The sequence below is a fragment of the Enterococcus alcedinis genome, from assembly GCF_014635985.1.
Lineage (GTDB): Bacteria > Bacillota > Bacilli > Lactobacillales > Enterococcaceae > Enterococcus_I > Enterococcus_I alcedinis.
In genome coordinates this window covers 1-110,363 of record NZ_BMDT01000009.1, presented here as the reverse complement: position 1 = coordinate 110,363, position 110,363 = coordinate 1, and the positions used below count along the sequence as shown (strand labels likewise).

104 protein-coding genes, 1 other RNA gene and 1 other annotated feature are annotated in these 110,363 nt (G+C 37.4%); of the genes, 25 read left to right on the top strand and 80 right to left on the bottom strand.

Annotation, left to right across the window (positions count from 1 at the left end; all coding sequences use genetic code 11):
• Positions 1-109 precede the first annotated feature (109 nt).
• From IEV09_RS09890 to rpsO, 7 genes are all read right to left on the bottom strand, one after another.
• Entirely contained in the window at positions 110-532 is a 423-nt protein-coding gene (locus IEV09_RS09890; protein WP_188368139.1) for a BRcat domain-containing protein, read from the bottom strand.
• Positions 533-629: 97 nt separating this feature from the next.
• On the bottom strand, positions 630-896 hold the full coding sequence (locus IEV09_RS09885; RefSeq protein WP_188368138.1) for a hypothetical protein: 267 nt from the start codon (positions 894-896) through the stop codon (positions 630-632).
• 127 nt (positions 897-1,023) lie between these two features.
• On the bottom strand, positions 1,024-1,656 hold the full coding sequence (locus IEV09_RS09880) for a sortase domain-containing protein (protein WP_188368137.1): 633 nt from the start codon (positions 1,654-1,656) through the stop codon (positions 1,024-1,026).
• 126 nt (positions 1,657-1,782) lie between these two features.
• A complete protein-coding gene (locus IEV09_RS09875) occupies positions 1,783-2,823 on the bottom strand; it encodes a DUF4179 domain-containing protein (protein WP_188368136.1) in 1,041 nt (346 codons plus the stop codon).
• Complete coding sequence (locus IEV09_RS09870) at positions 2,810-3,340, bottom strand: RNA polymerase sigma factor (RefSeq protein WP_229731700.1); 531 nt, start codon at positions 3,338-3,340, stop codon at positions 2,810-2,812. The genes IEV09_RS09875 and IEV09_RS09870 overlap by 14 nt, the downstream gene beginning before the upstream one ends.
• Positions 3,341-3,494: 154 nt before the next feature.
• Positions 3,495-5,609, bottom strand: a complete 2,115-nt coding sequence (gene pnp / locus IEV09_RS09865; protein ID WP_188368134.1) for a polyribonucleotide nucleotidyltransferase — start codon at positions 5,607-5,609, stop codon at positions 3,495-3,497.
• 198 nt (positions 5,610-5,807) lie between these two features.
• Entirely contained in the window at positions 5,808-6,077 is a 270-nt protein-coding gene (rpsO, locus tag IEV09_RS09860) for a 30S ribosomal protein S15 (protein WP_188368133.1), read from the bottom strand.
• Positions 6,078-6,343: 266 nt separating this feature from the next.
• Here rpsO and IEV09_RS09855 point away from each other — a divergent pair, with 266 nt between their 5' ends.
• Positions 6,344-6,643, top strand: coding sequence for a rhodanese-like domain-containing protein (locus IEV09_RS09855; RefSeq protein ID WP_188368132.1), 300 nt, complete (start codon positions 6,344-6,346; stop codon positions 6,641-6,643).
• A 316-nt stretch (positions 6,644-6,959) separates the two neighbouring features.
• Positions 6,960-7,580, top strand: a complete 621-nt coding sequence (locus tag IEV09_RS09850) for an FMN-dependent NADH-azoreductase (RefSeq protein ID WP_188368131.1) — start codon at positions 6,960-6,962, stop codon at positions 7,578-7,580.
• Between the two features lie 47 nt (positions 7,581-7,627).
• Here the strand turns inward: IEV09_RS09850 and IEV09_RS09845 are convergent, their stop codons facing one another.
• Both IEV09_RS09845 and IEV09_RS09840 read right to left on the bottom strand, forming a co-directional pair.
• Positions 7,628-8,815 (bottom strand): AI-2E family transporter, encoded by a 1,188-nt coding sequence (locus tag IEV09_RS09845; RefSeq protein ID WP_188368130.1) that lies wholly within the window; start codon positions 8,813-8,815, stop codon positions 7,628-7,630.
• 11 nt (positions 8,816-8,826) lie between these two features.
• Positions 8,827-9,183 carry a PTS glucitol/sorbitol transporter subunit IIA gene (locus IEV09_RS09840; RefSeq protein ID WP_188368129.1) on the bottom strand — a complete coding sequence of 119 codons (357 nt, stop codon included), beginning with the start codon at positions 9,181-9,183 and terminating at the stop codon, positions 8,827-8,829.
• Positions 9,184-9,302: 119 nt separating this feature from the next.
• Between IEV09_RS09840 and IEV09_RS09835 the strand changes: the two genes are divergently transcribed.
• The 3 genes from IEV09_RS09835 to IEV09_RS09825 are packed head-to-tail and all read left to right on the top strand — an operon-like array spanning position 9,303 to position 10,880.
• A complete protein-coding gene (locus IEV09_RS09835) occupies positions 9,303-10,319 on the top strand; it encodes a lactonase family protein (RefSeq protein WP_188368128.1) in 1,017 nt (338 codons plus the stop codon).
• A gap of 33 nt (positions 10,320-10,352) precedes the next feature.
• Positions 10,353-10,703 carry a hypothetical protein gene (locus IEV09_RS09830; RefSeq protein ID WP_188368127.1) on the top strand — a complete coding sequence of 117 codons (351 nt, stop codon included), beginning with the start codon at positions 10,353-10,355 and terminating at the stop codon, positions 10,701-10,703.
• A 15-nt stretch (positions 10,704-10,718) separates the two neighbouring features.
• Entirely contained in the window at positions 10,719-10,880 is a 162-nt protein-coding gene (locus IEV09_RS09825) for a hypothetical protein (RefSeq protein ID WP_188368126.1), read from the top strand.
• 40 nt (positions 10,881-10,920) lie between these two features.
• On the opposite strand, the gene IEV09_RS09820 is transcribed toward IEV09_RS09825, so the two are convergent.
• From IEV09_RS09820 to IEV09_RS09780, 9 genes are all read right to left on the bottom strand, one after another.
• The gene (locus tag IEV09_RS09820) at positions 10,921-12,252 is read right to left on the bottom strand and encodes a uracil-xanthine permease family protein (protein ID WP_188368125.1); all 1,332 of its coding nucleotides are present in this window, start codon (positions 12,250-12,252) and stop codon (positions 10,921-10,923) included.
• Positions 12,253-12,254: 2 nt separating this feature from the next.
• On the bottom strand, positions 12,255-13,625 hold the full coding sequence (guaD, locus tag IEV09_RS09815) for a guanine deaminase (RefSeq protein WP_188368124.1): 1,371 nt from the start codon (positions 13,623-13,625) through the stop codon (positions 12,255-12,257).
• Positions 13,626-13,915: 290 nt separating this feature from the next.
• Positions 13,916-15,412: a ribosomal protection-like ABC-F family protein gene (gene abc-f, locus IEV09_RS09810; RefSeq protein WP_188368123.1), complete on the bottom strand. Its 1,497-nt coding sequence runs from the start codon at positions 15,410-15,412 to the stop codon at positions 13,916-13,918.
• 545 nt (positions 15,413-15,957) lie between these two features.
• Positions 15,958-17,223 carry a hypothetical protein gene (locus tag IEV09_RS09805; protein ID WP_188368122.1) on the bottom strand — a complete coding sequence of 422 codons (1,266 nt, stop codon included), beginning with the start codon at positions 17,221-17,223 and terminating at the stop codon, positions 15,958-15,960.
• A gap of 43 nt (positions 17,224-17,266) precedes the next feature.
• Positions 17,267-17,827 carry a hypothetical protein gene (locus IEV09_RS09800; protein ID WP_188368121.1) on the bottom strand — a complete coding sequence of 187 codons (561 nt, stop codon included), beginning with the start codon at positions 17,825-17,827 and terminating at the stop codon, positions 17,267-17,269.
• A complete protein-coding gene (locus IEV09_RS09795; protein ID WP_188368120.1) occupies positions 17,828-18,034 on the bottom strand; it encodes a hypothetical protein in 207 nt (68 codons plus the stop codon).
• 352 nt (positions 18,035-18,386) lie between these two features.
• Positions 18,387-19,280: a hypothetical protein gene (locus IEV09_RS09790; protein WP_188368119.1), complete on the bottom strand. Its 894-nt coding sequence runs from the start codon at positions 19,278-19,280 to the stop codon at positions 18,387-18,389.
• Between the two features lie 241 nt (positions 19,281-19,521).
• Positions 19,522-19,689, bottom strand: coding sequence for a hypothetical protein (locus IEV09_RS09785; protein ID WP_188368118.1), 168 nt, complete (start codon positions 19,687-19,689; stop codon positions 19,522-19,524).
• A 477-nt stretch (positions 19,690-20,166) separates the two neighbouring features.
• On the bottom strand, positions 20,167-21,270 hold the full coding sequence (locus IEV09_RS09780; RefSeq protein ID WP_229731699.1) for a phage/plasmid primase, P4 family: 1,104 nt from the start codon (positions 21,268-21,270) through the stop codon (positions 20,167-20,169).
• Positions 21,271-21,327: 57 nt separating this feature from the next.
• Here IEV09_RS09780 and IEV09_RS09775 point away from each other — a divergent pair, with 57 nt between their 5' ends.
• Positions 21,328-21,669, top strand: a complete 342-nt coding sequence (locus IEV09_RS09775; RefSeq protein ID WP_188368117.1) for a site-specific integrase — start codon at positions 21,328-21,330, stop codon at positions 21,667-21,669.
• Positions 21,670-21,977: 308 nt separating this feature from the next.
• On the opposite strand, the gene IEV09_RS09770 is transcribed toward IEV09_RS09775, so the two are convergent.
• The 4 genes from IEV09_RS09770 to metG all read right to left on the bottom strand — a co-directional run bounded on the left by IEV09_RS09770 (position 21,978) and on the right by metG (position 28,411).
• Entirely contained in the window at positions 21,978-22,409 is a 432-nt protein-coding gene (locus IEV09_RS09770; RefSeq protein ID WP_188368116.1) for a hypothetical protein, read from the bottom strand.
• A gap of 119 nt (positions 22,410-22,528) precedes the next feature.
• Positions 22,529-25,258: a cation-translocating P-type ATPase gene (locus IEV09_RS09765; RefSeq protein ID WP_188368115.1), complete on the bottom strand. Its 2,730-nt coding sequence runs from the start codon at positions 25,256-25,258 to the stop codon at positions 22,529-22,531.
• Between the two features lie 250 nt (positions 25,259-25,508).
• Positions 25,509-26,213 (bottom strand): MgtC/SapB family protein, encoded by a 705-nt coding sequence (locus IEV09_RS09760; protein WP_188368114.1) that lies wholly within the window; start codon positions 26,211-26,213, stop codon positions 25,509-25,511.
• Positions 26,214-26,401: 188 nt separating this feature from the next.
• The gene (gene metG, locus IEV09_RS09755; RefSeq protein ID WP_188368113.1) at positions 26,402-28,411 is read right to left on the bottom strand and encodes a methionine--tRNA ligase; all 2,010 of its coding nucleotides are present in this window, start codon (positions 28,409-28,411) and stop codon (positions 26,402-26,404) included.
• 200 nt (positions 28,412-28,611) lie between these two features.
• Between metG and IEV09_RS09750 the strand changes: the two genes are divergently transcribed.
• Positions 28,612-29,436, top strand: a complete 825-nt coding sequence (locus IEV09_RS09750; protein ID WP_188368112.1) for an NUDIX hydrolase — start codon at positions 28,612-28,614, stop codon at positions 29,434-29,436.
• A gap of 370 nt (positions 29,437-29,806) precedes the next feature.
• On the opposite strand, the gene IEV09_RS09745 is transcribed toward IEV09_RS09750, so the two are convergent.
• The 9 genes from IEV09_RS09745 to IEV09_RS09705 all read right to left on the bottom strand — a co-directional run bounded on the left by IEV09_RS09745 (position 29,807) and on the right by IEV09_RS09705 (position 38,976).
• A complete protein-coding gene (locus IEV09_RS09745) occupies positions 29,807-30,736 on the bottom strand; it encodes an RNA-guided endonuclease TnpB family protein (protein WP_188368111.1) in 930 nt (309 codons plus the stop codon).
• Between the two features lie 146 nt (positions 30,737-30,882).
• Positions 30,883-31,950, bottom strand: coding sequence for a dual-specificity RNA methyltransferase RlmN (rlmN, locus tag IEV09_RS09740; RefSeq protein ID WP_188368110.1), 1,068 nt, complete (start codon positions 31,948-31,950; stop codon positions 30,883-30,885).
• Between the two features lie 135 nt (positions 31,951-32,085).
• The gene (locus IEV09_RS09735) at positions 32,086-34,533 is read right to left on the bottom strand and encodes a DNA translocase FtsK (RefSeq protein WP_188368109.1); all 2,448 of its coding nucleotides are present in this window, start codon (positions 34,531-34,533) and stop codon (positions 32,086-32,088) included.
• Between the two features lie 105 nt (positions 34,534-34,638).
• A complete protein-coding gene (locus IEV09_RS09730) occupies positions 34,639-35,100 on the bottom strand; it encodes an AraC family transcriptional regulator (protein WP_188368108.1) in 462 nt (153 codons plus the stop codon).
• Positions 35,101-35,216: 116 nt separating this feature from the next.
• Complete coding sequence (locus IEV09_RS09725; protein WP_188368107.1) at positions 35,217-35,672, bottom strand: HIT family protein; 456 nt, start codon at positions 35,670-35,672, stop codon at positions 35,217-35,219.
• Positions 35,673-35,729: 57 nt separating this feature from the next.
• Entirely contained in the window at positions 35,730-36,608 is an 879-nt protein-coding gene (locus tag IEV09_RS09720) for a GNAT family N-acetyltransferase (RefSeq protein WP_188368106.1), read from the bottom strand.
• A 253-nt stretch (positions 36,609-36,861) separates the two neighbouring features.
• Positions 36,862-37,674 carry an amino acid ABC transporter substrate-binding protein gene (locus IEV09_RS09715; RefSeq protein ID WP_188368105.1) on the bottom strand — a complete coding sequence of 271 codons (813 nt, stop codon included), beginning with the start codon at positions 37,672-37,674 and terminating at the stop codon, positions 36,862-36,864.
• Positions 37,675-37,686: 12 nt separating this feature from the next.
• Complete coding sequence (locus IEV09_RS09710) at positions 37,687-38,322, bottom strand: amino acid ABC transporter ATP-binding protein (protein ID WP_188368104.1); 636 nt, start codon at positions 38,320-38,322, stop codon at positions 37,687-37,689.
• A 12-nt stretch (positions 38,323-38,334) separates the two neighbouring features.
• A complete protein-coding gene (locus tag IEV09_RS09705; protein ID WP_188368103.1) occupies positions 38,335-38,976 on the bottom strand; it encodes an amino acid ABC transporter permease in 642 nt (213 codons plus the stop codon).
• Between the two features lie 184 nt (positions 38,977-39,160).
• Positions 39,161-39,395, bottom strand: a binding site (T-box leader).
• Positions 39,396-39,771: 376 nt separating this feature from the next.
• Here IEV09_RS09705 and IEV09_RS09700 point away from each other — a divergent pair.
• The 3 genes from IEV09_RS09700 to IEV09_RS09690 all read left to right on the top strand — a co-directional run bounded on the left by IEV09_RS09700 (position 39,772) and on the right by IEV09_RS09690 (position 42,437).
• On the top strand, positions 39,772-40,638 hold the full coding sequence (locus IEV09_RS09700) for a helix-turn-helix domain-containing protein (RefSeq protein ID WP_188368102.1): 867 nt from the start codon (positions 39,772-39,774) through the stop codon (positions 40,636-40,638).
• Positions 40,639-40,759: 121 nt separating this feature from the next.
• Positions 40,760-41,869, top strand: a complete 1,110-nt coding sequence (locus tag IEV09_RS09695) for an ABC transporter ATP-binding protein (RefSeq protein WP_188368101.1) — start codon at positions 40,760-40,762, stop codon at positions 41,867-41,869.
• 196 nt (positions 41,870-42,065) lie between these two features.
• Complete coding sequence (locus IEV09_RS09690) at positions 42,066-42,437, top strand: YccF domain-containing protein (protein WP_188368100.1); 372 nt, start codon at positions 42,066-42,068, stop codon at positions 42,435-42,437.
• A 37-nt stretch (positions 42,438-42,474) separates the two neighbouring features.
• Here the strand turns inward: IEV09_RS09690 and IEV09_RS09685 are convergent, their stop codons facing one another.
• From IEV09_RS09685 to IEV09_RS09600, 18 genes are all read right to left on the bottom strand, one after another.
• Positions 42,475-43,911 (bottom strand): glycoside hydrolase family 1 protein, encoded by a 1,437-nt coding sequence (locus IEV09_RS09685; protein ID WP_188368099.1) that lies wholly within the window; start codon positions 43,909-43,911, stop codon positions 42,475-42,477.
• A 172-nt stretch (positions 43,912-44,083) separates the two neighbouring features.
• The gene (locus tag IEV09_RS09680) at positions 44,084-45,745 is read right to left on the bottom strand and encodes an extracellular solute-binding protein (protein WP_373281482.1); all 1,662 of its coding nucleotides are present in this window, start codon (positions 45,743-45,745) and stop codon (positions 44,084-44,086) included.
• A gap of 194 nt (positions 45,746-45,939) precedes the next feature.
• Positions 45,940-48,018 (bottom strand): DNA topoisomerase 3, encoded by a 2,079-nt coding sequence (locus tag IEV09_RS09675; protein WP_188368097.1) that lies wholly within the window; start codon positions 48,016-48,018, stop codon positions 45,940-45,942.
• A gap of 95 nt (positions 48,019-48,113) precedes the next feature.
• Positions 48,114-48,479, bottom strand: a complete 366-nt coding sequence (locus IEV09_RS09670) for a DUF1033 family protein (protein WP_188368096.1) — start codon at positions 48,477-48,479, stop codon at positions 48,114-48,116.
• A 158-nt stretch (positions 48,480-48,637) separates the two neighbouring features.
• Complete coding sequence (mnmA, locus tag IEV09_RS09665) at positions 48,638-49,759, bottom strand: tRNA 2-thiouridine(34) synthase MnmA (protein ID WP_188368095.1); 1,122 nt, start codon at positions 49,757-49,759, stop codon at positions 48,638-48,640.
• Between the two features lie 130 nt (positions 49,760-49,889).
• The gene (locus IEV09_RS09660) at positions 49,890-51,761 is read right to left on the bottom strand and encodes an ABC transporter ATP-binding protein (RefSeq protein ID WP_188368094.1); all 1,872 of its coding nucleotides are present in this window, start codon (positions 51,759-51,761) and stop codon (positions 49,890-49,892) included.
• Positions 51,742-53,577: an ABC transporter ATP-binding protein gene (locus IEV09_RS09655; protein ID WP_188368093.1), complete on the bottom strand. Its 1,836-nt coding sequence runs from the start codon at positions 53,575-53,577 to the stop codon at positions 51,742-51,744. The genes IEV09_RS09660 and IEV09_RS09655 overlap by 20 nt, the downstream gene beginning before the upstream one ends.
• Before the next feature lie 74 nt (positions 53,578-53,651).
• The gene (locus tag IEV09_RS09650; RefSeq protein WP_188368092.1) at positions 53,652-54,329 is read right to left on the bottom strand and encodes a sensor histidine kinase; all 678 of its coding nucleotides are present in this window, start codon (positions 54,327-54,329) and stop codon (positions 53,652-53,654) included.
• 9 nt (positions 54,330-54,338) lie between these two features.
• Positions 54,339-55,034 carry a LytR/AlgR family response regulator transcription factor gene (locus IEV09_RS09645; RefSeq protein WP_188368091.1) on the bottom strand — a complete coding sequence of 232 codons (696 nt, stop codon included), beginning with the start codon at positions 55,032-55,034 and terminating at the stop codon, positions 54,339-54,341.
• Between the two features lie 70 nt (positions 55,035-55,104).
• Complete coding sequence (locus IEV09_RS09640; RefSeq protein ID WP_188368090.1) at positions 55,105-55,449, bottom strand: DUF1831 domain-containing protein; 345 nt, start codon at positions 55,447-55,449, stop codon at positions 55,105-55,107.
• A 77-nt stretch (positions 55,450-55,526) separates the two neighbouring features.
• Positions 55,527-55,808, bottom strand: coding sequence for a hypothetical protein (locus IEV09_RS09635; protein ID WP_188368089.1), 282 nt, complete (start codon positions 55,806-55,808; stop codon positions 55,527-55,529).
• Between the two features lie 12 nt (positions 55,809-55,820).
• Positions 55,821-56,960 (bottom strand): cysteine desulfurase family protein, encoded by a 1,140-nt coding sequence (locus tag IEV09_RS09630; RefSeq protein ID WP_188368088.1) that lies wholly within the window; start codon positions 56,958-56,960, stop codon positions 55,821-55,823.
• Between the two features lie 78 nt (positions 56,961-57,038).
• The gene (locus tag IEV09_RS09625) at positions 57,039-58,007 is read right to left on the bottom strand and encodes a ribose-phosphate diphosphokinase (RefSeq protein ID WP_188368087.1); all 969 of its coding nucleotides are present in this window, start codon (positions 58,005-58,007) and stop codon (positions 57,039-57,041) included.
• A gap of 70 nt (positions 58,008-58,077) precedes the next feature.
• Positions 58,078-58,617, bottom strand: a complete 540-nt coding sequence (locus IEV09_RS09620) for a C39 family peptidase (RefSeq protein ID WP_188368086.1) — start codon at positions 58,615-58,617, stop codon at positions 58,078-58,080.
• A 4-nt stretch (positions 58,618-58,621) separates the two neighbouring features.
• Positions 58,622-59,185: a cysteine hydrolase family protein gene (locus IEV09_RS09615; protein WP_188368085.1), complete on the bottom strand. Its 564-nt coding sequence runs from the start codon at positions 59,183-59,185 to the stop codon at positions 58,622-58,624.
• Between the two features lie 11 nt (positions 59,186-59,196).
• A complete protein-coding gene (locus tag IEV09_RS09610; RefSeq protein WP_188368084.1) occupies positions 59,197-59,892 on the bottom strand; it encodes a 5'-methylthioadenosine/adenosylhomocysteine nucleosidase in 696 nt (231 codons plus the stop codon).
• A 32-nt stretch (positions 59,893-59,924) separates the two neighbouring features.
• A complete protein-coding gene (gene macP, locus IEV09_RS09605; protein ID WP_188368083.1) occupies positions 59,925-60,209 on the bottom strand; it encodes a cell wall synthase accessory phosphoprotein MacP in 285 nt (94 codons plus the stop codon).
• 1 nt (position 60,210) lies between these two features.
• Positions 60,211-60,780, bottom strand: a complete 570-nt coding sequence (locus IEV09_RS09600) for an NUDIX domain-containing protein (protein WP_188368082.1) — start codon at positions 60,778-60,780, stop codon at positions 60,211-60,213.
• Positions 60,781-60,977: 197 nt separating this feature from the next.
• On the opposite strand from IEV09_RS09600, the gene IEV09_RS09595 reads away from it, so the two are divergent.
• Positions 60,978-61,655, top strand: a complete 678-nt coding sequence (locus IEV09_RS09595) for a 5-bromo-4-chloroindolyl phosphate hydrolysis family protein (protein ID WP_188368081.1) — start codon at positions 60,978-60,980, stop codon at positions 61,653-61,655.
• A gap of 76 nt (positions 61,656-61,731) precedes the next feature.
• Positions 61,732-62,916, top strand: a complete 1,185-nt coding sequence (locus IEV09_RS09590; protein ID WP_188368080.1) for a toxic anion resistance protein — start codon at positions 61,732-61,734, stop codon at positions 62,914-62,916.
• Between the two features lie 37 nt (positions 62,917-62,953).
• Here IEV09_RS09590 and IEV09_RS09585 read toward each other — a convergent pair whose 3' ends face one another.
• The 4 genes from IEV09_RS09585 to IEV09_RS09570 form a co-directional block, all read right to left on the bottom strand.
• Positions 62,954-64,333 (bottom strand): amino acid permease, encoded by a 1,380-nt coding sequence (locus tag IEV09_RS09585; RefSeq protein WP_188368079.1) that lies wholly within the window; start codon positions 64,331-64,333, stop codon positions 62,954-62,956.
• Between the two features lie 444 nt (positions 64,334-64,777).
• Positions 64,778-66,283 (bottom strand): phosphohexomutase domain-containing protein, encoded by a 1,506-nt coding sequence (locus IEV09_RS09580; protein ID WP_188368078.1) that lies wholly within the window; start codon positions 66,281-66,283, stop codon positions 64,778-64,780.
• Between the two features lie 235 nt (positions 66,284-66,518).
• Positions 66,519-68,303 carry an ABC transporter ATP-binding protein gene (locus tag IEV09_RS09575; protein ID WP_188368077.1) on the bottom strand — a complete coding sequence of 595 codons (1,785 nt, stop codon included), beginning with the start codon at positions 68,301-68,303 and terminating at the stop codon, positions 66,519-66,521.
• Entirely contained in the window at positions 68,304-70,046 is a 1,743-nt protein-coding gene (locus tag IEV09_RS09570) for an ABC transporter ATP-binding protein (RefSeq protein WP_188368076.1), read from the bottom strand. It lies immediately after the preceding gene.
• Positions 70,047-70,230: 184 nt separating this feature from the next.
• Between IEV09_RS09570 and IEV09_RS09565 the strand changes: the two genes are divergently transcribed.
• Positions 70,231-71,055 carry a helix-turn-helix transcriptional regulator gene (locus tag IEV09_RS09565; RefSeq protein ID WP_188368075.1) on the top strand — a complete coding sequence of 275 codons (825 nt, stop codon included), beginning with the start codon at positions 70,231-70,233 and terminating at the stop codon, positions 71,053-71,055.
• 59 nt (positions 71,056-71,114) lie between these two features.
• Here the strand turns inward: IEV09_RS09565 and IEV09_RS09560 are convergent, their stop codons facing one another.
• From IEV09_RS09560 to IEV09_RS09515, 10 genes are all read right to left on the bottom strand, one after another.
• The gene (locus IEV09_RS09560; RefSeq protein ID WP_188368074.1) at positions 71,115-71,735 is read right to left on the bottom strand and encodes an NAD-dependent epimerase/dehydratase family protein; all 621 of its coding nucleotides are present in this window, start codon (positions 71,733-71,735) and stop codon (positions 71,115-71,117) included.
• Between the two features lie 98 nt (positions 71,736-71,833).
• Positions 71,834-73,351 carry an ABC transporter permease gene (locus IEV09_RS09555; RefSeq protein ID WP_188368073.1) on the bottom strand — a complete coding sequence of 506 codons (1,518 nt, stop codon included), beginning with the start codon at positions 73,349-73,351 and terminating at the stop codon, positions 71,834-71,836.
• A gap of 202 nt (positions 73,352-73,553) precedes the next feature.
• The gene (locus IEV09_RS09550) at positions 73,554-75,134 is read right to left on the bottom strand and encodes a PASTA domain-containing protein (RefSeq protein WP_188368072.1); all 1,581 of its coding nucleotides are present in this window, start codon (positions 75,132-75,134) and stop codon (positions 73,554-73,556) included.
• Entirely contained in the window at positions 75,127-75,801 is a 675-nt protein-coding gene (locus tag IEV09_RS09545; protein ID WP_188368071.1) for an ABC transporter ATP-binding protein, read from the bottom strand. Before IEV09_RS09545 ends, IEV09_RS09550 begins: the two co-directional genes overlap by 8 nt.
• 12 nt (positions 75,802-75,813) lie before the next feature.
• On the bottom strand, positions 75,814-77,346 hold the full coding sequence (locus IEV09_RS09540) for an ABC transporter permease (protein WP_188368070.1): 1,533 nt from the start codon (positions 77,344-77,346) through the stop codon (positions 75,814-75,816).
• A gap of 195 nt (positions 77,347-77,541) precedes the next feature.
• On the bottom strand, positions 77,542-77,988 hold the full coding sequence (gene dtd / locus IEV09_RS09535; protein WP_188368069.1) for a D-aminoacyl-tRNA deacylase: 447 nt from the start codon (positions 77,986-77,988) through the stop codon (positions 77,542-77,544).
• A gap of 9 nt (positions 77,989-77,997) precedes the next feature.
• Positions 77,998-80,211 (bottom strand): RelA/SpoT family protein, encoded by a 2,214-nt coding sequence (locus IEV09_RS09530; protein WP_188368068.1) that lies wholly within the window; start codon positions 80,209-80,211, stop codon positions 77,998-78,000.
• 132 nt (positions 80,212-80,343) lie between these two features.
• Positions 80,344-81,093, bottom strand: coding sequence for a 16S rRNA (uracil(1498)-N(3))-methyltransferase (locus IEV09_RS09525; protein WP_188368067.1), 750 nt, complete (start codon positions 81,091-81,093; stop codon positions 80,344-80,346).
• Entirely contained in the window at positions 81,094-82,041 is a 948-nt protein-coding gene (prmA, locus tag IEV09_RS09520) for a 50S ribosomal protein L11 methyltransferase (protein WP_188368066.1), read from the bottom strand.
• Between the two features lie 15 nt (positions 82,042-82,056).
• Positions 82,057-82,536, bottom strand: a complete 480-nt coding sequence (locus IEV09_RS09515) for a DUF3013 family protein (protein ID WP_188368065.1) — start codon at positions 82,534-82,536, stop codon at positions 82,057-82,059.
• Between the two features lie 211 nt (positions 82,537-82,747).
• Here IEV09_RS09515 and IEV09_RS09510 point away from each other — a divergent pair, with 211 nt between their 5' ends.
• Both IEV09_RS09510 and ssrS read left to right on the top strand, forming a co-directional pair.
• Positions 82,748-84,031 (top strand): replication-associated recombination protein A, encoded by a 1,284-nt coding sequence (locus tag IEV09_RS09510; RefSeq protein ID WP_188368064.1) that lies wholly within the window; start codon positions 82,748-82,750, stop codon positions 84,029-84,031.
• A gap of 61 nt (positions 84,032-84,092) precedes the next feature.
• Positions 84,093-84,287, top strand: a non-coding RNA gene (gene ssrS / locus IEV09_RS09505) — 6S RNA.
• Between the two features lie 174 nt (positions 84,288-84,461).
• Here the strand turns inward: ssrS and IEV09_RS09500 are convergent.
• Positions 84,462-84,887: a phosphate-starvation-inducible PsiE family protein gene (locus IEV09_RS09500; RefSeq protein WP_188368063.1), complete on the bottom strand. Its 426-nt coding sequence runs from the start codon at positions 84,885-84,887 to the stop codon at positions 84,462-84,464.
• 132 nt (positions 84,888-85,019) lie between these two features.
• On the opposite strand from IEV09_RS09500, the gene IEV09_RS09495 reads away from it, so the two are divergent.
• Positions 85,020-85,295 carry a hypothetical protein gene (locus tag IEV09_RS09495; RefSeq protein WP_188368062.1) on the top strand — a complete coding sequence of 92 codons (276 nt, stop codon included), beginning with the start codon at positions 85,020-85,022 and terminating at the stop codon, positions 85,293-85,295.
• Positions 85,296-85,369: 74 nt separating this feature from the next.
• Positions 85,370-85,837, top strand: a complete 468-nt coding sequence (locus IEV09_RS09490) for a universal stress protein (protein WP_188368061.1) — start codon at positions 85,370-85,372, stop codon at positions 85,835-85,837.
• A gap of 135 nt (positions 85,838-85,972) precedes the next feature.
• On the opposite strand, the gene IEV09_RS09485 is transcribed toward IEV09_RS09490, so the two are convergent.
• The gene (locus IEV09_RS09485) at positions 85,973-86,809 is read right to left on the bottom strand and encodes a YitT family protein (RefSeq protein ID WP_188368141.1); all 837 of its coding nucleotides are present in this window, start codon (positions 86,807-86,809) and stop codon (positions 85,973-85,975) included.
• A gap of 124 nt (positions 86,810-86,933) precedes the next feature.
• Between IEV09_RS09485 and IEV09_RS09480 the strand changes: the two genes are divergently transcribed.
• On the top strand, positions 86,934-87,758 hold the full coding sequence (locus IEV09_RS09480; RefSeq protein WP_188368060.1) for a hypothetical protein: 825 nt from the start codon (positions 86,934-86,936) through the stop codon (positions 87,756-87,758).
• A gap of 53 nt (positions 87,759-87,811) precedes the next feature.
• Here IEV09_RS09480 and IEV09_RS09475 read toward each other — a convergent pair whose 3' ends face one another.
• From IEV09_RS09475 to nhaC, 9 genes are all read right to left on the bottom strand, one after another.
• On the bottom strand, positions 87,812-89,665 hold the full coding sequence (locus IEV09_RS09475; RefSeq protein WP_188368059.1) for a heavy metal translocating P-type ATPase: 1,854 nt from the start codon (positions 89,663-89,665) through the stop codon (positions 87,812-87,814).
• Positions 89,666-89,783: 118 nt separating this feature from the next.
• Complete coding sequence (locus IEV09_RS09470; RefSeq protein WP_188368058.1) at positions 89,784-90,392, bottom strand: flavin reductase family protein; 609 nt, start codon at positions 90,390-90,392, stop codon at positions 89,784-89,786.
• Between the two features lie 2 nt (positions 90,393-90,394).
• The gene (locus IEV09_RS09465) at positions 90,395-91,360 is read right to left on the bottom strand and encodes a ring-cleaving dioxygenase (RefSeq protein ID WP_188368057.1); all 966 of its coding nucleotides are present in this window, start codon (positions 91,358-91,360) and stop codon (positions 90,395-90,397) included.
• A 21-nt stretch (positions 91,361-91,381) separates the two neighbouring features.
• Complete coding sequence (locus IEV09_RS09460) at positions 91,382-91,801, bottom strand: MarR family winged helix-turn-helix transcriptional regulator (RefSeq protein ID WP_188368056.1); 420 nt, start codon at positions 91,799-91,801, stop codon at positions 91,382-91,384.
• A 220-nt stretch (positions 91,802-92,021) separates the two neighbouring features.
• The gene (locus tag IEV09_RS09455) at positions 92,022-92,771 is read right to left on the bottom strand and encodes an ABC transporter permease (RefSeq protein ID WP_188368055.1); all 750 of its coding nucleotides are present in this window, start codon (positions 92,769-92,771) and stop codon (positions 92,022-92,024) included.
• On the bottom strand, positions 92,768-93,676 hold the full coding sequence (locus tag IEV09_RS09450) for an ABC transporter ATP-binding protein (protein ID WP_188368054.1): 909 nt from the start codon (positions 93,674-93,676) through the stop codon (positions 92,768-92,770). The genes IEV09_RS09455 and IEV09_RS09450 overlap by 4 nt, the downstream gene beginning before the upstream one ends.
• A complete protein-coding gene (locus IEV09_RS09445) occupies positions 93,673-93,885 on the bottom strand; it encodes a PLDc N-terminal domain-containing protein (protein ID WP_188368053.1) in 213 nt (70 codons plus the stop codon). The genes IEV09_RS09450 and IEV09_RS09445 overlap by 4 nt, the downstream gene beginning before the upstream one ends.
• Positions 93,878-94,987, bottom strand: coding sequence for a helix-turn-helix domain-containing protein (locus IEV09_RS09440; RefSeq protein WP_229731698.1), 1,110 nt, complete (start codon positions 94,985-94,987; stop codon positions 93,878-93,880). Before IEV09_RS09440 ends, IEV09_RS09445 begins: the two co-directional genes overlap by 8 nt.
• A 143-nt stretch (positions 94,988-95,130) precedes the next feature.
• A complete protein-coding gene (nhaC, locus tag IEV09_RS09435; RefSeq protein ID WP_188368052.1) occupies positions 95,131-96,540 on the bottom strand; it encodes a Na+/H+ antiporter NhaC in 1,410 nt (469 codons plus the stop codon).
• Between the two features lie 605 nt (positions 96,541-97,145).
• Here nhaC and IEV09_RS09430 point away from each other — a divergent pair.
• Entirely contained in the window at positions 97,146-97,685 is a 540-nt protein-coding gene (locus tag IEV09_RS09430) for a DUF924 family protein (RefSeq protein ID WP_188368051.1), read from the top strand.
• Between the two features lie 60 nt (positions 97,686-97,745).
• Here IEV09_RS09430 and IEV09_RS09425 read toward each other — a convergent pair whose 3' ends face one another.
• The 6 genes from IEV09_RS09425 to IEV09_RS09400 all read right to left on the bottom strand — a co-directional run bounded on the left by IEV09_RS09425 (position 97,746) and on the right by IEV09_RS09400 (position 103,833).
• Positions 97,746-97,928, bottom strand: a complete 183-nt coding sequence (locus IEV09_RS09425; RefSeq protein WP_188368050.1) for a DUF6366 family protein — start codon at positions 97,926-97,928, stop codon at positions 97,746-97,748.
• A 289-nt stretch (positions 97,929-98,217) separates the two neighbouring features.
• Entirely contained in the window at positions 98,218-98,622 is a 405-nt protein-coding gene (locus IEV09_RS09420; protein WP_188368049.1) for an organic hydroperoxide resistance protein, read from the bottom strand.
• Between the two features lie 124 nt (positions 98,623-98,746).
• Complete coding sequence (locus IEV09_RS09415; protein ID WP_188368048.1) at positions 98,747-99,403, bottom strand: GNAT family N-acetyltransferase; 657 nt, start codon at positions 99,401-99,403, stop codon at positions 98,747-98,749.
• Positions 99,404-99,484: 81 nt separating this feature from the next.
• On the bottom strand, positions 99,485-100,366 hold the full coding sequence (rbsU, locus tag IEV09_RS09410; RefSeq protein WP_188368047.1) for a ribose/proton symporter RbsU: 882 nt from the start codon (positions 100,364-100,366) through the stop codon (positions 99,485-99,487).
• A gap of 121 nt (positions 100,367-100,487) precedes the next feature.
• A complete protein-coding gene (locus IEV09_RS09405; protein WP_229731701.1) occupies positions 100,488-101,747 on the bottom strand; it encodes an APC family permease in 1,260 nt (419 codons plus the stop codon).
• A gap of 187 nt (positions 101,748-101,934) precedes the next feature.
• Entirely contained in the window at positions 101,935-103,833 is a 1,899-nt protein-coding gene (locus IEV09_RS09400; RefSeq protein WP_188368045.1) for an endonuclease MutS2, read from the bottom strand.
• A gap of 375 nt (positions 103,834-104,208) precedes the next feature.
• Here IEV09_RS09400 and IEV09_RS09395 point away from each other — a divergent pair, with 375 nt between their 5' ends.
• The 6 genes from IEV09_RS09395 to IEV09_RS09370 all read left to right on the top strand — a co-directional run bounded on the left by IEV09_RS09395 (position 104,209) and on the right by IEV09_RS09370 (position 110,268).
• Entirely contained in the window at positions 104,209-104,865 is a 657-nt protein-coding gene (locus IEV09_RS09395) for an ABC transporter ATP-binding protein (RefSeq protein WP_188368044.1), read from the top strand.
• The gene (locus tag IEV09_RS09390) at positions 104,843-105,628 is read left to right on the top strand and encodes an ABC transporter permease (protein ID WP_188368043.1); all 786 of its coding nucleotides are present in this window, start codon (positions 104,843-104,845) and stop codon (positions 105,626-105,628) included. Before IEV09_RS09395 ends, IEV09_RS09390 begins: the two co-directional genes overlap by 23 nt.
• Complete coding sequence (locus IEV09_RS09385; RefSeq protein WP_188368042.1) at positions 105,625-106,311, top strand: response regulator transcription factor; 687 nt, start codon at positions 105,625-105,627, stop codon at positions 106,309-106,311. The genes IEV09_RS09390 and IEV09_RS09385 overlap by 4 nt, the downstream gene beginning before the upstream one ends.
• Complete coding sequence (locus IEV09_RS09380; RefSeq protein WP_188368041.1) at positions 106,312-107,283, top strand: sensor histidine kinase; 972 nt, start codon at positions 106,312-106,314, stop codon at positions 107,281-107,283.
• Positions 107,284-107,462: 179 nt separating this feature from the next.
• Positions 107,463-108,233 (top strand): ABC transporter ATP-binding protein, encoded by a 771-nt coding sequence (locus IEV09_RS09375; RefSeq protein WP_188368040.1) that lies wholly within the window; start codon positions 107,463-107,465, stop codon positions 108,231-108,233.
• Entirely contained in the window at positions 108,208-110,268 is a 2,061-nt protein-coding gene (locus IEV09_RS09370) for an ABC transporter permease (RefSeq protein WP_188368039.1), read from the top strand. Before IEV09_RS09375 ends, IEV09_RS09370 begins: the two co-directional genes overlap by 26 nt.
• Positions 110,269-110,363: the final 95 nt, after the last annotated feature.

The following is a 110,363-nucleotide window of genomic DNA, read 5'->3' as shown; positions in this document are numbered from 1 at the left end:
AAAAAACTCCTCTCATAGTAGACTAGAATTTTTGTTTTTTCTAGTGTCTACTATGAGGGGAGCATATCAAATCACTCTCGCGGATTTTGTGATTTTTTCATTTGTTTCTTTACGTTTTTTTAATAAAAACATTTTTACACTTCGAGCAAGTTACTTTGATTGTCCCACGTTTTTTGGGCGCACGTAATTGTTGCTTACAAGCGGGATTACTACAACGGAAATAGGTATATTCTTTTCGTTGTTTAAATTTGTTTTTTTGTTGCTTGAATTTCTTTTGCCATTTCATTTTTAAAAGCATAAACTTTTGATTTTCATTTGACCGTAAATAAACTTTTTTTGAAAATAATCGATAATACGAGAATAAAAATAAAGCATAAGCAATCAAGCGGACAGGCCATCCGAGAATTCCGATAAAATTAGCCATGAACAAACTAATCAAACTGATAATGATTAGCGTCTTATTCAATGAATCGAAAATACCGTAGCGCCCTCTCATCCATTTTTGAGCACTGATTTGAAGTTTACGAAACATGATTTTCTCCTTTGACATTCGAATTGCTTCTATCTTATCACAGTCACGTTTCTGAAGTGCTTGATTCACAGAAAAATCCTACTTTATTCAAAAATTATTACGCGATATTTTCCAAACTGCTTGTAACATAATCACCCAATCCATTACCAACTTCATAAATCGTATAGCGTTGGCCTTCATAGGTAAAACCGATTTGTTTCCCACCTAAGGCTTCTAAAATAAAAACATCACTGATTTTCGTTAAAGTAAGCTGTTGGACAATCGATTTTTTGAACCCACGATCGCTTCGGAACCAGAGTTTTCCCTCTCGAATTTGAATGTACGCGTAAAGATACTGCTCGCCAATTTTGATATATGTTTGCATTTTCTTCCACCCCTTCTTTTCTAATTAAATTGAGTATAATTGCTAAAACGGGTTTTAGAGCAAGCAAAATGTTTCAATAAATATAAAAAGAAGTGAGGATGACCAGCATTCCCCACTTCTTTATGTATTATTTTGCTAAAACAATTAAATTCCAATAATCATTAATACACGTTTGCAAACTGATGGCTTCCCCTTTTTGATTAAAGATTGTTGACCAATAATCTTTGCCATTTTTACCATAGACATTATCATTAACTGTTAAAATCGAATAGACTTTATAATTACGCGTCTTTCCGTCTGAATCAACCACTTTAATTATCGAACCTTTTTTGAGTTTAAACATTCCTGCAAATGAACCCGGATTGTGCCCAATAATATGTGTCGTTTTTTTATCATTGACTTTGCCATTTCCACGCCAATAGCCTGCTTTATTGCCTTTGGGTGCTGCGGCAGCTCCTTGACTGTTGACTAACGGAATTGTCTTACCAGAAAAGGTGATTTCATTTTTCTTCACCGCTTTAGGCTTCGCTTTTGCTTTCGGTTTTGGTTTCGCTTTCGCTTTGACAGCAACTTTAGGCTTTGGCTTCGCTGCTTTCTTTTTTAGCACAATTTTTAGCTTTGATTTGGTCTCTGGTAACGTTTTTTGAGCAACGGCGTGTTCAAAAATCATCTCATCATTTACGCCACTGACACTACTGACAAATAATAGGCTTAGACCTAAAACAATACTAACAACTAACAACCTTACTTTCTTTTTCAAAATATCTCCTCCAATACAATGAAGTAAATTGATCTACTTCTTACCTTAGGTATCGGAGGCTTTGAGTCATGCCTTTAGTCGTTTTAAATCATAATGAAGGTTTTTTAATTTTAGCGCCATACTCTATTATTTTTTCATCGTTAACGCAATCGAATCGAGTCCTGCCCCGTCAAAATGAAGATTTAACGATTGTTTTTCATCATAGGCGGTATAAGGATAGACCACATTCACATAGATCATGCCGTCTTTGACTTCCATCTTCCGACCATCTGAATGGTATTCTTTGCATTGTTCATCGGTTAAAAAGGTATGAATACCTTCTAAATAGTCTTTGGTCCACGCATGATTTTCATCATAACGATACTCAATCGCTAGTCCCGTAGCTGTCGCTTCTGCTTTTAGAATCTCAATTTCCGGATGACTTTCCCAATCAAAGAAAATCGTCTCAAAGCTTGCCTTGGCTTCGCTCGTTAATTCAAAATCCCATTGCCCTTCAATTTGTTTCAAGAGGGTATACTCTTGATTATTATCGGAAAACAAATTAATCGTTTCAATCTCAAGTTGCAGATCACCTTCTGTTGGAATCGGCTCTTTTCCTCGGACGAGTTTAACAATATATTCGGCTTTTTTTCCATCTGTATCGAGCTCTTTTATTTCTTTAAAAGTTAGATCATCGCCGGTTCCTTTTAATTCTTTTGTATCTGAAATAAATTCAAAGAGATAATCTTCATCATTTCTGACGCGGAAAAGCATGTTGAAATCATCGGCTTTCTTCCATTCTTTTTGATGCTCTAAGAAATCAAATCTCAATTTAAAGCCGATTTCTGACGCATCACGGTAAAAGGCTTCCGTCGTAATTTGAATGCCTTGGTCGGTCACACTCAAACCTTTTTCACTGACAAAATCTGATTTCTGAACTTTTTCCGACTCGAATTGACCAAAACCAAAGAATTGTTGCAACGCTTGAACAACTGGTTTGTGCCAAATGCCACCGACAATTAATAAGCCGACTGCTGCCAGTTGTATAATCGTTCCCCAGTAAACTTTCTTGTTCTGCGGTTGTTGACGAATTTGTTGATAGGCCTGATCAAAGCCCCGACGCGCGGCTGGTGAAAGCTTAACTTCCTGTTGTAATTCATCTTTCATTTTTTCTTCAAACGGTTCCATGTTGATCGACTCCTTCTTGTTTTTCATACATTTCAAATAACAATTTTTTCCCTCGCGACAGTTTCGATTTAATCGTCCCCGTCGGTTCAGCTAAAATTTCAGCAATTTCTTTAATACTAAAGCCGTTATAAAAATATAAGACAATCGGAATCCGATAACGTTGACTCAGTTGTTGAATTAAGGCATTTAATTCTTGTGTTTCGGTAAAGGTCGGCTCCTCAACCCAAGTGTTCTCCTCGATTTCTTCAAACCACTCTTCTTTTCTCAAATATTGTTTGCATTGATTCATCATAATTCGGCACAACCAAGTATAAAAATAACGATTCTTTTTTAATTGATGTAGATTTTGGTACGCATTTAAGATTGTTTCTTGTAGGGCATCCTCAATGTCCCTTTCTTCTTTCAAAAATCGACGAGCCATATTATATAGAACGACTTCATAATTTTCGATTAGCTGAATAAAGGCTTCGTGATCGCCTTTTTTAGCTTTTTTAACGAGTGTTTTTGTTTCTTTCAACCATTCCCCATCCTTTGCAACATTTTTCGATACACTTATTAGAGTCCATTCGAGAGCAAAAGGTTGCATCGAATATTATTTTTATTCAAATAAAAACTCTTATCCTTTCACCCGTTGGGCTAAGGACAAGAGTTTTGTCATTTTAGTTATTTATTTAGTCTTTTTTCGGCTCATCTAACATCGCTTTTCTTGATAGATTCACACGGCCTTGACGATCGATTTCCATAACTTTAACTAGGATTTCATCGCCTTCTTTGACAACATCTTCTACGTTATTGACACGTTCATGTGCTAATTGTGAAATATGAACTAAGCCATCTTTACCTTTGATTAAGTTTACGAATGCGCCGAATTTTTCAACACGAACAACTTTACCTAAGTAAACTTCGCCAACTTTAACTTCTTTAATTAATTCTTGGATGATTTCAATCGCTTTTTTGATCATATCTGCATCAGAAGAAGCAATCGATACGTTACCATCTTGATCGATATCAATCTTAACACCCGTTTCATCAATGATACCGTTAATCGTGTCGCCACCTTTACCGATAACCACTTTGATTTTTTCAGGGTCAATTTGAATCATTTCAATCTTCGGTGCATATGGGCTTAATTCTTCACGAGGTGCTGCAATCGTTGAAATTAACTCATCTAAGATTTCCATACGTGCTTGTTTCGCTTGCGCTAACGCTTCACGTAAGATTTGTTCAGTGATTCCTTGGATTTTAATATCCATTTGTAGGGCAGTGATTCCTTCTTTTGTTCCAGCAACTTTAAAGTCCATGTCGCCTAAGTGATCTTCTAAGCCTTGGATATCGGTTAAGATTGTATAGTTTTCGCCATCAGAAACAAGTCCCATAGCAATCCCAGCAACGGGTGCTTTGATTGGTACACCGGCATCCATTAAGGCTAAGATTCCGCCACAAATACTTGCTTGTGAAGAAGAACCATTCGATTCTAATACTTCAGATACAATACGGATTGTATAAGGAAATTCCTCTTCAGATGGAATCACTTGTGCCATTGCACGTTCGCCTAAAGCCCCATGTCCAATTTCACGACGACCCGGTGCGCCTGAGCGTCCAGTTGATCCAACAGAAAATTGTGGGAAGTTGTAGTGGTGGATGAAACGTTTTGAATCTTCCAAACCTAAGCCGTCAATAATTTGGTGCTCGCCTAAAGGAGCTAAAGTAACCGTTGATAATGCTTGTGTTTGTCCACGAGTAAATAAACCTGAACCATGCACGCGCGGTAAAATACCAACTTCAGATGCTAACGAACGGATTTCATCGACTTTACGGCCATCCGGGCGAATTTTGTCAATTGTAATGAGTTCACGTACCACATCTTTTTCTAAGTCTTCTGCTAATTGTTTGATTTGTTTGGTTAATTGGATTGCTTCTTCGCCTTCAAGCGCAGCAATTTTCTCAGCATATGCTTCTTTAACGATATCTTTAACTTTATCGATTTCGTCTTCACGTTCTAATTTTTCTTCTGTTAGAACCGCTGTTTTCATTAATTCATAGTAAGCTGCGTAAACTTCTTTACGTAAGTCTTCATCAACTTGTAGTAAAGTAATTTCCATTTTCTCTTTACCGACAGCCGCTACGATTTCTTCTTGGAAAGCAACTAATTCTTTGATTGCTTCATGCCCGAATAATAAGGCACCTAACATGTCTTCTTCTGAAACTTCTTTTGCACCAGATTCTACCATGTTAATCGCTGTTTTTGTTCCAGCAACTGTCAATTCAATCGTTGTTTTTTCTTGCTGTTCAATCGTTGGGTTCAACACATATTCCCCATCAACTGACCCTACATCAACACCGGCAATTGGACCGTCAAAAGGAATGTCTGAAATCGCTAATGCTAATGAAGAACCAAACATTGCTGCCATTGCTGGTGAACAATCTTGCTCGACACTCATTACGATATTCGTTACTTGGATTTCGTTACGGAAACCTTCCGCGAACATTGGACGGATTGGACGGTCGATTAGACGAGCAGTTAGTGTTGCGTCTAAACTTGGACGGCCTTCACGTTTAATGAATCCTCCTGGAATTTTACCTACTGCGTACATTTTTTCTTCATAGTTAATTGTTAACGGGAAGAAGTCTGTGTCTTTTGCTTGCTTTGAAGCAACTGCAGCTGTTAGTACAACGGTATCACCGTAACGAACTAAAACGGCACCATTTGCTTGTCTTGCTAATTGTCCGACTTCAACAGATAACGGGCGTCCGCCCCATGTGGTTGAAAATACTTGCTTTGTCATAGTTTCTCCTTTGGGCTGTAAGTTGTGACTGCTACTAAACAAAGGAAAATAGTCAATTTCTTCACTTCTTTCCTTTGGTTAGTAGTAAGCCAAAGCCAACTCTCACAGCGTTTTATTTTTTTATTTTGATACAATAGACGTCAAATACATAGTAAAAAAGTGAGATTCATAGGAACCTCACTTTTCGTTTTGTTTCGACTAGCGACGTAATCCTAATGCTTGGATTAAATCACGGTAACGGATTAAGTCTTTATTACGTAAGTAAGCTAATAAGTTACGACGGTGTCCGATTTTTTTCATCAATCCACGGTAAGAGTGATGATCTTTTTTGTGTGTGCGGATATGGTCATTTAAAGTATTGATATCTTCTGTTAAAACAGCGATTTGTACTTCTGGTGAACCAGTATCTCCTTCATGACGTGCGAATTGAGTCATGATTTCGTTTTTACGTTCTTTTGAAATTGCCATGTGTGTTTCCACCTCTTTCTTATAATTCACCCATGACTGAGTAAAGCGTTGGTGACTCGCTAAACCAAGTAACGGAGCGGTGCCTATTGCACAGATATACTTTACTTTATTCTATATAAAAATGCAAGGAACTTGTGTAAGTTCTCGCTAGTTTTTTCGTTGAAATGAAATTTTTCTAATAATTATTCGATTTCGTTTCTTTTAATTGCAAAAAGACACAAAAGACCCTACTATTATTTCCATAAAGAAATGAGGGAAGTAAACACATGAACACGATGAGTGCACAAGATTTTCAATTGTTGCAAACAAACGAATCCGTCACTATTTTAGATATTCGCGATAAAGGTGCTTATAATGAAGGCCACTACGAAAACGCGATGTCCATACCTGTCACTAGCCTACCAAACCGTCTCAATGAATTATCAAAAGATACGACTTATTATATTATCAGCCATGCCGGAAGACGCGGACAAACAATGTCGCAATTTTTAACTCAACAAGGTTACCAAGCGATTGCCGTACTTGGTGGAATGAAAGCTTTAAAATCGAACCAAAAAGTTTCTTAATTTAAACTAGATCTGTGGTATCTCCCACAGATCTCTTTTTTATCCCTTTTTTAAGAGACGAATGACAGAAAGCAATATTTATTATGATTAGAAATTTGACTATCGATCAGTCGTTGGTTCTATTTCCCTAATCACTCAGATAAAAGCGATTTAGCGCATCGCTTCTTTGTGTTATTTGGTCTTATCTCCAACTAATATTCACAATAAAAACAATTGTTTTTATTAAGCAAATAGGTTGATTTCACTTACGCTTTTTTATATAATTCGAATTGGTAATAAAATTGCCAATTCGAATTGGACACAAAGGAGAGTATTCATGTCAACATTATTAGCTGTCAAAGCCCACCCACTAACTGGTGAAGATTCAAAATCAATGAAAGTTTTTTACGCTTTCTTAGATAGTTATAAAAAAAGTAATCCAGCAGATGAAATTATTGTTTTAGATTTATTTAATGAAGATTTCCCAGAAATTGACTTAGATATTTTAACAGGCTGGAATGACTTAAGTTCAGGCAAAGAGTTCGCAGAATTAACTGCTAGCCAACAAAAAAAGATTGCTCGTTTTAACGAATCAACTGAACAATTTTTAGCAGCTGACAAAGTCGTTATCGGAAATGGGTTATGGAACTTAAACATTCCTACTCGCTTAAAAGCATGGTTTGACACAATCAACGTTGCTGGTAAAACATTCCGTTATACTGAAACAGGACCTGTGCCATTAACTGAAGGTAAAAAAGTACTACATATCCAAGCAAACGGTGGCGTTTATGAAGGACAAGAGTTTTCTTCACAATACATCAAAGGGATCTTAAACTTCATCGGTGTTGAAGATATTCAACAAGTTTTAGTTGAAGGTGCCGATCATCATCCTGAAAGAGCAGAAGAAATTGTTGCCGAAGCAGTTGAAAAAGCAGAAGCTTTAGGCTTAACGTTTTAATATAAAAAATATCCCAGTAGAGAACGCATCTCTACTGGGATATTTTTTTATGGTTCATTTGCTTCGTTTGATTCTTTTGGTTCTTCGATTAGTAACACAGGATCTTCATATAAACTTGAAGTGTTAGCGTACCATTGGTAAATTGCTTTTATTAGGACTTTTGTAGCCGCATAGACTGGAATCCCTAAAATAACACCTGTTAAACCAAACATTTTTCCAGAGGTTAATAATACAAATAAGATCGTAATTGGATGAATCGAAAGTTGATTCCCCAAAATAAGTGGCGAGATAAAACGCCCTTCTAATGTTTGTTCTATAACGAAAACAATTAAAACTTTCAGTAATAAAATTGGTCCGCCAACAATTCCTAAAAAGATTGCTGGAATCATCGCTAAGAATGAGCCTAGATAAGGAATTAAATTTAAAATACCTGCAATAATTCCTAAGGTCACGGCATAATCGAGACCAATAATCGCAAAGCCAATCATAAAAATCAGACAAACAAGAAAAGCGACCGTTAATTGACCACGAATGTAAGATGAAACTTGTTGGTTCATTTCTTTTAAGACATTAAGTGTTGGTGTGCGCCATTTTGTTGGCAAATAAGAAACAGCATACGGTGCCAATTTTTTCCCATCTTTTAATAAGTAGAATAAAATAAATGGCATCGTAATAATGGCGATAAAGATAGATGCGACCGCACCAAAGAAATTCCCTAAGTTTTCAAAAGTGGCTTTCGACATGTTTTGAATAATTTTTGTCATCCATGCAAAAATCTTTTCCCACGAAGCTTCCAGTTGTTCTTGTACTTGTGAGAACAATGGATTGGCTAAAACATCGTCAACGGAGGATTCAACCACCTTGATGTAATCCGGAAAATTATTGACGAAACTGATCGTTTGTTCTTGAATTTTTGGAATGATGACGACCACACCCCAAATGAGCAATCCCGCAACAAAGACGAACAGCCCTAAAATACTGTAGATTCGTTTCACATTTTTCTTTTCTAGAAAATCGACAACTGGATTCATTAAATAATACAAAATCGCTGCCATAATAATCGGCAAGCCGACAATCGCTAAGAAATCTAAAAATGGTGTAAATAAGTAAGCGACTTTCGTTAAAATCAAGGTATTAACCAATAATAATAAAACGATTAACAAACCTGTAACGACCTTGTTATTTAAAAACCAGCGCCAAAACCAAGAAAAAGTTAGCTTATCTTGCTTATTCAAATGACCGCCCCCTATCCTTGATATGTAATTTCCATTCCTAGAGAAATTTTAGGAATTTTATTTGGAACCAAATAGACACTACTTGTTAATTTGTCGTGTGGCTCTTCTTCTGAAAAAATAAATGACGCATGTTCGATTGCCTGTAAATTTTTGTTGGCAAATTCGCCTAAATGAGTAATCGTATATTTTTGATCACCAAACAAAATAAAATCACCGACTGCTAATTCAACAGACGTAGAATCTTCCATCTTTTGAATAACGGAGTATTCACGTAACCCATCGGTCACACCTTCACCAAAAAATAAAATAATAGGTTCTTGTTGCTCTACCGCTTGTTCGCCAATGAAAATGACTTTTGCTTTATGCATGAAATGAGTGCCTCCTCTATCTTTATGAATAACATAATTATAGCACATTCTTTTTTTTTCGTTGACTAGTATGGTAAAATAAAAGAAATACATAATATTTTAATCTCAGGAGGAGCTTCATGACTACAAAAATGTTATTAGGTACGTACACTCGCCGTAAAAGCGAAGGCGTCTATTCCCTTGAATTAGATACCGACAAAAAAGTATTAAGCAATCTAACGTTAGTAACCAAAGAAGACAGCCCGACTTATCTAGCTGTTAGCGACAAGAAAAACTTATACACTGTGACTTCTATTGACGGTCAAGGTGGCGCTGCGGCTTACAACAGTCAGTATGAATTTTTAAATGCTGTCACAGAAGAAGGCGCGCCATTATGTTATATCGCCGTGGACGAAAAGCGTCAACTTGCTTATGGTTCGAACTACCATAAAGGCGAAGTCAATGTTTATAAAATCAATGCGGATGGATCACTAAGTGCAACCGATGCCGTATTCCATCAAGAAGAAACTGGCCCTCATGCCAACCAAGATAAACCACACGTTCACTATACCGATTTAACACCCGATGGTCGCTTAATTGTCTGTGACCTTGGAACAGACGGTGTTTACACGTACGATGTTTCTGATGAAGGAAAATTAACTCGCACAGCACTTTTCCTAACAGCTCCTGGCACGGGTCCACGCCATTTAGTTTTCCATCCAGATGGAAAGCATGCCTACATCTTTGGCGAATTAGCAAATACTGTAATCGTAGCAGCTTACGATGCGACAACTGGGACTTTGACACACGTTCAAACGATCTCAACGTTACCATCCGATTTCACGGAATTTAGCGGTGGTGCAGCGATTCGTATTTCAAATGACGGTCGCTTCTTATATGCGTCTAACCGTGGACACAACTCTTTAGCGGTCTTTGCGGTCACAGAAGCTGGCGCACAAGTTGAACTGATTCAACTGATTTCAACAGAAGGTGATCACCCGAGAGATTTCGCACTAGATCCAAGCGAACAATTTATCGTTTGTGCAAACCAAAACACCGATAACCTTTCATTATATGAAAGAGATGCCGAACAAGGGACATTAACCCTTGTCCAAAAAGATTTTTATGCACCGGAAACGGTTTGTGTTTTATTTTAATTACTTTTAAGAGTAGAAGGAGGAGGAAGTCACATGTTTTCAAAAACACCGATTGAACTATTATCAAAAGATTTTTCAAATATTTACAACAAGTGTCAAGCAGTCTACGAACTGGTTGATAGTCGTCGTTTCAATGAGTCGCTTGCGTTACTAACCGCATCTGAAATCTACAGCATTGCAGAAAAAGCTTATCTTCGTTGCGACACTTTTCCAGAACTGCAAACAAAAGAGGTCGAAAATTATGTGAATGCCTTTGACGATTTTTATTTTCAATTAAAGCAGATTTTATTCCATAACGAACGCGACACCGAAAGCTTGCGAATTAATTTACGTGTCATGCGTGAAGCTTATGAAAATATGAATGCCTCCTTTAAATTATTTTAGAAAAGAGGTCAAAAAATGCAACCAGATGAAGTTTTAGCTCGCTTAAGAGAGGATTTTGAACTCCCTTTTTTCCAAGTAAAAGTGGAAGACAAAACGTACACTGAAGAAGAGTATCAACAATTCAAAGCTGATTTGTTACGTTACTTTGAAGAATACGTGGGCAATGTCGAAAATTAAAAAAAGAGGCTGAGAGAATAATTCTCTCGCCTCTTTTTTGTTATACTTTTTTCGGTTCTGGAATGACTTTGTTCATCACTACCGCCATGATTGCACTGACTGCAATCGGTGAATCGAGTAAATATTGAATAAATTGAGGAGCTTGCCCTTTTAATTCAGCTGGCATAAAAATTAAGCCTAATGCGATGATAATTGGCACACCAATAATGTATAATTCTCTTTCTGAAAAAGATTCATTTTTAATGACTCTAAAACCACTTAACATAATAATCGCACAAACGACCACAAAAACGCCATCGATCACAGCTGCTGGCACGGCATTAATTAACGCCGATAATTTACCAAAGAATGACAAGATAATAAACCAACAAGAAGCAGCGACAAAGACGACTTTACTTGCTACACCCGTAATTGAAATAATACCTGCATTGGTTGAATAACCTGTCACTGGTGTCGCACCTACAAGAGAAGCAATGAGACAGCCAAAGCCTTCACCGATAACCCCTTTATTAATTTGTTCATCGCTTAAGGTTTCTTCTGTAACGGAGCTCACTGCATACCAAGTACCCGTCGTTTCAGCTAATAAAACCATATAAATAATCAACATAGTTACAATTGCAGATAGGTCAAAAGTAAAACCATAATCAATAAATGCAAAGTTTGGTAAGCTTAAAAATGACGCTTCGGATACAGAAGCAAAGTCCATTCCACCCATCGCAAAGGCAATCGTTGAGCCTAATACAAGCGCAATAATAACCGAACTAATCCGGAATACTTTGCCTAATTTCGGGAAATACTCTCCTAACATTGAAAATAAAATTAAAATAGCTGCGGTGATTGACGCTAATAAAACATTTTGATTCATCGTTAACTCAGCTGTTTCAATAAAAATGTTGCCACTAAAAGCTGACGGTAATAAAGTTAAACCAACAATCATAATAATCGTTCCACTAACAATTGTCGGAATAAATGTACGGACAATGTATTTATAAATTCCGGTATAACCCAAAATGGTAATCGCAATTGCACCAATTAAACTCGCACCTAAAACCGTGCTCATCCCATTACCGCCTAAGTAGATACCAATAATTGCACCAACCGGTACGAATGATGGTCCTTGACACACAGGGATTTTCAAGAAAAATAGTACTTGAATTAACGAGGCGATTCCAGCCCCTAAAAAGGTTGATTGAATCAGACTTGACGCATCCCCTGGTGACATAGATACTGCTGTTGCAATAATAAATGGTACGACATAAACATCCATTGCTAATACGTGTTGTAACCCTAATAAAATTGCTTGCCCTAACGGAATCGGATCATTGACCCCGATTGTTAAATGTGACTTCTTCACTTGATTACTCGCTTCCATTATTATGCTCCCTCATTTTTATCGTGGACTAAGTTTCCTTGAACCCAGACTTGACGAATATTTTCTTTTGTCGCTAAATATAAGATCTTTTGTAATATTTCTTCTGGCTTTTCAAAAACACCAAAACTAGAAATGCGATGATTTTTCACATTGGTATCAATCACTTGCAAATCACAGGCATATCCTGGCTTTAACACACCGATTGGTAAACTCAATGCTTCTCCGCCTCCTTGTGTTGCTAAAGAAAAGGCTTCGACAACCGAAATTCGAGAATTCTGTACGCCCCGATTTTCTGGCCCCACATTCACATCGACACCATCTTCTAACATCCGTGAAGAAATAACGGCTTGGCGGATGTTCTCATAAAGACTCGGTGAATACCCACCTGAAATATCAGTACCTAATCCCATTTCAAGTCCTTGTTCTTTAAACTTTTTAACTGGGAAAACACTGTTAGCAAAATAACCATTTGAAATCGGACAATGCGCAACAGCCGTACCTGTTTCCATGTAAATTTCCCCATCCGATTCGTCTAGAAAATTACAATGTGCCATAACTGACTTGTCGTGTAGTAAGCCAAAATCATTCAATACTTCCGTGTCTCGTTTACCAAAACGCTCAATGACATGATCATGTGCCCATTGGCTTTCACTACAATGCGATTGCACATGTACGTCGTATTTTTGAGCAAGTGCACCTAGTCCAGCTAAAGCCTCTGCACTACAGCTAGGAACAAAACGAGGTGTCACAACTGGATAAACCCCTTGCTTGACATCTTTCCCTAATTCTTTCACTGCTAAAATAAACGATTCTGTCGCTTCTAAACTTTCAGCTACAGAATTGTCGCGATAAAAATCTGGATTCATTGATTCTAAATCCATCACCACTTTTCCAACAAGTCCACGTTGTCCTTGCTTGCCGCAAATTTCAGCTAAAGCTAAGCTCGCTTCTTGATGAATCGTTGCAAAATAAAGTACCGTCGTTGTTCCAAGCGATAATAAATGCGCGACTAAATCGTTATAAACTTCTTTGGCAAAATTAACGTCCGCATATTTTGCCTCTAACGGAAAAGTCCCCTTTTCTAACCATGTTGCCAAAGGAGCATCCAATGCGACTCCTGCTTGTGGCCATTGTGGGGCATGTACATGTAAATCAATAAAACCCGGTAAGAAATATTGCCCTTCAGCTAACTCAACAAACTGATTACTCGCTCGGGCATTTGTTAAATGCTCGACATAAGCCGCATCGCTTGGCTCTAAAATCGTTTGAATGAGTCCTTTCTCATCGACTGTAAGTAGGGCATCTTTGATAAATTCTAGTTCTCCATGACTCGGGGTATGGAATAATGATCCTTTAAAATATTGAGTACTCATCGTAATCGCTCCTTTTTTCTCTTTCATTATAAAACATCGTTCGTTTTATGACGTTACAACCTCATACTTCTAATAGAAAACTAATCAATCGTTCGGTTATTAAGCGTTCCCTTCTACTTAACAAGAAAATAATTCCTGGAACTCTTGATAATACAAACAAGGGGCTGCGAAAAAATCACAGCCCCTTGTTGCGTTATCTAAACATTGAGTGAACACAGGTTTGTTAAAAATCTGCTCTTTTGGAAACAGGAAATACCTTCGAGTAAGCCCACTTTTGTTAAATATTCTTTTTAATTCTTTAATTCAATCGTTTTTGTTGCAATTTTAGACAAGAAATAATGATCATGATCGACAATAATCATTGTCGGTTTGGCTTTTAAAATGGCTTCTTCTAATTGTTGATGATTGAAAACATCAAGATAGTTCAATGGTTCATCCCAAATAAAAAGATCTGCTGATGTTAACATCGCTTTGCCTAACTCCACTCGTTTTTGTTGCCCTTGACTCATATGTTCGATTTTATTTAGAAAAACACTGCGTTCCACGCCCAGTTTACGCAGATGATTCAACAATTCTTCCTCACTGATTTGGCGCTTTTCAGCAAACTCAGCTAACGTTCCCGTATTATCTTTAAAATCTTGCCGCACTAGACTCAACGTTGGATTCTTGGCCATCGTCAACTCACCACGAACTTCACCTTTAAAATTCCCGAGTAAAAAGTCAAGTAACGATGTTTTTCCTGAACCATTGGCACCCGTAATTGCCAATCGATCACCCACATTTAATTCAAAAGAAATCGGTGCAAACAACGCACGTTCACCATAGAAAAGTTGTAAGTTCTCTGCTTTGATCCATTGTTTTTTATGCGTTTCTTTAACATGAAGCGTCAACGTATCCACTTTTTCTAAGTTCTTCAACAATTTTTCTTTTTCCGTAATCTGATCTTCCATCCGATTAATAATCGCCTTACTACGTTTCATCACACGTGCCGCACGCGCCCCTACCGCTCCCGTATCACCGATCGCACCACTACCTTTTTTATGGGGGTCACCATACTTATCCTTTTCGCGCGCACCTGACCATTGGGCTTTTTCATCGGCTGTTTTACTCAAACGACTAATTTCACGCTTTAGTTTCGTATTATCTGCTAGCTCCGTTGCATCACGTTGTTTTTTCTCCGCAGCATATAATGAATAATTTCCTTGATGTAACACCAATTGATTGCGTTCAATCGATAAAATATGATCCACGACGTCATCAACGAGTTGTCGATCATGACTGACTAAAATAAATCCTTGCTTCTTATTCTTTAAATACTGAGCTACCAGTTGACGCGATGCCATGTCCAAATGATTGGTTGGCTCATCAATTAAAGGAAATCCATCTTCTTGGGCAAATAAAATCGCTAATAAAACTTTCGTTTGTTCGCCACCAGATAATTGTTCAAATGGTAACCATAAAACGTCTGGGTTAACCGCGAGTAAATTCAATTCTCGTTCGAGCTTCCAATATTCCGTTTGATCAAACCCTTCAAGAATTTGATACGTCATCTGCGTTGCATCGCCCACTTCTTGTGGAAAATATAAGAAATTCGTTTGATGCTCGATTTTGCCCGTGTAAGGTAATTTCTCTTGAATCAACTGTAGTAACGTCGTTTTCCCACGACCATTTCGTCCCACCAAACCTAATTTCCACGACGTTTGAATGGTTAAATTCGTCTGCTCAAATAATAAAGTGCTTTGCAAATCAAAGCCATAAGTTAAATTTTTAATATGTATTGTCGACATATAAACTCCTTTCTCTTTCGAATTTTATCGAAAGAAAAAACCTTCTCCTATTTTCAGGATAAGGTTCGTTAACGTCGCCAAATAAAAAGAACTCTCCCTTGGCGAAAACATTCCCATCCTGAAAATCTGCACACTTCCTCCTTGGTCGTACCAAGAAAGTCATCTGAATGCAGCTTCGATAAATGGGTTAAATTTTCAATCCAAGATCCCTCACTTTTTATAATCTAACAATAGTTTAGCATGTTTTTCAAAAAAAGAACACAAAAAAACCACTCGATTGGTTAGGTCGAGTGATTAAAAGGAGTTTACTCTGGTTAGGAGTAAATGAAAAATAAAAAGGTTATTCAAATTGTGGTTTTGATAGACTTCAATAGATACAGATAACCTTGATATAATGCCTTTTATAAGTAAAAGCAATCAATTAGGTTCATATAGATTTGACTATATGGACGGACACTTGGACAGACTCATTAAATCCATCACGCCGGTAGTTCTATCATTCACTTTGTATGCGGTTTTTATTTCGATGGACACATAGATCAGTTTCACATCTTCCTATTAATGTACTCTCTATTTAACAACGAATCAAAATAATGTTTTCTTTTAATCCATATAGGCCCGTCTGATTTAGTTATTAATAATACATCAATCGGTCCCCCTACTGTCTCCAAGCTCATCGAAAATTTTCTTTTAAATGAAGTAATGTTAATCAAAGTTTCGGCTATAACTGGTAGTTCTTCCTTCGGCATGCTACTTACAGTTTTTATTATTGGATCCGTATATCGATCGCTAGATATCTGATTCAATGTATCACCAAAAGCCTTTGTTATTTCTGAGATGATAGCTTCACGTTGCTCTTCATTTTCTGACACCATCAACCCCTCTTTAATCAAGTTTTCACTATATAATTCCAAACTATGATTTAATAGGTCATTTGTTTGACTTTTCATTTCTGGATCTATTCCTGTCATTATTGTGTGCACCATTTCTTGTTGTGCAAAAGGTATTATACTCGACATAACTTTCCCTATATCAACGCTGACATAATTATCTTTTATGTATTTTAAATCTTCTCCTATGTATCCCTCGACCTTATAACTCAATAATTTAGGAAATAATTCATTACCACCATATCCTCCTATAACCACTCCTGTATAACCATCAGAATAAAAATCAGTATTATACATAAAATTTCTAATAAGAGTTGCGAATTTGTTTTTAGTTGCCTCTATCTCTATTCCGGCTAAATTATTCTTGCACAGAGCAGCGTATCTTTCATGTATATACGTTCCGTGTTTCTTTTTAAATTCACTTGCCTTAATCAATTTCGTAAATGAATTAAACTTTTTAGTAGTATCATAAATACCATTAAAAAGTTCATTATATATGGCATTAATAAATCTCTCATAATCTTGGACATTCGATATTTCTAATTCTTCCATTCTATTACTCAACTCATGTTCAAATTCTTTAAAAACAAATTCAAAAACCTCCATAATGTACCTGTCTATAACCATCGATTCACTAATTTCGTTTTTAACATCATCAATTCCATCTAAATACTTTAAAAAGAGCGTACCGTAGTCTTCTAGTCTTGAAATTTCTTTATCCTTCATTTCATTCTTGAATCCTTTAATAATCACTTCCCAAGGTACTCCTATGAAATCGGCATTTCCATATATCATGATGCCTACATCATGATTATACCCCAGTGAAAACAATTTATTAGCAGTATTAAAAACTTTACTCCCCAAATTATTTCCTACGGTTACGGCTGAGTCCGCAGCAAATACCAATCCATTTTTATTCAAAATACATATCTCCGCAGTCATGCTTAACACGCCTTCCCAATAATCATGTGAACTTATAAAAACAATAATTCATTCTGGACTCCTGGTCATATTGATACTTCAGAAAAGAACATTCTTCTAAATAAAACATTTCAAGTTGCCTATTATCATAATAATCTACACATACATGTTTCAATCCAGAATTTAAATATATCTCATAACTTTTATCTAGAGCAATCCTCATAATTTCTTCTCCGCTTATTTTACCTTTGTAAAAATCTGATCTCCCCAGTTTAGATATTAAGATAGATGTGAACATACGATCTTTCGCGGCTTTACTAGATATTCTTTTCATTTGATTTTTACTTACACCGTCTGAAAATATTCGATTTGTAATTGTTAAAGAAAAGAAACCTACAATTGAGTTGTCATTCTCTAAATCTAAGACTACAAATGTTCTAAGTGCGTCCTCTTCATCTCTCATGATCGCTTGCTTACAAAAAAAGGTCTGAATTGACTCATTCTTACTAACTTTAAAAGTCAGTAGGAAATCATGCAACTCAGGACCTTTAAATTCTTGTAGATATCCTTTTAATTCACTTATCGTTAAAGTCAGAAGCTTCATCTATTTCCCCCTAACCTTAACTTCAATAGTTGAGTCTTTAGTTGTGTTAACTGTTTGCGTCGTTTTATTTTTTTGAAAATTAGATTTTAACATCTCCAATAATTCTTCTTTGTTTTCCGTGTGTTTTTGACGTGGTTCAAACGGCTTGAATTTACTATCTGCTAGCGTTTTAGCTCCAAATTCATTGATAGTCAATCTCATGTTCATTACGTCTCCTCCCTCTCTAAAACAAAATTCGACATTATACATCATCAATCTAAAAATGACAACCTTGACTTTTAAAAATGTGTATAGATATCAAATTAAATATAACACCCTTAAACACTATGGTCAACAGGTTTCAAAACAAAACACGATAAAAAACAATAAAAACGCGTAACATTGTTCTCAAATCGACACATAATGTTGTCATTTCGTAACACCGTGTTACAGCACTCATTTTTTTAAATAACAAGAATCTTCTGTGAAACAATTACAGAAATCAAAAAGCACACTCGATAAAATGCGCTTTTTGATGTTATTTATTTGTAAGGGGCTACCGTGCACTTTGTGTTTTTTTCTATTTTCCTTCCTTCGCTTTTTCCCATTCTATTTTCAAATAAACTGAAATAACTGTAGCGAATTTATCGACAAGTACTTCTTCTGTAGCTAAATCAATAATTAAAGCATCTTTTTTAAATTTAGATGAAGAGATTTTTTTAAATATTTCACTAGCTTGTTCTTCCTTTTCTTTAGGAATCCTTCTATCAACAATTTGATTAATTTCCTCTTCAGCATCCTCTGAGTAAATATCTTCGTAAATAAATTCTTCCAAATCGTATATCTGATTATACAATCGTTTTATCTTTTGTTCGTATATACTAATAAGTTCTTTCTTTTCAATGTACATGTCAGACACTAAGCCTTCACAAAGTCTAGTGATGTAAATATGCATGTACTCATTTTTATCATTATTATCATTAGTATTTTCTAGTCTTTCAAATAATTTTTTTACTGTTATTTCGTTTGAATTCATTAATTTGGATGAACTAAAATACAATTTTAACAACTCAGAATTTCTTTTGATACTATCACGAATCTCTAGTTTATTAGTTTCCAACTGTTTAAAATTATAAATATCACTAATTAGTTCGGCAGATAGTTTCCTAACTGACTCAATCCATTTAATTCTAGCTTTTGATATAATATCAGCATCAATTTTCTTTTGCTCCCATTTATCTTCAAACTCTAACCTTTTTTTTAACTCGTTTTCTTCAAATGCATTTTGAAGTGCTGCTTGATTTTCAGAGAAACTGTGATTACTCTTCTCGTTTTTATAGCCTATCCACACTTGTAAACCAACACCAGCTAAAGCAATCAACGCTGTGATGACTGCCGGCCACCAATCCCCCACTACGTTCTCTTCTCTTACTGCCACATCATATAGATAACTAATCTTGTCCCAAATACTCATAAAGCCAGCTCCTTTTTAAATACAATCATACCCAAATTAACACATATTGTGAACAACAAAAAACACACTGATCAAAGTGAGCTTCCATCTATTGAAGAAAACACAGTTCTGCTCTCTACTTGTTGTTGAAGGAACTCTCTCTACCTATTCACTCAGCTAAATCAGAGGACTCGCCAATTTTGGTGTCTCCTTCTTATCCATTATCCAAAAATAGCACTTACCAACGTTTCGTTAGTGAGTGCTATTTTTGTTTTTCTAAACTTATTAAATTTATTTTTTCCAGCTGCTCTAGTTCTTTATCAATATCCTCTAAAGACCAATCAGAATATTGTTCAAAACTCAAGTTGTCATTTTCTGGACCCCAATCATATTCAGGATTTTCAATGATATTTAGTTTTTTATTCTCCAAGGTCATTCACCTATCTTTCCAAATTTAACCACACGATTTTTCAACTCAAGTGGCTTGCACTTCTATTTCATTATACTCTGTTCTCGCAAAGTATTCTATAAATAACTAAACCTGCATTTCACACACAACAAATAAACGGCCTACACATGATGTGTAAACCGTTCATACTCACTAACCTATACAGTCACTAATTTCGCTTTAACAATCGCTTTACCGTTGTTCTCTGGCACATACGTTCCAAACTTCACCATAGCCTGTAACGCTACTCCAAAGAACGTTCACAGCTCTTATTTTTAAGAAAAGCAACAAAGACAACAAATAAATGAAGAAAATTGTTAAATATAAAAAAGTAACATTTTATATGCATTATTATTTATATTTACTTTTTATTAAATATATTGTTGCTTTGTTACTATAAGCATTACAAATACTGATATATCAACATTTAGTTAGGCAACAAATCAATTTTATATGTTGCTAATTTGTAGCTTTGTTGCCATCTTTCCAAAGTAAAGGCTGTTTCTTTTCTGTATCGACATTTCCTTTATATTTATATCCCTGATCTAAACTATCAAAAAATTCTTTATCAATATGAGCAAAAAATTTCAGAGGTGCCAAATTATTTCTTGAATACATCCATTCATTATGTTCAGCGATTGTTTTGATTTCTTTAGTGAAAGTGTTCTGTTTCATTTTGGTTGGGTTATTTTCGGAATCACTCCAGGCACGGAACAAATCAAATATAAATTTCATTGGCAACCGCTCACTTTGAAGTTCTGGAAAAACATCTTCATAGAAGGAATAAACAGCATCGTTATCTCGTCTGATTTCCCCTATAATTTGTTGACTTTCAGCCGTATCCTCTACTTCATCAAATTGAAGGTTGATGACTTTCGAAAGAATAAACTCAAGTAATCCCCTATCATGAATGTACTCTTCTTTAATTCTTCGATTATTCTTTTCTCCCTTGTAACTATGGTTGAAACGAACGACTCTAAGCCTTCTTAACAAACCGTATGATACATCTTTGAACCTCGCTATGCCATTCATCGATTGAACAACGAAAGGCGTTAAACGAGTAGTAAATGGCTCTTTCCCTTTTGGATTGATAAGAACTGTTTCACCAGTTATAACAGACTTAAAATTCTCGCTTGTCTCATTAAAATCTTTGCTGTTATTGTCATCTCCAACAACTAAAGAACTGCCGTAAGTGCTTGCTAGTTTAAAATCTTTTTCAAATTCACGTATTTTTAAATTTGTTGTATTTTGTCGGCCAACAAGTGAAATCAGTAAATCTTGAAAGGTCGATTTCCCTGTTCGTCCTTCCTCACTCAAGAAAAACACTGCTACCTCAGAAATATAATTACTATTAATGGCTATTGCAAAGATTTGCCACAGTAGCCGTTCTTTACTAGCATTATCATCAGATAATTCTTTGATCCAGCTACTAAAATGCCAATCACTGAAACTTGGTTCGTTTGCATTTTCAACGTAGTTTGTTGCTACCTTATTAACGAATACATAATGAAGAGTGAATGGCTCTAATGCTTGTTTTGAGCGATTACAGATGCCGTTATTCACGATAACTAGATTTCTATTCTTGGTTGGTTTCTTTTCATCACATTCAACAGTTAAATAATGAATAATCGTTTTACAATTCGCTGCATTCGAGCTTCTCTCCACGGACAAACTCAACTGATTAATGAAACGTTAGACGAAAAGAGTCAGTTACACAAGTTGGCCATTCCTAACCAGTGGCTAACAAGCATTATTCGTAAGTATAAGTTGCCAAGAATCACACCTCACCACTTTAGACATACCCATGCAAGTTTACTCCTGCAGGCAGGTATTCCAATTAAAGAAGTAAGTGAACGACTTGGCCACAAAGACATAACCATTACATTAGAGATCTATTCTCATGTCATGCCTGAAGAAAAAGAAAAAACAGCTACAAAATTCGCAAGTTTTGTTGGCTTTTAATGCAAGGGACGGACAAATGGACGGACCTCTCACTTTTCAGACACAAAAAATAGGCGATAACTCGAAAGAAATATTCTTCCAAAGTTATCGCCTATGTGCTTTAAACGTTGATGTATCAATATAAAATAAAAAAACCACTCGATTGGTTAGGTCGAGTGATTAAAAGGAGTTTACTCTGGTTAGGAGTAAATGAAAAATAAAAAGGTTATTGTTGGTTATACATAGAGTATATCCTATCACGCCAACTTTAACATAAAAAACAGCTAATAGTTTTATTAGATATCTCTTGTTTTATTACTCATTTGTACTTATCTTTTTAATAATGCACTAGTCAAACGTTGAATGGAGAATGAAATCCCATCTGTCGCTTCATCTTGAATGGCTTCAGCTGCGTTGAAAGCTTCAACGTCGACTTGATTATTTGCTAAGCTGGCGATCATCTCTTCGCAGCCTTTGACGTAATTTGTATACGAACGTTCAAATTTTTTGTGGATGCCTAAAACTTGTGCTGGTGGGCGTAATTTACTGATTTGTTGTAACATCGCTTGATATTTTTCCGTTCCTTTTTCAAAGCTTTCGATAATGGCAGTTAATTTATCTGCTGTCAATTCACTTAGCGTATCGTTATCAATGGCTTGGCGAATTTCTTCGTACTTTGGATTTAAGCCTTCACCAATTTCTTCTGTGTCTTGCACAATTTTATTAATATTTTGGATATAAAAACCGAGATTTGGTCTCACTAGGGTTCCCTACTTTCTTTTCTTCATAGTTCTATTTTACCTTGTTTTCTAAAAATAGAAAAGCACTAAAAAAACGGTTTGGAAAAAGAGTTTTCCAAACCGTTTTTATTTTATCTTTTTTAGATTTTACCCATACGACGTTGGATGAATTTAACAACCTCAACGACTGGTACAATCGCAAATGACGCGCCCACAACGATTCCCCATTGTGATGCTTCAAGTGGTGTTACTTTAAAGATATCGTTTAATCCTGGGATAATCACGATACCCATCATTAGAACAAATGATAACAGGATTGCCCAGTTAAATGGTTTGTTCTTGAATGGTCCAACTGTAAAGATTGATTGGTAGACTGATTTCACGTTGAAGGCATGGAACAATTGCATTAAGCCTAATGTTACAAAGGCCATTGTCAATGCATCTGCGTGTTGTAAGTCATACAATTGAGTTGCTGTTAAATCAACTACGTTTGACGCTGTGTGTGCTGGCCATTGGATAGCAGACCAGTAAACAAACAATACTGTTGCGGCTTCTAAGATCCCTTGATAAATAATACTGCTCATAACACCGCCAGAGAAGAAGTTTGAATTCTTTCCACGAGGTTTACGTGCCATTAAGTTTCCTTCAGAAGGTTCCATTCCTAATGCAATAGCTGGGAATGTATCCGTTACTAAGTTGATCCATAGTAAGTGAATTGGTAATAAGATATCCCAACCCATTAATGTCATGATGAATAATGTTAATACTTCACCTAAGTTCGCAGCCATTAAGTATTGGATTGCTTTTTGGATGTTCGAGAAGACTTTACGTCCTTCTTCTACTGCGACAACAATTGTTGCAAAGTTATCATCAGCTAAGACCATATCAGAGGCACCTTTGGATACTTCTGTTCCAGTAATACCCATTCCGATACCGATATCGGCTTGTTTTAGTGAAGGCGCATCGTTCACACCGTCACCTGTCATCGCAACGACTTTACCAGCTTGTTGCCATGCTTTAACGATTCTTACTTTATGCTCTGGCGATACACGTGCATACACAGAGTAGTTTGTAATCTTAGAAGCAAATTCTTCTTCTGACATTAAGTTTAATTCTGCACCTGTTAAAACTGCAGCGTCATCACCTGGTTTGATAATACCTAAACGACCAGCAATTGCTTCTGCTGTGTCACGGTGGTCACCAGTAATCATGATTGGACGAATGCCTGCGTCTTTTGCTACCTTAACTGCTCCTGCAGCTTCTGGACGCTCTGGATCGATCATTCCGATTAAACCAGCAAAGATTAAATCATTTTCAAGGTGATCTGAATCTAGATCTTCTGGCACACTATCGATAAATTTATAAGCTGTTCCTAAAACGCGTAGTGCTTGTTTGGCCATGTTTGTGTTGGCTGTTAGAATCGTTTGTTTTTCTTCATCGGTCATTGGTAATTCTTGACCTTCAACTAAAAGACTTTTCACACGATTTAATAAGACATCTGGCGCACCTTTAACAGCTACTAAGAAACGACCGTCTGCTAATTTATGAATCGTACTCATTAATTTACGCTCTGAATCAAATGGTAAATCTGCAACACGTGGTTCTTTTTCTACTTCGACACGAACGTCGAAACCTAAATCTAAACCAAATTGGATTAACGCAGTTTCTGTTGGATCTCCGACAACTTTTCCGTCTTTATCAAAACGAGAATCGTTCGCGTAGTTCATAATTTTCACTGCTAATGTATCTGCTGGAACACCATCTTGAATGTCATACTCATGACGATCAACATATAATTTTTCAACAGTCATTTGGTTTAACGTCAATGTACCTGTTTTATCAGATGCAATAATATCTGTTGCGCCTAATGTTTCAACGGCTGGTAATTTACGAATCATTGCATTACGTTTCGCCATGATTTGCGTACCAATCGCTAAAATAATCGTTACAATCGCAGGTAATCCTTCTGGAATCGCTGCAACCGCTAATGAAATCGATGTTAATAACATCTCAACCCATCCGTGCCCTTGTAACATTGTTCCAACGAAGAACATGATTACTGCAACAATTAAGATGGCAAACGTTAAGAATTTTCCTAATTGGTTTAAGTTACGTTTCAATGGTGTTTCTGTTTCGTCAGCGTTCGCTAACATGTTGGCAATTTTACCAACTTCTGTGTTCATACCTGTATGAACAACAATCCCTTTACCACGTCCGTAAGTTACGTTACTGTTTGAGAATGCCATGTTAATACGGTCACCGATACCAACTTCGCTATCTTCTAAGACAACGAGTTCTTTTTCAGTTGGAACAGATTCCCCTGTTAAAGCCGCTTCTTCAATTTTCAGTGAGCTACTTTCGAATAAACGCATATCGGCTGGAACGATATCCCCAGCTTCTAATAAAACGATATCTCCAGGAACTAAATTGTGACTGTTAATTGTAATGTTGTGACCATCGCGTAAAACGTGCGCGTCTGGTGTCGACATTTCTTTTAATGCTTCAATCGCTTGCTCCGCTTTGTTTTCTTGAATCACACCCATAATTGCGTTAATCACAACTACGGCTAAAATAATAACAGCATCAACCCACTCACGGTGACCTTCTGCATTTGGTACAAGTGCTGAAATTGCTGCAGCAACAAGTAAGACAATGATCATCATGTCTTTAAATTGTGCGAAGAATTTTTGTAGCATTGTCGTTTTCTTGCCGGCATCTAATTCGTTTGAACCATACTCCGCTAAACGTTTTTTCGCTTCGCTTTCAGTTAACCCTTCTTTAGAGGTATTAAGATCCCTTAATACTTCTTCTTCAGTCTGAGTATGGAACGCTTGACTCAGCTGTTGTTTCTTTACTTGTTCGTCTGACATTTTCTTCCTCCTTAGAATATTATCACACGAATCTATTTTTATGACGTCAAAAAAAATAGACTCGTGTATGCGTCACACACATACATAAGTCTCACTAATTAAGACAACACCAGAAATCGTCAATTTCGGTTGGTGATGTTGTCACAGCCTTTTGTATGCTGCCAGTTACTCCCCTATGAAAAAATAATTACATTCTTTATTATACAAGAAGTTCCTAGCTTTTGACAATGTTTTTACTTTATTTTAAAAACTAAATATCGACAATCCGAATTTTCGTAATATTTTTATAGCGTGACAAATCTTCCATCACTTGCGAATAGCTCATCTTCCCTGGTAAATCAACGGTATAGACATTTGTATAAATCCGATAATCTTCAAAAAACTCCACATCAAAATCTAATGCTTCGACATTAATTTTATTCTCTTCAAAATAATTCATAATAAATTCCTTTGTTTCTGATCGATGCACATAGCGAATTTCCATTTTTTTCATCGTGTGTACTCGGACTACTCGGTCAATCACCGTTAAGGATAAAATAATGCCGACAAAGCTACAAATCGCAATTAAATAATAACCCATACCAATCGCAATCCCTAGTCCAGCAACCGTCCAAATCGATGCAGCTGTCGTTAAACCTTTAATCGATCGATTCGAAACAATAATCGTACCTGCCCCTAAAAACCCAACGCCACTAACGATTTGCGCAATCAAACGTGTTTGATCTGAACGTAACACAGAAACGAGCTCAGGAAATTCTCTTGCTTGTTGTAAACTTGCGGCAGCAATCTCTACTTGAGTTAACGCAATAATTGTAGCACCTAGACAAACAAGCATATGTGTGCGTAAACCAGCTGGTCGATTCTTGTATTCTCTTTCCGTACCGATAACACCACCCATCGCCAAAGCCATGATTAAACGAATCGTAATCTCTTGTAACGACAAATTTAATTCCATTTTTTCTCCTTTCATGGATACTAACTAAATTGTAACGTATCGCTAAATTTTTGAACAGTGACAACCTTTAGCAATCGAAAGAATCCTTTTTAAACAGAAAAAAAAGCAAGAAGGGAAGGATCCTTGCTTCTTGCTTTTTTCTATTGATTATTCATATGTCTATTAAGTAATGACGCATGCAAAATCATTTACGCAATAACAGAGCCGTTTGGCATACCTGCTGGTGCTTCAACGATTTTTAATTCGCCAGCTTCATTTTCTGCTGATAAAATCATTCCTTGGCTAATTAAACCACGCATTTTACGCGGTTTTAAGTTCGCTACAATTACGACTTTTTTACCAATTAAGGCACTTGGATCTGCATAAAACTCAGCAATTCCTGATAAAATTTGACGGTCTTGGTTGTCGCCTGCTGCTAAACGGAACTGAAGTAACTTATCCGCACCTTTAACTTTTTGACAATCAATCACTTCCGCGACTTTTAATTCGACTTTATCGAAATCTTCGTATTTAATTTCTTTGTCTTTGACAGAAGCAAATTCTGTTTCTTCTGGGTCCCACTTCATTGTTTCAGTTGGGTTTTCCCCACCTTCAGCCATCTTCTCTTTAATGTAGTCAGCTTCTGGTTCAATTTCTAGACGTGGGAAGATTGGTGTTCCTTTGGCAACAACTTTTGTTCCTTCTGGGAATTCACCAAAACGTAAATCTTTTAAGGCCATTTCAGCTGCGTTTAAGCCAAGTTGTTCAAAGATTTTCGTTGGTGTTTGTGTCATAATCGGTTGCAATAAAATGGCTGAGATACGTAATGCTTCAGCTAAATGGACCATAACACTGTCAAGTTCCGCTTTTTTCTCTTCATCTTTGGCTAAAACCCAAGGCGCTGTCTCATCAATGTATTTATTGGCACGAGAAACTAACGTCCAGATTTCAGATAAAGCTGTGTTAAATTCCATTTTATCCATCGCTTGGTGGTAACGACCAATCACATTAGCGGCAGTCGTTGATAATTCGCGATCAAATTCGGTGACTGTTGACGCGTAATTCGGAACAACACCATCACAATATTTATTAATCATCGCAATCGTACGATTTAATAGATTCCCTAAGTCGTTGGCTAAATCATAGTTTACACGAGAAACGAAATCTTCTGGTGTAAAGATGCCATCGTTACCAAATGGAACGGCACGTAATAAGTAATAACGTAGCGCATCCAAACCATAACGCTCAACTAACATTTCTGGATAGACAACGTTGCCTTTAGATTTCGACATTTTGCCATCTTGCATCGTTAACCAACCGTGACCATAAATCTTTTTCGGTAACGGAATATCCAGTGCCATTAACATAATCGGCCAATAAATCGTATGGAAACGCACGATTTCTTTTCCAACCATGTGGACATCTGCTGGCCAGTATTTTTGGAACAATGAGTCGTCTTCTGAGCCATAGCCTAGTGCCGTGATGTAGTTCGATAAGGCATCAATCCAAACGTAAACGACGTGTTTTGGATCAGCGGTAATTGGAACACCCCAAGAAAACGTTGTACGTGAAACAGCTAAGTCTTCTAAACCTGGTTTGATAAAGTTATTCACCATTTCATTTTTACGTGATTCTGGTTGAATAAACTCTGGGTGCGTTTCATAATACTCAAGTAAACGATCCGCGTATTTACTCATTTTGAAGAAGTAAGATTCTTCCTTAACAAGTTCTACTTCATGTCCACTTGGCGCTTTTCCGCCAATGACTTTTCCATCTTCATTGCGATAAACTTCTGCTAATTGTGTTTCAGTGAAATATTCTTCATCCGAAACAGAATACCAACCTTCGTATTCACCAAGGTAAATATCGCCTTGATCTAACAACTGTTGGAAGATTTTTTGAACAGCTTCTTTGTGGGCATCATCTGTTGTACGGATAAATTTATCGTAACTAATATCCAGTTTGCGCCATAATTTTTTAATGTCAGAAACCATGTGGTCCACATATTCTTGCGGTTTCACACCTAGTTCGTCTGCTTTTTGTTCGATTTTTTGTCCGTGCTCATCAACACCTGTTAAGTAAAAAACGTCAAATCCCATTAAACGCTTGTAACGTGCCATTGCATCGCACGCAATTGTCGTATAAGAATTTCCAATATGTAATTTACCACTTGGATAATAGATTGGCGTCGTAATATAAAATGTTTCTTTTTCAGCCATGAATTTGTTATCCTCCTTGTTCTTCCTTCTAAAATTCATTCTTTGCTAGTATAACATATTTTTTAAAGCTCGTTTTATATTTCGATTAGAATCTTGATTATTTAAAAGATAAAAGAGGGCTTTCTTGCTTTTTGACTTGTCAGAAAAAAGAAGCATGATAAAATAAGCGTATGAACTTATCTAAACAAGGAGGCTCCAACATGAGATTCACCTCTAAGGAACAAGAAAAACATTATTATGAGCAAGAAGCAAGCGAAGCCGAATTCCTTGCTTGGTATAAAACACAGGCACAACCAGAATTTGAAAAACCATCTGTCACCGTTGATATGGTCCTAATGTGCTACAACAAAGAAGCGGACCAATTAAAGGTCTTGCTCGTTCAACGTAAAACCAATCCGTTCCGTAATTCATGGGCCTTACCAGGAGGATTCGTCAATCCGAATGAATCAACTGGCGAATGTGTCATCCGTGAAACCAAAGAAGAAACGAGCGTTCGAATCTCAGCCAACAATATTGAGCAGCTACATACTTTTAGTACGCCAAATCGTGACCCTCGTGGTTGGGTCGTGACCGTCAGTTACTTGGCTTTCATTGGTGAAGAACCGCTTGAAGCGGGCGATGACGCAAGCCAAGTCCGTTGGTTTTCACTCGAAAGAAAAGATGAACAACTCTTTTTAACCAATGACAACATCGAAATTCGCTTAGACTTAACGACTGGCGAGACACTCAGTCAAGACGCACTCGCCTTTGACCACAGCGATATTATTTTAAAAGCCTTCAAACGAATTTCTAACAAAATGGAAAATCAACCTCAAGTCTTGCAGGTCTTAGGTGAAGATTTCACGATTACCGATGCCCGCAAAGTTTTTGCAAAATTCTTAGGTCTGAACTTCCGTGAAATCGATCACTCGAATTTCAAAAAATCACTACTTAAATTCCTAGAAGAAGTCGGCGAACGCTCAACCGGAATCGGCCGCCCCTCAAAAGTCTACCGATTAAAACCAGAAATATTTGTCGAAGAATAAGAGGCATAAATAAATCGTTTAGCTGTGATAAATAAGCAAGCATCTGGAAACAAAGTGTGCTTTTCACTTTTTTCCAGATCGGCTTATTTCTGAGCAGCTGATTAATTTATGCCGTCTCGATAAGAGGCTATTTTATGAGCGTTTAGACACGAAAGATAAGAATAGCCTTCGACAAAATGGCTCTTTCATTTTATCGAAGGTGACTTATCTCTGAGTGTCTGCTCAGAAAATGCCGTTTCAACAAGAGGCATAAATAAATCGTTTAGCTGTGATAAATAAGCAAGTATCTGCTTTTTCTAGAACAGCACGATATGAGGTATACCTTAAAACCGAAAAGACCAGCCCTTCTTATTAAGAAGGGCTGGTCTTTTTATTTTTGCTTAACTAACTCTTTTTGATACCACTGCGTTTTGTAGCGTAATTTACTTACAAACTGTTTCCAATCTTTTAGTTGGAAATTAGGAATTGCATTAGGTGCTTCTAGATTACTAGATTGACTTTGAATATTGATTTTATCGAAATGATTGACTAGTAAGAAGCTAACTTGTTCCAAATGATTTTTCATTTGATTCGCTTTTTCTTGCTGTAATTGTTCGACAATTCTTTTTTGTTTCTGATAATTTTGAGCACTTTGTAGTTGAATTTTCTTACGTCTTGCTGCTTTTTTACGGCAAGATAAGCGACGTTCAGCTTGTTCAATTTTCTGTTCGAGTTTCTCTTGACAAAATTTGGGCAAAATCAATTTGCGATCAAGCTGTACTAAATGCTCTTCATCAAAGTTCAAATGAACGACTTCACCTGTTTTTTTCAATGGAGGAATTTCTTCTAAACAAAGCAATGAAACGTAAAATTCTTGATTGTTTTTTGCAGAAATCGTTGCAGATTTAATTTCACCTTTTACTTCACGATGTTGATTAAGCGCTACTCGTTCTTTTAGCTTAGGAAGTTTGAGGTACCCTTCTGATAAATGAATCGTGCCCTTTTGATTATTTGTCGTATACGATTGCCAGCTGTTCTTTTTACTTTTTAACTTGGGGTAACCAGCCCGTCCGTTATGATAATTACGAAATGCGCGCTCCAGATTACGCTGTGCATTGGCTAAAGCCAGACTATCCACTTCTTTTAAAAAAGGATGGGCTTGCTTCAATTGTGCAGGAGTCATTTTATCGATTCCTGGCTCTTGCTTATTCATTAACAAATGATTGTACGTGAACCGCACGCAACCAAATGTCTCGACGAAAAACTTTTTTTGGATTTCATCTGGATAAATCCGAAACCGATAACCTTTTAATTCTTTCATTCACTCACCTCTTTTATTTTTGGAATTATCTGAATAAACAGATTTTTCAAAAGATATTATCTATCATAGAAAAATAACTAGCGTAATGCAAATAAATCGACAAAAAAGAACAATTTAAGTGATTAAACTCAAATTGTTCTTCGCTTTTATGAAGTTACTTTATCTTTTTTAATTTGTTTACTCCGTAATTGGCCACAAGCTGCATCGATATCTGTACCAAATTCTTTACGAATAACGGCATTCACGCCATGCTTTTTCAGAATGTTGTAGAAAGCTAAGACATCTGCTTTACTACTTCGTGAATATTGGTCGTGCTCACTGACTTTGTTATAAGGAATCAAGTTCACATATGTCAGTTTTTTCTTATCTTTCAGTAAAGCAGCTAATTGTTCTGCATGCTCTTCACGATCATTAACATGACTTAACATGATGTACTCGAAAGTAATGCGACGATTGGTTTGTTCTAAGTAATAATCAACGGCCAACATTAATTTTTCTAATGGAAAGTTACGGTTAATACGCATAATCGATGTGCGCACTTCGTTGTTTGGTGCATGTAAAGAGATTGCTAAGTTGACTTGCAAACCATTTTCAGCAAATTCTTTGATTTTGTGTGCCAATCCACTCGTTGAAACCGTGATATGACGCGCACCAATTGCTAATCCAGTCCCGTCGTTCACGACATGCAAGAAGGTCATTAAGTTATCATAGTTATCAAATGGTTCACCAATTCCCATCACAACAATGTGTGAGACGCGATCGCCATTACCTTGTTGGTCAAAATAACGTTGAACCGATAATATTTGAGCGACAATTTCGCCTGCGGTTAGGTCGCGACTTTTCTTCAATAAGCCACTTGCGCAAAACGTACAGCCGATATTACAGCCAACTTGTGTCGTTACACAAACCGACATACCATATTCTTGGCGCATCAGAACGGTTTCGATCATGTGCTTATCAGGTAATTGGAACAAGTATTTCACTGTGCCATCTTTAGATTCTTGCACAACTACTTGATTTAACGGGTCAATAATAAATTCTTCTGTTAATTTGTTGATTAATTCTTTCGGTAAATTGGTCATCTCACTAAATTCGATAACGCGTTTATGATAGAGCCATTCCCACACTTGATTGGCGCGAAATTTCTTTTCGCCATTTTCAATAAACCATGCTTCTAACGCTGCTTTTTCTAAGCCATAAATTGAAGGTTTCATTTTTTTCCTCATTTCAAAAAGAGTCGGTTTCACTATACAGGAAATCTTGTGAAATTGCAATCAACTTCACGAAAGACTTTTAACGCTAAAAAGCATCGCTGATTTCAACGGATCAGCGATGCTTTTTTGGTTTCATTATTCAAATTCTTCATAAGGGAAATCATCGACATCAACCGTTGCTTCCACCAAAACCTTACGTGGTTTGCTTCCTTCTGATGGACCAACAATCCCTTGAGCTTCCAGTTGATCGACTAAACGTGCTGCTCGGTTGTAACCGACACGGAAACGACGTTGTAACAATGAGACGCTTGCCGTTTGCATTTCAATGACTAAATCTTTTGCTTGTTCATAAAGTTCATCTTGATCCTCTAATGCATTCGCACCAGTTGGACTAATGTCTTCTTCAGTAACCATCATCTCTTCAACATAATTGGCGCCTTGTTGATCGGTAACAAAAGAAACAATCGCTTCAACGTCTTGATCTGAGATAAACGCTCCTTGCACACGAATTGGTTTATTCTCTCCCATTGGTAGAAAGAGCATGTCGCCTCGTCCAAGTAATTTTTCCGCACCATTCCCATCAATAATCGTTCTTGAATCGGTCCCGCTTGAAACGGCGAAAGCCATTCTTGATGGAACGTTGGCTTTAATAATTCCCGTAATAACGTCAACACTTGGTCTTTGTGTCGCAAGAATCATATGAATTCCTGCCGCACGAGCCATTTGAGCTAAACGGATAATCGCATCTTCAACTTCATTACTGGCGACCATCATTAAATCGGCTAACTCGTCAACAATCACGACAATGAATGGTAATATCGGATTTTTTTCACCTGTTTCTGTATTTCGGCGATTGATCATTTCATTATAACCAGTAATATTTCTCGCACCTACTGCAGCAAATTTCTCATAACGTTCTTCCATTTCTTTAACAACTTTTTGTAAGGCTTGCGCGGCCTTTCTTGGATTGGTCACTACCGGCGTTAGTAAGTGAGGAATCCCATTATACACATTCAACTCGACCATTTTAGGATCGACCATCATTAGTTTGACTTCATGCGGTTTTGCTCGCATTAAAATACTCGTAATAATCCCGTTAATTGCAACGGACTTTCCGCTTCCCGTTGAACCGGCCACAAGTAAATGCGGCATCTTCGTTAGATCGGCTGTTTGAACGCGACCAGAAATATCGCGTCCTAAAGGTACTTCTAATAAATTTTCTTCTGCTGCTGGATTGTTTTCGATCATTTCTCTAAAGGAAACCGTGCTGACCGCATCATTTGGGACTTCAATTCCAATTAATGATTTCCCTGGAATCGGTGCTTCCATTCGTAAATCTTTCGCCGCTAAAGCTAAGGCAATATCGTCAGTCAAGCTAACAATCTTACTCACCTTAACTCCGATTGCTGGTTGAATTTCAAATTTGGTGACAGAAGGTCCTAAACTCGCTTTAACAACTTTTGCATCGACGCCAAAACTTTCAAAAGTACGCTCTAATACACCAATGTTGCGTTCGATTTTTTTGTACTCACCACTTTGATCGGTTGCTTTGACCGCTTGAAGCAGATGAGCAGGTGGCAATTCGTACGCTTCGTCTTCAACTTCTTGCGGAATTTCAAAGTCCAAATCTTCTTGATCCTCTAGTTCCTCTGGCGCCTCTTTTACTCCTTGTGAAGCAGCTTTGGCTGATTTCTTAACAGGCTCAGCTTCGGGCTCTTTAGTTAACGCTTGGAACGTGTCAATTGGAACGAAACTTAATTGTTCCGCTTCTATCTCTAGTTCTTCATATGGGGTAAAGGATTCGCGCTCTTCCTCTGTCGTTGGACGAACCGTGTTGGCTTGTTGTTCGCGAATTTCAGCTAAAATAGCTTCGCGTTCTGCTTGTTTTTGTGCTTCTTTTTCTGCTTGTTTTTCGGCTTTACGCGCTTTACGCAGTTCTTTTTTTTCAGCTTTAAAGGCTTGTTTTTCTGGACTTTCTTCCAAAATACCACCGATATGGTCTTTCACATCACTTAAAAAATCAAGCAATTCATGCAAGCTTAGACGGGTACACAAGAATCCACCCACTCCAAGTAAAATACCACTTACTAAATAGCTACCAATTCGTGAAACAAGGAAGTAACTTGTTTGATAAAGGAGCCCACCAAGCATGCCCCCTCCAACATTTTGAGTCACTTGATTGGTTTTTAAGTCGGTTAGTAATAAGCCCCAAGTTGTCCCTAATATCGAGATTTCTTCTGTTTGGATTTTTTGAAATAATTGAATATGATAAAAATTGACCACTGCAAAATAAATCAGTAATGCACCGATTAATCGACGATAGTTTTGAATCGAAGCCTCGGTGTTTCGAATGACTAATACGGCCCCATACAAAGCCAAGGCAATGGTTAAGACTGGATACGTGTTCCCTCCGATTACTCGGAAACCATTCGCAATTAAATTACCTAAAAATCCTAGTTGAAATAACCCAAATAAGGCAAATAATATAAATAAGAAACCTAAACTAATCAGCGTTAGTTTCTCTTCTTGTAGTTTTTGTTTTTTTGTTTTCCGTTTTTTTGCCGGACGTTTTTTCTTCGCCATCTCATCCCTCTTTCCATCACCATCTATTATAGCAAAAAAAAAGATGGGAACAAAAGTTTTCCTCATCTTTCTTTATTTTTTATCATTTGCCCGCTAAATTAGGACTTATCCTTCTATCGGTACTAAAAATTCACAAATTTGTTCTGTCCCAATTACCGCTTTAAAACGCTCAATAATCGGGCTGTTGCGTAACCGCAGTTGCTTTTCTTGTATTTGTTGATCAATCGTTAACCAGAATCTTTCAACTGCCTCAGTTGTATGTGGCACTTCAAAAACGACATATTTCCCACCAGTAAAGAGCCTTTCTTGTACCAAACCATTTGCTACCTCTCTTTCTGAAATAAATAAGGCTAAATCATAACGACAAGCTTCTGGTGGTGTCTGTTGAGGATTATCCAATGGAATCCCCAAAATCCCCGATTCTTTTAGACGATCTCCCAAGTGATTGCCCTCAATCCATTGCTGAAACGTTTGCATCATTTGAAAATTCTCTACACTACCATATGGACCGACGTTTCTCATATAGACGATTTTTTGCGTCGGTAGTATTTCAATTATTGGTTTCATTTTGTCAAACTTCCCTTCAAAAATTCTTTTGAAAGGACTGCAGTCACTTCCTATGAATAACCATAATATGATTAAAAATAGATTGCAATCAATCTTTTAAAAATCATTGTACTTTTTTATTCTTTTGATGGATTCAATAAGTAATCCGCTATTTTTTGACGTAATTCGCCGTGTTTTTCTTCCGCATAAGCCGTTTCTACATTCGACCAATTTGAGGAATCGTATAGCCACACGGGCATTTTCTTACGTTGCTCTTCTTCCCAGTCATAGCGTGGGAAAACATGGGCGTGTAGATAGGCGTCGGTATTGCCTAAAATATCATAGTTCATCCGAATCGCATCCGTACTTGCCAAAATCGCATCGCCGACAACACTCATATCGACTAAAAAGGCACTACGTTCTTCCATCGTTAAATCATTTAATGAAAAGACTTCACGCTTAGGTAATAAGACACAGTACCCTGGTAAAAATTGTACATCGCCAAAAACCACATAACTTCCTGACAATTCTTTGATTAACATCGGGTTCTTACCTTCAATTGCCGCTTTGATTCGATTGTTTCTCCAACTCATCCTTATCATTCCTTCTCTCGATTCAATCTCGTTATCCTCTTATAAAATGCGTCTTTTTTATTTTTTCCAATAGAATGAATAATTGGAATGTTGCATAAATCCCATATTTTTATAAAAAGGGCTATCTGATATCACATAGGCTTTCTCCGCCCCTGCAGATTGACTTCGTTTTAAGGCTTCCAAAACCAACGCCTTACCTAGACCTTTTTTACGGTAATTTGGAATCGTACACACAGGTTCTACATAAGCATAGTCCGTTTGTGGATGGTACCAACATCCACAGTACGCAACAAAATCGTTTTCTTCATTGACTGCGACAAGATGTAAATAGGAATTTAAAGAGGGTGCCGATAGCATTCTGCTTTGTTTATCCAATGTTGTTTGATCTAACGGTAAGTCCCCTTCATTTTCAAATCCATGCCATAGTACACTATGTTGCTTGTATAAGTCCTGATTAACATCCAGCTCCTTGATCCTGATTCCTACTGGAAGAGTATAATCAAAACCATTTTCCTCAAATAACTTCTCAAGAATATTCTCATTGTTATCATTTTTTTCAAACCCATACTCCTTTAATAAATCCAGTGTATGACTGTCCTTTTGATTAACCGCAATTCCAAGTCCATTAACATCACTGAAATTATCAACAGCATATTGTAGTATTTCTCTTTCTAGCATTTCATAGCCTTTCTTAACAGCGTAAAAAGCTTCTCCGAAATAATGGTCATATGTTGTCATCCCTACTAACTCGCTATCGGAAAACCATAATCCTATTTTTTCAGTTAAATTCGTATCGAATTCGGGATGAAACGACATCCATTCCCATCTTGCCCAATTCCAGTTGATGTGTTTATCGTCTTCTTTTGATAATTTAATTAAGAATTCACATACCGTATGATAATCTAAATCTGTATATTTTTTAAACAGCGCTTTCATTTTGTGTTTCCTCTCATTCCTGCTATTTTAAATAAATTATTCTTGTTCCTTTAAGCAGCAATCATCATGTCCTTATCACCCAGAAATTTACGCTCCTTCTTTAAGATTCAAATAAAGCGCAACCTTTCATTCCTTTCAGTTGATTAAGGACGATTCTACCACACCAGAAGCCTATTCTGCAATTCGACTGATATTCCGTGCAAACAAAAAAGATGAATCGCTTCATCTTTTTTGTTCCTGTTTATTGATTGATTTAAGGTGTCACATCTTCACCAAACCATTTTGTTGAAATTTCAGCAAATTCGCCGTTTTCTTGTAAGGCAATCAATGTCTCGTTAATTAAATCGGCCAATGCTTGGTCGTCTTTTCGGACACCTACTGCAAAGTCTTCCACTTCAAAAGGACTATCGATCACATTAAAGTCCGCTGTTTTCTTTGCTTGTGCTAAGTAATACTCGGCATACACGCGGTCAATTAATAGTCCTTGAATCCGACCGTGCTCCAAATCAATAAAGGCTTCGTTAAAGCTGCCGTAAAGTGTCGCATCTTGTCCATCAACAATGTCTTTTAAAACTTCTGGTTGGTCATTAAATGTCGTGTAACCAGACGAACCTTCTTGTGCGCCTAATTTCTTGTCTTTCATGCCTTCAAAGTCTGTGATGTCACTTGTTTTGGCTGTTACTAGGACTTGTAAATTTTTCATATACGTATTCGTGAACAACACTTTCTTCTCACGTTCAGGCGTCACTGTATAGCCATTCCAAATCATGTCAATCGTACCATTGGCTAACTCTGTTTCTTTCATTGACCAATCAATCGGTTGGAATTTGACCTTTTTATCCGCTGTTTCAAACACTTTTGTCGCAAGTTCGACGTCAAAACCAGTCAACTCACCCTTATCATCACGAAAGCCCATCGGTACAAACGTATCATCTAAACCAACAATCACTTCTTCTTTTTCCGTTGCGCTTGGCACTTCTTTGCCTTTTTCACTACTTGTTCCACATGCAGCTAAGGTAACCATCCCGATTGCTGCAAACCATAATAAACCTGTTTTCTTTTTCATCTTTTTTTCCTCCTATTTAATTGGACTGACTTCTAATAAGTTATCCGCAATATTTTTTGCAAAAGCTAAATCGTGGGTTACCACAATTTGCGTTACACCATTTTCTTTTAAACCTAAAATTAACTCTTCGACTTGTTGACGAAGCGCAGGATCGAGTGCGCTTGTTGGCTCATCGTAAGCCAAAACTTTTGGCTCCATCGCCATTGCACGTGCAAGCGCCACACGTTGCTTTTGTCCACCCGATAATTGAAATGGATAATTCTCCAGTAATTCTGAAATACCTAATTGATCGGCTAATTTGCGCGCTTTTTCGGTATACTTTTCTTTTGATTCTTTTAACACGAGTTTCGGTGCTAACGTAATATTATCGAAAACTGATAAATGAGGAAACAGTTGGAAATCTTGAAAAACGACACCGACAACTTGTTCGTCTTCTTTTAATAGTTCGGGTGAAAAAGCTTGTCCATCGAGTAAAAATGTTCCTTCATCTGCCGTTTCTAATCCGGCTAAGATCCGTAGAAAAGTTGTTTTCCCACCACCAGAAGGTCCCACGACACTTAGAATACTACCAGTCGGAATATCTAAATCCAATTGATCAATCACTTGTTTATTGCCGAATTTTTTCGATAAGCCTTTAATTTGTAACATCTTGTCTACCTCCTAACGGTAATAGTTATAGTGTGTTTCAATTTTCTTTAAGATTAAGGTAAAGATACCGGTTAAACAAAGATAAATGACCGCCACACCAGCTAATGGTAAAAGCGTTGCGTCACGTTCCATCGCGATTTTCCCCATACGCATCACATCGGATAAACCTAAGATGTAAATCAACGACGTGTCTTTGACTAAGCTAATAACTTCATTTCCCACAGAAGGTAACGTGATTTTAAAGACTTGTGGAATAATGATTTTCGTAATCGTTTGGCTAGGCTTCAAGCGTAAGACTTGTGCAGCTTCATATTGCCCTTTCGGAATCGATTGAATTCCCCCGCGGAAAATTTCAGCAAAATAAGCGGCATAGTTTAAAATAAAAGCAAAGATCGCTGCATCAAAGCGGTCAAACACAATGCCAATCAGCGGTAATCCGTAGAAAACGAAAATTAATTGTAGTAATAACGGTGTGCCACGCATTAACCACACATAAATTTGTGTTGGCCAGCGTAAGACCGCCAAGCGATTCGATAACGCAAAAGCAAACAAAATCCCTAGTGGAATCGATCCGACTAATGTAAAAACAAATAATTGCAACGTAATTTTTGCCCCTTCAAGTAACTGAGGCAAGACTGAAATTAAATAATTCATTTGATGTTTTCCTCCTTTAAAAAATGTACAAAAAAAGCCCTCTGGATCGATAATCCAAAGGACGTCTAATAACGTGGTTCCACCTTCTATGCACGACTTTTCTCACAAAAAATCGTCTCACTCAGTCTTCGTCGTTCCTTACGATGAAAAAAGGGAAATAAAAAAGTCCTTTAGCTATTACTAGCTAAAGGACGTTCAATACGTGGTTCCACCTTTTTTTGTTTACTCTTCACAGAAGTAAACCTTCATAAGTCATCAACTAATGACTGAAGCTATAACGGGCTTACCCGGATTTTCCTACTTGATTCAAAAAACCGACTCCAAGATGTGTTTCACCTTATTCTTATGATCTCTTTCCCAGCATTCAGAGACTCTCTAAGCATAATCAACAAAGTTACTGTTCTTTTCGATGTCTGTTGTATTAAGTTGAATCAAACTTTACAGGATTTTTTAACAACTGTCAACTCTTTTTATTTTTAATCACTAAATTTCGATACAAATACCAATTCCAAAGCGTTCCAAAAATCAGTAATAAGCCACCTATCCATATAAATGACTGATTAAAATAAATATATGCAACAAACATTAGTCCTAAAATGATTAAATAGAAATAAAAATAGCCGCAATGATTTTTTGAGCCACTTCATCCGCCTACTATTAGCAAACCTTTTCTTTTATTGTATCATTATTTAAAATGCTATCGTTCCTTTTTATTATCGCTTTTTGGGAAATGACTTTGACTAGTCCGCATTTTTCGTTACAATTGTAATAGATACTAAACGAAGGAGCAGCCTCATGAATATTGAAACGCTACAAAAAATTTATCCCGGTGCCACGCTTCATCCTTTTGCAACGGATGACTCTGCCTATTTTGTTTTTTCTTCTCAACACAAGTTTTTATGGATTCCTAAAAACGAATTATCGCCAACAGAATTCCAACTCTTACAAACACTGAGTACACCAAGTAAACAAGGTCAACAAATGAAAGAACATCCTTGGTTTAAAGCCTTATTCGAACACCAAAAACCACCTGTTGATACTGGCACTTACCGAATCATTCAAGTCGAATTTAATCACCTAGATAGTACAACGATTGAAAACTGGAATAGCGAACTCCAAAGCATCCTCCCTCAATTAGTTGATTATTTCTTTGTGACGGAAAACTATGCCTTACTCGTTGAAGTCTATCATGAAGAAGCGTTAATGATTGATGATTTAGAAGGTGTTTTCTTAGCTTTAGATGGCGACTTTAATTTATATACGAAAATTTTTGTCGGTTCTTTTTATGCCCATACCGAAGATTTCACCCGTCTCCTTCATGAAGAAGAAGCCCTTTTCCAATATGAACTGACTCATTCGATTGAAAAAAAAGCCTATACGTTAGCTTCAGCAAGCGTTGCCTTCTTTTCATCTGAAGCAGTCAAAGACAGTTATTTGATGCGAACACTTTACCATCAATGGTTTTTAGAAGCGGATTTAATTGAAATCATTACGAATTTGTGGAAAAACCAAGGAAATGTTAGCTCGACAGCGAAAGATTTATTTATGCATCGCAATACCTTGCAATACAAACTCGACAAGTTTCAACAGTTAACCCATTGTAATTTAAAGAAAATGGATGACCTATTTCTCTGTTATTTGCTAACTTTGACCTTTAAATAAGACTTTTTTACAAGGTGCACAAGAAATGAATCTTTTTTTGTGCACCTTTCCATTGATAAGATAAACCGTTTTCATTTATAGTAAGGGTGTAAATAATTTAACCGAAAGAAGGAATATAGACATGGTAGAAATGGCCTTAAAGAGCATTCATAAAAAATACGACAATAACGACTTTTATTCAGTAACAGACTTTAACTTAGATATCGCAGATCGCGAATTTATTGTTTTCGTTGGACCTTCTGGTTGTGGTAAATCAACAACTTTACGCATGATCGCTGGACTAGAAGACATCACTGAAGGTGAATTATCAATCGGCGGACGCGTGGTCAACGATGTAGCTCCAAAAGATCGTGACATCGCGATGGTTTTCCAGAACTACGCTTTATACCCACATATGACTGTGTATGATAACATGGCTTTCGGTTTGAAACTACGTAAATACGACAAAACTGAAATCAAAACACGTGTAGATAACGCTGCTGAAATTTTAGGTTTAGTTGAATTATTAGATCGTAAACCAGCTGCTCTATCTGGTGGACAACGTCAACGTGTTGCCTTAGGACGCGCAATCGTTCGTGATGCAAAAGTCTTCCTAATGGATGAGCCTTTATCAAACTTAGATGCTAAATTACGTGTTGCGATGCGTGCGGAAATTGCAAAATTACACCGCCGTTTAGAAACAACAACAATCTACGTAACGCATGACCAAACAGAAGCGATGACAATGGCTGACCGTATCGTTATCATGAAAGACGGTTTCGTTCAACAAATCGGTTCTCCTAAAGAAGTTTATAACTCACCAGTAAACATTTTCGTTGCTGGATTTATCGGATCACCTGCAATGAACTTCTTCAACGTAACATTAAACAACGGTATTATTGAAGATGGACATGGCTTGAAATTACGCATCCCTGAAGGACGTAACAAAGTTTTAGTTGAAAAAGGTTACGAAGGTAAAGAATTAGTCTTTGGTATTCGTCCAGAAGATATCCGTACAGAGCAAATCGTTCTTGACGCTTCTCCTGAATCAACAGTCCATGCAGAGATCGTTGTATCTGAATTATTAGGTGCAGAAACAATGCTTTATACGAAAATTGGAACAACTGAGTTCATCTCTAAGGTAGATGCTCGTGACGTTCACAGACCTGGTGATATGATTGACTTATCATTCAATATCAACAAAGCACAATTCTTTGATAAAGATACTGAAAATGTAATCAAATTACCTTAATCTAGATAGTTCATTTGCCATATTCACTGGATTTGCCCCCTTATGAATATGGCAATGTAATCTATAAATTTCCTTATTTTGTATCCCCCAAAAAAACATCCACGATAATCAATTATCGTGGATATTTTTTATTTGTTTTTTTGTAAAAAATCATTTAACATAAATGTATCCATTCAAATGAAAGAAGGTGGCTTTTATGAAAGTATTAGGAAATATTATTTGGTTTCTTTTTGGTGGTTTTTTCGGCGGACTTAGTTGGATCGCAATCGGTGTTGTCTGGTGTCTGACAATTATTGGGATTCCTGTTGGGCTACAATGTTTCAAGTTGGCTTCTCTAAGTTTTTGGCCGTTTGGCAAAGAAGTCGTTTATGATGCTTCGACAACGTCACTTTTATTAAATATTTTATGGATCATTTTTGGTGGTATTCCACTAGCTATTGGTCATTTTATCAGCGGCGTCCTATTGATGATTACGATTATCGGTATTCCTTTTGCCGCACAATCCTTTAAACTCGCTCAATTGGCTTTAATGCCCTTTGGTGCCCGAGTGGTGAAAACAAGATACTAAAAAAAACGGTAACTTTCGAAAGTTACCGTTTTTTTGTTTATAAGCTTGCGCCGTTTGTTTCAATCACTTCTTTGTACCAGTAATAACTATCCTTTTTGTAGCGGTCCAGCGTCCCGCCTTCTTCGTCACGATCGACATAAATAAAGCCATAGCGTTTTTGGTAGCCATTTAACCAACTCAATAAATCTGTAAATGACCAAGTACAATACGCCCAAATCTCACAACCTTCATCTGCCGCTTGTCTCAGTTCTTTCAAATGAGCGGATAAGTAAGCAATGCGATAATCATCATGAATTTTATTGTCTGCTGTTTTTTGATCAAAGGCACCGAGACCATTTTCTGAAATAACAATCGGTAAATCATACCGACTCGTGATTTCTTTACAAGCATAACGCAAACCAGAAGGATCAATCACCCAATCCCAGTCTGTGGTTTCTAAATAAGGATTACTTGGATTTTTATAGACACCAGGAACGCCAGTCACTTGCCCTGTCCCTTTTTTACCAGTGGTATTGATTTCTCCAAAGGGTGTCACACCGTCTAAAGGATTATACTCAACGGTGGCTGTTTGATAATAATTCACTCCCATAAAATCGACCAGTTTCGCTGCAGCGACTAACGTTTCCAATTCCTCTTCTGTAACCGTTGGAGCGACGCCTTGTTTTTCTAAATAACGCATCGCTGTTTTGGGATAACGCCCATAGGCATAGACATCCATCCACCAAAAACTCTTTAAGTTGTCGTGATCGAGCTTTGCCATACCGTTTTCTGGACGGCTATCAATTGCATAGCTTGGGCTATAAGCAAAACTTGCGCCAATTTTCCCTTCTGGCATAATTTCTTTAAATGCTAAGACGGTTTTCGCATGCGCTAAAAAGGCATGGTGATTAACTTGATAGTAGGTTTTTTCTTCATTAAATTTACCGGGTGGATGCATTGCGCCCATCCAGCCAAAATAAGTGAAAATATTTTGTTCATTCATCGTAATCCAGTAATTGACTTTCCCTTTGTAAGCATGAAATAAATGCGTCGCATAGGCCACGTAAGCGTCAATCACTTGTGGATTTTCCCAACCACCATAAGCTTCTTCTAATGCTTGTGGCAAGTCCCAATGATACAAAGTGACCATCGGTTCGATCCCATATTTTAGACATTCATCAATAATTTTTCCGTAAAAATCAACGCCGGCTTGATTGACTTCACCGACACCTTTTGGAAAAATACGTGTCCAGGCAATCGAGAAACGATAGGTTTTTAAACCCATTTCAGCCATTAAAGCAATATCTTCTTTGAAACGATGGTAATGATCAACCGCTACTTCTCCTGTCGTTTCCTTAAATGTTTTCCCTGGAATCTTAACGAATTCATCCCAGTTCGAGACACCTTTACCGTCGAGGTCATGTGCACCCTCAATTTGATAGGCGGCCGAAGCACTGCCCCATAAGAAACCTTCTGGCATTGTTAACTGACTCATTGCTAAATCCTCCTTCAAAAAAATCATCACTGCTCCTTCATTTTCCTATAGGCTGAATGATTTGTCTACCGTAAAAAGAAGAGCTTTTTCCTTCCTTATCGCATCAAAAAATCATGAGATGAATGTAATCGCTCATCTCATGATTCTTGTTAGTTTACAAGTATCTTATTTCTTACTCTGCATTTTCCCAGCGATCATATGCTCCTTGATAGACCTCTACATAAGTGGCTACATCCATCCCTTCGATTGTTTCCACATATTTATCCCAGTTTTCAATTGGCTCTAAACCAGTAATAAACTTAGCTTCCATTTGTTCCACGTAGGCTTTTAAATCTGTCGCAATATCACGTACTTTCTCTGATTCTTCTGTTGTTAAATACAATAATGGAAAAGTAACTTTAGCGAAGGGTTCGATTTTTTCATTTGTTTGTTCTTCAATAAAATCATTAAAACTGGTATCGACTTTATCATTCGCATTCGCAATAATCGGTGTATATGTTTTCTCACTTCCAGGGAAACTCATCTTAGGTACTGGAATGCCATAATCAGGTGTGACTTTTGAACGCGAATCTTCTGTGTTGTCTATATCCACACCCTCAGTGAAAACACGTACTCGTTCCCCTTGATCGTTTTCAGCATATTCCCATAATGCCCCTTCAGGTCCAACATTTAAGAAGTCGCTGCCTTCAGGTGTATAAAAGTAATCGACCCAACGTAAAGAGGCTTCTGGTGAAGGATTTTTACTTGTAATCGCAAATGTTGCACGTCCTAAACGCGTACTAGCTGGCGCAATCCGTTCTTTATTAATATCTGAAGTTAACGGGAAAAACATTGGGTCATTGATTGCTTCTTTTTCGGTTTTCCCTGTGGTAAACATTGAATACCAATCTGGGAAGACACCTAATTGGTTATTTTGTCCTTTAGCTTTTTTCTGTTCGCCGGATTGCGAATAGACTTCTTGGTCAATTAATTTCTCTGAATATAATTTATTCATGTATATTAAAAATTCTTTATAATTTTCAGTAATCGGTGCATAAACAACGGTTCCATCTATTTCTTCGATTGTACGATCGGTTAAACCAAATGCTCCTAATAGCCACAATCGAGAGTCCATCTTCTCATCCGTAAATGGAATTTCATCTTTTTTTCCATTGCCATTTGGGTCTTCGTCTCTAAAACGAACGAGTAAATCATAAAATTCATCTGTTGTTTTCGGTAATTCTTTCACGCCTAAAGCGTCTAACCATTCACCATTGTACCAAAGCGGCCAGCGAGGCCAAATGGATGTGGATCCTCGAGGGATAAATGGTAAGGTATAAATATGTCCACTTGGTGTCGTAATTGATTTACGTATTTCAGGATTCTCTTCTAATATTTTATGAAAGTTGGGCATATTTTCTTCAATTAATTCTTCTAATGGTATTAAGATTCCTTGCTCACCATATTGCATTTCCATCTCAGGAGTTAAATTATTTGCATCTGTTCCAAATAATACATCTGGTAAATCACCACTAGCAAATGCTAAGTTTAACTTTGTTGCAAAGTCAGCCATTGGTGGTGTCGTGAAACTAAATTCAATGTTGGTTTTATCTGCCATTGACTGAAAAACAGCCATGTCCTTCCATTCAGCCATCCCAGCTCCTGGTCCCATCATCGTCATCTCTAATGTTTCTTCCACAACGGGAAACTCGCCAACTGTTCCAAGTTTAATACCTGTAGTCTCCTTCTCTGGAGTCGTTGACTCATCATTTTTTTCATTTCCTACACCACAAGCCGCTAATAAAATACCACATGATACTAAACCTATTAAGATTTTTTTCTTGTTCATTAACATCTCTCCTCGGATAGTTATTTTTATGAAACAAATGATTGCTAATTAAAAAAAGTTCGTTATGCTTCTCCTTCCTTAAATTTGAATCCGCTTTCATTCTAACATTCATTTTGATTGTGAACAAATATTTATTTTCATTACTAAATAACGCCCCTGAAAAGTGCGCTTTTAACGTTCACTTCTCAGGGGCGATTCATTTAATTTTTTTCCATCGCGGCTTTCAATGCTGCTGCTAATGGGCTTTCTTGTGCTTCTTCTTCTTGGCTGTATTTTTTCACGAGGCGTCGCTCTTCATGTTTCGTCATTTTTTTCTTACGTTCTTTGTTGTCTAGCATTTTTTCGCTAATACCACAATATTTACATTTGAAGAATGAGCCGTTCTTACCATCAATAATCTCCATTTTTTTATGGCATTGAGAACAACGACGATTCGAAACTTTTGGATCTTTACGGCGACGGTAACTACAGTCTGCACTGCTACACACATAGATTTTTCCATCTTTCGTATTGCGTTCTCGTAGTGCTTCGCCGCACTCTGGACAAATTTTGGTCGTTAATGAAAAATCTTTATACTCTTGTTTCGAGTCTTTGATTTCGGCAACTAAACGTTTCGTGTCTTGTTCAATTTCTTTTAAGAAGGCTTGTGCTGTTTTCTTTCCTTGGGCAATCGCTTCTAAGTCTTTTTCCCATTTCTCGGTTAAATCTGGACTAACAAGTGAGGGATTGACGAGACTTAATAATTGCTTGCCTTTTGGTGTCACAGCCAAAGCGTTACCACGGCGTTCCATCAATTCTGACTTGATTAACTTCTCAATAATTTCAGCACGAGTCGCCGGTGTTCCTAATGAATGTTTCTCCATTTGTTGCAGTAGGCTACCTTCTGTTGCGAGTTTTGGTGCACTCGTTAATTCTTGATTGACTTGGAAATTGCCTTTAATGGTGGTGATTTTTTGCCAATCAATTAATTCTACCGCTTTGCCTTCGCTGGCTTTCCAACCAGCTTGCAACACTTGCTCTTGTCTAAAGACAAACAGATGACCTGAAAAATCAACGGTCGCTTTGACATTTTGCGTGACATGCTTTTCAGCAAACAAACCTAAGAAGCGCTCCACAATTAAACGATAAATTTTAACTTCATCACTTGTCATTCTTTCGACACGTGGGCTTTCTTCTGTTGGGATTAACGCGTAATGATCAGTCACTTTTTGATCATTAAAAACACTCGTCAAGCGAACTTGGCCGCCATTTTTAATGTATTCTTTCGCACGAGGATCAAAACCAGCAATTGCTTGTAAGCGATCCTTCATTGTATTCGCGACATCTTTCGGTAAGTATTTTGAATCCGTTCGCGGATAGCTGACCGCTTTATGACTTTCGTATAGACTTTGAACGAGTGACAGTGTTTTTTTAGCTGAAAATTGATACAACTGATTGGCTACTCGTTGCAATTCCGTTAAATCATAAGGTAACGGCTGACTCAGGCTTTTTTCTTTTGATTCGACATTAACGATTTTACCTAATGTCCCACTTAATTCTTTCACAAGGCTTTCTGCTTGTTTGCGTTCCGTAAATTGTTGTGGATTTTTCAACTGTAACCGACCTTTTAACGTTTGGTATAGCACATCGATTGAAAAATAAGTTGTCGGAATAAACTTCTCTGATTTTTCTTGTGCTTGATTGACTAAACTCAACGTCGGTGTTTGTACACGACCGGCAGATAGACTATCTTGGTATTTAACCGTTAGCGCACGTGTCACGTTTAAACCAATTAACCAGTCGGCTTTTCCACGAGCAACTGCTGACTGATACAAGTTTTCAAATTGCTTAGCAGGCTTTAATTGACGGAATCCTTGTTGAACCGCTTGTTTGGTTTGCGAGGAAATCCACAGTCGTTCCATTGGTTTATTGGTTTTAATCCATTCAAAAACAAAACGTCCAACAGCTTCCCCTTCACGTCCGCTATCCGTTGCAATTACGATACCTGAAACATCTTGACGTTTCGCTAAATCACCAATCAGTTTTAACTGACGACTCGTTTTCGGTAAAGGTTTTAAACCAATATGTTTCGGAATCATTGGTAAGGTTTCTAAATTCCACGTTTTCCATTCTTTTTGAATGTCTTCCGGTAATTTCAGTGAGAGCAAATGCCCGTATGCCCAAGTAATAATATAACGATCACTTTCAAAGTAATCTTTTCCACGTGGGGTCGCACCTAGTACTTTGGCAAAATCTTTTGCGACACTCGGTTTCTCTGTTAAAACTAATTTTTTACTCATATATTCTCCTTTATTGAGGCAGTTTTTATCCAAATGAAAAACTGTTACTTATTCTATTATAAGCAACAGTTTCTATTCGTCAAAATCATTTTCAATTAAGCTTGTTTACGAACACAAACTTTCTCTTTTTCTTTTTCACTAATGCCTTCATAAAAGGCGCGGTCCACTTCTACAGTCAAAGCTTTGTTATCTTTTAATAAAGCTAAACCTAAAAATAATTGCAATCCTTCGACACAATCTTCACACCAGTATTCCTCGCCATCATTCCAAAAAGCGGTTAAGAAATTCGGTTTAATATGAACATGTTCATATTTTGCGCGTAGCGTCTCCCATTGTTTTCGATAGGCAGCTTGCGCGTCCTCAAAAGTACTAAATTGCTGGATTTCACGAACGGATTCTTGCCAGTCATCAAAAAACCACCAAGGTTCATTTTCTCCATACATCGTTAGAACTTGATACATCCTTCTTCACCTCACGCTTTTTCTTAATTAACGTCATCTTAATCATTTTTTTGTTTTGATTCAATTAATTTGCTTGTGAAGAAAAGGGTTAAACAAAAAAACACTCGAACAATCGATTCTTACCGATTGTTCGAGTGTTCAGCTATTTTTGCTAACGATTAAACGTATGCTAAGACTTCTTCTGCTTGGAAAGCTTGATCAATTAATCCGCCACCTAAACAAATCATGCCATCATAAAAAACAACGGCTTGTCCTGGTGTGACCGCTCTGGCTGGCGTATCAAAAATCACTTCTGCTTGATTATTTTCTAATAAACGAACCGTTACTGGTACATCTTGTTGACGGTAACGGAATTTCGCTGTACAACGGAATTCTTTTGGTTTTTCTTCATTCGTCGTAAAGTGAATTTCACTCGCCGTCAATTTATCCGCAAAAAGCATTGGATGATTGAAACCTTGCCCGACATAGAGTGTGTTGCTTTCTAGGTCTTTACCGACAACGAACCATGGTTCTTGCGTTGAACCACCACCACCGATGCCTAAGCCTTGGCGTTGTCCGATTGTATAATACATTAAGCCATCGTGTTGTCCTTTGACTTCACCATCAAGTGTGACCATGTTGCCACGTTTGGCTGGTAAATAGTTTCCTAAGAATTCTTTAAAATTCTTTTCCCCAATAAAACAAACACCCGTTGAATCTTTTTTCTTAGCCGTTGCTAAATTCGCTTCTTCAGCAATTCGGCGAACTTCTGATTTATCCATGCCACCTAATGGGAACATGGTTTTTTGTAATTGTTCTTGTGACAATTGACTTAAAAAGTACGTTTGATCTTTATTATTATCGACACCGCGTAACATTTGCACGACACCATTTTCATCACGAACTGCTTGCGCATAGTGACCGGTTGCTACATAGTCGGCACCTAAATCCATTGCATAGTCTAAAAAGGCTTTGAATTTAATTTCTTTGTTACACATCACATCCGGATTCGGTGTGCGGCCTAGACGATATTCTGCTAAGAAATATTCGAATACACGATCCCAATACTCTTTTTCAAAATTGACCGAATAGTACGGTATCCCAATTTGAGCGGCAACTTTCGCTACATCTTTGTAATCCTCTGTTGCGGTACAGACACCATTTTCATCGGTATCATCCCAATTTTTCATAAAAATACCAATTACATCATAGCCTTGTTCTTTCAACAAAAGCGCTGTTACTGACGAGTCCACCCCGCCACTCATGCCGACAACTACACGAATTTTACTGTTGTCTGTCATGAAAATCACCATCATTTCATTATAAATTCTGAATTCTACGATTTGAAGGTCGCAACTTTTTCAGTACTTGCCATTATACAAGAGAATCATGAAAATTTCACGAGAATCGTATTTTTTTATAAAAAATTATTTATTGATAATATTGAGCTTGCGCTGTCCAAAGTTCTGAATATTTTTCTTTTGACTGATTGACCAGTTCATTATGATGCCCTCGCTGGATAATTTCGCCTTTGTCAAAAACTAAAATTTCATCACAGAAACGACAACTGGATAAGCGATGAGAAATATAAACAGCCGTCTTGTCGGATACAATTTGATTGAATTTTTGATAAATCTCTTCTTCTGCAATAGGATCAAGTGAGGCAGTTGGCTCGTCTAAAATCATAAATGGGGCATCTTTATACAACGCTCTAGCAATCGCAATTTTTTGAGCTTCGCCACCTGAAATCTCGATACCAGCGGGATTAAAATCTTTATATAAATAACTTTTAAGCCCCTCTGGACTGTGATCTAATCGCTCTGAAAAACCTGACTCATCCAATGCAAGCTTTACTTTTTCTTCTTCATATTCGCGATTCGCTGCTACATTTTCACCAATCGTCAACGATAGTAACTTGAAGTCTTGAAATACTACAGAAAAAAGATTCAGATAATCAGTATAATTATATTTCCGAATATCAATCCCATTTAATCGGATTTCCCCTTCTGTTGGATCGTATAATCGGCACAATAGTTTAATAAATGTTGTTTTTCCAGAGCCGTTTTCACCAACAATAGCAATTCTTTTTCCAATTTCAAATTTCAAGGAAATATTTTTTAAAACAAACGTATCCGAATCAGGATACTTAAAAGAGACGTTACAAAATTCAATTGAGTAATTTCGATCAGAGCGCTTTTCCGTTGTGAGAGTTCCTTGATATAATTCATTTGGTTGATCTAATAATTCAAAGTTTACTTGTAAAAATTCAGCATTTGTTTGCGTGCTTCCGATAGCCTCAACAAATTTTGAAACATGATTTGCTAGTGATAAGATTGCTCCGATATATTGTGTCACAGAACCTACTCCAAAAGCACCGCCCCAAGCCTTCAAACAAACATATAAATACACAAAACCACTAAAAATAACAGAACTTATCGCGGCCAAACTTCGAAAGATACCAATACCTCCTCGAGAGTATTGAGCAAATAAGGAGTTACGATCTTGGTAAACATTATGTTCGAGTATGTATTGTTCCGTTATTTTATCTTGCTCATACATTCGAACATCAAGTCCTCTATCACTCTGATTCATATAGTAACTAAAAAACATACCAAAGCGATTACCATCCCTACTTTCTGATGCTAGCCGAATCCAATATTCGCCACTCTTATTCATAAAAAAAGGAGGCAACATCGTTCCAAGAATAGATAAGATAAATAAAATAGCCACTAATAATGGGTGATTTAACCAAATGAGCTCATCGGAAGTCGTAGTAACCACTGAAGTGAATAAGCTAAAAGTTAATAACACGCCACCTAATATCCCCAAGATTGATTGGAATATCTCCTCAGTAATTTTTAAAACCCTTAATAAACCAACACCCGTCCAATTCTCACTTTCTTTGATCTGAGTTCGTAAATCATGAATATGACTTGTTGCAAATTTTTGATAATCCATCGTTAACATTTTATCAACATAAAATTCTGAATTCAATAAAGAACTCATCCCCTGATATTTCATTTTTTGGTAACGGACGACTTCTTTTAAGATGCCCAGGACGCTCTCAACGACTAATGTCCATACAATCCATTTTACTAATTCTTCGACTCGTCTTTGATTTCCCAATTCATTTAATATTTTTGCACTAAAATAAATTAATACGTAAGGCATTGCAACGATAAGTAGTGATTCCAAGAATAGGTAGATAATCAACTTCGGTTCTCTTTGATACCAAAGCTTCATTCCTCGCTGATGTAATTGCCAACTTTTTTTAAGAGAGATTTTAGATTGTGTTGTATCCATCAAACTCAACCTCCTCTTGGTAGTATTTTCGTTGTACATCAAACAATGCCTTATATTGACCATTCGCTATTAATAATTCTTCATGATTTCCTTCTTCGATTACTTTTCCTTGTTCTAAATAAATAATTCGATGACAAAAACGTGTTGAAGCTAAACGATGAGAGATAAAAATAGATAACCGATTCTCAATTAATTCATGGTATTTTTGATAAATGTCATTTTCAGCAATTGGATCAAGGGCTGCTGTCGGTTCATCTAGAATTAACATCGGGGAATCTTTATAAAGTGCTCTAGCCAACATTAGTCGTTGCAATTGCCCACCAGACAATTCAATTCCATCTTCATAAACTAGTTTTCCTAAATGTGTTTCAATTCCTTGAGGAAGCTTAGCAATCACTTCCTCTAATCCGGCTTTTTTGATACACTCTGTTACTTTTGATGCGTTTATTTTATTTATATCCTGTGTTATATTTTCTAAGATTGTTGTTTCTAAAATCGAGAAGTTTTGAAAAACAGCACTAAAATGGCGATAGTAATCGCGACGATTAAACTCTTTAATATTGATGCCATTTAATCGTACCTCACCACTTGTTGGATCAAGAAAACCACAAATTAATTTTACCAAGGTCGTCTTTCCTGCTCCATTTAATCCAACAATTGCTACACTCTCCCCCGAACGAAAGCATAGATTTAAGCCTTCAAAAGTTGGAGTTTTTGCTCCTGGATAAGTAAAAGAAACATCGTTCAGGCAAATCTCATACTCTTGATGATTATCGGGCACTATCTCTCTACCATCTTCGAATAAAAAGGGCTCATCATATTCAAGAAAATTTCTTAAATGAGAGATATCTAGACTCTCTTGATGTAATTTTGAAAATCCTGTTAGTATCATTTGTATCCATTGACTAAATCCGCTAATTGCCATGAAATAGAGTAAAAATTCTGAAACAAGCCACTCATTCAGGATACTTAAGTAGACTAAGTAACTATAGGAGATACTATTCCTTAAGAGATTCAACCCCACATCTAATAAATTTGCTTGTGAATAATGTTTTTCTTTTTTACTTACAAGCTCTTGATAGTTTAACAGAGCTTTTTGATACATTTCTTTCAACCATGCCGCCATACTGAATAAGCGTATATCTTTTGCAAAAGCTAAATCTTCGCCTCTTTGTTGAATATAATATAACTCTTTATTTATTTCCTCTTCGCTTTCACGATATTCCTGTGCTTTGCGATTCATTTTTTGATGAAATAAGTAACTGAGAGAACTTGTGATAATGACAATCAGCGCTAAAAATAGATTCAAATTACTTAATAGTAAAAGATAAATCACAAATCCCAAAATACTTTGAATAATTTTTGAGAACGTCTCCCAAATTGCTTCAGTTGCTGATCCATTAGACATTGTCGAACGCATCGCAGTCGCATACTTTTCTAAAAATCGTGAGTCTTCAATATTTGGATAAGATGTCTGTTGTATTTTTTTCGACTCTTGGGCAATTAATTGTAGACGTAATCCTAAGCGCCCTAATGTCGTATTCGCTGTTAAATATGCCAACAATCCTTTACAGACAATTAAGCTGACTACAAAAAATAATAACCAATTAATTACATTCAGTAATGAACCTCGTACTTCAATTTGTTGCAATAATATAGGAGTTATTAATAATTCCAACAAACGAATCGCTACTGTTAGACAGGCCATACCTACCATGATAAAAATGACTGCTCTTTGATATTTCCATGCCAATTGAAACATGTACAAACTATTTTCTCTCATTGTGTAATGAGATTTTTTCATATTTTTTTCCATCATCTCTCCTTCACCTCATATACAAATTAACAAAAAAGACCCTTTAAATGTGCTTTCAGGGATAACTTGCGCATTTAAGGGGCTGAATGGTTCACTTCTTGAGGTAAAAGGATTTCTGTTGTAAACGCGCCATCCTCACTATTCGAATGAATATATCCTTCCAACTTTTTGACGACTTGTTCTATTTGTACCAAACCTAATCCACGATTCTCTCCCTTAGTTGTTTTAAAACGTCCTCGCCATTTTGATTGTTTTTTCAACGCTGTAAAATTCGTAAAAGAAAGATAAAGTTGTGTTCCTTTTAACTCCATGTATAGCCGAATCAAACGTTCATTTTCTTCCAAAGCAAGACTCGCTTCAATTGCATTATCAAATAAATTGCCCAAGAGTACACAAAAATCAATTTCAGAAATCGATAGCGTAAAAGGGATATTAGCATCGGCTATTACTTGAATATTTTTTGATTTTGCTAAAGAAATTTTACTGTTTAAAATAGCATCTGCCATTTTATTTCCTGTTTTAAGAGTCAGTTCGACCTTTGATAAATTCTCATCTAATTCAGTCAAGTAACGGTCCAATCTGGTTAAATCTCCCATAGCAACATAAGCTTTCATCCCCTGAATATGATTTCGATAATCGTGTCGCCAACCACGCATTTGTTGATACATATTTTCAACTTCTGCATAATGCGTCTCTAATAACTCTGCTTGGTAAATTTCAAGTTGCTGTTTAGCTCTGTTTTTAAAAATCATTTTTTCTCCTTACAGCAATCGAATCATTTGCTGATTCAATTCATCATATTTTCCACGTGCCAATGGTAATACCGTACCATCTTTTAAAATAACTTCTTTTCGTGTTGCCTTTTGAATCCAAAGTAATTGGACAACATATGAGCGATGGATTTTAAAAAAAGTTTCATCTAATGATTGTTCAATTTCTTTTAGCGTCCTCTTAATTCGAAACTTTTTTTCTCCATTTAACGTTGCATAATTACCTTGAACTTCAATGTAACGTAATTGTTTTAAAGGAATAGAGTGTGTTACACACCCACTTTCAATCACAATTATTTTTTCTTCCTCTCGTAGCTGTAAAATTCCACGGTTTAACACTTCATATAATTTTTCTACTTTGACAGGCTTTAATAAATAATGCAAAGCCGCAACGTCGTATCCTTGAGCTAAATAATCGCTATAACCAGAAATAAAAACAATGGGAACGGTCTCATTTTGTTGTCTAATTCTTTTAGCCAATGTCACACCATCAATTTGTTTCATTTCAATGTCTAATAATAATAAATCGAAATACGTAGTCTCATAAGCAAACAACAATGCTTCTCCAGATGAATACTTCTCAATGTGAATATCCTGAAGCTCTTGTTTTGCCCATTCTCGTACCAATGTTTGAATGTATTCTCGATCAATCGCTTGGTCATCGCAAATACCAATTTTATAAACCATCGTAAACTCCTTATATACAAAAAAACTTGAAACACAGAATCGCTTCTAACTGTCTCAAGTTTTCAATTGTTTATTCTACTTTTTCAAATAAGCCTCGGCTGATAAAGCCGTCCATTAAGAAATAAAATTTCTCTTGTAACATTTCGTGTTGTGTTCCTTTAAATAAATTAACTGCTTTTAAACCGTTCGCTGTTGTGATAGACATTTTTAATGTCTTGATATCATTATCAACCGTAATTTTTAATTTGAAGCCTTCCTTACTTTGAGGAGTCGCTTCGAGTGAACGAATCAATTGGAAGTTTTTACCGTTTGTTTCGATAAATCCATTGTCACGTAATGTGTAACGTTTTGCTTCTGGTGCAATTCGATAATATACATCCGAACCTAAAATTGTTGCTTGTTTTTCAAATGCCATTTCTTCACCTCATCTAATTTCTTACTTTAATTATAAGAGTTTATGATACTGAATACTAGTCTCTTTCGACTAAAAACTTAATCTAAATCCGAGCGTTCAATCGCAATCGAAGGGTAATGCGCGAGTAAATCAAGCCGCTCATCTAAATCGATACCATAGACCATGTAGTAACCATTCGGATCGCTTTCTGTGACTTCCTTGTAAACGTCTTTAATTTTATCAACGTCTGAAGATACATAAATCAAAGAAACAACACCTATTTTATCGCTCGTCTTGTTTGATTCTACAGACCCTTTCATGATTACTTTCAAATCACTCGAACTGTTTAAACCAACTTCTAACCAATTTACCTCTTCCATCCACAGCACCCCTTATTTTTTCAATCGATGCGTCAACGCCACTAACTGCTCTGCCAAGTTTTCAACTTCTGTTTGAGTATTGCCTAAACCAAAACTAATCCGAACCGATTGATGGATACTTGGATTGTCTTTTCCATGCATCGCTTCTAAAACATGTGACGGTTCAACATTTCCTGCACTACAAGCTGAACCTGTTGAAATGGCCATGCCTTGTAAATCCAAGTGCATTAGCAATAAATTACTAGCAATACCTTTTAGCTGTAAGTTGATAATATGTGGGATTCTTTCAGCTTTTCCACCATTAACTTCGAACACAACTCCAGCATCTTTTAATCGTTCGAATAGTAATTGATTAAATCCTTGGTATCTTTCCCAATTCATTCGTTGTTGTTCCTCTGACAATTGTTGTATAGCAACGGATAAGCCGACAATTCCAGCTAAGTTTTCCGTACCTGCACGGCGTTTTTCTTCTTGCTCACCGCCATGTAATAATGGGGATAGTTTAACACCTCCACGTTGATACAAAAAGCCGACACCTTTTGGTCCATTGATTTTATGAGCTGAAATACTAAGTAAATCAATGCCTAACGCTTTAGGTTCCAGTGTTATTTTCCCAAAGACTTGAACCGCATCCGTATGAAAGGTGGCTGAATGAGTTGCTAATAGCGTACCAATTTCAGCGATTGGAAATAATACACCTGTTTCATTATTGGCATACATGATCGAGACTAAGATCGTATCCGTTCGTAGTGCCGCTTCTACTTGTGCGACACTAATTTGTCCATTCGAATCCACCGGCAAGTATGTGACTTCAAATCCTTCGTTTTCTAAATAAGCCATCGAAGCAAGGACTGCTGGGTGCTCAACATTGGTTGTAATGATATGCTTTCCTTCGCTTTGTCTTGCTTTAGCCGTTCCGATAATGGCCATATTATCGCCTTCTGTACCACCACTAGTAAAAACAATTTCATTTGCTCGCACTTGAAGTGTTGATGCAATCAATTGGCGTGCTTCTTCTAGTTTTTCATGCGCTTTACGGCCGAACTGATGAATGCTGGAAGGGTTGCCGTAAACATCTTCCATTGTTGAGACCATCGCCTCTAGAACGACTGGGTTAATTGGTGTTGTTGCTGCGTGATCAAAATAGGACATTTCTTTTGCCTCCTACGAATAGAATAAAAAAACCGCGCCACTTGAAAAAATAGTGTCACGATTTTTTATAAATAATTTTTACAAATAACTTTTCTCTTCTAAATGAAAGAGTGGGCTCATTGGCGTGTTTTCGTGGATACGTTTCATTGCTTCTCCCATTAATGAAGAACAAGAAATATACGTCAAGTTACTTGGTTGACGATCCTCATCTGTTAAACATGAATCCGTTACACAAATATCAACGATTTGAGCTGCTTCTAAAACTTCTTTAGCTGGTGGTGATAATAGGGCATGAGAAGCACAGGCATATACTTCTTTCGCTCCTGCTTCCATCAATAAACGTGCAGCAGTTGCGAACGTTTTCCCTGTATTTAACATGTCATCCACTAAGATACATGTTTTACCAGCTACCTCACCAATTACATAGCCTTCTTCTAAAGACTCATCTTGATCAACGATTGCTAATGTTGAATTTAAATATTCTGCTAAACTACGCGTGCGTTGTACGCCACTGTTTTTAGGAGAAACAACAACACAGTCATCGCCTTGAAGTCCTTTTTCTTTGTAATAATGCGCAAATAACGGCATTGTAAACAAGTTATCCACTGGAATATCAAAGAATCCTTGTACTTGAACTGTATGTAAATCAAGTGTTAATACTCTTGTTGCTCCCGCTTCAACGAGCATGTTGGCAATTAATTTTGCACTAATTGGCTCATGAGGTCTCGCTGTACGGTCTTGACGTGAGTAAGCATAGTAAGGTAAAACAACGTTAATTGTTTTTGCACTTGCACGTTTCATCGCATCAATCATAATTAATAACTCCATATAAGAGTTGTTTACTGGTGCATTTGTCGCTTGAATAATATACGTGTGAATCCCACGAACACTTTCCTCGATGTTAATGGATATTTCACCATCAGCAAAGGTTTTTACGACCGATTTACCTAACTTTTTGCCAAAAGCACTCGCAATTTTTTCCGCTAATGGTAGATTACCATTTAAACTAAAAATTTTGACCGTTTCATCATGGTATGTATTACTCATAATTCCCTCCGCTTGTCTGTTGTTTATTCGTACACATCGTCCTTATTTTAGCATTAAATCGCCCTTAATTTCAAGGTAAAGAGACTGTTCCGTTTACCCAAGTGACTGGAATCTTCGTTTCATAATTCCCCCAGTTATCGTGGACTTTAAAAAAGCGGTTTCCCTCATCATCTTCTAAGTAAGCATAGGCCACCACCCAATGATTGCCGTACGTGCTTCCAAGAAATCGATTCACACCGACAATCACTGGTTTCCCTTCATCAATTCGCTTAATTGCTCGTTGCCAGCCACCTACATATGTTGCTCGACCGCTGATTGGATAGTTATAAAAACGAAAGAAACGCGACAAACCATGGGCAACTTGCCAAGAAATTGTTGGTAAACCATGGTACTGAATAAAAATCTGTAAAACGGATGCCAGTCTTTGAACATCTGTTGTATCTTTACGTCGAATAAACGTTGGAATCATTGTTTCATCAAAATAGTCTTGATAGTAAGCAATTAAAACACTGGCTGCATAAGTACCACAAAGATAACCTTTAGGCGTCTTCCAATGACGGTAGCGTTTAAAGCGGTTTGGTTCAATGCCGTGCCATACATTTTTCTCCATTTGATTATTCTCCTTTGTTAAATGAAATAAGTGTGCCACCCAACGTTGCTTGCATATGCTTCAATGCCCAAGCGTGTCCCACAGGATCAAAACTTTGAACAGCATCTTCAACAATAAAAATACGATAGCCTAAGTTATACGCATCGATTGCCGTATGGAGGACACAAATATCGGTACAAACACCCGTCAAATAAAGATCGGTAATTTGACGCTCACGTAAGCGAATATCCAAATCCGTGCCACTAAACGCAGAATAGTGACGCTTATCGATCCAATAAACTTCTGGCTGTTCTTGATGCTCCTGATAGACATTGGCTAAGGCGCCATACAACTCACGACCTTTTGTTCCTGCTAAATTATGAGGTGGGAACAGTTTATTTTCTGGATGAAAAGTATCGTTTTTTTCATGACGGTCAATCGCAAAAACGACAAAATTTCCTGCGTCGATAAATCCCTTTGTCACCCCAACTAACGCCGATTCAATCGCCTGTCCGGGTGCTCCTGTTGTTAATGCGCCATCGGTTGCTACAAAATCATAGGTGTAATCAATTGATAACAAAGCTTTCATTTCGTCCACTCCTATTCACATAAGTTGATAAAGCGTAGAACCATTTCGGCTGAACGTTTGCCAGCTAATTCAATAAATTCATCGAAACTAACCGTTGCTTCATGGTCAGCCGTGTCACTCATCGCGCGAACGACTAAACAAGGGACGTCAAACTGATAAGCGGTTTGGGCAATGGCCGCCCCTTCCATCTCACAAGCAAGTGCCTCTGGGAAGTTTGTTAAAATTTCTTTTAAACGCACGGGATCAGCAATAAAACTATCACCTGTTACAATTAAACCTGATTTAACCACTTGGTCGGTCTCTTTTGCTGCTTGTGCCATTATTTTTGCATAGACTGGATCAGCTTCGTAGTAAAGTGGCATGCCACCTGGAACTTGTCCATATTGATAACCAAAGACCGTTGCGTCGACGTCATGGTAAGCCAATTGATCAGCAATCACGATATCACCTACTGCTAAGCCTTGACCAATACCACCGGCAGATCCTGTATTAATGACTAAATCCACATCATATTGCTGAATAAGCAGGCTCGTTGTAATGGATGCCAAAACTTTCCCAATGCCTGATTGTACAACAATTACCTCATGACCATTGATTTCACCACTATAAAATGTTGCACCTGATTTTTTCCAAGTGCCTAATTTTTCTAACTGTTCTTTTAAAACGGCAACTTCTTGTGCCATTGCACCGATTACACCAATCTTCATTTCATTAACTCCTCAATTTCTTTGTTCTATTTTTATAAAAAGAAAATAATCAACATCACCACAATTATTAACACAGATACAATCAAAATCCACTTCATTAAAAAATTACTCATTTGGCGTGATTTTTCTTTTTCACCCGTTCGAGTTTTTGTGATATTTGATTGCTTTTTTCGTTTCTTACGATAAATATTATCTATTTCTTTTTCTTCTTTTTGATAAGCTTTCTCTGCTTTTTTTTGCTTTTTTTCGCTCATTGCTTCTAACTCTTCCCGTCGTTTTCTAAGCTCTGAACGAGTAATCATTGGTTCTTTTGACATGTTATTTCCTTTCCTTATCTCTTAATAACGCCCAGTGTTGGATCGCCACAATTGTCTTCGCATCACAAATTTCACCCGAAAGCATCTTGCTCTGTGCTTCTTCAAAGGTTAATTCATAAATTTCCAAGACTTCATCCGCATCTTGCGGCAAAGGGTTTTCAACTTTGAAAAGATTTTTGGCGTGATAAATATGTAATTTTTCGTTCGCAAATCCTGGCGATAGATACATGGAAGTCACGTGCTCATAAGATTCGCCACGATAGCCTGTTTCTTCTTCTAATTCGCGTGCTCCAGTTTCCATTGGCGTACGACCTTCATCTGTTTCGATTTTCCCAGCTGGAATCTCAAGCAAAATTTGTTCGAGTGGTTTACGAAACTGTTTCACTAAAACAATCTTGTCTTCTGGGGTGATTGCTAAAACGCCGACACCACCTGGATGAAAAACCAATTCTCTTTTTGCGGTATTACCATCGGGCAACATCACATCATCAAGATAAACATCAATTATTTTTCCTTTAAAAATTTCCTGACGTTTAATTGTTTTTTCTTCAAAATCTTCATAATGTAGCATCTCAATCGTCTCCCTTTTAGTAATCCCACTTGTTTCTAATATTTTAACATACAATTGTTTATAAAATTCCTAAAATTCATAAAATCCATCTCAAGTCGTATACTTTTATCGATCGTTACATGCTAGAATAATACTTGTAGGAACAACAAAAAGATTCGTTCAATTTTATTTCAAAGTAATTTTAGGAGGCTGTATAAATGAAAAACAAAAAAAAGAAAAAGCACTGGATTATCGGGGGAATTGTTGCGTTTGTTTTCTTCTTAATGATTTTAGGTGACGCGAATAATTTCAACTTCATCCTTTTCCTTTTTGGTGCGCTCCTTTTATTTTTTGCTTTTCGTTCAAAAGGAAGTGCACAGCCAAAAGATGCGCTACCTTCATTAACGAAAAAAAGAGAAGAAGCCTACTTAGCCAATGGCATGACACCGCGCGAAATCGATATTTTCCGCGAAACGTTAAACCAAACGAAGCAACAAATTGATCAACTGCAAAAAAACATTCAGCACAACGCACGCTTAAAAGCGATTGATTTACGTCATGATACGTTACGTGCAGCTAAAGCTCTTTTTAAAGAGCTTGTCAAAGAACCGACGCGTCTTCATGAAGCCAGTCACTTTCTTTACACTCATTTACCAAACTTAGTTGACTTGACCGACAAATACATCGAGATTAATAACCACGAAGTTAAAAGTCGTGAAACTTACGATAAAATGGAAGAAAGCATTCAAATCATCGATCAACTAGCAGCCTTGATTACGTCTGATTATCAACGTTTTGTGGCAGATGATTTAGATGACCTAGATGTTGAGTTATCGATTGCAAAACAAAGCTTAAAAAGAGATAATACTTATAACCAGACAGAATCAAATAAATAATTTTTGATGAGCTGGATTTTTCCAGCTCTTTTTTATTTTAAAAAACAACTATCTATTTCAAGGAGGATCCCTTATTATGACTGATTCAAAACAACCAACACCTGTTAATGATACACTCGAAGATTTGTTAGCAAATCCTTTTTCGACTTCAACCGATGATTTAACGGTTAACCAACAACGAGAACTAAACGAATTACAAAACCAAACGATAGCGACACGTCTCGTTGACCGTTTACCAGCCGATCGCCAAAAACAAGCACAGGAACTCGCTTCTAAAATTGATGCGACCGATCAACAAGCCGTGATTACTTATGGTTCGGCAGCTCAAGGGAAATTAAGTGAATTTTCACAATCCATGCTAAACCACGTTCAAGCCAATGATGTTGGCCCTGTTGGTGATTCATTGACCGAATTAATGTTTCGCTTAAAAGAAGCCAATCCAGATGATTTACGTGCCGGTGAAGGCAATTTATTTAAGCGCATGTTTGGTAAAGTCAAACAATCGATTTTTGAAATTACCGCAAAATACCAAAAGATTGGTGCTCAAATCGATAAAGTCGCTGTGAAACTCGACAAAGAAAAAGAAGGTTTACTTAAAGACAACATCATGCTGGAGCAGTTATACCAAAAAAACAAAGATTACTTTGATGCATTAAATATTTACATCGCAGCCGGTGAATTAAAAATGGAAGAACTTCAAAACACCATTATCCCTGCTGCAATGAAAAAAGCCGAAGAAACAGGCGATCAAATGGATGTTCAAATCGCCAATGACTACTCACAATTTTTAGATCGCTTAGATAAGCGCACGCATGACTTACGTTTGACGCGCCAAATCACGATTCAACAAGCACCACAAATTCGCCTAATTCAAAATACAAACCAAGCATTAGCCGAGAAAATTCAATCATCGATCCACACGGCGATTCCTTTATGGAAAAACCAAGTCGCGATTGCTCTAACATTGCTACGTCAAAAAGATGCCGTTACTGCACAACGTCAAGTATCTGAAACAACGAATGACTTACTGAAGAAAAATTCAGAATTACTCAAAGTTTCTGCAATTGAGACGGCTCGTGAAAATGAACGTGGCATCGTTGATATCGAAACACTCCAAAAAACACAAAATGATTTAATTGAAACGATTCAAGAAACCTTACGTATTCAACAAGAAGGTAAAGAAAAACGTCATGCTGCTGAAATCGAACTGGAGTCGATGGAAGAAGCATTGAAACAAAAAATGTTAGAATTATCTCGTTAAAATCAACAAAAAAAGCGCTCAATGAGCGCTTTTTTGTTTAGTCTTTTTGATTTAAATGACTATTTCTATATCCATACAAGAAGTAAATGGCTACACCAATCACGATAGTAATCGAAAAGACAATCCATGTCGCGCTTGTTAAGCGTGTCATTAAAAAGGCACACGCTGCAGCACTGATTAATGGTAGTACCGGAACAAATGGCATACGGTATTCACCAGTTGTCGGCTCGCCCATGATTTTGCGTAAACGAATCACACCGAGTGACATCATAACTAAACATGCCAATGCGGTGATGTTCGTTAATTCTGCTAATAAGTTAATTGGAAAAGCCGCTGCAAAGAACAAGGCAATCATTCCAGTTACATAAGTTGCCGTAACCGGCGTGCGACGTTTTTTGTCAATCTTACTCAAGAAGCTTGGTAATAAACCATCTTTACTAATCGCATAAATTAAACGAACCAATGAGTACAACATCGAAATCGTAACGGTTAACAACGTGAAAATCGCCCCGATTGATAAAATCGTACCGACATTTTCTAATCCTACGAAACGCATGGCAAAAGCGACTGGATCACCCACGCCTAATTTTGTATAAGGAACCATTCCCGTTAAAATTACCGTAACGATAACATAAAGGGTCGTTGCAATTAAAATCGAACCAATAATACCACGAGGGATATCTCTCTTCGGATTTTCAACCTCTTCAGCCGCCATTGCAATCGCATCAAAACCTAAAAAGGCAAAGAAGACTAATGCTGCGCCATCAAAGATACCTGAAACACCAAATGGTACATAAGGTTTCCAATTTCCTGGTTCAATAAAGAACAAACCAACGACAATAAATAAGGCAATCACACCAAATTTAACCCACACCATGATATTGTTTAAGCTTAAAGCTTTCTTGGCTTCTTGCGTTACCCAAACGGTAATAAAAAGAACGATAATCGCTGCAACTAAATCAATGTAAGTGCCATTCTGGGCATTATATCCCGCTGTTAGCGCATGAGGTAAATGAATACCGACACTGGTTAAGAACCCTTGAAAATAAGAGGACCAACCTGACGCTACAGAAGAAACAGCTAACAAATATTCACAAATAAGAAACCAACCGGCCATCCATCCACTAAATTCACCAAAAACGACTGACAAGTAACCATAGGGACCACCGGTTATTGGAATGCGCGATGAAAATTCGGCAAATGAGAAACCACTGGCGATAACGACTAGCGCTGCCACTAAAAATGAAAGTGTCGCTGCGGGTCCTGCGTAATCCGCTGCAGCTGTTCCTGTTACCACAAAAATCCCCGTTCCAATTACGGCACCAATTCCGAGCAAAATCAAATCTTTTAACTTCAGATTTTTACTAAGCTCACTTTTACTACTTGGATTAATCGATTTTTTACGAAATATATCCATTTTATTTCCTCCTACTAACTCAGGCCATGCTTGAGCATTTATTCCCATTGTTCGATTACCTATTAAATTCGACAAATATTATTGAAATGTCAGAAAAATCAGTAATCTTCCAATATTTCCGTTTCCTATTATACCTACTTTTTACTTGAACTCAACAAAAATGAGAAAGTATGCATTCTTTTTCACTTTTATTTTTCCATCAATAATAGAAAGATCATAGAGCCTTTTTCTAGCTTGATTTGAAATGCAACTCAAAAAGACCGTGACATCCGTCACAGCCCTTTTTTATTATACAAATATTTGATCGATAACCGGGTAACAAAAGTTTGCTCTTCCGAATAATTTCACTAAATTTGAGCAATTGAAAGCCCAATCATTCGAATTTATCGCTAGTTTCTCAGAGCAAAGGGACTTTTTGTCCCCCCCCCTCTTTTATTTACTGACTCATTTAAGTAGAGCTAACAAGCTTTCTTGATTCACTGCCGGATAATCAGTTAAAAACTGTTGGATTTTTTGTAAAACTGGCACAACCATTCCCATTTGATCATTTTCAACTTGCAAGACTAATAGCGGTTCATGCAAGCTCATCCGTAGCAAGAACCAACCGGAACCATAATCCTTATCTAATTTAAAACGAATCCCTTCTTCGTTTTCTAAATCAATTGTCCAACCAGATACTTGGATGGTAGATAAGTCTGCAATGACTCGTTCACCTAATGGACGATAATCTTTTGCTTCCAATTTAAATCGAACTTCTTGTGTTTCAACTGGCTGCTTTAACTCCGCAATCATTTCTTCAAGTGTTTCTCCCTTCGCTTGGAGCTGTGGCAATAACATCAATATTTTAGCAATGACATAAGCACCATCATCTAAGAAGTAATTTTCCTTAAAAGCCGCGTGCCCACTTGTTTCAATTGCTAATTGACTATCAATTCCTGCTTGATTCAGTTCAATACTCTTATTAATGACATTCCGATAGCCTGAAATGTAACGGACTTGTTTGCCACCAAGCGCTTCAATAAAGACCTTCAAGTGATCCGTCGTCGGTGAATTCGTCACGATACTCGTTCCAGGATGTTCGGCTAAAATAATTCGACTTAATACAGCAATTAAGTTATTACGATTCAAAACTTCTCCCGATTTGGTTACGACAGCCGAGCGATCAACATCTGTATCAAAGATCACCCCTAAGTCTGCCCCTTCGCTTAAGACTGCCTGTTGAATACTTGACATTGCTTCTTTATTATCTGGATTCGGGATATGATTTGGAAACGATCCATCTGGGTCTAAAAATTGTGAGCCCGTAGTATCTGCGCCAAGTGGTTCCAACACTTTTTCTGCAAAGAACCCTCCAGCACCATTCCCGGCATCAACAATTATTTTTAGACCGGACAGTGGTTTCTCCGGTTGTCCCTTGATTCCCTGACGAATTTTGTGCACTAGATCAGCCGCATAAGGCGTGATTAAATCCGCATGCGTCATTTGCCCTTGTTCAACGCCTATAATTGGTTCAATATTTGTTGTTATCGTAACAATATCTTCATGCTCTGCGCCACCTGTTGGACTAAAAATTTTTACGCCATTAAAATAATATGGTAAATGACTTGCCGTCAACATAACTCCCGCATCGCACGCAAATTCAGGAAATTGCGTGCTCATAAACATCGCTGGTGTCGTCGATAAACCAAAGTCAATCACATCGATCCCTTGTTCAATTAAAGACGTAACCATCGCCTCTTTTAGCGTTTCCCCACTTAAACGACTATCGCGACCAACCCCAACCTTCAAGCTTTTATTTGATTTCCCCGACTCTTGTTTTTTTAACCAATGAATCAAACCCGATGCAATTTTTCTCATCGCAGCTGGCGTTAAATTCGCTGAATACTCTGCTGTCTCAATGGCAATCCCTCGAATATCCGATCCATTTTGTAACTCGATTAATTCATTCACCCTTCATCGACTCCTTTGACTGATAGTTGTTCTTTATTAGTATAGCCGATGAATGAATAAAATTCACACTTTTATCCTCTCACTAATGAACACGGATGCATTAGTCAAAATAGGTGGAATTTATTATCAACTTCGGTAGATTTCGTATCCTTGAGGTTCTAGTACTAGAACTATTCAACAAGTAATAAAAAATCCCCCCAACAAGAGGGGGATCTTGTTGGGGAGATTTTGCAATCTATCCTGCACGAATTAAATCGTACTGTGATTGATATAAATGATGATACATGCCTTTTAGTTCCATCAATTCATCATGGGTGCCAGCTTCGGCAATTTTCCCACCTGAAACATAAAAGATTTTTGAACTATTTTTGATTGTAGATAAGCGGTGAGCAATAATGAATGACGTACGGCCTTTCAATAATTGCTGTAAGCCTTCTTGTAACAGCTCTTCTGTTTTCGTATCGATACTTGATGTCGCTTCATCTAAAATTAAAATCTTAGGATCAGCTAGTAATGCACGAGCAAAGGATATCAGTTGGCGTTGCCCAGCTGATAAGGTACTTCCTCGTTCCTCAACGACTGTTTGATAGCCATCTTTTAAGTCTTTGATAAAATCATGTGCTCGAACAATTTTTGCCGCTTGCATGATTTCTTCTTCGGTTGCATCGAGTTTTCCGTAACGAATATTTTCTAAGATGGTTCCAGAAAAGACAAATGTATCTTGTAGCATGACGCCCATTTGTGCTCGAAGGGAATCAAGTGTCACGTCGCGAACGTCGTAACCATCGACTTTAACACTTCCCTCATTGACATCATAGAAACGACTCAGCAAGTTAATAATCGTTGTTTTACCGGCTCCAGTTGGACCAACTAATGCAATCGATTGTCCTGGCGTAATTTTAAAATCAACACCGTCTAAAATGTTTTTTCCGCCTTCTTCATAGCGGAAGACAACCTCTTCAAAGTCGACTTGACCTTTAATTGGTGGTAAGACTTGTGCGCCTGGAGAATCTTGAATTTCAGGAACGACATCCATTGTTTCAAAAATACGCTCTAAGTAAGCGGATGCCGTAATTAATGAGTTATAGAAGTTACCGATATTAATCACTGGGTTCCAGAAGTTGTTGATGTAGCCAATAAATGCAATCAATGTCCCCGTTGAGACTTCAACACCTATCTGGCGAATTCCCACAAAATAAATGATACTGGTCGCTAAAACCGAAATATTTTGAACCCCTGGCCAAAGCAAGAATTGAACCTTAACTGCCTTCATCCAAGCCACACGGTATTCATTACTGACTTCATTAAAAATCTTCGCGTTTTCTTCTTCACGAGCAAATGATTGCGTGATTTTAATTCCTGAAATACTCTCGTGAATATAAGCATTTAAGTTTGATTGTTTGTTACTCAAATGTTGATAGGCTTTACGTTGTTTTGTTGTAATAAACATCACCATCACAAACAAGACAGGCAGTAAAACGAGACTGTAAAGCGTTAATTTCACATCGATAAAGAACATAAATGCCAGTGTAATGATCACACTAAAGATATCAGAAATTAAGTTAATTAACCCGTTACTTAGTAAATCACTTAATGTGTTGATATAGTTTACCACTCGAATTAAAATTTTCCCGTGTGGACGATTATCAAAGTATGAAAAAGGTAAGCGCTGTAAGTGCTCAAAAATAGAGAAACGCATATCTTTCAAAATATCTTGCCCGATTTCAGTAATCGCTAAAATACGGTATCGCATACACCAAGCCATAAATAACAGTGAGACTAAGAAAATTCCACTACTAATCAGTAGCAATTGAATATTTTTTTGCGGAATCACTTCATCAATCGCGATCTTCATATAATACGGACCATACATGCTCGCGACGTTCGCTAAAATAATAACAAATAGTACTTTAAAAATTGATTTTTTATAAGGAGTGACATATTGGCCTAAACGTTTGTATTGCGACCAATTAAACTCCTGGACTAATTCCTCATCTTCATCAAAACGATTACGTGCCATTTAGCCCACCTCCCCGTTCGTTAAACCTAATTGTTTTTGGTAAACATCGTAGTAGAAGCCTTTTTTGCTAATTAACTCCTCATGACTACCTTGTTCAATGACATAACCTTTTTCCATCATTAAAATTAAATCTGCATCACGAACCGATGAAATACGGTGAGCAATAATAAAGGTTGTTTTCTCACCGGTTAATTCGGCTAATTCTTTTTGAATCTTAGACTCGGTTTCCATATCAACTGCGGAAGTCGTATCATCTAAAATCAAAATACTTGGATCTTTTGCTAATGCACGAGCCAGGGAAATCCGTTGTTTTTGACCTCCGGAAAGTCCCACACCACGTTCCCCAACGACTGTTTCGTAGCCTTGTGGCATGGTAGAAATAAAGTTATGCGCATCTGCTACAGCTGCGACACGTTGGACGTATTCTGGTTCCATATAAGGATTACCAAATGAAATGTTTTCTTCAATTGTGTTTGAAAATAGGAAAACATCTTGCATAACCATTGAAATATTTTCTCTTAATTGACGAACTGGATAGTCTTTGGCATCGCGACCGTCAAGTAAGACGCGACCTTCTGTTGGATCATAAAAACGAGCAACTAAGTTAACCAGTGTCGTTTTGCCCGATCCCGTTTCACCAAGGATTCCAATCGTCTGTCCTGGTTCAATTTTAAAGGAAACATTACTTAAAACATCGGTTTCAGGATCATCTGAAAAATGGAAAGAAACATTATCAAATTCCACGAAACCTTTAATTTTAGTACTCTCGCCTTTGCTTTCCACAGGAATATTCGCTTTTGTTCCTAACATTTGACGAATTTTGACACATGAAGCGAAGAATCGTTGAACGTCGTTAATTAACCAACCACTCATACGCATCGGTTGATTTAACATCCATAAAAAGCTGTTAAACATAATCAATTCACCGAGCGTCATTGTCCCATTAACGACAAAAATACCGCCGACTAAAATCGTTGTTAAGGTTAAACTTCCTGCCAATAAATCTAGCCATGGTAAAAATTTACCAGATACTTTTGCCGAGTCCATGTTGCGCTTTTTGTAATCTTCATTAAAGCTCGTGAATTTTTCGATTTCATAATCTTCACGAACGAATGCTTTAACAACACGGTTACCACCAATATTTTCTTCGACCATTGAGTTCAGACGAGAGAAACTTTCTCGAATTTCAAAAAACACAGGATGTGCGGCATGTGACATTTTCATTGTTAAAATATAAATCACAGGTGTAATAATAACAAGTAACAGCATGAGTTTAAAATTGATTAATCCCATCATCACAATGGCTGTAATAAACCATAACATTGATTCAATCCCGTTATACGATACCCAAGAAACAAAGTGACGAATCGCATCGGTATCACCAGTCATTCGTGCCATAATGTCACCGACTCGTGTGTGGTTAAAGAAATCAAAATCAAGCTCTTGTAATTTCTTATAAAGATCTTCACGAATCGCAAACAAGACATTTTGACTGACTCTTTCAAACATAATTTGATAGATGTAACGAATCACTGTTCGAAAGAATTGAACGCCAATCATAATTAATAAATACGGTACTAGTAAGTCGATCTGTCCTTTATCAATTACTTTATCAACTAACTCCCCTGTAATAATCGGATTAATAATAATTAAAAGCGAATTGACAACAACAAAAATAAGTGCAACAACCATTCGGACTTTATAACTTTTCAAATATTGCCAAAGCCACTGGAAATTATTCATAAGCTTCCCCTCTTTTCTATTTTTACATGTCCTATCATACCTTTTACCCATATAAATAGAATGGAATATCTTACGAAAGGCCATGGAAATTTCTATGTATTTTCGCTTCTTTTCCCTGTTATTTCTTTTTTTTACTGTATAATAGGAAGTATGCGAAACAAAGTCTCAGAGATAAGGAGAAAAAATGAATTTAGAATCGTTTAATCCAGAACTTTTATATGCTTTTGACTTATGGAATCAACCAGATAACGAAAATTCCGTTCACCATCATGACTTTTTTGAAATTTCCATCATCTTACAAGGTGAATCCCTCTATTTAATTGATGGCGAATGGCGAACCGTTCGCAGTGGCGATGTCTTGATGTTTAACCCTGGAGTGGATCACGCGGAAAAACAGCTAATCAATACCTACTCTCACCAGTTACACATCGGAATCAAAAATTTTAAACTTTACGGTTTAGAAGAAAACCACTTTCCAACTAATGGTTCCTTGCTTTCGATTCAAGACAATCAACTCAAGGTCTTTGATAAAGCTTGGCAACTGATTGAAGAATTCAATCAACAACAAACAAACTTCCACTTTATTGGGCGCGCGCTCGTAATGGAAATGATGATTTTACTTCTACGCAGTTTAGAAAAAGAAGAACAGTTCCAAGACCCCGCTCACGCGAACCAAAGCGATCGTATGAACCAAGTCGTGCAATTGATTACGACATATATGGAGAATAACTACGCCAAAGAAATTTCGATTGAACAATTGGCAACGCTTTACTATGTCAGTCCGACTTATTTATCCAAAATATTCAAAGACCTAACGGGTGTTTCACCAATTAACTATTTAATTCAAATTCGTTTAAAAAATGCTCATCAGATGCTTGAAAAACAAGACCTAACTGTCAAAGAAGTCGCAAAAGCAGTTGGTTATGAAGATGCTTATCATTTTAGTAAATCATTTAAAAAGCACTTCGGCATCTCACCATCAATCGTAAAAAACAATCAAAGTGCCTAAGACATCTGTCATAGGCACTTTGATTGTTTTTATCTGAAGCGTTGGTTAATCAGCGATTTTTATCCCACTTCTTTTGTCTTCATTTTTTGAATCATTTCATCTAAAACCATTCGAGCAGCGGTTTCAACTGGCTGCGGTTGAAATTTTTTTAACAACCCTAATGCATGTGCAAATTTCGTTAATTGTGCCACTGCTCGTGTTCCTCGTCTTTCTTTTCCTACAAATAAGCTCGGACGTATTATTAGTGGATTGGGATAAACGTCCATGATGATGGCTTCCGCTCGTTTTTTGGATTCAAAATAAGCTTTTAATAGAAAGGGTACAAACGGCTTTGCTGATAAATAGACAAAAATAGGAACTTGTTGCTTGCGTGCCTCGGTAACTAAAATACGCGCTATTTCGACATTGAATCGTTGATATGTTTGATTGGTTGAGGGGTTCTGATGAATAATCCCAATGCAATCAACGACAGCTGTGGCATTTTCAAATAACAAACGCCAATCTTCCGGTGAGAAGACATCGCCTTTTACCCACTCCACCGCTCGATGCCACGCTTCGGTCGGTTGTGGTGCGCCTCTTCTTGAAACACTGATGACTTGAAAACCTTGCTCAGATGCCAGTCGGACAAAACGTTGCCCGAAAAAGCCATTCCCACCAAAGACAACAATCTTTTCTCTCATGATTTTGCCTCCGTTCTTTCTTTCCATCATAAAAAGGTTATGGCGTAAATGCAAGCCATAACCTTTTAAGTGAATCACAAGTTGAAATCCCCTTCACTCTACATCATAATTTTCTTAGGGTTTAAACGTAAAATGTATAACAGCGGGACAATTGCCGACAATAAAACCGTCCCTAACCCTGTTAAAAAGTAGGTCACGATATAGCCTAGCGAGAAATTTACTTGATAGGCTTCTTGAACCTGATCCGATGATACGTGACTATTTCCCATTAAACCATCATAGTACCTCATACTGTATTGCTCCGGATTTGTAAACCAATCCATTTGGAACAAGGAACCCGAGATGCTATCTGCCAATAAATTACCTGTTACGAGTGAAAGCAACAATGCGATGGCGCTAATCAATAATAACTCAACCAAAATTTGACCGATAATTTTCCCACGGGTTTCACCAATCGATAAATAAATACCTAGCTCATGTTTTCGATCACGTAAAAATAAAAGCACAATCAAACTAATAATTAATAAAGCTGCGGCGACCGCAATCATCACGACGTAACCCGAAATTTGGCCAAGTTTCTTCATACTACTTGCTACTTGATCGTATTCATCGCTGGACGCTAATACTTGATAATAATCGTTGGTCAGTAACGCATTGGCTTCTTCGCGAAAGGCTTCTAAATCATCAATTGTTTTTAGCACGTAAGTTGTCTGATAAATCTCTTCTGCGGATGCGATTTCTTCTGCTGTCTGCCCATAAATTTTCTCCGCTCTTTGACGCTGCAATTCTTGTACGAGCTTGTTTGGTGCATAAATCGTGCTCAGTTGTTCCTTCGCCATCCAGCTTGCATTCTCATTCTCTTCTTCGGTTGCTTCTTTTTTTATCACTGAGAAAATCCCAATGACTTTCGCTGGAAAATCAAAGGTTCTAATTTCAGGTTCACCCATTGGTTGTCCGGATTCGCTTGTTGCTTCTTCGCTCGATGCTTCGGATTCATTTTCTGCCATTGCATAATATTCTCCGGTGACATCAAAAACGACTTGATCGCCAACGGATAAATTATTTAATTCCGCAACTTCTTGACTGATAATAATCGTATTGGTGCCTTCAGAAAGATCTTTGTCACTAAATAGGCTACCATCTTCTAACTTAATGAAACCTTCTTCGATATCAGCCATTTCTGGACGACTGACACCCTTTACTGAAAAAGAATATTTTGTAGCGGCACCATTTGCCACTCTGTTTTCCCCTTCGGTCACGGATTCGATTTTATTTACATCTAAGTAGGAACGAATCGAGTACTCAAAATATTTAACGTAAGGTAACGTGCCGATTGCTTCTAATTCTTTTAATGGGGGTTGTATGTACCACTCATCATCGGATTCAAATATTTCTGGATTTTCCTCTTGCTCTTTTCGAATCCGTTCATAGTCTAAGTCAATGGTGGCAACCGCACCTAATTGTTTTTTCGTTTCGATTTCAACATTCTTTGTGGATTGTTGAATCGCAACTGCCCCTGCAATGACGTTGCCTAAAATAAAAATAACCAAAAATAAAATCAATGAACGACCTTTTCGTCGAACCACACTTTTAAGTCCTCGTTTCCAAAATTTCATACTGTAACCCCCAAATACCTTTTTAAACTATTATTTCATATATCGCTTTACTTTACTATCTATTATTTTAATATATTTAATAAACAAAACAAAAGGTTGGTTGTTTTTTCTAACAAAAGATATTGGTATCCTTGATCAACAAAAAAAGTACGATACTTCCTAGTCACACTAGTAAGCATCGTACTTTTATCTTTCTTTTCGATTACTGATTTTCGATTGTTCCCGATTCGTCAGTCATTGCTTGTTGTTCATCTGTAACAGGTGGCACTTCTTCTTCGGCAGGTGGTGAATAGTTATCCGCAGGTGGTTCCGCAACTGTTTGGCTCAGGTTGCCTAAACTAATCCCTATGGAAACCGTTGTGCCCATGTAAATAAATTGACCATACGTACTCATTTCAACCACTTGACCTTTTGGTTCAGCGGAATCAACATAGTAAATTTGGTAATAAATATTGGCACCTTTTGACTCGAATTCGTCAAAGAATAACTTCGCAAGTTCGCCTTCATTCGTTGATCCACGTAAATCACGCATGTAAGGACGACCTTCTGAGTAAACAACTTTGACGCTTGGAATCTTGTCTGTTTCATTGTATTGTTTCCCTGCTTCAACTGATTGACTAATGAATTGACCATAAGGAACCGTTTCAGAGTACATTCCTTTGATAACAGCTGATACACCAGAATCTAAGCTACTTGCTTCGTCCATTGTATACTGGCTGTAATCTGGCACTTCAATCGCTTTTCCTTTCGAAATGTGAACAATAAATTCTTCATCTTTTGAAATTTTTTGGCCTTTCGCAATTTCTTGCGAGATAACGATGCCGTCTGCGACTGTTTGTGAGAAATCTTTAACTAGTTTTAGTTTAACTTCGTTTTTCTTCGCCCACTCTTCAACGTCAGCTACCGCTTTTCCTTTAAATTCCAAAACATCAATGTTCTTTTCAAAGACTTCTTTCCCTTTTGAGAAATAAATCATTAAACGATCTTTTCGCATATAGTTCTCTGGTTTTAAATCTTTGTTCGCGAACTCTTGCTTAATATAGGCACCTTTTTTTAGCTTATTGTCATAATTTTCAATAATCGTGACATTCTCCGCTTTATTCTCACTAACCCACTCCGCTGCTGCGGTCTTATCCATCTTAGAAAAATCAGGTAAACTAATTTTTTCTTCTGGATCTGGCCCTAAACTGCTAACAATTTCTAACGTTTTTCCTTTACGGATCTTCTTATCGGCAGGGACACTTTGAGAAATAACGGCATTGATTTCGGTATCAAAATTATATTCTTGCGTAACGTTAATTTTAACGCCTTCATCATTGCCCCACGTACGGACGCTAGCGACTTCTTTTTCTTTAAAATCAGGCACTTTCACATGTGTCAATTGATAATAAGCAAAACCAATGACGGCAACGGCTATAATAGATAATGCTGCGATTATCGCATATTTTTTTTGTTGCTTCTTTTTGTATGTCGGATCAAATTCTGTTTCTTCAGTTTCAAAACGACTAACCGGTGCTTGTTCACGTGTTTGACGACGAGTTGGAGTTGTGACAGGCACATTCTCTGCTGTTTCTTTCACAGAATCAGACGGTTCGCCATCTAGCATCTCAGCTGAATCAAAAATCGGTTCCGATGACTCTTTCGCAGATGGTTTGAAAGAAGACTCTACTGGAATTTCTTCGCTCGTTTGCTCTGGTATTCCTTGCTGGTTTTCTTCGTCTTTTGGTTCATGCTTTTTACCATCGTAATTTTCTTTTGTAAAATTAGATAAAAAATCATTCATGGCGACTTAACACACCTTTACGTAACGTCAGTACTTCATCGGCTTGTTGAGCAATTTCATTCGAGTGCGTAACCATGATGACGCATTTATTATGTGTATGAGCTAACTCTTTAAAAATATCAACAATCTCTTGTTCCATTTCTTCATCTAAGTTTCCTGTCGGCTCATCCGCTAAAATAATATCAACGTTTGTCGCCAAAGCACGAGCGATTGCAACACGTTGCTGTTCTCCACCCGATAATTGATTGACTAAACGATCTGCTTTGTCTCTAGTAATACCAATATAATCCAGTAAATTATAAGCCACCGATGCATGATTATCCGGTAGTGGATTGTCCGTGACAGCCATTGGAACAAGGACGTTTTCAACCGCTGTTAAGTAAGGTACTAAGTTGTAACTTTGGAAAATAATACTAATCTTGTTGCGACGGAAGACCTCATAACCAATTTTCTTGATGTCTTCGTTTTCTAGTAAGACTTCCCCTTCTTTTGGTGAATCCAATGCACTAATTAGTGATAGAAACGTTGTTTTTCCTGAACCAGATTGTCCTAAGATTGAATAAAAACGACCTTTTTCAAAATCAACCGAAACATCTTTCAAAATGTAACGACGGGCATCTCCATCTTGGTAATAATAATCGACATTTTTCGTTTGTAATAATGACATCCTTGTTCCTCCCTACATCATAATTTTCTTCGGATTTAAGCGTAAAATATACAATAATGGTACCACAGCTGACAATAAAATCGTTCCTAAACCTGTTACTAGGTAAGTCACGATATAGCCCATTGAAAACGTCACTTTATAGGCAGCTTGGACTTGTTCTGGCGAAATAGTATTTTGTCCCATGATTCCACTAGAATACATCATGCCGTTTTGGTCTGTATTTGCAAACCAATCCATTTGGAATAGTGAGTTTGAAATACCGCCGGCTAATAAATTACCTGTTACTAATGATAAAACGAGTGCTAATGAACCAATTAAGAGTAGTTCAATTAAAATTTGACCAATAATTTTCCCACGATTTTCACCAAGCGACAAATAAATTCCTAGCTCATGTTTACGATCACGTAAGAATAATAAAACGATTAATGTAATAATCATTAATGAAGCCGCGACAGCGATGATTACCACATAGCCTGAAATTTGACCAAGTTTCTTCATACTTCCTGCGACTTGATCGTACTGATCACTTGCCGCTTTAACTTCGTAATACTTATTTGAAATTAAGGCATTGGCTTCTTCACGGAAAGCTTCTAAATCATCAGTTGACTTGAGTGCATACGTTGTTTGATAGTATTCTTCTTCATTAACCAAGTCGTCTTCTGATACTCCCCAAATTTTTTGCGACATTTGGCTATTTAATTCTTTTGCAAGTTTATTCGGTGCATAAATCGTATTAATCTGATCCATTGCCATCCAGCTCTCATTCGAACGTTCTTCTGGCGTTAATTCTTTTTGTTCTTTCTTAATAACAGAGAAAATCCCAATCACTTTAGCTGGGAAATCAAACGTACGAATTTCGGTTTCTTCCGTTCCTCCCATAGAATCCATGGTCGTCTCTTCGTCATCAGAACCTTCCATTTCGCCATTTCCATCCATTGGATAGTATTCACCTGTCACATCAAAAACGACTTGATCGCCCACAGATAAATTATTTAACTCTGCTACTTCTTTACTAATAATAATATTATTCGTACCTTCTTCAATGTCTTTATCACTAAAAATAGAACCTTCGTCTAGCTTGATTAAACCTTCTTCGATATCAACAATTTCTTTACGGTTGACGCCTCGAACACTTAGATTGTATTTTGCGCCACCTCCGTAAGACATCCCCATTTCTGGATCGCTATAAGACTTGATTTTATTTAATCCCATCCAAGAACCGATGGAATACTCAAAATATTTAACATACGGTAATTCACCGATTGCTTCTAATTCTTTTAATGGTGGCTGTTTATGCCATTCGTCATTTGTTTCAAACGCTTCTGGGTTGGCTTGTTGCTCCTTGTCGACACGTTCATAATCCAGTTCAATTGTTGCTACGGCCCCCATTTGTTTCTTTGTTTCTTGCTCAACATTTTTCGTTGATTGTTGAATCGCAACTGATCCTGCGATGACATTTCCTAAAATAAAAATCACTAAAAATAAAATAAGTGAGCGACCTTTCCGTCTAGTGACGCTTTTCAGTCCGCGTTGCCAAAAATTCATGCTGTATCCTCCAGTTTCCTTTTTCATCTATTATTCCATACCTAGCATTTTTTTTCTATACGATTGTTGCAAAAATGTCATTTATGTTACAAAAACGTTGTCGATTTTTTATTAATCGATTAAAAAAGCTTGATTTTACAACAAAAAGAAACGAATCTTCCTTTACTAACAAAGTTGTAAGATTCGTTTCTTTTTTTACTTTTCTTTAGAATCAATAATAATTGTTACAGGTCCGTCATTAATTAAAGCGATTTGCATGTTGGCTCCAAATTCACCTGTCGCAACCAATAGTCCTTCTGATTGCAATGCTTGATTGAAAGCATCATATAATGGGATCGCCATTTCTGGACGTCCAGCTTTAATAAAACTTGGTCGATTGCCTTTTTTCGTATCTGCATGTAAGGTAAATTGCGAAATACTCAAAATTGCCCCATTGACGGCTGAGATATCTAAATTCATTTTACCTTCTGAATCTTCGAATACTCTTAATTTTGTTATTTTACGTACTAAGTAGGCAACATCTTCCAATGTATCTTCTTCATGAATGCCTAGTAAAACCATGAAACCTTGCTCAATCGCTCCAACGGTTTCGTTATTAATGGTGACACTTGCTTGACTCACTCTTTGAATAACTGCTCGCATAACTTGGCTTTATCCTTTCGTTCGATCAACGCTATAGACGTCTGGTATTTGTTTAAGTTTCGTCACAATTTGTTGTAGATGATCTAAATTTTGAATCGCAACCGTAATCCGAATAATCGCATTTTTTTCTTTATCCGTACGTGCTTCGACGCTTGAAACACGTTTGGTCAAGGTATTAACGACTTGTAAAACATCATTTAATAAACCAGAACGATCAAACCCATAAATTTCTAAATCGGCATCGTATTCTTTTTTGCTGTTCCCCGCATCTTCCCATTCGACTTCAATCAAACGGTCTTGATTTTCACTTGAATTTAAAATATTCGGACAATCGGCACGGTGAATTGAAATCCCTCGGCCTTTCGTAATATATCCTACTATTTGATCTCCTGGTACAGGATTACAACAACGACTGATGCGAATCAATAAGTTTTGAACGCCTTGAATAACAACGCCACCTTCATGACGAATCTTCATCTTGTCTGATTTTTTTTCAGCTGGTTGATTGACCATTTCTTGAATCTTTTGTTTTTCTTTTTCTTGTTGAATTTCTTTTCGTTCGTTTTCAGTCATGCGATTTGCGAAAGTTAAAGGACTCAACTCACCATAACCAATCGCTGCATACAGGTCTTCTTCCGATTGATAATTGTAGCGACCAATGACTTCTTGCAAGCGTGTTTTACTTAGAATTTCTTTTGGTACAAAGCCCATGTCAAGTAAGCACTTAACGACCGATTCGCGTCCTTTTTCAACGTTTCCATCACGATCTTGTGTTTTAAAGAAACGACGAATTTTGTTTTTCGCTTTACTCGTTGCGACAAGTTTTATCCAGTCACGGCTCGGACCAAATGAATTAGCGGAAGTTAAAATTTCAACGATATCCCCATTTTTAAGTTTATAATCAAGCTGAACCATTTTGCCATTGATCTTGGCGCCAACTGTTTTATTCCCCACATCCGTATGGACATTGTAGGCAAAATCAAGTGGGCCAGACCCTTGTGGTAATTCTGTTACATCGCCTTTAGGTGTAAAAACATACACTTTATCACTAAAGATATCGCCTTTTACACCTTCCATAAATTCAGATGCATCGTAGCTTTCATCTTGTAACTCTAATAGTTCTTTAAACCATCCGACATGTTGTGTCATTTTATCTGGCTTAGACTTTTCAATGACACCTTCTTTATACGCCCAGTGAGCGGCAACCCCAAATTCGGCAATTTCATGCATCTCATGCGTACGAATTTGGATTTCAACAGGATTGCCTTTTGGTCCGATTACAGTCGTATGGAGTGATTGATACATGTTGGCTTTTGGCATCGCAATGTAATCTTTAAAACGCCCGGGCATCGGTTTCCATTTTGTATGAATCGTCCCTAAAACAGCGTAACAATCTTTAATTGAATCGACTATGACACGGATGGCCAACAAATCATAAATCTCGTCAAATTGTTTTTTCTTATCAACCATTTTCCGATAAATCGAATAAATGTGTTTTGGTCGACCATAAATTTCAGCATAGATATCGAGTTCTTCTGTCGCGATGCGAATTTCTTCGACCGTTTCTTCCACGTATGCTTCTCGTTCTTCTCGTTTTGTTTGCATTAAATGAACAATTCGATAGTACTGATTTGGATGTAAATAACGTAACGAGCGGTCTTCTAATTCCCATTTAATTCGACTAATCCCCAGCCGGTGAGCCAATGGCGCATAGATTTCCATTGTTTCTTGGGCAATTCGACGTTGCTTATCTTCACGTAAATGACCTAGCGTTCGCAAATTATGCAAACGGTCAGCTAATTTAACCATAATGACACGTAAATCTTGCGCCATGGCGATTAACATCTTACGGTGATTTTCTGCTAATTGTTCTTCATGTGATTTGTATTTAATTTTCCCTAGCTTTGTTACGCCATCGACTAACATCGCTACGTCTTTACCGAATTCTGCTTCTAAATCTTCAAGTGTGTAATCCGTATCTTCAACCACATCATGTAAGAAGCCCGTTGCGACGGTATGTGGATCCATATGTAACTCTGCTAAGATACCTGCTACTTGAATTGGGTGGATAATATACGGTTCCCCTGATTTGCGAAATTGACCTTCATGGGCCTTTGTCGCAAAATCTAGTGCTTTTTGAACAAAGGCAGTATGCTTTTCACTCATATAATATGAAACAAGTTTAATCACATTTGGCCCCGTTAAAATCACTTCTTTTGCCATTTGGAACCCTCCTTAATAAAAATGTCTGGGAAACTCCCAGACATGATTGAGTCTATTTTCGTTTTTCTCTCGCGTCTATCACTTAATTATACAAATTTTAGCCACTTTTTTCAAATTTGTTTCCTTTGTCTATTATTGCAATTCGAATTGGTAACTCGCAGCGCCTAACAAATAAAGTGGTGCTGTTTCACAACGTAAAATTCTCGGACCTAAGCCACATAAATGAGCGCCAGCTTGTGTAAATGTTTCGATTTCTTTTGCCGTTAAGCCCCCTTCAGGACCAAAAATAGCTAACACACGTTGTCCCGGCTGTAGCGATTGAAAAACTTGAGCTAACCGACTTTTTTCACCTTGCTTGGCAGATTCTTCATAAGCCACAATAATCTGATCATATGTCGGTAATTGTTGATAAAACGCTTCTTTTCCCGCATATAGCGTGACGTTGGGTACGAGTTGGCGATGTGATTGCTCTGCAGCCTCTTCGACAATTTTTGACAATCGTTGCTGTTTCTTTTTTAATTTCTTATCATCCCACTTAACGACGGAACTTTGAGCCGGAAAGCCGATTAAATCATGCGCTCCTAATTCGGTTGCTTTTTGAAAAATCAAATCCAGCTTGTCTCCTTTTGGGTACCCCGAAGCAATCGTGATTTGGACTGGTAATTCTTTGGTTTGTTCTTCTTTAGCAATTTCTTTTAATTCCACGCGATCTTCTAAGATTTCGGTAATCTCGGCGATAATCGACACTTGATTGGAAAAAGCTAAATAAACTTGATCACCAATTGCCATACGCATGACGCGAATCATATGGTGGTAATCATTTCCTTCAGTTTGATAACGTGCTTTGACTTGATAATCTTCATTGATAAAATAGCGTTGCATTTACTCGTCCTCTGGTTTTCCTAGAATAATCGCAAACCAATCTTTTTGTTGTAAGATTTCTTCCACGATAAAGCCTTGTGCTTCCATCGCGTCGATCACTAAATTCTTTTTATCTGCAATAATTCCTGACACTATCAATTTCCCTGTTTGTTTAAGCAAACGCCAAGCATCTGGAATCATCAGTAAAATAATGTCCGCCAAAATATTCGCTACAATGATATCTGCTTCAACCGTCACATCTTTTAATAAATCATTGGCTGAAACGTGAACATCTTTAGCAATTTCATTTAAGTCCATGTTTTCTTTCGCTGCACGAACAGCAACTTCGTCTAAGTCATAGGCGTAAACGTCTTTGGCTCCTAGATATTTACTCGCAATACTTAAAACACCTGAACCCGTTCCAACATCCAATACGGTTTCGCCGCCACGTAAGCTCACTTCTAATGCTTGTAATGTCAGATTCGTCGTTGGATGCGTTCCCGTCCCAAATGCCATGCCTGGATCCAGCGTAATAATTTTTTCATTTGGATCAAGGGCTTCGTACGTTTCCCAACTTGGGACAATCGTTAAATAACGTGTCACACGCACAGGATGGTAGTATTTTTTCCAAGCAGTCGCCCAATTTTCATCTTGCACTTCGCTAACAGTTATTTCATTTTTTCCAATTGCCAAACCGAATTCAGGTAGTTTTGTAATTTGACTTGTGATAAACGGTAAAATCTCAGGTAAAAAGATTGTTTCAGGGAAATAAGCCATCACCAAAGCGCCTTCTTCTAAGCCTGTATAGGTTTCTTTATCTAATAACTCTCCGTAGGCATCGCTTTTAAAATTTTCAATATCTAACGTATCTTCAATGGCAACACCACTCGCTCCAGCTTCCATTAAGATATTTGCTATCGCCTCAACTGCTTCACTTGCCGTTTCGACCTTGACTTCATTCCACTTCATGTTGTTGTCTCCTTTTTAATAACTTGGGTATGCGATAAATTGCTCTTGTCCTGCGTATTGTGCAACACATGCTTCGTAACGAGCTTTGTCGAACTGTAATTCAAAGACTTCTGAACCTTCTTCGTCTAAAAAGTCGAGTAGCGCCCCTTGCCCCTCGTCTAAAATTTCTTTGATGTAATCAACTAGACCAAGTAATTCTTGTTTTTTCATGCCTTTTTTTCCTTCAAAAGGAAGACATGCTAAATGATCCTCTTCGTTAATTTTTGATTTTGTTGGATTATATAATAAAATACCATCTTCAAATTCGATGACCTCTTCTGAAGATCCCGTTCCTTCTGTATCATCGATCATCCATTGTTCTTTGTTTTCAGCGAATAATAAAAAGACCAATTCAATTGTATGATTTTTTGGTTCCCAATCAATCGCCACATCATAGTCTGTTAATTTTTTGTTTAATTGTTCATCTAAAAAAGTTAGCATCGATTCTTTTGCCATTACTTTTTCCTCTTTTCTATATTTTTTGTACTGTCGACTGTGTATTTGTTCATTATTGCCACAAACGATTTCGTCCAGTATACGTTACTTTCATGATACACAATTCCTTGCTATTACGCTATGCCCAATGCCTGACTTTCTCAAAAAATACAGCCGTTTCTCACCTTATGTTATACTCTTTTTAAGAAATGGATTTGAAAGGTGGATTTTCATGCAAAAACCTCTTGCCTACCGAATGCGACCAAAAAACTTAGAGGAAGTTGTGGGGCAACAGCACCTCGTCGCTCCCGGTAAGATTATTTATCGAATGATTCAGGCAAAAATGCTTTCTTCGATGATTTTATATGGCCCGCCTGGCACAGGTAAAACGAGTATTGCCAGTGCCATTGCTGGATCAACTCGCTATGCTTTTCGGATGTTAAATGCCGCAACTGATACAAAAAAAGACTTACAAGTCGTCGCTGAAGAAGGCAAAATGAGCGGCTCAGTTATTTTATTATTAGATGAGATTCATCGCTTAGATAAAACCAAACAAGACTTCTTACTGCCCCATTTAGAAAGTGGGCGCATTATCTTAATTGGTGCCACGACAGAAAACCCTTATATCTCGATTAACCCTGCGATTCGTAGTCGAACACAAATTTTTGAAGTCAAACCATTGAATGAAGACGAGATTATTAAGGCCATTGAACGTGCATTAGTCGATAAAGAAAACGGCCTTGGAAACCAAGCGATTCGCATTGAAGACGATGCACTCCTCCATTTATCACGCACAACCCATGGTGATTTACGTAGTGCCTTAAACGGGCTAGAACTTGCAGTTCGCTCGACACTTCCTGACGATGAAGGCACGATTGTTGTCACCTTAAAGGTTATCGAAGAGTGCTTGCAACGAAAATCACTCACACACGATAAGGGCGGTGATGCGCATTATGATGTGATTTCAGCGTTTCAAAAATCAATTCGTGGAAGTGATGTCGATGCCGCCTTGCATTATTTAGCCCGACTAGTCGAAGCAGGCGATTTACCGATTATTTGTCGTAGACTGCTTGTGATTGCCTATGAAGATATTGGATTAGCCAATCCAGGAGCTGCTTCACGAACCGTCAACGCCGTCCTTGCTTCCGAGAAACTGGGCTTTCCAGAAGCGCGTATTCCCTTAGCTCAAACCGTGATTGATTTATGCTTATCACCGAAATCAAATACTGCGGTCACAAGTATTGATGCTGCCTTAGCAGATATTCGAAAAGGTCACGCCGGATTTATTCCTAGTCACTTACAAGACAGCCACTACCAGGGAGCAAGTGATTTAGGCCGAGGGATTGGTTATCAATACCCGCATAATTTTGAAAACGGTTGGGTTCAACAACAATATTTACCCGACAAACTCAAGCATGCACGCTATTATTTACCAAAAAAGACTGGTAAATATGAACAAGCCTTAGCTTTTCGTTTAAATCAAATCGCTGATTGGAAAAAGAAAAAGAATAAATAGCGCTTCCATCACTAATGGATGGCGGTTGCGTGTTTTGAAATCCTATGCTATTATGTAAGTGGGAAGTCTGTAATGTGCGAGTTATCCCTCTTTAGTGTTGACCGAACATATTTATTGATACCTCGGGATCCGTCCGGTGTTCGAGTTAGTAACATGCCTTTTCACTTGGTAGTTCAATACTTCGACCGTGGAACCCACTTGTTAAAACTTGCGGGATCAATACTCCGGGACAAGAAACGGCATTAACGGAAGACCCATCTTTTTTTAAAATGAACCTCTCATGAAAATGAGGGGTTTTTTTATGTAAAAATATATTGGCAGGCTCTTTGATTGCTTTTTAAAGCAGACAAAATACCGCACAAAAATCGTAGAATGATGCACGATTTTTATGCGGTATGAATAACATTCAGCTAAACGCCTTTAAAATAACCTAGATTTTCTCGTCACTTTCTGAATGGATCGATGTGAATGAGGTCATTTTTTCAAATAGGTATAATACAAGAACTAAGATTAAAATAGCTACAGATAGGAAAATGGTTTCGCTACCGCCACCATGCTCAAGTAGTAATTCTCTTAAAATCGCAGTCATGCTGATTAATACTAAATAGCGAACTGGAATGTGATGTCCTTCTTTAATATAACGTAATAACATCAATATAATTTCTAATAAAATAAAAATAGTCGCTATTTCTTCAATAATGTAATTCGCATCGCCTTGAAGATTAATCATTAAGACGTGTTGGACAATTTTAAATACGCCTTCCCCCATCGCAATGGAAACAGCTAACACTAAAATACCAATCATAATATCTACAGCGATTCCAATTGTTTTTTCAAAATGTTCAAATACTTTCATTTCTTCACTCCTCTTCCTTATCATTATAAAAAACATTTTAAAAAATAGCTTTCAAAATGCCTAGGAAACATTTGCTTCCAACATGAGCATCTTCTATACTAAAGTTACTACATTTTGAAAGGAAAATATATCATGATTCTTGCTATTTTAGTTTTAATTGGTCTCGTACTTCTACTCTTTAGTTTTCTACTATTTAAAAAACAGTCGATTTTCCTTGCGCTACTTGCAGACGACAGCCTCGTAAATAAACAATTTTTACAAACGTATAGTATCATTTTTCTCGGATTAGGACTGATCGCTTTCTTCTTAATTCCCTTTGCTACCAAGGAAATGACGCTTTACTTCTTAGCCTTGATGATGCTGGCTTCCGCGACATTTAGCTACCAATTTTCAAAAAAAATTAAATAATCCCTGTCTAGTTATTTGGCATTTTATCTGAAAAGGTTTACAATAAAGAAAAGGATGAAAAGGATGTGGTTCGTATGTTACAACAGTATAGTCGAATTATGGTAGCCGTCGATGGTTCCCAAGAAGCAGAATTAGCCTTTAAGAAAGCATTAAACGTTGCAAAACGAAATCAGGCAGAGTTATTGTTACTACATGTAATTGATGCCCGTGCCTTTCAAACGATGACTTCCTTCGATACGATGTTAGCAGAACAAGCAACCGATATGGCTAAGACATCGCTCAAAGAATATGAAGAGATGGCTCATAAACAAGGAGTCGAAAACGTCAAAACTTTAATCGAATACGGTTCTCCAAAAACCGTTATCGCTAAGTACATTCCTGACGAGCATCAAATCGATTTAATTTTACTAGGTGCTACTGGGCTAAATGCCGTTGAGCGTCTATTCATTGGTTCTGTTTCTGAATATGTGATTCGTCATGCACCATGTGACGTCTTAGTCGTTCGGACGGATTTAAACAACCAATTACCAAAAGATGAATAAGTTAGACAAGATCTGACAAAAGTCGGGTCACTCTGAGCAACCATGCTACAGGAGCAAACTCTAGACACCCGTTGCTCTATCAAATGTTCGTATAACAAAAAGGATGTGACCGAGGTCACATCCTTTTTTTATTGATTAAACATCAACGCTATAATCTTCCATAATTCGTTTTAAACTAAAACCACGTCCGTTGACTTCGCTGGCATCTAGACTGACAAAAAAGGCTGCTTCGTCAATCGCTAAAATTGCTTCTTTAACTTGAACAAAATCCCTTTCTGGTATGACTGTCATTAATAAATTACCCGCATCTTTTGAAAATCCACCTTCAATCGGTATTAAGGTTACCCCTTTATCCAGTTCCTTGATGAATAAAGTGTGAATCGCTTCGTATTTTTTGGAAATAATAAAAAGATTCTTTGAACGTGACATCCCGACTTGAATCCGATCGACTACTCTACCGATAATAAATAAACTAATCACTGAAAACAGTACGGTATCTTTTGGAAAAGCAAATAACGCGCCGGCAATAATAATCCCATCAACGATAAAGACTGCGACACCGAGTGACATGTTAAAGTACTTGCTGACAATTTGTGTCACAATGGCTGAACCACCTGTTGAAGCATTCCCACGAAAAACCAATCCTAGACCTAATCCTGTTAAAATCCCACCATAAAGAGCTGCTAAGAAAATATTATTAGTTAATGGCGGTACACTTGCGGTTAACCAAATAAAAAAAGGATTGACTAAGCTACCATAAATGGTTTTTAAGCCTACTTCTTTACCTAGTAACAAAAAACATAATACGAGGAGCGGGACATTAATCGCATAAAGCGTCATTGCAACATCCCAGCCAAATAAAGAATTTAAAATAATACTCAAACCACTTGCGCCTCCAGCAACAATTTGGTTTGGTAAATAAACAATATTTACAGCTAATGCTAAGACAAAAGCTCCTAATGTGACATACATTGTATCTTGAACACGTTGATTGATCTTCACAAAAATTCCTCCTTAAAGTATCCTTAACTGTTATACCATATTGTTTTTGATTAGGAAAGAAAAGGATTATAATAGGGTAAAGGAGATGGTTAAAATGAAAAAGCTTTCATTATTACTGGTTCTATTCGCTTTTGGCGCTTGTTCCCGACCGACACCCACTCCACCAACAGAATCTTCAACCACTACTGAAACCACAACAGTTGTAGAGACACCTTCTACAACGAAAGAAACGTCAACGAAACCGAGTTCTGAAACACCAAAACCACCTACAAGCAGTTCTGAAAAACCAATCCCTGTCTATACACGTGCCAATCTTGTCGGTACTTGGGTACAAGATGACCAATCCTTAACGATTGATCGTGCTGGTAATTGGGCTTTAGATGGAGCCATTAACAGTTCTGGAACCTTTACAGTTGGTGCCGATTTTGATCAAACAAAAATGATTAAACTTTACGGCTTCAACCAAAACATTGGTGGTATCGGCACTTATTTTATCGCAAATTTCAATAAAGACTCTACGAAAATGGGCTTTGGTTATCTCGGACAATTTACGCGTTCAACAGATATAGCCAATACAATTAACAGCGATGTTTTCCAAGCAAATTACCAAAATGAACCGGTCGATTTTTCTCGGAACGTTTTAGGCACATGGACTATCGTGGAAGGAACGGAATTCCATAATACATGGAATTACAATCCAGACGGCACCTTTGAACTTTACTCCGATGGACGTGGCGATGCTCGAACTGGAACGTATAGTGTGAAACCACTAAAAAATAATTGGATTGATATTTCATACGATTTTGATAACTCTGACGATGCTTATATTACGGCTTATCACTTATCCGATGGCGTCATGTGGGAGCAAGAATTTGAAGACATTCGAATTGTTCGTAACACGGATCCCGCTTTCCCATAAATACTAGCAACAAAACTCGATGACTCTTGGATTAGCCAGGAGTCACCGAGTTTTTATTTTTGTTTATATTTTACTAAACGTAAGCCATTAAAGATCACCACTAAAATCGATGCTTCATGGACAAACATCCCCGACGCCATATAAATCCAACCGGCAAATAATCCGACAAAAAGAAAGGCCACGGTGGCTAATGCAATAAAGATATTTTGGCGCATATTGGCAATTGTGGCTTTGGTTAAACCATAAGCATGAACAAGCTCTTCAAAACTCGAGCGCATCAAAACGATGTCGGATGTTTCTACCGCCACATCGGTACCTGATCCCATGGCAATCCCGATATCGGCTAAAGCAATGGATGGCGAATCGTTAATCCCATCTCCGACAAATGCCACGACATGCCCGTTGTCTTTTAATTTTTGCACTTCGCGCACTTTATCTTCTGGTAATAATTCAGCATGTACTTCATCAATCCCCAGTTCTTTTGCCACTGCTTGAGCGGTCATTTTGTGATCACCTGTCAGCATGACAAAGCGTTTAATCCCCATTTTCCGAAGACGAGTTAGCGCATCTTTGGCTTCTGGACGAATCACATCCGAAACACCAATGATAAATTGTAATCGTCCTTCAATTGCGACTAATACAATCGAGTTGCCTTGTAATTTAATCGCATCAATTTGTCGACTCTCCACGCTTGTTACAGTGATATTCTTTTCTATCAGTAATCGTTCATTGCCAATCAATACTTCTTTTTGGTCAACCATCCCTTGAATTCCTCGCCCTTCAAGTGTCACGGTTTGCTCAACAACGTAACTTTGAGTTTCACCTAAATAGCTAACGATTGCTTGAGCGAGTGGATGATCGGATTCTTTTTCAATGGCTGCTAAATACGCTCTTCCTTGTTGCTCATTTTTACCGACTGAAAGAAACGTTGTGACTGCTGTTTTCCCTTGCGTTAACGTGCCTGTTTTATCAAAGACCATCGTATCTACCTGATTCATTCGATCAAGCACCTCGCCACCTTTGATTAAGACACCATTTTTAGCACCGTTTCCAATGCCTGTAACGTTTGATACTGGAACACCAATCACAAGCGCTCCAGGACAACCAAGGACTAAGACGGTTATTGCTAAGCGAATATCACGTGTCAACAAATACGTAGCAAGTGCAAAAATAATCACAGCCGGTGTATAGTATTTGGCAAATTTATTAATGAATTTTTCCATGACCGATTTGCTATCTTGCGCCTCTTCCACTAATTCAATAATTTTACCAAATGTCGTATCTTCCCCAACTCTTTCGGCCTCGACTTGCAAGGTTCCATTCGTTAAAATCGTGCCAGCAAAGACGTTATCACCGATTTTTTTCTTAACTGGAAAGGATTCCCCTGTCACGCTAGCCTCATCGATGAATCCTTCACCAAACAGGACAACCCCATCGACTGGAACTTGTGCACCGGTTTTAATGAGTAAACGATCGCCTTCATCGACAAAATCAATTTCAACCTCCTCTGCTTCTCCTTCCTCATCCAGGACAAGTGCCGTTGTTGGCGCCATCGCAATTAAGCTTTTCACTGAATCTCGCGTCTTTTGAATCGTGCGTCTTTCTAAATAGGCACCAAATAAAAATAAGAATGTGACAATCGCTGACTCATGATATTCTTGAATAAAAAAAGCCCCAATAACTGCAATTAAAACAAGTAATTCAATACTAATGACCTTATTTCTTAAGCTTTGGTAGGCTTGAATCGTAATCGGTAACGCACCGATGATTGAAGCAATAATCATTGACCATAAACCAAGCATCTCTATATGAAAGACATAATCACTCAATAAACCGATTGTTACAAGTCCCCCACTTATTAGAATAATGGTATTTAAATATTTTTTAACCCATCGTTGTAACTTCATTCTAAATCCCTTCTTTCTCTCTCTTGCCCTTAATATAACTGCTTTCGGAATGAAAGAACTTGATAGCCATCAAGAAAGACCAAAAAAGCGATAACTTTTGTTCGTTATCGCTTTTTATTTAATTGGGACGAATTAAGGTAAATATTTCACCTAATTTGCTATAGTCATGGCCTGCTAGACGACTGATTGGGGCTAATTTTTCCGGATCAATTTTGCCTTCTTCATAAACAGATTCAGCAATCACGTATTTTTCAACCTTTAATAAGAACAAATCGGCCGTTACTTGTTGCTCTTTTTTTATTTCAATTCGGTCATGAACGGTTACTTCTAAACGTATCTTAGCTTCTTTTAAAGCCGGTGTCTGAACACTCTCAGATGGCACGACTTCAAAATCAGCGACGCTTAGTTCGCTTTCATGTGGCTCAAGCGCAGCTGCCGTTTGGTTGGCTTCATGCACATTCTCTTCATCTAAAATATGAATGACACCTTGGCCTTTTTCTCGAAAATTACGAGCGGTGTCCTTTTCTTCTCCATTTTTGCGTTGAATCGCAATCGATACTATCGCTGGATCAGAACTAACAATATTAAAAAAACTAAAAGGCGCAATATTCAAGACACCTGTTGAAGATTCTGTTGTAACCAACGCAACTGGACGTGGAATAATGGAACCAATTAATAATTTGTAATTTTCTCTTTGAGTTAATTGATCCGACGACAGGACATGCATGCTTATCCCTCCCGTTTCGTATTAAAAGGTTTCACTTGGCTTTCGATATATTCACGATTTGGCTCTAAAAATGGTGGTAAAGCTAGACTTTCACCGAGTGTTTCATAAGGTTCATCCGTCATAAATCCTGGTGCATCCGTTGCAAATTCGACTAAAATATGGCCAATTCTCACATATAATGATTCAAAATAAAATCGCTCTACATGTCCAGAGTTCCCTAATCCTGCACGGTTTAATTGCTCTTTCCAAGCATGGATGGCTTCAACATCTTTCAAACGAAAAGCTAAGTGATGGACTTCGCCATAACCTTCACGACCATTTGGTGTTTCTTTATCTTCAACTAAGATGACTTGCGCTCCATTTCCACCTTCGCCAACTTCTAATAAGTAGCGATTGCCTTCGTGGGCGATTTCTTTGAAAGTAAACAATGCTTCAAAAATTTCTTTAAAATCTTTGAAATAGCTAATCGTTATTTCAACTGGACCTAAACCATAAATCGCAAATTCTGCTGGTACTGGACCTTTCTTCCAAGGAATCCCTGGTTTCATCCCTTTGTTGTTTTCATCTGAAATGAGTTGATAATTTTGGTCATCAAAATCAGAGAAATGTAAGACTTTCACACCAAATTCTTCGGTAATTTCACCGTGTTGTACACCGAATTCTTCAAAGCGTTCTTTATAGTAAGTTAAACTCGCATCATTTGGGACACGGAAACTTGTACGAGTGATGGCATTGTTACCTTTGATCCCTTTTGGAATGTTTGGAAAATCAAAGAAAGTCATCGCGGTTCCCGGTGTTCCTTCATCATCCCCATAATAAGTGTGATAGGTATGGATATCATCTTGGTTTACGCTTTTTTTCAGTAGACGCATGCCTAATACATTTGTAAAAAATTCATAGTTCTTCACAATATCACTTGTGATTGCTGTTACGTGGTGTATTCCTAATGGTAATTGTTCTTGTTTCATTAAATATGACACTCCTTTTTCTTACTGATTGACTTTTTTCAACAATACTTTCAATTGAACCAACTCATCTTCTGTTAATTGTTCAAAATAGGTTTCAATTCGCTCAGCATGTTTTGGAAAAATATCGTCCATTAATTTCTTACCTTCTTCGGTAATTCCAACATAAGTCACGCGTTTGTCTTCCTGACAAATTTCACGTTGGACATGGCCTTTCTTAACTAATTGATCAATGACATACGTCGTACTACTACTTGCAATTAAAATTTTATTTTTGATTGTTTGGATTGTTTGTGGCCCTTTATGGTAAAGTAGTTCTAGTACAGAAAATTCAGTTAGGTTTAAGTTATTGCAACTCACATCTTTACGTACTATGTTTTCTAATGCACCACTTGTCCGTAAAATGGCAATTAGTGCCTTTAGACTCTTATCTTGTCGATTCATAAATAATCGCCCCTTAATTTTATTTCGAATTCGAACTAATTGTACTGCATATTTTAAACTTTCTCAATAAAAACGCTCAAAACCCCCAAAGAAAGTTCCTGTCCTCTTTCTTTGGGGGTTCTTTATTTTTTTATATGAAGTTATACATTTGGTTGAAACCGCTTTCTATCTTCTATTCTACCTGAAATTAATAGAAATACTAGTCTTTTTAATTTTTTTATTAAAGTTTTTTATTTCTAAAAATCATCAGACTACATAGAACAAAAAGAACTGAAAGAGCAATTGTCAGCATCATGCTTGGTAATAAGTCTACGAAAACGGCTCGATCCGTTAAAATTGCTACGTTTTGACCAATTAATGAAAGTGGGTTCCAATTTTTAACCACTTCAAATAGATTCGCCACATAACCAATAATCATCACACTAACCATGATCAACAACGCTTCAAATGAACTCTTGGTCATTGTCGATGCTAACAGTATCAGACTTACTAGAAACAGACCAAAGATGAACAATGGTAGCATCGCCAACCAAGGATAAGGACTCTGATTATCTGGAAAGTAATACCAGGTGTAGCCATAAGTAATCCCAAATGACACTAAAACACTGAAACCCCACTGGATATAAAGCATAATGGCCTTACTCAATAAAATAATTGGGCGCTTCAACCCTTTTGTGACTAATGGAACCAATGTGCCTTTGCTAACTTCTTGATTCACAACACCACTGAAAATAATCGCAAATAAGTAAACACCCATTTGGTTGATGTTTTTATAAAATTGCATCCAGGAATCGATTGAAGTCGGTGCCGTCATTGGGAAATCCTCACCGAAACTCATTTTGACAATTTCAGGTGTTAGTTTGGCAATCAGAGGACTCATGATACCAAAAAGCATAAAAATAACCGCTAACAGGATTATTTTTTTCGTGCGCCAAACTTCCAATAACTCTTTCTTAAGAAACGCCATCATTTTGTCACCTCCAAATAAATTTGTTCCAAGGACGGTGCAATATGACGAATGCTTTTTGCCGTTAGATTGAACTGACTCAATTGGGCAATCAACTCTGCAAATGCCAACGGATAAGTCTCGCTGTAAGAAACAAAAACTTGACTTTCATGCTGCTCTTTAATGATTTGTGTTGTTTGCTCCACAAACTGCTCGGCTTCACCTGTATTTTCAAAAACAATTTCAATTTGCGGTTGAGCGTAACGTTCTTTCAAGACGTCAATTTCACCAACCACTTGTAAACTACCTTTGTGTAAAATACCCACTTGGTCACAAATTCGCTCCACATCACTTAAAATATGGGTCGAAAACAAAATCGTGACACGGTTTTTTAAAGAAGCTAATAAATCTAAGAATTCATTTCTACCACTTGGATCTAAAGCCGAAGTGGGCTCATCACAAATCAGAAATTCCGGTTCATTCAGCAGCGCTTGCGCAATCCCTAAACGTTGCTTCATCCCGCGAGAGAAACCTTTAATTTTACTCTTACTCTGTTCCAGCCCGACTAAAGAGAGCATTTCTGCTACGCGTGCTTGTCGTTTATTTTTAGGAATTTGTGTAATTTCAGCGCATAACATTAAATAATCCGTACTTGTCATGTAATCGTAAAATTCAGGTACATCTGGCAAATATCCGGTCATTCGATTGGTTGCCGTTTCGCCAAAACGAACTTTTTCGCCATTAATATAAATCTCTCCTGATGTCATTTCATCTAAACCTAAAATCAATTTCATCGTTGTCGTTTTTCCGGCGCCATTCTCACCGACAAAACCAAAAATAGCGCCTCTAGGAATGGAAAAAGACAAATCTTTTAATACTTTCTTACTCCCGTATTGCTTAGAGACTGCTCTCACCTCAAGGACATTCACTCAGAATCACCTCGACCAAATACAAAATAAATCACCGGTCCGACAATCTGTAATACAATAACAATGATTAACCAAAGTGCTTTATTACCAAAGCGATAGTTTGGATGTTTTAAAACGTGGATAACTGCGGTAACCATTAATGCCATTTGCAAAACAATTAACGGGATAAAAAGTGGTAAATTATCAATGAAAAATTGGGTATTATTCATCTAACTGCTCCTTTATTTGTTTAATTTTTTGAAAAACAGCTTCCTCTTGATAAGAGAAAAATGCTGGATGCTCCAATACAATGGCTAACAACTCAGATACGATATTTGACGCTTCCCTCGGTAGTTGTGGACCGAGTTCTAACTGTTCTAACCACGGATCAATTCGATTAAAATACGCATCGCCATGCAGGACTAAAGGGGTCTTTAATGTCGTAATTATTCCCGGTACTTTGGCAATAATTTCCAAAACAATCTCTTTTTGATCCAATTGGGCAAAGCCTGTCGCTGCCGATATTTGAAAATTAAACCAACTGATTGGATGCAGTTGCTCGAGCTCAAAGGCTTCCGCTATCGCTTGCCCACGCAGATAAGTGATTTGGAACTTATCCAGATCATGGACTAACAATTGTAAGTAATTCGTCAAACCACTCATCATCACAAACAAATATTGCGCAATCGCACTTTGGTAAGTCGCATCGCTTTTTTCTATTTCACCTTTTTGTTGAAAAGCATTGGCGATTAAACTTTCTCTCGGGAAATAGCTAGGAACATACTCGCCTAATAGCTCTAAAACAGCATCAGATTTTTCCAAAGCCAATAAAGTATACGCCTCATAATCACAAGCTTGTTGAACGATATGGGCATCTTTTGAGCCTTGTTTGACGTGCAAAAAGAGTTCTCTCGCCTCTTCAATATAAAGTGCCATTGAACTTTTATCGGTCTTATTTAAAAAGTAATCCAAATGATTCAAAATAAACAAACCCATTTGCAACACAAAAGGATAACAAGAATAGTAGCGGCGAGTTAATCGGCGCAATTCATGTAGGACTTCTTCGCTACTTTGTTTCAGTAATGATTTTTGTAATAATTGATAAATTCGTTTAATCTCATCGGTCGTTAATTGGGAATGATAATCCAATAGTTGGTCCATCGTAATATCAAAAAAAGCAGCTAACAATGGTAGTAACGTAATATCTGGATAGGTCATATCGTTTTCCCATTTTGAAACCGACGCTTTTGATACACCAATAAAATCGGCTAATTCTTGTTGCGTTAAGCCTTTTTCTTTTCTTTTTTCGCTCACAATTTGTCCAATTTTCACTTGCCCACATCCTCTACTTTCTATATTATAAAGTGTTTAAGAAAAAACAGCAAAGGAGTTCTTGTTAACTTTAAGTAGCGAAAGTTTCCTTTTGCGATACAAAAAAAAAAGAAACCACTAGCTACAGTGATTTCTTTCTCAATTTATTTTACGCTAAAAAATTTCTTCTTCTGGGCTTGTTCATCTAAGTATGTCACGCCAATTCCTGTTAGAGCGCTAATCAGCGAAAAGACGGGCGAAAGTAAACTAAAGAAGACAAATGGTAAGTACGTTAATGTTGGTACCCCAAAAGTACTCGCGACAAAACTGCCGGCAATTCCCCAAGGGATCAAGTAGTTAATCACCGTTCCACCATCTTCTAAGACGCGACTTAAAACGACTAAATCAATTTTCTTTTCACGGTAAACCTCTTTAAACGCATTTCCTGGTAAAATCACTGACAAGAATTGTTCACCGATAAAGATATTGACCCCAATTGATGTTAGTAAGCTCACAACAATCGTTCCAGAACCCGATTGAATTTTCGTTGCAACCACAGCCATCACCGTTGAAATTAAGTTCGTTTCCATTAATAATCCACCCAACGACAACGTCAAAATAATTAAAGAAACGGTCGGCATCATACTAGCTAGACCACCACGTGATAACAACAAATCAATTTGTTGATTACCCGTTTCAGAGACAAATCCCGATTCGATAAAGGTCGCGATTTGCGTAATCGGTGTCTCCGGTGATTGGACAATAATAAATAGAATAGCAATTCCCACGTTCAATAAAATCGTCAAGATTGCAGGGATTTTTTTCCATGCACAAAAGAACATAAAGCCAATTGGGACTAATGCCCATAGTGACACAGTAAAGTTACGCTCTAGCACCGAGACCACTTCATTAATTTCAGATAATTGAACCGCATTGTCTGATACGCCAAAAATAGCAAATAAAATTAAAGAGACGACAAATGCTGGGACCGTTGACCACAACATATTTTGAATGTGTTTAAATAAATCAACTTCCGCAATCGCTGCCGCTAAGTTGGTTGATTCCGATAATGGCGACATTTTATCCCCAAAAATCGCACCTGACGCAATCGCACCTACAAGTAATGGTGGATGAATCCCCAATGTAATTCCTATTCCAAAAAAGGCAATACCAACGGTCGACATCACGGTAAAGGCACTACCGACCGCACTGCCAACGATCGCACAGACGATAAAAATCGACGGGACAAACCATTTAACACTAATAATTTTAAAGCCATAAACCATTAGTGTTGGAATAATACCTGCTTGAATCCACACTGCAATTAATGCACCAATTAACAAAAAAATAAAAATAGGAATAATGCCTGGTTTAATTCCTTGAATAATACCGCGATTGATTTGATCAAATGGTACTTTCTTAATCACAGCATAAATCATCACCACCGCAATTGATGCTAAAATAGCAATACTCGGTGAGATTTTTAAGACAATCACACCTAATGCAATACTGGCAATAATGAGGATTAAAACTAAACTCGCTTCTAAAATACTCGGTTGATTCTTTTGTTTCATTTTCTATTCTCCTTTGGGTTTTCTAATCGTTGATTAAAGATTCCAAAAGAAACGATAACGAATAACTCCGCCACAACTCACGACGCTCTCTCCTTTTTTCCCTTACTAAGCTTATTTTTTAAGACAACTTATCACTCGTATCAAAACGCTCAATCAATAACCTTGATTGAACGGTATTGGTTGAGCTGATACTCGGCAATAAGACGTTTTCGATAAAATGAAAGTACCATTTTTCGAAAAGTTTGCTTATTGCTCGTATCAAAACGCTCAATCAATAACCTTAATAAAAAACGCCCTTAGCTAGGGTTACTAGCTAAGGACGAAATATTTTCGTGGTACCACCTTAATTTAAAAACAGCGTACTGTTTTCCTCATTGATATTCGATTGTATACGATACTATGTAATTCAGTCAGTAAATTTTGTTCGATTCGCAGCAACCATCGACTTTCTGGACAGGTAATTTAAGACTTACTAGTAGTAAAGCCATTACTTTCTAATGGACGTTTCTGCTACTATACCAAGTTCAATCTAAAAAAGCTAGTATTTTTTGTTTTTGCATTTTAAAAGATTTATCGTTACACTATAAAAAAGGAGCGTGACAATAATGCAACCTCAGACAATTTTAGATTATTGGTTTAAAGAAATCCCATCCGAAAATTGGTTCAAAAGTTCAGATAGTTTTGACGATGAATTGCGTGCTCGATTCACCGAAATTCATCAACAAGCAGCTCAAGGGGAGCTTGCTTCTTGGCGTGAAACGATTCATGGTCGTTTAGCTGAAATCATTATTCTTGATCAATTTTCTCGTAATATTTACCGTGGATCAACTGCCGCTTTTTCTTGTGACAACATGGCGCTAGCTCTTGCCCAAGAAGCCATTAAACAACCGGATTTAAATGATTTATCGATCACTGAAAAAGGGTTTCTTTTTATGCCTTATATGCACAGTGAATCCTTAATCATTCATCAAGAAGCGCTTCGTTTATTTAGCGAACCGGGGTTAGAAAACCAATTGCATTTCGAACAGTTACATCGAGACATTATAAAAAAATTTGGGCGCTACCCACACCGTAATCAAATTCTCGGTCGTGTCTCAACACCTGAAGAAATCGCCTTTTTAAAAGAGCCCAATTCATCCTTTTAGTAGCAAGTATTCGTATCATATAAAGAGGCCGTGACATAAGTCACGGCCTCTTTATATGATTTATTTAAAAAACGTAGCATAAATAAAATAACCAACAATTAAAATAATGATGATAATCAGTGTACTTTTCCAGCTGCCTCGATGGTATTGATCGCCAACATTTCCACGAAATATCCGTCCAGCATTTTCAAACATACTTGCAACCGGTGGACCCTCTTTATTTTTTCGTTTATCCTTAGCCATTAATACGCCTCCTTAAACACAATCAAAAGACATTTTTGATAGACTTTTTCTTATGACTCGTCATCAAACACTCGGAGATAACTCTTCCCCTGGAGAAAATCAAACAGCGATTTTTCCAGAGGTGTCCTTATCTCTCACCGCTGAACGCTTCAAAAATAGCCTCTTTTCTAAACGGTATAAATGAAGTAGTGACTCGGTAATAAACCAGAATATTTTCGAAAGCAAAGAACTCTTTCAAAAAATTCTTTGTTTATTACTCGTCACTGAACACTTCTTTTATAGCCTCTTTTTACACTATTTCGAATGTGACTTCGACGTTATTTCGTAGGGCTTTTGAGTAAGGGCAGACTTGGTCGGCTTTTTTCGTTAATTCTAATGCACGTGCTTCATCGACACCATCGATATGGACTTCTAATACAACACCAATATGGAAGCCTTCCACATCGTCTGCGTATAAGCTCACACGAGCCGTGATTGTGCTGGGATGAACGTCTTTTTCTTGGTCCATTACAAGTTCTAATGCACCATTGAAGCATGCGCTATAAGCAGCAGCGAATAATTGTTCTGGATTAGTGGCATTTTCAACTTTCTTGCCTGGAGAGGTTACCTTGTACTTGAAGCTCTGGTCTGGAGAATGGACTTCACCTTCACGACCGCCAGTATTGATGATTTTCGTTTCATAAACTTTCTTCATTGATAATTCCTCCTACTTCCTTGTTGTTTGTTATTGAGAAAGCGCTATCCATTATGAGCACAGCTCTTTATCTAATTCTACTGTACACAATATATTTTCGAAAAACAAAGATTTCGCCTTCTATTTAGCGTGCTTCTTCCATTAATTTTGAAAAGACCGGTTCTTTAATAACTGTTTTCAACACTTCTTCTAATCCATTATTAAAATCGTTGTCGTCTTTGCGTAAGGTTTCCGTTTTGCATAAATAAAAACCCAATTTATGGTACAAAACAATCGCTGGATAACTCCATGTTTGCGTGTGGAGCATTACGTCTTTTCCAGGTTCCAATTCGTTAAATAAAGTCATCGCCTTAGCCACAACGCTTTTCCCTAATTGTAACCCTTGGTATTCCGGATGGACGCTGACCCAATGCAAGATTGGTTGATATTCACCAAATTTGTTTGCCATCCATGCGGTCGCTGTTGCAACCACTTCACCATTCGGCGCTTCGATAAAAACTTGGCGTTGACTTAACGCATCGTTTTCAATTGTAAAAAGTGTATCGAGCGCTTGATAACGATCGCCACTTGGTAAAAATTCGGATTCAAAACGAGCACGCGCTGCTTCGATTTCATCGAATTCAGCCACAAGGGTTTCTAGTTTCGCCCAATTTTCTTGGTCGCCTTCCTGATAAAAGCGATAGATAAATCCTTCAGGTAAAGTAGGGACATCGATTTTTTTAATATCGTCTGCGTTGATTTTCATATAAATACTTTTAAACGGCACTGATTTTTGTAACATTCCAAAATCACTCCTTCTCTTTTTTCTTTATTATAACAAAAAAACGAATGCAAGACGGCGATCGTCCACATTCGTTTTCGTTTAATTCATAACAGTTAAGGCTGCGGCAAAAATAATTAAACCTAAACCGATGAGTGTCACACGCATTTCTTTCTTTGTTTTTCGTTGTTTTAAAAACCAAATACTCGTTAAAGTTCCAACAACGACACAAACTTGTGATAAAACAAAGCCTGTTGCTAAACCATTCATATTTGGTTGCGCTGAAATCAAATAAGTTAAAGCAGCAAACGCAAATAAAAATCCCGAAGCAATATTGCCGTAAGACACTCTTTCCGTAAAGACGGCACGTCCTTTAAATGATGTCACAATACCATAAATGATGGCAACAAGTAACATGCCGATTGTTTGTGGTAAAAACGCTGTCATCCCATCGATTGTCGTTGCTTGCGGTGCGGCAGAATAAGTTAAATAGCCAATCTCTCCAATAGCTAAAATCAAAATCGCCTTTTTCATAACGAGTGCACTCTCTTGACTCTTTTTCTCCATCCAAACCGTTAAACTGGCACCGAAAATAATTAAAATAAGTGCAATGCCTCCCATGATCCGTTCACTGGTTGACGGCCAGTTTCCTAGAAAAATCACGCCCCATAAAGAAGCGCCAAGCAATTGAAACGCGGTCGTAACTGGTAACGCTTTCGAAGCACCTACTAAAGCGAACGATTGAAACGTTAAGATTTGAGCGAGCGCCCAACCCACACCTGAAAAAAGAGCTAAGATCAAATCTCCCCCTGTTGGTAAGGCGGTTTTTGTTGCAATCGCAACGATTAAAGCAAAAATAAAAGCGCCTAAAGTCGTTCCAAATATTTGATGTACTGGACGCCCACCAATTTTGGAAGCAACGGTTGGAAAAAATCCCCAACCAATCACTGGACATAGTCCAATAAGTAGTGCTGTTGTATTCATTTTGTTCTCCTACTATCCATTCTTTTATTCCAAAAGGGAATCATAGCATAAGAAATTTTAGATTTCAATCGATAAAAAAACAGTGAACTCAGTAAGATTACCGTTTCACTGTTCTTTATTTTTATGCTTTTTTCTGTCCAAGATAATAAACCGGTATGCCTAATAAGGTCAAGCTGACTCCTGATAGCACAAGGATTGGCTGAGTCATCGCTGTCATGATTAGGATAAATAACCCGCCAACAATCGCAATAATCGGTGTGGTCGGATATAAAGGGACTTTGTATGGTCGTGCAAGTGTTGGTTCTTTTTTACGTAAAATAAAGACGGCAAAAAAGATTAACACGCTAAAGAACCACATCACAAAAATCAACATATCGGTAAGTAAATCAAAACTACCGACTAAAATCATTCCACAACCGATGACCAATTGAATGAGAGCTGGTAATAACGGCACATATGTCCGGCGCGTTAATTTCGTTAAAGAGGAACTAAAACGAAATTTCGTCTGTAAAGCCAACGCATACGGTACTCGAATTCCTGTCATCGTATAACCATTCAATGCACCGTAGACTGAAATTAAGATGCCGATTGTTACTAATTTTCCACCAATGGTTCCAAACAACAAGCCTGCTGCCTCAGAAGCCGCGTTTAAATTTCCAGCAATTTGATCGACTGGCAACAGTTTGAAAAAGACAAAGTTGATTGCCCAATAAATTAGCGTTACAAAACTTAAGCCTAAAATAATCGCTTTTGGTAAATCTCTTTCTGGATTTTTCAGCTCTCCTGCCACGTTTCCGACATTTAACCAACCATCGTAAGCAAAGGATGTCGCTAAGAGCGCACCACTAAATCCGGCAACCCAAGACTGATCGCCACCTATTTCTAGGTTAATTAACGAAACGTTGACGGCTCCTGGCGTCAATAGCCCGTATAAAACAATTGCAAAAATTGGCAAGAGTTTAATGATAAGTGTAATTGACTGAACGCGAGCAGCCACCCGTGTACCTAACAAATTAATCCCTGTAACACTAATTGCTGTAATGATTGCGACTGGAATCAATGCCTGCTGACTTAAATGGAATAGATTCATTAACTGTGTCGCAAAAATAATACTTAAGGCCGCAATATTGGCTGGATAATAAATAATCGTCTGTGCCCAACCAAGCAAAAAGGCCATGACCTTACCATAGGTTGCTTCGATGTATTGAATCGCGCCACCAGTTTTAGGAATTGCCGTTGCCAGTTCAGCAACGGTCAGTCCACCACAAATGGCTAAGACCCCTGCGAGTAACCAAGCAAACAAAGCCAAGCCAGCTGACTGTGTATGAGACGCGACCGCTGCTGCTTTAAAGAAAACACCGGCTCCAATGACGGTCCCCATAACGGTCGATAGCGCACCTGTTAATGATATCTCTCGTTGAAGTTTTTTGTTTTCCAAGAATGCACACTCCTTCCACTAAAAATAGATTAGCAAAAGTATACGAGATTCTGATGGAAAATTCCAATGAAATCTTTCATTTTCAGCAAATAATATGAAAGTTCACAAACAAAAACGTTTTTCCTCTGTTTTATTGATTTTTTCGACGTGCTTTTGCTTCTTTATCTAAACGTTTATGGGCTTTTTTAGAGCCTCGCAATAAATCTCTTTCTTGTTTTCGTTCATGAAAATCAGTGAATAATTGTTCCAAATCATAATCTTGTGGATATAATTCTTCACGACGAGCCAACAAGCGGATGCGACGACGTAAAACATCGACGCGCTGCCCTTCAACAAAAATTTGTACTTCTTCTTGTCCGTCGTCTTGATAAACCAATCCAACTTTTTTGTTTTCTGTCCATTCGACGCGATCACCTTTTTGATAAAGAATCAATGCTTCAATTTTTTTTGCAACAGCTTTTGGCTGTTGGCTGAAAGATTCACGTGTCGTTTTAAAAGGTGCTTTATCTATGTATTGTTGCGCTTTTTCTAGAACCGTGGCGGATAAATTCATTTTTTGCGCAATCCATAACGCTTGACTCTCGCCGACTTGCCCAACAATTAAGCGATACAACGGTGATAAACTTTCTTGATCAAAAGCCATCGCTGCTGGGATAAAATCTTCATGTTCTTGGGCAAAGCGTTTCACTTCACCATAATGGGTTGTTGCTACGACTAATGCGCCTTTGCGGTACATTTCATCCATGATTGCAACAGCGAGTGCTGCGCCTTCATTTGGTTCGGTTCCACTACCAATTTCATCGAATAAAACCAGTGTATGACGTTTAACTTTTGGCAACATTTCTCCAATATTTTTTAAGTGACCAGAGAAGGTACTCAACGCATTCTCTAAATTTTGTTGATCACCAATATCGACAAAAACGTGATCAAAAACAGCTAACTCCGTTCCTTCTTTGGCCGGAACTTGCAAGCCAAGCATCGCCATCAATGTCAATAATCCAATTGTTTTTAAGACAACTGTTTTCCCACCAGCATTTGCACCAGTAATAACCAAACCACGATACGTTTCACCTATTTCAAAATTCAACGGGATCGCATCGTCAGGTAAGAATGGATGACGTCCTTCAATCAAGTGAATGTACTCTGTCTTATTCACTTTCGGCGTGATTCCATTGATTTCTCGACTGTATTTACCACGAGCAAAAATACAATCTAAGACAGTAATCGTTTCGATTGCTTGATCAATCAGCGTTTCATTTTCCGCTAAGTAACCCGTTAACTCTGCTAGAATTTGGTATTCTTCCATCGTCTCTTCCATCACTAGTTGATTCAGTTGTTCGTTTAATTTTGAAACCGCACTCGGTTCGATAAAAGCCGTCTGACCTTTATTTGATTCTTCAATCAATGTCCCGGCAACTTTATTTTTATAACTAGCTTTAATCGGTACCGTATAATGCTCGCCTTTTTTGACAATCATACTTTCTTGAATCATTTCTTTGTTCTTACTATGACGAATAAACTTCATAAGTTTTTCTTGAATTTCTTTTTGCACTTCGATTTTTTTCCGGCGAATTTTCGCTAGTTGAGTTGTGGCTGTATCCACAATTTTTTGATTGCTAATCTTTGTTTCAATGGCTGTTTCAATTTCCATTAAGTCCGGCAAATAACGACTATATGCATAAAGTGTTGGTGTCTGGTATTGATTTTTTTCAAAAAACTTCATGATTAAACGACTGCTTCGTAAAAAATCCCCACACTCAACCAAGTCACTCGGTGTTAAAATTAACCCTTTTCGTACTTGATCCATCAATAAAACAATTCGACTCAATCCCATAAACGGCACGTGTTGACTACTATCTAAAATGATTCGTGCTTCTTTCGTTTCTGTTTGACGTTTTTGAACGGTCGCTAAATCGCTTGGTGGCAACCAGTCTGCGATCAAGGCTTTACTATGTTCGCCAATCGCCTTTTCTTGGATTTTTTCAATAATTTGATTGTATTGTAATTTCATTAACATTGTTTGATTCATTTATTCATCTTTCCCTTCATTTACAAAGAGATACCTTCATCACTGTTCCTTGTTTCTCATAATGTTAAACCTAGAAAACACAAAAAAACGATAGTCTACGCCACTATCGCTTAAGAATACAATTATCCTGCTATCGATAGGTATCTTTATAAGTACGCCAAATAAACTAGACCTCAGCCTATTTTTTTTAGCGATTCACTTATGATTTAGATACCGATTACACTCACAAAATTGTCCCCATTTACTAGGTTTTATTTTTTAATTCCTTCATAATTTACCAAGTTTTTACCTAGTTGTCAAATATTCCTAAATCTCCTTTCATAAAAAAAATAGAAACGGTACAATAAGAGTATCAATTTTAGGTGAGGTTTTTAAATGACACTATTATGCATCAATGATTTGTCCTATCAAGTCGATACACAAAAAATTTTAAGTCACATTGATCTACAGGTCGAAGAAAATGATTGGTTGATGATTACTGGTCCTTCTGGTGGTGGAAAAAGTACACTGCTCAAGCTAATCGCTTCCTTACTTACACCGACCAGTGGTTCAATCATTTATCAAAATAAAAATCAGAAAGAGTATGAAACCACAACGTATCGCAAAGAAGTTTCTTATTGCTTTCAGAACCCTACGTTATTTGGTGAAACGGTTTATGATAATTTACTGTTTCCTTTTACGATTCGTGAATTGCCTTACGATGAGGTCAAAGTCAAACACGCATTGCAACTCGTAGCCTTGACAGATGATTTTATCACGAAAAAAATCACTGAACTTTCTGGCGGGGAACGTCAACGGATTGCCTTATTACGTAACTTATTATTTTTGCCAAAAATCTTACTTCTGGATGAGGTGACTGTTGGCTTAGACAGTGAAAACAAACAAATCGTTCACGATTTGCTCGAACAAGTCCATCAACAAGGTGTGACCATTCTTCAAATTTCACATGATACGGAAGAATTAGCCACTGCAACACATACCATTTTCTTACAAGAAGGAGGCCTTTTAAATGAATCAACTCGCCGTCAATAATCTTTCACTCTTCTTTTCTTTTGCACTTGTGATGATCGCAGTTTTCATTAGTCAAAAAGAAAAACTGGAGTTAAGTAAAGACATTTTCTTCAGCGTGATTCGAGCTGTCCTCCAATTAGCAATCGTTGGTTATGTCTTAAAATATTTGTTTCAAGTAAACAATGTCGTCTTAACTGCCAGTATGAGCTTTTTTATTGTTTTAAATGCTGCGTGGAATGCGCACAAACGCAATCCGCATTTCATCAAAAATTATTGGGAGACCCTTTTAGCGATTACTGTCAGTACGTATATCACGATGGGAATTTTAATCGTATCCGGTGCGATTAAATTTATTCCCTCTCAAGTTATCCCGATTAGTGGCATGATTGCTAGTAACTCCATGGTTGCGATCGGGCTTTGTTATCGTAATCTCGCTTCTAAGTTTCACGATCAACGACAACAAGTTCTAGAAAAATTGGCTTTAGGCGCCACGATTAAACAGGCTTCTCAACCGATTTTACGCGAAAGTATCAAAGTTGCGATGCAGCCAACGATTGATTCCGCCAAAACAGTTGGTCTAGTGAGTTTGCCCGGAATGATGTCCGGCTTGATCTTTGCCGGTGTTGATCCGGTCCATGCGATTAAATATCAAATCATGGTCACTTTCATGTTGCTTTCTACAACTAGCCTCGGTTCGATTATTGCTGGCTATCTTGGTTACAAAAAATATTTCAATCAACAGTTACAGTTTGTCGATGCCATCAAAAAGGAGACACACGTATGAAAATATTCTTAATCGAAGATGATTTAACGCTCGCTCATTTAGTCTGTCAAACCATTGAGAAATACAATTTTGATGTCACTATTGCTACAAACTTCCAATACTTAGATCAAGAATTTTTTGAACTCAAGCCTGATTTAGTCTTAATGGATATTAACCTACCTTATTTCGACGGTTTTTACTGGACGAAAAAAATTCGCCAACAATCCAATGTACCGATTATTTTCCTATCGGCTCGCGAGCACCCGATGGATCAAGTCATGGCAATGGAATATGGTGGCGATGATTACCTCGTCAAACCCTTTAACAATGATATCTTAATTGCTAAAATCAAAAGTCATTTACGTCGAAGTTATGGGGAATACGCGATGGCTAAAGAACGAACGGTCAGCTTCCAAGCCCTGACTTACTATCCTGAACGTTTAGAAATTCATTACCAAGCCAACACGGAATTGTTAACGAAAAAAGAAGGCGAATTATTAGAATTACTTATCGAAGAAGCGCCAAAAGTTGTGCCTAGAGAGATGTTACTCATGACTTTGTGGGATGACATTCGCTTTGTTGACGACAACACACTATCTGTCAATATGGGCCGTTTACGAAAAAAACTGGAAGATATTGGTTTATCTGACTGTATTTTGACGATTCGTGGCAAAGGCTATCAATTGAATTGGCAGGTGGATTAAATGCATTTTTATCTGAAAACCCATTGGCGGCTATTTCTTGCCTGTATCGGAATTGTAAGCTTCGTCGCGATTATTATCGGTCTGACCGATGCACTCGATTGGCGACTCTCGCTTTATTTTTTAGGCCTTTCTACCTTTTTATTCTTTGTCTTATTTTTCTATGACTACTATACAAAACGCCACTTGTATCGCTTTTTATCCGGTGAAACCACGGCGATGCTTTATGGTGATCGAAGTCCGATTAGTCAACAAATCCAAAAACAGTTTGATACCCTTCGAAGAAAAGAAGAAAAACATCTCTTACTCTTAAACAAGCGACGCGAGCAACAAATTACCTTTATGAATTTATGGGTGCATCAAATGAAGACCCCTCTTAGTGTCTTAGAAATGATGGCACAAAATAAGGAACTATCGCCGACTGCTGTTTTGACAGAAACGCAACGAATCAAAAACGGTTTAACTATCGCCTTAAATGAAGCACGCTTAAGCAGTGGCTTTCAATCTGATTTCATTTTGATGCAATTGCCTTTAACTCAAGTCGTTTCGACGGCGATTAATACGCAAAAAACGGCGTTCATTCAACGAAATATTTATCCCTCACTTTTGATTCCAGAACATTTGACCGTCATTAGTGATGAAAAATGGCTCGCTTTTATGATTGAGCAAATTCTGACAAACAGCTTAAAATACTCGTATCCAAAAGGGAAAATTGAATTATCCGCAACCGAGACGAAGGAACAAATCTTTCTGCATATCACTGATTTTGGGATTGGCATCCCTGCTTCTGATCTTCCTCGAGTCAAACAAGCCTTCTTCACTGGTGAAAATGGTCGCAAATTTGGTGAAGCAACAGGCATGGGACTCTACTTAGTCCATCAAGTCGCTACAGGCTTATCGATTGATTTGAAAATCACTTCGACACCCGGAGTTGGCACAACTGTCACCTTGGTCTTTCAAAAAATAAATACTTAGCCTAGGGGCTGTGACTGGTGTCACAGCCCTTGTTTATCATACAAGCATTTGATCGATAAACGGGTGCCAAAAGTCTGATTGAATCTTACAGCATTGTAAGATTCATGTGCGTTCAAGTCATAGTTAAATCAATCTTTTCTTGTTAAACTAGCTTTAAGACTTATCTTAGGAGGAAAAAAATGTCATTACTAACAGTTAAACACCTTACGAAAAATTATACTGGCGAGGTCACCGTTGAAGTTTTAAAAGGCATCGATTTAAAAATTGATAAAGGAGAAATGGTCGCTATTATGGGCCCTTCAGGTAGTGGAAAAACAACCTTACTAAATTGTATTGCAACGCTCGATCAGCCAACATCCGGTGTCGTTTTATTAGATAAAGAAAATCCCCACTTATATGAAAAAAACCGCTTAGCCGATTTCCGTCGACATAAACTTGGTTTTGTTTTCCAACAATATAACTTGCTTGCGCCTTTAACCGTGATTGAAAATATCGTTTTGCCATTAACGTTAGATGGCGAGAAACCAGAAATAATGTTAAAAAAAGCCGAAGAACTATTAGCAGAGCTAGGTATTTCTGCCTTACGTGACAAACGAATTCATCAATTATCCGGTGGAGAAATGCAACGTGTCGCCATTTGTCGTGCTTTAATTCATGATCCAGCTTTAATTTTAGCCGACGAACCGACTGGGAATCTTGATTCCAAATCTGCCGATGACGTGATGGGTCTACTTAGTCAATTGAACTTCGAGCGTCAAGTGACAACATTAATGGTGACACACGATGCCTTTGCTGCAAGTTATTGTCATCGCGTTGTGTTCATTAAAGATGGACGTTTTTACAATGAAATTTATTTAGGCGAAAATCGCGATGAATTTTACCAAAAGATTTTAACCGTTTTAAGCCACTTAGGAGGTCGTAGTCATGAACTTCTTCAAGCTGATTACTAATAACGTCTTACGCTCGAAACGAACGTATGGCGGCTACTTTTTAAGTAGTAGCTTCTCCGTCTTTGTTTTCTTTTTATTTGCGATTTTAAACTTTCATCCTCAATTAAAAAGTGGACTTGGCGGCAGTAGCGATACCGTCGCTAGCTTGGCTACGATGGGTATGACGGTCAGCCAAATCTTAATTGTCGCACTCTCGTTTATTTTCTTATGGTATTCATTCGGAATTTTTTCAAAAGCACGTAAACGAGAACTCAGTATTTATGTCATGCTTGGCATTAAGCCCCGTGATTTACGCCGCCTCTTATTTGGCGAAAACATGGTGATTGGTATTGGAGCAATTTTGACGGGTGTGACGTTTGGACTGATTTTTATGAAGGCCATTTTAATCATCGTGCAAAAGATTTTAAGCTTATCCACTGGACTGGATTTTTATTTTCCAACAATCGGGATTGCTTTAACAATTGGTATTTATGTTATTTTATTCCTACTCGTTAGTTTCTTTTTAACCTTACGAATTGAAACAGCTAATCTGACACAACTTGGCAAAAGTGACGAAACACCCGAAAAGACACCCAAAGCCAATCCATTATTTGCCTTGCTTGCCTTTTTGTGCATCGGTCTAGGTTATGGTGCAATGGTCTACTTTGTCCGAAGTATTTATAATAGTAATGTATTCATCTTAATTGCTTGTGTTTTCTTCACTGTTATTGGAACGTTTCTTTTTTTCCATCAAGTCAGTGTCTATTATTACTTATGGAAGAAGAAGCAGCAAAAATATTGGCAAGGAAAAAATTTAATCCTTACCGCAGCGGGGGTTTATCGCGGTAAAGAAAATGCCAACTTATTTGCACTCATCACTTGTACGGCAGCTGTTGCGCTCGTCGGTGTCTCGGTTACCGCCAGTTTAGGTAGTACGGAAGCCAACACACGCAACAATATTCCTATAGCATTAATGATTAATCACTCCAATGATCCAAATAAATACGATTCGATAGCGGAGCAACCAATTATAGAAATGGGAGAAAAAATTTACACTGATCTAAAGACTGCTGGTTACAAACCAACGTATGAACGATTTAATGTCCATCAGTTTGAATATACAGATAAAGCAACAGAAACTCCCAACTATGTATCTTTAGTTTCTGCTTCTGATTACAATCGTGTAGCTAAACAACTTAATCTTTCAACACTCAATCCCAAAGACACGGAGTTATTACTAACAGCGTCTAATTTAGAACATCTTGAACAGATTGAAAACGCCCCTCGAACAGAAACCGTTATTGCTGAATTCAATAATAAAGAACTTTTGTTACAGGAAGTACCAGTCATGTTCAAACCTATTTATTACCAACAAACAGTCATCGCTTCTGACGCATTTGTCGATAATTTTATCGAAACCGTTGAATATGGAAAGCACTTCTCGATTTTCCAATTAATTGACTACAAAAATTGGGATGATGGCAGTCAAGTAAATAAATCAATTATTGCTAACTTAAATCAAAAGACAGCTGATTTTCAGAAAAAAATAGATGCACTTCATAATGCTGAACCTGGTGAAGTTTCTGATGAAGTGTGGAATGATGCATTCGATGAGTATTTCGACTTTGAATCTCTCTACAACACAGTCTTACAAAAACGCCAAGCGAATGGTTTTATCTTAATGATTGGTTTACTAATTGGCGGTGTTTTCTTCTTATTCGCCTCATCGATTCTGTATTTCCGTCTGTTCGGTGATTTAGATAAAGAAGGTCGTTTCCACCGTAGTCTCTATCAAATTGGTTTAACACCAAAAATGCGCCATCAAATCGTTACACGTCAGTTATTATCGATGTACTTCTTGCCCATGCTTGTCGCAACTTTCCATTCAGCTGTCGCTTTCTGGGGATTGGTGCAGTTAGTCGAAATCAATATTTGGCATTACTTCTTCATCATTATTGCCGTGTACTTTACGTTACAATTCTTATTATTCTGGATTTCACGTTGGCGTTACTTGACTCATTTAGACTTACGTGCCGAAAATCCACAAGCTTTTTAAAAAAGAAAATACCGAAACTAGGCGAATGATATGCTCCCCTCATAGTAGACACTAGAAAAAACAAAAATTCTAGTCTACTATGAGAGGAGTTTTTT

Coding starts and splice junctions, on each gene's coding strand:
- IEV09_RS09890 (WP_188368139.1), bottom strand. CDS start 532: ATGTTTCGTAAACTTCAAATCAGTGCTCAAAAATGGATGAGAGGGCGC.
- IEV09_RS09885 (WP_188368138.1), bottom strand. CDS start 896: ATGCAAACATATATCAAAATTGGCGAGCAGTATCTTTACGCGTACATT.
- IEV09_RS09875 (WP_188368136.1), bottom strand. CDS start 2,823: ATGGAACCGTTTGAAGAAAAAATGAAAGATGAATTACAACAGGAAGTT.
- pnp (WP_188368134.1), bottom strand. CDS start 5,609: ATGACAAAGCAAGTATTTTCAACCACATGGGGCGGACGCCCGTTATCT.
- rpsO (WP_188368133.1), bottom strand. CDS start 6,077: ATGGCAATTTCAAAAGAACGTAAAAACGAAATCATGACTCAATTCGCA.
- IEV09_RS09855 (WP_188368132.1), top strand. CDS start 6,344: ATGAACACGATGAGTGCACAAGATTTTCAATTGTTGCAAACAAACGAA.
- IEV09_RS09850 (WP_188368131.1), top strand. CDS start 6,960: ATGTCAACATTATTAGCTGTCAAAGCCCACCCACTAACTGGTGAAGAT.
- IEV09_RS09840 (WP_188368129.1), bottom strand. CDS start 9,183: ATGCATAAAGCAAAAGTCATTTTCATTGGCGAACAAGCGGTAGAGCAA.
- IEV09_RS09835 (WP_188368128.1), top strand. CDS start 9,303: ATGACTACAAAAATGTTATTAGGTACGTACACTCGCCGTAAAAGCGAA.
- IEV09_RS09830 (WP_188368127.1), top strand. CDS start 10,353: ATGTTTTCAAAAACACCGATTGAACTATTATCAAAAGATTTTTCAAAT.
- IEV09_RS09825 (WP_188368126.1), top strand. CDS start 10,719: ATGCAACCAGATGAAGTTTTAGCTCGCTTAAGAGAGGATTTTGAACTC.
- IEV09_RS09820 (WP_188368125.1), bottom strand. CDS start 12,252: ATGGAAGCGAGTAATCAAGTGAAGAAGTCACATTTAACAATCGGGGTC.
- guaD (WP_188368124.1), bottom strand. CDS start 13,625: ATGAGTACTCAATATTTTAAAGGATCATTATTCCATACCCCGAGTCAT.
- abc-f (WP_188368123.1), bottom strand. CDS start 15,412: ATGTCGACAATACATATTAAAAATTTAACTTATGGCTTTGATTTGCAA.
- IEV09_RS09800 (WP_188368121.1), bottom strand. CDS start 17,827: ATGAAGCTTCTGACTTTAACGATAAGTGAATTAAAAGGATATCTACAA.
- IEV09_RS09795 (WP_188368120.1), bottom strand. CDS start 18,034: ATGAACATGAGATTGACTATCAATGAATTTGGAGCTAAAACGCTAGCA.
- IEV09_RS09790 (WP_188368119.1), bottom strand. CDS start 19,280: ATGAGTATTTGGGACAAGATTAGTTATCTATATGATGTGGCAGTAAGA.
- IEV09_RS09775 (WP_188368117.1), top strand. CDS start 21,328: ATGAATAATCGTTTTACAATTCGCTGCATTCGAGCTTCTCTCCACGGA.
- IEV09_RS09765 (WP_188368115.1), bottom strand. CDS start 25,258: ATGTCAGACGAACAAGTAAAGAAACAACAGCTGAGTCAAGCGTTCCAT.
- IEV09_RS09760 (WP_188368114.1), bottom strand. CDS start 26,213: ATGGAATTAAATTTGTCGTTACAAGAGATTACGATTCGTTTAATCATG.
- metG (WP_188368113.1), bottom strand. CDS start 28,411: ATGGCTGAAAAAGAAACATTTTATATTACGACGCCAATCTATTATCCA.
- IEV09_RS09750 (WP_188368112.1), top strand. CDS start 28,612: ATGAGATTCACCTCTAAGGAACAAGAAAAACATTATTATGAGCAAGAA.
- IEV09_RS09745 (WP_188368111.1), bottom strand. CDS start 30,736: ATGAAAGAATTAAAAGGTTATCGGTTTCGGATTTATCCAGATGAAATC.
- rlmN (WP_188368110.1), bottom strand. CDS start 31,950: ATGAAACCTTCAATTTATGGCTTAGAAAAAGCAGCGTTAGAAGCATGG.
- IEV09_RS09735 (WP_188368109.1), bottom strand. CDS start 34,533: ATGGCGAAGAAAAAACGTCCGGCAAAAAAACGGAAAACAAAAAAACAA.
- IEV09_RS09730 (WP_188368108.1), bottom strand. CDS start 35,100: ATGAAACCAATAATTGAAATACTACCGACGCAAAAAATCGTCTATATG.
- IEV09_RS09725 (WP_188368107.1), bottom strand. CDS start 35,672: ATGAGTTGGAGAAACAATCGAATCAAAGCGGCAATTGAAGGTAAGAAC.
- IEV09_RS09720 (WP_188368106.1), bottom strand. CDS start 36,608: ATGAAAGCGCTGTTTAAAAAATATACAGATTTAGATTATCATACGGTA.
- IEV09_RS09715 (WP_188368105.1), bottom strand. CDS start 37,674: ATGAAAAAGAAAACAGGTTTATTATGGTTTGCAGCAATCGGGATGGTT.
- IEV09_RS09710 (WP_188368104.1), bottom strand. CDS start 38,322: ATGTTACAAATTAAAGGCTTATCGAAAAAATTCGGCAATAAACAAGTG.
- IEV09_RS09705 (WP_188368103.1), bottom strand. CDS start 38,976: ATGAATTATTTAATTTCAGTCTTGCCTCAGTTACTTGAAGGGGCAAAA.
- IEV09_RS09700 (WP_188368102.1), top strand. CDS start 39,772: ATGAATATTGAAACGCTACAAAAAATTTATCCCGGTGCCACGCTTCAT.
- IEV09_RS09695 (WP_188368101.1), top strand. CDS start 40,760: ATGGTAGAAATGGCCTTAAAGAGCATTCATAAAAAATACGACAATAAC.
- IEV09_RS09690 (WP_188368100.1), top strand. CDS start 42,066: ATGAAAGTATTAGGAAATATTATTTGGTTTCTTTTTGGTGGTTTTTTC.
- IEV09_RS09685 (WP_188368099.1), bottom strand. CDS start 43,911: ATGAGTCAGTTAACAATGCCAGAAGGTTTCTTATGGGGCAGTGCTTCG.
- IEV09_RS09680 (WP_373281482.1), bottom strand. CDS start 45,745: ATGTTAATGAACAAGAAAAAAATCTTAATAGGTTTAGTATCATGTGGT.
- IEV09_RS09675 (WP_188368097.1), bottom strand. CDS start 48,018: ATGAGTAAAAAATTAGTTTTAACAGAGAAACCGAGTGTCGCAAAAGAT.
- IEV09_RS09670 (WP_188368096.1), bottom strand. CDS start 48,479: ATGTATCAAGTTCTAACGATGTATGGAGAAAATGAACCTTGGTGGTTT.
- mnmA (WP_188368095.1), bottom strand. CDS start 49,759: ATGACAGACAACAGTAAAATTCGTGTAGTTGTCGGCATGAGTGGCGGG.
- IEV09_RS09660 (WP_188368094.1), bottom strand. CDS start 51,761: ATGGATACAACACAATCTAAAATCTCTCTTAAAAAAAGTTGGCAATTA.
- IEV09_RS09655 (WP_188368093.1), bottom strand. CDS start 53,577: ATGGAAAAAAATATGAAAAAATCTCATTACACAATGAGAGAAAATAGT.
- IEV09_RS09650 (WP_188368092.1), bottom strand. CDS start 54,329: ATGATTTTTAAAAACAGAGCTAAACAGCAACTTGAAATTTACCAAGCA.
- IEV09_RS09645 (WP_188368091.1), bottom strand. CDS start 55,034: ATGGTTTATAAAATTGGTATTTGCGATGACCAAGCGATTGATCGAGAA.
- IEV09_RS09640 (WP_188368090.1), bottom strand. CDS start 55,449: ATGGCATTTGAAAAACAAGCAACAATTTTAGGTTCGGATGTATATTAT.
- IEV09_RS09635 (WP_188368089.1), bottom strand. CDS start 55,808: ATGGAAGAGGTAAATTGGTTAGAAGTTGGTTTAAACAGTTCGAGTGAT.
- IEV09_RS09630 (WP_188368088.1), bottom strand. CDS start 56,960: ATGTCCTATTTTGATCACGCAGCAACAACACCAATTAACCCAGTCGTT.
- IEV09_RS09625 (WP_188368087.1), bottom strand. CDS start 58,007: ATGAGTAATACATACCATGATGAAACGGTCAAAATTTTTAGTTTAAAT.
- IEV09_RS09620 (WP_188368086.1), bottom strand. CDS start 58,617: ATGGAGAAAAATGTATGGCACGGCATTGAACCAAACCGCTTTAAACGC.
- IEV09_RS09615 (WP_188368085.1), bottom strand. CDS start 59,185: ATGAAAGCTTTGTTATCAATTGATTACACCTATGATTTTGTAGCAACC.
- IEV09_RS09610 (WP_188368084.1), bottom strand. CDS start 59,892: ATGAAGATTGGTGTAATCGGTGCAATGGCACAAGAAGTTGCCGTTTTA.
- macP (WP_188368083.1), bottom strand. CDS start 60,209: ATGTCAAAAGAACCAATGATTACTCGTTCAGAGCTTAGAAAACGACGG.
- IEV09_RS09600 (WP_188368082.1), bottom strand. CDS start 60,780: ATGCTACATTATGAAGATTTTGAAGAAAAAACAATTAAACGTCAGGAA.
- IEV09_RS09595 (WP_188368081.1), top strand. CDS start 60,978: ATGAAAAACAAAAAAAAGAAAAAGCACTGGATTATCGGGGGAATTGTT.
- IEV09_RS09590 (WP_188368080.1), top strand. CDS start 61,732: ATGACTGATTCAAAACAACCAACACCTGTTAATGATACACTCGAAGAT.
- IEV09_RS09585 (WP_188368079.1), bottom strand. CDS start 64,333: ATGGATATATTTCGTAAAAAATCGATTAATCCAAGTAGTAAAAGTGAG.
- IEV09_RS09575 (WP_188368077.1), bottom strand. CDS start 68,303: ATGGCACGTAATCGTTTTGATGAAGATGAGGAATTAGTCCAGGAGTTT.
- IEV09_RS09570 (WP_188368076.1), bottom strand. CDS start 70,046: ATGAATAATTTCCAGTGGCTTTGGCAATATTTGAAAAGTTATAAAGTC.
- IEV09_RS09565 (WP_188368075.1), top strand. CDS start 70,231: ATGAATTTAGAATCGTTTAATCCAGAACTTTTATATGCTTTTGACTTA.
- IEV09_RS09560 (WP_188368074.1), bottom strand. CDS start 71,735: ATGAGAGAAAAGATTGTTGTCTTTGGTGGGAATGGCTTTTTCGGGCAA.
- IEV09_RS09555 (WP_188368073.1), bottom strand. CDS start 73,351: ATGAAATTTTGGAAACGAGGACTTAAAAGTGTGGTTCGACGAAAAGGT.
- IEV09_RS09550 (WP_188368072.1), bottom strand. CDS start 75,134: ATGAATGATTTTTTATCTAATTTTACAAAAGAAAATTACGATGGTAAA.
- IEV09_RS09545 (WP_188368071.1), bottom strand. CDS start 75,801: ATGTCATTATTACAAACGAAAAATGTCGATTATTATTACCAAGATGGA.
- IEV09_RS09540 (WP_188368070.1), bottom strand. CDS start 77,346: ATGAATTTTTGGCAACGCGGACTGAAAAGCGTCACTAGACGGAAAGGT.
- dtd (WP_188368069.1), bottom strand. CDS start 77,988: ATGCGAGCAGTTATTCAAAGAGTGAGTCAAGCAAGTGTCACCATTAAT.
- IEV09_RS09530 (WP_188368068.1), bottom strand. CDS start 80,211: ATGGCAAAAGAAGTGATTTTAACGGGGCCAAATGTGATTAAACTTGTT.
- IEV09_RS09525 (WP_188368067.1), bottom strand. CDS start 81,093: ATGCAACGCTATTTTATCAATGAAGATTATCAAGTCAAAGCACGTTAT.
- prmA (WP_188368066.1), bottom strand. CDS start 82,041: ATGAAGTGGAATGAAGTCAAGGTCGAAACGGCAAGTGAAGCAGTTGAG.
- IEV09_RS09515 (WP_188368065.1), bottom strand. CDS start 82,536: ATGGCAAAAGAATCGATGCTAACTTTTTTAGATGAACAATTAAACAAA.
- IEV09_RS09510 (WP_188368064.1), top strand. CDS start 82,748: ATGCAAAAACCTCTTGCCTACCGAATGCGACCAAAAAACTTAGAGGAA.
- IEV09_RS09500 (WP_188368063.1), bottom strand. CDS start 84,887: ATGAAAGTATTTGAACATTTTGAAAAAACAATTGGAATCGCTGTAGAT.
- IEV09_RS09495 (WP_188368062.1), top strand. CDS start 85,020: ATGATTCTTGCTATTTTAGTTTTAATTGGTCTCGTACTTCTACTCTTT.
- IEV09_RS09490 (WP_188368061.1), top strand. CDS start 85,370: ATGTTACAACAGTATAGTCGAATTATGGTAGCCGTCGATGGTTCCCAA.
- IEV09_RS09485 (WP_188368141.1), bottom strand. CDS start 86,809: ATGTATGTCACATTAGGAGCTTTTGTCTTAGCATTAGCTGTAAATATT.
- IEV09_RS09480 (WP_188368060.1), top strand. CDS start 86,934: ATGAAAAAGCTTTCATTATTACTGGTTCTATTCGCTTTTGGCGCTTGT.
- IEV09_RS09475 (WP_188368059.1), bottom strand. CDS start 89,665: ATGAAGTTACAACGATGGGTTAAAAAATATTTAAATACCATTATTCTA.
- IEV09_RS09470 (WP_188368058.1), bottom strand. CDS start 90,392: ATGCATGTCCTGTCGTCGGATCAATTAACTCAAAGAGAAAATTACAAA.
- IEV09_RS09465 (WP_188368057.1), bottom strand. CDS start 91,360: ATGAAACAAGAACAATTACCATTAGGAATACACCACGTAACAGCAATC.
- IEV09_RS09460 (WP_188368056.1), bottom strand. CDS start 91,801: ATGAATCGACAAGATAAGAGTCTAAAGGCACTAATTGCCATTTTACGG.
- IEV09_RS09455 (WP_188368055.1), bottom strand. CDS start 92,771: ATGATGGCGTTTCTTAAGAAAGAGTTATTGGAAGTTTGGCGCACGAAA.
- IEV09_RS09445 (WP_188368053.1), bottom strand. CDS start 93,885: ATGAATAATACCCAATTTTTCATTGATAATTTACCACTTTTTATCCCG.
- nhaC (WP_188368052.1), bottom strand. CDS start 96,540: ATGAAACAAAAGAATCAACCGAGTATTTTAGAAGCGAGTTTAGTTTTA.
- IEV09_RS09430 (WP_188368051.1), top strand. CDS start 97,146: ATGCAACCTCAGACAATTTTAGATTATTGGTTTAAAGAAATCCCATCC.
- IEV09_RS09425 (WP_188368050.1), bottom strand. CDS start 97,928: ATGGCTAAGGATAAACGAAAAAATAAAGAGGGTCCACCGGTTGCAAGT.
- IEV09_RS09420 (WP_188368049.1), bottom strand. CDS start 98,622: ATGAAGAAAGTTTATGAAACGAAAATCATCAATACTGGCGGTCGTGAA.
- IEV09_RS09415 (WP_188368048.1), bottom strand. CDS start 99,403: ATGTTACAAAAATCAGTGCCGTTTAAAAGTATTTATATGAAAATCAAC.
- rbsU (WP_188368047.1), bottom strand. CDS start 100,366: ATGAATACAACAGCACTACTTATTGGACTATGTCCAGTGATTGGTTGG.
- IEV09_RS09405 (WP_229731701.1), bottom strand. CDS start 101,747: ATGGGGACCGTCATTGGAGCCGGTGTTTTCTTTAAAGCAGCAGCGGTC.
- IEV09_RS09400 (WP_188368045.1), bottom strand. CDS start 103,833: ATGAATCAAACAATGTTAATGAAATTACAATACAATCAAATTATTGAA.
- IEV09_RS09395 (WP_188368044.1), top strand. CDS start 104,209: ATGACACTATTATGCATCAATGATTTGTCCTATCAAGTCGATACACAA.
- IEV09_RS09390 (WP_188368043.1), top strand. CDS start 104,843: ATGAATCAACTCGCCGTCAATAATCTTTCACTCTTCTTTTCTTTTGCA.
- IEV09_RS09385 (WP_188368042.1), top strand. CDS start 105,625: ATGAAAATATTCTTAATCGAAGATGATTTAACGCTCGCTCATTTAGTC.
- IEV09_RS09380 (WP_188368041.1), top strand. CDS start 106,312: ATGCATTTTTATCTGAAAACCCATTGGCGGCTATTTCTTGCCTGTATC.
- IEV09_RS09375 (WP_188368040.1), top strand. CDS start 107,463: ATGTCATTACTAACAGTTAAACACCTTACGAAAAATTATACTGGCGAG.
- IEV09_RS09370 (WP_188368039.1), top strand. CDS start 108,208: ATGAACTTCTTCAAGCTGATTACTAATAACGTCTTACGCTCGAAACGA.